The sequence below is a fragment of the Achromobacter sp. GQ309 genome (assembly GCF_059759315.1).
Genome location: NZ_JCAXDP010000003.1, coordinates 338,320 through 450,390 on the forward strand (window position 1 = coordinate 338,320; position 112,071 = coordinate 450,390).

106 protein-coding genes (2 of these 106 cut by a window edge) are annotated in these 112,071 nt (G+C 65.5%); 67 read left to right on the forward strand and 39 right to left on the reverse strand.

Annotated features, from left to right (window positions below; all coding sequences use genetic code 11):
• The 3 genes in view from smc to ligA are tightly spaced (at most 46 nt apart) and all read left to right on the forward strand, a layout consistent with a single transcriptional unit that may run on beyond the window.
• On the forward strand, positions 1-2,944 hold the 3' portion of the coding sequence (gene smc, locus AC6CIE_RS10950; protein WP_452004629.1) for a chromosome segregation protein SMC. The gene continues 590 nt to the left of window position 1, outside the view; 2,944 of the gene's 3,534 nt are visible here — the last part of the coding sequence; its start codon lies off the left edge, out of view; its stop codon occupies positions 2,942-2,944.
• Positions 2,945-2,990: 46 nt separating this feature from the next.
• Entirely contained in the window at positions 2,991-4,064 is a 1,074-nt protein-coding gene (locus tag AC6CIE_RS10955) for a cell division protein ZipA C-terminal FtsZ-binding domain-containing protein (RefSeq protein WP_175122997.1), read from the forward strand.
• Positions 4,064-6,163: an NAD-dependent DNA ligase LigA gene (ligA, locus tag AC6CIE_RS10960; RefSeq protein WP_498092222.1), complete on the forward strand. Its 2,100-nt coding sequence runs from the start codon at positions 4,064-4,066 to the stop codon at positions 6,161-6,163. The genes AC6CIE_RS10955 and ligA overlap by 1 nt, the downstream gene beginning before the upstream one ends.
• Positions 6,164-6,456: 293 nt before the next feature.
• Here the strand turns inward: ligA and AC6CIE_RS10965 are convergent, their stop codons facing one another.
• From AC6CIE_RS10965 to msrB, 4 genes are read right to left on the reverse strand one after another with little or no spacing between them, the layout of a single operon-like run.
• Complete coding sequence (locus AC6CIE_RS10965; RefSeq protein WP_175122995.1) at positions 6,457-7,233, reverse strand: peptidylprolyl isomerase; 777 nt, start codon at positions 7,231-7,233, stop codon at positions 6,457-6,459.
• Between the two features lie 17 nt (positions 7,234-7,250).
• Positions 7,251-7,520, reverse strand: a complete 270-nt coding sequence (locus AC6CIE_RS10970; RefSeq protein ID WP_175122994.1) for a BolA family protein — start codon at positions 7,518-7,520, stop codon at positions 7,251-7,253.
• Between the two features lie 4 nt (positions 7,521-7,524).
• Positions 7,525-8,109, reverse strand: a complete 585-nt coding sequence (locus tag AC6CIE_RS10975) for a septation protein A (protein ID WP_175122993.1) — start codon at positions 8,107-8,109, stop codon at positions 7,525-7,527.
• The gene (msrB, locus tag AC6CIE_RS10980; RefSeq protein ID WP_056568221.1) at positions 8,109-8,507 is read right to left on the reverse strand and encodes a peptide-methionine (R)-S-oxide reductase MsrB; all 399 of its coding nucleotides are present in this window, start codon (positions 8,505-8,507) and stop codon (positions 8,109-8,111) included. Before msrB ends, AC6CIE_RS10975 begins: the two co-directional genes overlap by 1 nt.
• 52 nt (positions 8,508-8,559) lie before the next feature.
• On the opposite strand from msrB, the gene AC6CIE_RS10985 reads away from it, so the two are divergent.
• From AC6CIE_RS10985 to AC6CIE_RS11015, 7 genes are all read left to right on the forward strand, one after another.
• Complete coding sequence (locus tag AC6CIE_RS10985) at positions 8,560-9,237, forward strand: energy-coupling factor ABC transporter ATP-binding protein (protein WP_279971804.1); 678 nt, start codon at positions 8,560-8,562, stop codon at positions 9,235-9,237.
• Complete coding sequence (locus tag AC6CIE_RS10990) at positions 9,234-9,830, forward strand: energy-coupling factor transporter transmembrane component T family protein (RefSeq protein ID WP_175122991.1); 597 nt, start codon at positions 9,234-9,236, stop codon at positions 9,828-9,830. The genes AC6CIE_RS10985 and AC6CIE_RS10990 overlap by 4 nt, the downstream gene beginning before the upstream one ends.
• 37 nt (positions 9,831-9,867) lie before the next feature.
• Positions 9,868-10,425: a biotin transporter BioY gene (locus AC6CIE_RS10995; RefSeq protein WP_175122990.1), complete on the forward strand. Its 558-nt coding sequence runs from the start codon at positions 9,868-9,870 to the stop codon at positions 10,423-10,425.
• 271 nt (positions 10,426-10,696) lie between these two features.
• On the forward strand, positions 10,697-11,860 hold the full coding sequence (locus AC6CIE_RS11000) for an ABC transporter substrate-binding protein (protein WP_218345246.1): 1,164 nt from the start codon (positions 10,697-10,699) through the stop codon (positions 11,858-11,860).
• Between the two features lie 178 nt (positions 11,861-12,038).
• A complete protein-coding gene (locus AC6CIE_RS11005; RefSeq protein ID WP_105237747.1) occupies positions 12,039-13,076 on the forward strand; it encodes a branched-chain amino acid ABC transporter permease in 1,038 nt (345 codons plus the stop codon).
• 3 nt (positions 13,077-13,079) lie between these two features.
• Positions 13,080-14,915, forward strand: coding sequence for a branched-chain amino acid ABC transporter ATP-binding protein/permease (locus AC6CIE_RS11010; RefSeq protein WP_498092223.1), 1,836 nt, complete (start codon positions 13,080-13,082; stop codon positions 14,913-14,915).
• Entirely contained in the window at positions 14,915-15,676 is a 762-nt protein-coding gene (locus AC6CIE_RS11015; protein ID WP_191576773.1) for an ABC transporter ATP-binding protein, read from the forward strand. The genes AC6CIE_RS11010 and AC6CIE_RS11015 overlap by 1 nt, the downstream gene beginning before the upstream one ends.
• Before the next feature lie 99 nt (positions 15,677-15,775).
• Here AC6CIE_RS11015 and AC6CIE_RS11020 read toward each other — a convergent pair whose 3' ends face one another.
• The 12 genes from AC6CIE_RS11020 to fdxA form a co-directional block, all read right to left on the reverse strand.
• Positions 15,776-16,618, reverse strand: a complete 843-nt coding sequence (locus tag AC6CIE_RS11020) for a branched-chain amino acid aminotransferase (protein ID WP_175122986.1) — start codon at positions 16,616-16,618, stop codon at positions 15,776-15,778.
• 88 nt (positions 16,619-16,706) lie between these two features.
• On the reverse strand, positions 16,707-17,729 hold the full coding sequence (locus tag AC6CIE_RS11025) for an ABC transporter substrate-binding protein (protein ID WP_498092224.1): 1,023 nt from the start codon (positions 17,727-17,729) through the stop codon (positions 16,707-16,709).
• 110 nt (positions 17,730-17,839) lie between these two features.
• Positions 17,840-18,823, reverse strand: coding sequence for a branched-chain amino acid ABC transporter permease (locus AC6CIE_RS11030; RefSeq protein WP_175122984.1), 984 nt, complete (start codon positions 18,821-18,823; stop codon positions 17,840-17,842).
• A complete protein-coding gene (locus tag AC6CIE_RS11035) occupies positions 18,820-19,707 on the reverse strand; it encodes a branched-chain amino acid ABC transporter permease (RefSeq protein ID WP_175122983.1) in 888 nt (295 codons plus the stop codon). The genes AC6CIE_RS11030 and AC6CIE_RS11035 overlap by 4 nt, the downstream gene beginning before the upstream one ends.
• A 99-nt stretch (positions 19,708-19,806) precedes the next feature.
• Positions 19,807-21,021 (reverse strand): ABC transporter substrate-binding protein, encoded by a 1,215-nt coding sequence (locus AC6CIE_RS11040; RefSeq protein WP_056568137.1) that lies wholly within the window; start codon positions 21,019-21,021, stop codon positions 19,807-19,809.
• Between the two features lie 64 nt (positions 21,022-21,085).
• Positions 21,086-21,796 (reverse strand): ABC transporter ATP-binding protein, encoded by a 711-nt coding sequence (locus AC6CIE_RS11045; RefSeq protein WP_062840538.1) that lies wholly within the window; start codon positions 21,794-21,796, stop codon positions 21,086-21,088.
• Positions 21,793-22,566, reverse strand: a complete 774-nt coding sequence (locus AC6CIE_RS11050; RefSeq protein ID WP_175122982.1) for an ABC transporter ATP-binding protein — start codon at positions 22,564-22,566, stop codon at positions 21,793-21,795. The genes AC6CIE_RS11045 and AC6CIE_RS11050 overlap by 4 nt, the downstream gene beginning before the upstream one ends.
• Positions 22,567-22,918: 352 nt before the next feature.
• Complete coding sequence (nth, locus tag AC6CIE_RS11055; RefSeq protein WP_175122981.1) at positions 22,919-23,554, reverse strand: endonuclease III; 636 nt, start codon at positions 23,552-23,554, stop codon at positions 22,919-22,921.
• Entirely contained in the window at positions 23,551-24,195 is a 645-nt protein-coding gene (gene rsxB / locus AC6CIE_RS11060; RefSeq protein ID WP_452004656.1) for an electron transport complex subunit RsxB, read from the reverse strand. The genes nth and rsxB overlap by 4 nt, the downstream gene beginning before the upstream one ends.
• A gap of 78 nt (positions 24,196-24,273) precedes the next feature.
• Entirely contained in the window at positions 24,274-25,500 is a 1,227-nt protein-coding gene (locus AC6CIE_RS11065) for a polyhydroxyalkanoate depolymerase (protein WP_218345243.1), read from the reverse strand.
• A gap of 212 nt (positions 25,501-25,712) precedes the next feature.
• Positions 25,713-26,513: a ferredoxin--NADP reductase gene (locus AC6CIE_RS11070; RefSeq protein WP_218345242.1), complete on the reverse strand. Its 801-nt coding sequence runs from the start codon at positions 26,511-26,513 to the stop codon at positions 25,713-25,715.
• Between the two features lie 43 nt (positions 26,514-26,556).
• On the reverse strand, positions 26,557-26,880 hold the full coding sequence (gene fdxA, locus AC6CIE_RS11075; protein WP_006218015.1) for a ferredoxin FdxA: 324 nt from the start codon (positions 26,878-26,880) through the stop codon (positions 26,557-26,559).
• A gap of 157 nt (positions 26,881-27,037) precedes the next feature.
• Here fdxA and pncB point away from each other — a divergent pair, with 157 nt between their 5' ends.
• Both pncB and AC6CIE_RS11085 read left to right on the forward strand, forming a co-directional pair.
• Positions 27,038-28,213: a nicotinate phosphoribosyltransferase gene (gene pncB, locus AC6CIE_RS11080; RefSeq protein ID WP_175122977.1), complete on the forward strand. Its 1,176-nt coding sequence runs from the start codon at positions 27,038-27,040 to the stop codon at positions 28,211-28,213.
• Positions 28,214-28,285: 72 nt separating this feature from the next.
• On the forward strand, positions 28,286-28,636 hold the full coding sequence (locus tag AC6CIE_RS11085) for a RidA family protein (RefSeq protein ID WP_056321843.1): 351 nt from the start codon (positions 28,286-28,288) through the stop codon (positions 28,634-28,636).
• A gap of 106 nt (positions 28,637-28,742) precedes the next feature.
• Here AC6CIE_RS11085 and AC6CIE_RS11090 read toward each other — a convergent pair whose 3' ends face one another.
• Together AC6CIE_RS11090 and AC6CIE_RS11095 are read right to left on the reverse strand one after the other, a co-directional pair.
• Positions 28,743-29,252, reverse strand: coding sequence for an NAD(P)H-dependent oxidoreductase (locus tag AC6CIE_RS11090; RefSeq protein WP_175137327.1), 510 nt, complete (start codon positions 29,250-29,252; stop codon positions 28,743-28,745).
• On the reverse strand, positions 29,249-30,082 hold the full coding sequence (locus tag AC6CIE_RS11095) for a M90 family metallopeptidase (protein WP_343737036.1): 834 nt from the start codon (positions 30,080-30,082) through the stop codon (positions 29,249-29,251). The genes AC6CIE_RS11090 and AC6CIE_RS11095 overlap by 4 nt, the downstream gene beginning before the upstream one ends.
• Positions 30,083-30,190: 108 nt before the next feature.
• Here AC6CIE_RS11095 and AC6CIE_RS11100 point away from each other — a divergent pair, with 108 nt between their 5' ends.
• Positions 30,191-32,470 (forward strand): RelA/SpoT family protein, encoded by a 2,280-nt coding sequence (locus tag AC6CIE_RS11100; protein ID WP_218345239.1) that lies wholly within the window; start codon positions 30,191-30,193, stop codon positions 32,468-32,470.
• A 96-nt stretch (positions 32,471-32,566) separates the two neighbouring features.
• Here the strand turns inward: AC6CIE_RS11100 and AC6CIE_RS11105 are convergent, their stop codons facing one another.
• Positions 32,567-33,880 carry an MFS transporter gene (locus AC6CIE_RS11105; RefSeq protein ID WP_175122973.1) on the reverse strand — a complete coding sequence of 438 codons (1,314 nt, stop codon included), beginning with the start codon at positions 33,878-33,880 and terminating at the stop codon, positions 32,567-32,569.
• 190 nt (positions 33,881-34,070) lie between these two features.
• Between AC6CIE_RS11105 and argE the strand changes: the two genes are divergently transcribed.
• The 7 genes from argE (at position 34,071) to AC6CIE_RS11140 (ending at position 42,106) form a co-directional block, all read left to right on the forward strand.
• Entirely contained in the window at positions 34,071-35,222 is a 1,152-nt protein-coding gene (gene argE / locus AC6CIE_RS11110; protein WP_175122972.1) for an acetylornithine deacetylase, read from the forward strand.
• A gap of 120 nt (positions 35,223-35,342) precedes the next feature.
• Positions 35,343-36,542, forward strand: coding sequence for a tryptophan synthase subunit beta (trpB, locus tag AC6CIE_RS11115; protein ID WP_498092225.1), 1,200 nt, complete (start codon positions 35,343-35,345; stop codon positions 36,540-36,542).
• Between the two features lie 2 nt (positions 36,543-36,544).
• Positions 36,545-37,408 (forward strand): tryptophan synthase subunit alpha, encoded by an 864-nt coding sequence (trpA, locus tag AC6CIE_RS11120; protein ID WP_175122970.1) that lies wholly within the window; start codon positions 36,545-36,547, stop codon positions 37,406-37,408.
• Between the two features lie 37 nt (positions 37,409-37,445).
• Positions 37,446-38,321, forward strand: a complete 876-nt coding sequence (gene accD, locus AC6CIE_RS11125; RefSeq protein WP_175122969.1) for an acetyl-CoA carboxylase, carboxyltransferase subunit beta — start codon at positions 37,446-37,448, stop codon at positions 38,319-38,321.
• 287 nt (positions 38,322-38,608) lie between these two features.
• Positions 38,609-39,157 (forward strand): acyloxyacyl hydrolase, encoded by a 549-nt coding sequence (locus AC6CIE_RS11130; protein ID WP_063956455.1) that lies wholly within the window; start codon positions 38,609-38,611, stop codon positions 39,155-39,157.
• 302 nt (positions 39,158-39,459) lie between these two features.
• Entirely contained in the window at positions 39,460-40,467 is a 1,008-nt protein-coding gene (locus AC6CIE_RS11135) for a Bug family tripartite tricarboxylate transporter substrate binding protein (protein ID WP_498092226.1), read from the forward strand.
• Between the two features lie 91 nt (positions 40,468-40,558).
• Entirely contained in the window at positions 40,559-42,106 is a 1,548-nt protein-coding gene (locus AC6CIE_RS11140) for a UxaA family hydrolase (RefSeq protein ID WP_498092227.1), read from the forward strand.
• Positions 42,107-42,173: 67 nt separating this feature from the next.
• On the opposite strand, the gene AC6CIE_RS11145 is transcribed toward AC6CIE_RS11140, so the two are convergent.
• Positions 42,174-43,109 carry a dihydrodipicolinate synthase family protein gene (locus AC6CIE_RS11145; protein ID WP_498092228.1) on the reverse strand — a complete coding sequence of 312 codons (936 nt, stop codon included), beginning with the start codon at positions 43,107-43,109 and terminating at the stop codon, positions 42,174-42,176.
• 171 nt (positions 43,110-43,280) lie between these two features.
• Here AC6CIE_RS11145 and AC6CIE_RS11150 point away from each other — a divergent pair, with 171 nt between their 5' ends.
• Positions 43,281-44,177: a LysR family transcriptional regulator gene (locus AC6CIE_RS11150; RefSeq protein WP_175184242.1), complete on the forward strand. Its 897-nt coding sequence runs from the start codon at positions 43,281-43,283 to the stop codon at positions 44,175-44,177.
• Between the two features lie 118 nt (positions 44,178-44,295).
• On the opposite strand, the gene AC6CIE_RS11155 is transcribed toward AC6CIE_RS11150, so the two are convergent.
• Positions 44,296-47,394: an Rne/Rng family ribonuclease gene (locus AC6CIE_RS11155; RefSeq protein WP_498092229.1), complete on the reverse strand. Its 3,099-nt coding sequence runs from the start codon at positions 47,392-47,394 to the stop codon at positions 44,296-44,298.
• Positions 47,395-47,918: 524 nt separating this feature from the next.
• On the opposite strand from AC6CIE_RS11155, the gene AC6CIE_RS11160 reads away from it, so the two are divergent.
• From AC6CIE_RS11160 to msrQ, 4 genes are all read left to right on the forward strand, one after another.
• On the forward strand, positions 47,919-48,881 hold the full coding sequence (locus AC6CIE_RS11160) for an RluA family pseudouridine synthase (protein ID WP_370647791.1): 963 nt from the start codon (positions 47,919-47,921) through the stop codon (positions 48,879-48,881).
• Position 48,882: 1 nt separating this feature from the next.
• Entirely contained in the window at positions 48,883-49,545 is a 663-nt protein-coding gene (locus AC6CIE_RS11165; protein ID WP_175122962.1) for an HAD family hydrolase, read from the forward strand.
• A gap of 167 nt (positions 49,546-49,712) precedes the next feature.
• Positions 49,713-50,675 (forward strand): protein-methionine-sulfoxide reductase catalytic subunit MsrP, encoded by a 963-nt coding sequence (msrP, locus tag AC6CIE_RS11170; protein WP_498092230.1) that lies wholly within the window; start codon positions 49,713-49,715, stop codon positions 50,673-50,675.
• An 11-nt stretch (positions 50,676-50,686) separates the two neighbouring features.
• The gene (msrQ, locus tag AC6CIE_RS11175) at positions 50,687-51,334 is read left to right on the forward strand and encodes a protein-methionine-sulfoxide reductase heme-binding subunit MsrQ (RefSeq protein ID WP_498092231.1); all 648 of its coding nucleotides are present in this window, start codon (positions 50,687-50,689) and stop codon (positions 51,332-51,334) included.
• Between the two features lie 24 nt (positions 51,335-51,358).
• On the opposite strand, the gene AC6CIE_RS11180 is transcribed toward msrQ, so the two are convergent.
• From AC6CIE_RS11180 to AC6CIE_RS11190, 3 genes are read right to left on the reverse strand one after another with little or no spacing between them, the layout of a single operon-like run.
• Complete coding sequence (locus tag AC6CIE_RS11180) at positions 51,359-52,144, reverse strand: N-acetylmuramoyl-L-alanine amidase (RefSeq protein ID WP_498092232.1); 786 nt, start codon at positions 52,142-52,144, stop codon at positions 51,359-51,361.
• A 2-nt stretch (positions 52,145-52,146) separates the two neighbouring features.
• Positions 52,147-52,857, reverse strand: a complete 711-nt coding sequence (locus tag AC6CIE_RS11185) for an SAM-dependent methyltransferase (protein WP_498092233.1) — start codon at positions 52,855-52,857, stop codon at positions 52,147-52,149.
• A complete protein-coding gene (locus tag AC6CIE_RS11190) occupies positions 52,854-53,456 on the reverse strand; it encodes a Maf-like protein (RefSeq protein WP_498092234.1) in 603 nt (200 codons plus the stop codon). The genes AC6CIE_RS11185 and AC6CIE_RS11190 overlap by 4 nt, the downstream gene beginning before the upstream one ends.
• Positions 53,457-53,528: 72 nt before the next feature.
• Between AC6CIE_RS11190 and AC6CIE_RS11195 the strand changes: the two genes are divergently transcribed.
• The 18 genes from AC6CIE_RS11195 to AC6CIE_RS11280 all read left to right on the forward strand — a co-directional run bounded on the left by AC6CIE_RS11195 (position 53,529) and on the right by AC6CIE_RS11280 (position 70,557).
• Complete coding sequence (locus AC6CIE_RS11195; protein ID WP_218345258.1) at positions 53,529-54,203, forward strand: YceD family protein; 675 nt, start codon at positions 53,529-53,531, stop codon at positions 54,201-54,203.
• Between the two features lie 52 nt (positions 54,204-54,255).
• Entirely contained in the window at positions 54,256-54,438 is a 183-nt protein-coding gene (gene rpmF, locus AC6CIE_RS11200) for a 50S ribosomal protein L32 (RefSeq protein ID WP_006218037.1), read from the forward strand.
• A 59-nt stretch (positions 54,439-54,497) separates the two neighbouring features.
• Entirely contained in the window at positions 54,498-55,565 is a 1,068-nt protein-coding gene (gene plsX / locus AC6CIE_RS11205; RefSeq protein ID WP_175137337.1) for a phosphate acyltransferase PlsX, read from the forward strand.
• A complete protein-coding gene (locus AC6CIE_RS11210; RefSeq protein ID WP_498092235.1) occupies positions 55,565-56,551 on the forward strand; it encodes a beta-ketoacyl-ACP synthase III in 987 nt (328 codons plus the stop codon). Before plsX ends, AC6CIE_RS11210 begins: the two co-directional genes overlap by 1 nt.
• Before the next feature lie 96 nt (positions 56,552-56,647).
• The gene (gene fabD, locus AC6CIE_RS11215; protein ID WP_175122954.1) at positions 56,648-57,583 is read left to right on the forward strand and encodes an ACP S-malonyltransferase; all 936 of its coding nucleotides are present in this window, start codon (positions 56,648-56,650) and stop codon (positions 57,581-57,583) included.
• Between the two features lie 3 nt (positions 57,584-57,586).
• Entirely contained in the window at positions 57,587-58,339 is a 753-nt protein-coding gene (fabG, locus tag AC6CIE_RS11220; RefSeq protein ID WP_175122953.1) for a 3-oxoacyl-ACP reductase FabG, read from the forward strand.
• Positions 58,340-58,530: 191 nt separating this feature from the next.
• A complete protein-coding gene (gene acpP / locus AC6CIE_RS11225; RefSeq protein WP_003813816.1) occupies positions 58,531-58,770 on the forward strand; it encodes an acyl carrier protein in 240 nt (79 codons plus the stop codon).
• Positions 58,771-58,953: 183 nt separating this feature from the next.
• Positions 58,954-60,183: a beta-ketoacyl-ACP synthase II gene (fabF, locus tag AC6CIE_RS11230; RefSeq protein WP_175122952.1), complete on the forward strand. Its 1,230-nt coding sequence runs from the start codon at positions 58,954-58,956 to the stop codon at positions 60,181-60,183.
• A 492-nt stretch (positions 60,184-60,675) separates the two neighbouring features.
• A complete protein-coding gene (gene rpoE / locus AC6CIE_RS11235; RefSeq protein ID WP_008161984.1) occupies positions 60,676-61,275 on the forward strand; it encodes an RNA polymerase sigma factor RpoE in 600 nt (199 codons plus the stop codon).
• A gap of 12 nt (positions 61,276-61,287) precedes the next feature.
• Complete coding sequence (locus AC6CIE_RS11240) at positions 61,288-61,794, forward strand: sigma-E factor negative regulatory protein (RefSeq protein WP_105237797.1); 507 nt, start codon at positions 61,288-61,290, stop codon at positions 61,792-61,794.
• The gene (locus AC6CIE_RS11245) at positions 61,794-62,882 is read left to right on the forward strand and encodes a MucB/RseB C-terminal domain-containing protein (protein ID WP_367351598.1); all 1,089 of its coding nucleotides are present in this window, start codon (positions 61,794-61,796) and stop codon (positions 62,880-62,882) included. Before AC6CIE_RS11240 ends, AC6CIE_RS11245 begins: the two co-directional genes overlap by 1 nt.
• Before the next feature lie 38 nt (positions 62,883-62,920).
• Positions 62,921-64,405: a DegQ family serine endoprotease gene (locus AC6CIE_RS11250; protein ID WP_175122950.1), complete on the forward strand. Its 1,485-nt coding sequence runs from the start codon at positions 62,921-62,923 to the stop codon at positions 64,403-64,405.
• Positions 64,406-64,697: 292 nt separating this feature from the next.
• The gene (gene lepA / locus AC6CIE_RS11255) at positions 64,698-66,491 is read left to right on the forward strand and encodes a translation elongation factor 4 (RefSeq protein WP_191576748.1); all 1,794 of its coding nucleotides are present in this window, start codon (positions 64,698-64,700) and stop codon (positions 66,489-66,491) included.
• Between the two features lie 22 nt (positions 66,492-66,513).
• The gene (lepB, locus tag AC6CIE_RS11260; protein WP_218345225.1) at positions 66,514-67,401 is read left to right on the forward strand and encodes a signal peptidase I; all 888 of its coding nucleotides are present in this window, start codon (positions 66,514-66,516) and stop codon (positions 67,399-67,401) included.
• A gap of 2 nt (positions 67,402-67,403) precedes the next feature.
• Entirely contained in the window at positions 67,404-68,165 is a 762-nt protein-coding gene (gene rnc, locus AC6CIE_RS11265; protein ID WP_175122947.1) for a ribonuclease III, read from the forward strand.
• Positions 68,162-69,052 carry a GTPase Era gene (era, locus tag AC6CIE_RS11270; protein WP_056321933.1) on the forward strand — a complete coding sequence of 297 codons (891 nt, stop codon included), beginning with the start codon at positions 68,162-68,164 and terminating at the stop codon, positions 69,050-69,052. The genes rnc and era overlap by 4 nt, the downstream gene beginning before the upstream one ends.
• Positions 69,045-69,632 (forward strand): DNA repair protein RecO, encoded by a 588-nt coding sequence (gene recO / locus AC6CIE_RS11275; RefSeq protein ID WP_175122946.1) that lies wholly within the window; start codon positions 69,045-69,047, stop codon positions 69,630-69,632. The genes era and recO overlap by 8 nt, the downstream gene beginning before the upstream one ends.
• 16 nt (positions 69,633-69,648) lie before the next feature.
• Entirely contained in the window at positions 69,649-70,557 is a 909-nt protein-coding gene (locus AC6CIE_RS11280) for a LysR family transcriptional regulator (protein ID WP_343737471.1), read from the forward strand.
• An 8-nt stretch (positions 70,558-70,565) separates the two neighbouring features.
• Here the strand turns inward: AC6CIE_RS11280 and AC6CIE_RS11285 are convergent, their stop codons facing one another.
• From AC6CIE_RS11285 to AC6CIE_RS11325, 9 genes are all read right to left on the reverse strand, one after another.
• Positions 70,566-71,666 carry a pyridoxal-phosphate dependent enzyme gene (locus AC6CIE_RS11285; protein ID WP_343737470.1) on the reverse strand — a complete coding sequence of 367 codons (1,101 nt, stop codon included), beginning with the start codon at positions 71,664-71,666 and terminating at the stop codon, positions 70,566-70,568.
• A 3-nt stretch (positions 71,667-71,669) separates the two neighbouring features.
• A complete protein-coding gene (locus AC6CIE_RS11290) occupies positions 71,670-72,659 on the reverse strand; it encodes a M14 family metallopeptidase (RefSeq protein ID WP_498092236.1) in 990 nt (329 codons plus the stop codon).
• Between the two features lie 31 nt (positions 72,660-72,690).
• Positions 72,691-73,647, reverse strand: coding sequence for a Bug family tripartite tricarboxylate transporter substrate binding protein (locus AC6CIE_RS11295; protein WP_343737468.1), 957 nt, complete (start codon positions 73,645-73,647; stop codon positions 72,691-72,693).
• Positions 73,648-73,737: 90 nt separating this feature from the next.
• Entirely contained in the window at positions 73,738-75,027 is a 1,290-nt protein-coding gene (locus AC6CIE_RS11300) for an NTP/NDP exchange transporter (protein WP_498092237.1), read from the reverse strand.
• A gap of 4 nt (positions 75,028-75,031) precedes the next feature.
• Complete coding sequence (locus AC6CIE_RS11305) at positions 75,032-75,949, reverse strand: aldo/keto reductase (protein WP_498092238.1); 918 nt, start codon at positions 75,947-75,949, stop codon at positions 75,032-75,034.
• A 130-nt stretch (positions 75,950-76,079) separates the two neighbouring features.
• Positions 76,080-76,790 carry a Bax inhibitor-1/YccA family protein gene (locus AC6CIE_RS11310; RefSeq protein ID WP_175122939.1) on the reverse strand — a complete coding sequence of 237 codons (711 nt, stop codon included), beginning with the start codon at positions 76,788-76,790 and terminating at the stop codon, positions 76,080-76,082.
• 145 nt (positions 76,791-76,935) lie between these two features.
• Positions 76,936-77,403, reverse strand: a complete 468-nt coding sequence (locus AC6CIE_RS11315) for a hypothetical protein (RefSeq protein ID WP_498092239.1) — start codon at positions 77,401-77,403, stop codon at positions 76,936-76,938.
• A gap of 52 nt (positions 77,404-77,455) precedes the next feature.
• Positions 77,456-77,917 carry a DNA polymerase III subunit chi gene (locus AC6CIE_RS11320; RefSeq protein WP_191576738.1) on the reverse strand — a complete coding sequence of 154 codons (462 nt, stop codon included), beginning with the start codon at positions 77,915-77,917 and terminating at the stop codon, positions 77,456-77,458.
• A gap of 22 nt (positions 77,918-77,939) precedes the next feature.
• Positions 77,940-79,448: a leucyl aminopeptidase gene (locus tag AC6CIE_RS11325; protein ID WP_218345216.1), complete on the reverse strand. Its 1,509-nt coding sequence runs from the start codon at positions 79,446-79,448 to the stop codon at positions 77,940-77,942.
• Between the two features lie 57 nt (positions 79,449-79,505).
• Between AC6CIE_RS11325 and lptF the strand changes: the two genes are divergently transcribed.
• Positions 79,506-80,609, forward strand: a complete 1,104-nt coding sequence (gene lptF / locus AC6CIE_RS11330) for an LPS export ABC transporter permease LptF (protein WP_175122935.1) — start codon at positions 79,506-79,508, stop codon at positions 80,607-80,609.
• A 27-nt stretch (positions 80,610-80,636) separates the two neighbouring features.
• Here the strand turns inward: lptF and AC6CIE_RS11335 are convergent, their stop codons facing one another.
• On the reverse strand, positions 80,637-81,557 hold the full coding sequence (locus AC6CIE_RS11335; RefSeq protein ID WP_175122934.1) for a LysR family transcriptional regulator: 921 nt from the start codon (positions 81,555-81,557) through the stop codon (positions 80,637-80,639).
• Between the two features lie 214 nt (positions 81,558-81,771).
• Between AC6CIE_RS11335 and AC6CIE_RS11340 the strand changes: the two genes are divergently transcribed.
• From AC6CIE_RS11340 to AC6CIE_RS11355, 4 genes are all read left to right on the forward strand, one after another.
• A complete protein-coding gene (locus tag AC6CIE_RS11340; RefSeq protein ID WP_175137348.1) occupies positions 81,772-82,989 on the forward strand; it encodes an ABC transporter substrate-binding protein in 1,218 nt (405 codons plus the stop codon).
• Between the two features lie 93 nt (positions 82,990-83,082).
• Positions 83,083-84,576: a CoA-acylating methylmalonate-semialdehyde dehydrogenase gene (locus tag AC6CIE_RS11345; RefSeq protein ID WP_498092240.1), complete on the forward strand. Its 1,494-nt coding sequence runs from the start codon at positions 83,083-83,085 to the stop codon at positions 84,574-84,576.
• Between the two features lie 95 nt (positions 84,577-84,671).
• Positions 84,672-85,616 carry a CysB family HTH-type transcriptional regulator gene (locus AC6CIE_RS11350; RefSeq protein WP_008161940.1) on the forward strand — a complete coding sequence of 315 codons (945 nt, stop codon included), beginning with the start codon at positions 84,672-84,674 and terminating at the stop codon, positions 85,614-85,616.
• A gap of 215 nt (positions 85,617-85,831) precedes the next feature.
• Entirely contained in the window at positions 85,832-86,155 is a 324-nt protein-coding gene (locus AC6CIE_RS11355) for a DUF2325 domain-containing protein (protein WP_035212827.1), read from the forward strand.
• A 189-nt stretch (positions 86,156-86,344) separates the two neighbouring features.
• On the opposite strand, the gene AC6CIE_RS11360 is transcribed toward AC6CIE_RS11355, so the two are convergent.
• Positions 86,345-87,004, reverse strand: coding sequence for a C40 family peptidase (locus tag AC6CIE_RS11360; protein ID WP_175122931.1), 660 nt, complete (start codon positions 87,002-87,004; stop codon positions 86,345-86,347).
• 248 nt (positions 87,005-87,252) lie between these two features.
• Here AC6CIE_RS11360 and AC6CIE_RS11365 point away from each other — a divergent pair, with 248 nt between their 5' ends.
• The 6 genes from AC6CIE_RS11365 (at position 87,253) to ltaE (ending at position 95,298) form a co-directional block, all read left to right on the forward strand.
• Positions 87,253-89,181 (forward strand): propionate--CoA ligase, encoded by a 1,929-nt coding sequence (locus AC6CIE_RS11365; protein WP_498092401.1) that lies wholly within the window; start codon positions 87,253-87,255, stop codon positions 89,179-89,181.
• Positions 89,178-89,585 carry a heme-binding protein gene (locus tag AC6CIE_RS11370; protein ID WP_498092241.1) on the forward strand — a complete coding sequence of 136 codons (408 nt, stop codon included), beginning with the start codon at positions 89,178-89,180 and terminating at the stop codon, positions 89,583-89,585. The genes AC6CIE_RS11365 and AC6CIE_RS11370 overlap by 4 nt, the downstream gene beginning before the upstream one ends.
• Complete coding sequence (locus AC6CIE_RS11375) at positions 89,582-90,922, forward strand: MFS transporter (RefSeq protein WP_498092242.1); 1,341 nt, start codon at positions 89,582-89,584, stop codon at positions 90,920-90,922. Before AC6CIE_RS11370 ends, AC6CIE_RS11375 begins: the two co-directional genes overlap by 4 nt.
• A gap of 327 nt (positions 90,923-91,249) precedes the next feature.
• Positions 91,250-93,229 carry an acetate--CoA ligase gene (gene acs / locus AC6CIE_RS11380; RefSeq protein ID WP_175122928.1) on the forward strand — a complete coding sequence of 660 codons (1,980 nt, stop codon included), beginning with the start codon at positions 91,250-91,252 and terminating at the stop codon, positions 93,227-93,229.
• Positions 93,230-93,360: 131 nt separating this feature from the next.
• The gene (locus AC6CIE_RS11385) at positions 93,361-94,245 is read left to right on the forward strand and encodes a DMT family transporter (RefSeq protein WP_446678266.1); all 885 of its coding nucleotides are present in this window, start codon (positions 93,361-93,363) and stop codon (positions 94,243-94,245) included.
• A 42-nt stretch (positions 94,246-94,287) separates the two neighbouring features.
• A complete protein-coding gene (ltaE, locus tag AC6CIE_RS11390) occupies positions 94,288-95,298 on the forward strand; it encodes a low-specificity L-threonine aldolase (protein WP_498092243.1) in 1,011 nt (336 codons plus the stop codon).
• A gap of 38 nt (positions 95,299-95,336) precedes the next feature.
• Here the strand turns inward: ltaE and AC6CIE_RS11395 are convergent, their stop codons facing one another.
• The 3 genes from AC6CIE_RS11395 to AC6CIE_RS11405 all read right to left on the reverse strand — a co-directional run bounded on the left by AC6CIE_RS11395 (position 95,337) and on the right by AC6CIE_RS11405 (position 98,449).
• Entirely contained in the window at positions 95,337-95,681 is a 345-nt protein-coding gene (locus tag AC6CIE_RS11395) for an antibiotic biosynthesis monooxygenase family protein (RefSeq protein ID WP_175122926.1), read from the reverse strand.
• A gap of 193 nt (positions 95,682-95,874) precedes the next feature.
• The gene (locus AC6CIE_RS11400) at positions 95,875-96,726 is read right to left on the reverse strand and encodes an NAD-dependent epimerase/dehydratase family protein (RefSeq protein ID WP_367351610.1); all 852 of its coding nucleotides are present in this window, start codon (positions 96,724-96,726) and stop codon (positions 95,875-95,877) included.
• Between the two features lie 76 nt (positions 96,727-96,802).
• Positions 96,803-98,449, reverse strand: coding sequence for an electron transfer flavoprotein-ubiquinone oxidoreductase (locus AC6CIE_RS11405; protein WP_498092244.1), 1,647 nt, complete (start codon positions 98,447-98,449; stop codon positions 96,803-96,805).
• A gap of 109 nt (positions 98,450-98,558) precedes the next feature.
• Here AC6CIE_RS11405 and AC6CIE_RS11410 point away from each other — a divergent pair, with 109 nt between their 5' ends.
• The 5 genes from AC6CIE_RS11410 to AC6CIE_RS11430 all read left to right on the forward strand — a co-directional run bounded on the left by AC6CIE_RS11410 (position 98,559) and on the right by AC6CIE_RS11430 (position 102,277).
• Entirely contained in the window at positions 98,559-99,011 is a 453-nt protein-coding gene (locus tag AC6CIE_RS11410; RefSeq protein WP_255596284.1) for an acyl-CoA thioesterase, read from the forward strand.
• A 285-nt stretch (positions 99,012-99,296) separates the two neighbouring features.
• Positions 99,297-99,995, forward strand: a complete 699-nt coding sequence (locus AC6CIE_RS11415; RefSeq protein ID WP_175122922.1) for a CoA transferase subunit A — start codon at positions 99,297-99,299, stop codon at positions 99,993-99,995.
• Between the two features lie 12 nt (positions 99,996-100,007).
• Positions 100,008-100,661 (forward strand): CoA transferase subunit B, encoded by a 654-nt coding sequence (locus AC6CIE_RS11420; RefSeq protein ID WP_056567942.1) that lies wholly within the window; start codon positions 100,008-100,010, stop codon positions 100,659-100,661.
• Between the two features lie 216 nt (positions 100,662-100,877).
• Positions 100,878-101,894: a PAAR domain-containing protein gene (locus tag AC6CIE_RS11425; RefSeq protein WP_239213023.1), complete on the forward strand. Its 1,017-nt coding sequence runs from the start codon at positions 100,878-100,880 to the stop codon at positions 101,892-101,894.
• Positions 101,870-102,277, forward strand: a complete 408-nt coding sequence (locus AC6CIE_RS11430) for a hypothetical protein (protein ID WP_498092245.1) — start codon at positions 101,870-101,872, stop codon at positions 102,275-102,277. The genes AC6CIE_RS11425 and AC6CIE_RS11430 overlap by 25 nt, the downstream gene beginning before the upstream one ends.
• Before the next feature lie 30 nt (positions 102,278-102,307).
• Here the strand turns inward: AC6CIE_RS11430 and AC6CIE_RS11435 are convergent, their stop codons facing one another.
• Complete coding sequence (locus AC6CIE_RS11435) at positions 102,308-102,769, reverse strand: GNAT family N-acetyltransferase (RefSeq protein ID WP_175122919.1); 462 nt, start codon at positions 102,767-102,769, stop codon at positions 102,308-102,310.
• Positions 102,770-102,971: 202 nt separating this feature from the next.
• Between AC6CIE_RS11435 and AC6CIE_RS11440 the strand changes: the two genes are divergently transcribed.
• The 8 genes from AC6CIE_RS11440 to AC6CIE_RS11475 form a co-directional block, all read left to right on the forward strand.
• Positions 102,972-103,847: a MurR/RpiR family transcriptional regulator gene (locus AC6CIE_RS11440; RefSeq protein WP_175122918.1), complete on the forward strand. Its 876-nt coding sequence runs from the start codon at positions 102,972-102,974 to the stop codon at positions 103,845-103,847.
• Positions 103,844-104,824, forward strand: a complete 981-nt coding sequence (locus tag AC6CIE_RS11445; RefSeq protein WP_175122917.1) for an isoaspartyl peptidase/L-asparaginase family protein — start codon at positions 103,844-103,846, stop codon at positions 104,822-104,824. The genes AC6CIE_RS11440 and AC6CIE_RS11445 overlap by 4 nt, the downstream gene beginning before the upstream one ends.
• A gap of 44 nt (positions 104,825-104,868) precedes the next feature.
• Complete coding sequence (locus AC6CIE_RS11450) at positions 104,869-106,755, forward strand: dipeptide ABC transporter ATP-binding protein (protein ID WP_498092246.1); 1,887 nt, start codon at positions 104,869-104,871, stop codon at positions 106,753-106,755.
• A gap of 37 nt (positions 106,756-106,792) precedes the next feature.
• Complete coding sequence (gene gsiB / locus AC6CIE_RS11455; RefSeq protein ID WP_498092247.1) at positions 106,793-108,346, forward strand: glutathione ABC transporter substrate-binding protein GsiB; 1,554 nt, start codon at positions 106,793-106,795, stop codon at positions 108,344-108,346.
• Between the two features lie 89 nt (positions 108,347-108,435).
• On the forward strand, positions 108,436-109,356 hold the full coding sequence (gene gsiC / locus AC6CIE_RS11460; RefSeq protein WP_056322028.1) for a glutathione ABC transporter permease GsiC: 921 nt from the start codon (positions 108,436-108,438) through the stop codon (positions 109,354-109,356).
• Between the two features lie 7 nt (positions 109,357-109,363).
• The gene (gene gsiD / locus AC6CIE_RS11465; protein WP_175122914.1) at positions 109,364-110,263 is read left to right on the forward strand and encodes a glutathione ABC transporter permease GsiD; all 900 of its coding nucleotides are present in this window, start codon (positions 109,364-109,366) and stop codon (positions 110,261-110,263) included.
• Between the two features lie 145 nt (positions 110,264-110,408).
• Positions 110,409-111,503 (forward strand): DmpA family aminopeptidase, encoded by a 1,095-nt coding sequence (locus AC6CIE_RS11470; protein WP_218345206.1) that lies wholly within the window; start codon positions 110,409-110,411, stop codon positions 111,501-111,503.
• Positions 111,504-111,522: 19 nt separating this feature from the next.
• Positions 111,523-112,071 carry the 5' portion of a M55 family metallopeptidase gene (locus tag AC6CIE_RS11475; protein ID WP_218345205.1) on the forward strand. 285 nt of this gene lie beyond the right edge of the window, so the window shows 549 of its 834 coding nt (coding positions 1-549); the start codon lies at positions 111,523-111,525; its stop codon lies off the right edge, out of view.

A 112,071-nucleotide genomic window follows, 5' to 3' on the forward strand; every position in this document is an offset into this window, starting at 1 on the left:
CCTGCGCGAACTGAACAGCCAGCTCGAAAAGCTGGAAGCCCAGGCCGAGGTGGCCACGCGCTACCGCGAGCTCCAGGCCGACGGCGAAAAGAAGCAGCATTCGCTGTGGTTCTTGAAGGAAACGGGGGCGCGCGAAGAACGCGCCAAGAAGACGCAGGAGATGGCGCAGGCCCAGAACGAACTGGAAGCCGCCATTGCCGGACTGCGCGCCGGCGAGGCCGCGCTGGAATCCCGGCGCCAGGCCCACTACGCCGCCAGCGACGCCGTCCACACCGCCCAAGGCGCGCTGTACGAGGCCAATGCCCAGGTCAGCCGCTTGGAAGCCGAAATCCGGCACGTCGTCGATTCCCGCAACCGCCTGCAGGCGCGCCGCGACCAGCTCCAGCAGCAGATCGCGGAATGGACCAGCCAGCGCGAACACTGCACCGAACAGATCGCCCAGGCCGAAGACGACCTGGCCGCCGCCGCCGCCCGCACCGAAGAGGCGCGCGCCACCGCTGAGGACGCGCAGGCCGGCCTGCCCTCGGTCGAGCAGCGCGTGCGCGAAGCCGCCGCCGGCCGCGACGAGATGCGCGCGGCGCTCGCCCGCGTCGAGCAGAACCTGGCGCTGGTCGCGCAGACGCAGCGCGACGCCGACCGGCAGATGCAGACCCTGGACCAGCGCCGCGAGCGCCTCCAGCAGGAACTGCGCGAACTGCACAGCCCCGATCCCGAGCGCCTGGAACAGTTGGCCGGCGACCGCGCCGCGGGCGAAGACCAGCTTGAAGCCGCCCAGGAAGAACTGGCCATCCTGGAAGGCCGCGTGCCCGAGGCCGACGCCGAGCGCAGCCGCGCCCAGGGCGCCGCCCAGACCGAAGCCCAGAACCTGGCCCGCCTGGAAGCCCGCCTGTCCGCACTCGTGAAGCTGCAGGAAGACGTGCAGAAGCAGGGCGCGCTGGAACCGTGGCTGGCCAAGCACGAACTGGCCGGGCTGTCGCGCCTGTGGCAAAAGCTGCACGTCGAGCCGGGCTGGGAAACCGCCCTGGAATCGGCGCTGCGCGAACGCATGGCGTCGATGGAAGTGCGCAACCTGGACTGGGCGCGCGCCTTTGCCGACGACGCCCCGCCCGCGCGGCTGGCGTTCTACCAATTGCCCGTCGCGGCGCCCGCGCCCACGGCGCCTGCCGGCTTCACGCCGCTGGCCAGCCTGCTGCGCATCACCGACCCCGACCTGCGCACGTTGCTCAACGAATGGCTGGCCGGCGTCTATACGGCCAATGACCTGACCCAGGCCCTGGCCTTGCGCGCGACCCTGCCCGCCGGCGCCGCCTGCGTGGTCAAGGCCGGCCACCTGATCGACGCGCACAGTGTGCGTTTCTACGCGCCCGATTCCGAACAGGCCGGCCTGCTGGCCCGCCAGCAGGAGATCGAAAACCTGCAACGCGAAATCAAGGCCCAGCAACTGATCGCTGACCAGGCCCGCGCCGCAGTCGCCCGCGCGGAAGCGGCGTGGCAGCAGGTGTCGCAGGCCATCTCCCCGGCGCGCACCCGCGTGGCCGAGGTCACGCGCCGCGTGCACGACATCCAGCTGGAACACTCGCGGCTGCAGCAACAGGCCGAACAGTCCGGCGAGCGCGCCTCGCGCCTGCGCCAGGACCTGGAAGAAATCAAGGCGCACGAGGAAGATCTGCGAGCCACCCGCGAAGAGGCCGAGGCCCGCTTCGAGGCGTTGGACGAAGAGCTGGCCGAGCATCAATCCAAGTTTGCCGACGCTGAAATGGATGGCGAGACGCTGGCGGCGCAAGCCGAGGCGGCCCGCACCCGGCTGCGCGAACTCGAACGCGCCGCCCAGGAAGCCGAATTCGCCGAACGCGGCATCCAGGTGCGCATCACCGACCTGCAACGCAACCAGCAACTGGCCGCCGACCAGAGCCAGCGCGGCGCGGTGGAACTTGAACAACTGATGGGCGACCTGACCGAGCTGGACGCATCCGCGTCGCAGGCCGGCCTGCAGGATGCCCTGGAAGCGCGCGCCGAACGCGAGGAAGCGCTGTCGCGCGCCCGCCAGGAACTCGAAAACCTGGCCGCGCTGCTGCGCGGCGCCGACGAAGACCGCCAGCAACAGGAGCAGACCCTGGAGCCGCGCCGCGCGCGCATCATGGAACTGCAACTGCAGGAGCAGGCCGCGCGCCTGGCCGAAGAGCAGTTCACCGAACAGCTCAATGCACGCGAAGTCGACCGCGAGGAACTTGCCCAATTCCTGGCCAACCAGCCCGACGAATGGCGCCGCGCAAGCTGGCTGCAACAGGAAGTCGGCCGCATCTCGCGCCAGATCGAAGCGCTGGGTTCGGTCAACCTGGCTGCGCTCGACGAACTGAACACCTCGCGCGAACGCAAGGGCTTCCTCGATTCGCAGCACGCGGACCTGATGACCGCCATCGAGACCCTCGAAGACGCCATCCGCAAGATCGACCGCGAGACGCGCGAACTGCTGCAAGAGACGTTCAACATCGTCAACGGCCACTTCGGCGAGCTCTTCCCCAAGCTTTTTGGCGGGGGCGAAGCCAAGCTCAGCATGACGGGCGAGGAAATCCTCGACGCCGGCGTGCAGGTGATGGCGCAGCCGCCGGGCAAGCGCAACAGCACGATCCATCTGCTGTCGGGCGGCGAAAAGGCGCTGACCGCGACTGCGCTCGTGTTCGCGCTGTTCAAGCTGAACCCTGCGCCGTTCTGCCTGCTGGACGAGGTGGACGCGCCGCTGGACGACGCCAACACCGAACGTTACGCGAACCTGGTCGCCAACATGAGCGAGCAGACGCAGTTCCTCTTCATCTCGCACAACAAGATCGCGATGCAGATGGCAAAGCAATTGATCGGCGTAACCATGCAAGAGCAAGGGGTTTCGCGTATCGTTGCGGTAGACATAGATTCGGCCGTCCAGATGATGGCCTCCGAAGCGGCATAAACCCAATATTGAGAAAGGCGCCGCCTTCCAGGCGCGGGATTTACACATGAGTGATTTGCAGATCGGGCTGATTGCCCTGGGCGTCTTGCTGATACTGCTGGTGTTGGGATTCAACTGGTGGCAGGACCGTCGCGTCCGTCGCAAGATGCAGAGCCATTTCCCCACCTCCGAACAGGATCCGCTGCTGGGCGCGGGTGTGGCGGGCGCCAGCGCCGCCACCGCCGGTGCTTCCCGGCGCGAACCCGGCATGGGCGGCGACTCTGCGCGCGTCCAGCCCGGCCAGCCCGCGCCGGTGGATCCCGGCAGCGATGCCGACGACGCCGAAGAACCCGATCCCGCCTGCGAAGTGGTCATCGAAGTCAACTTCGCCGAGCCCGTGCGCGGCGCGGATCTGTTGCCGTACATGCAAAGCCTGCGCAACGTGGGCCGCAAGCCCATGCGCGTGTTCGCCGAAACCGACCAGCGCCGCCACCGCGCGCGCGTCCATGCCGGCGAGTCCTATGCGTCCATGCAGCTTGCCGTGCTGCTGGCCAATCGCAGCGGTCCGCTGACCGCGATCGAATGGTCGCAGGCCTGGGCCCGCGCCCAGGATATGGCTGAACGCTTCGACGCCACCATTGAAGGTCCCGACCAGCAGGCCGTGCTGGAGCAGGGCGCCCGCCTGGACGACACCTGCGCGGCACTGGACACCCAGGTCGGCCTGACCCTGCTGCTGGGCTCGGCCCAGCCGGCGGCCGAAGTCATGGCCGTGGCGCGCGACGTGGGATTCGTCGCCGACGGCAACCGACTGGCCTGGCCTAACGAGAACGGCGTGGCCCGCTTTACGTTGGCCCGTGCGGACGGGGCTGCTTTCGATGCGGGCATGGGCGGCATCGAGCGGCTGTACCTGCTGCTGGACGTGCCTTGCAGCCCGGCCGACACCCGCGCGTTTGGCCGCATGGTCGACGTGGGCCGCGACCTGGCCTCGCGCCTGCGCGCTGAACTCGTCGACGATCAGGGCAAGCCCCTGGCCGACGGCTCCGAGACCGTCATCGACGAGCGCCTGCAGGTCCTGTTCGGCCAGCTTGAACAAGCGGGCCTGCCCGCCGGCAGCGAGCGCGCCCAGCGCGTGTTTGCCTGATGGCCAGCGAGTCCGGCGAAAATCCGGCGCAAGCCGCCGCGCGGCTGCGCGCCGAGATCGAGCAGCACAACGTCCGCTATTACGTCTACGACGAGCCCTCCGTCTCGGATGCCGAGTACGACGGGCTGATGCGGGATTTGCAGGCCCTGGAGGCCGAGCACCCGGAACTGGTGACACCCGAGTCCCCCACGCAACGCGTGGGCGCGGCGCCGGTGTCTGCGTTTGGCAGCGTGCGCCACGTGGTGCCGATGCTGTCGCTGAACAACGCGTTTTCCGAAGAAGAGGTTGCCGCCTTCGACCGCCGTGTCACCGATACGCTGCGCGGTGCTGGCCTGCTGGGTCCGGCGCAGCAGCCGGACTACTTCTGTGAACTCAAGCTCGACGGCCTGGCGATCAGCCTGCGCTACGAGGACGGCCGCCTGGTGCAGGCCGCCACGCGGGGCGACGGCCAGACGGGCGAGGACGTCACGTCCAACATCCGCACGATCAAGGCGATTCCGCTGCAACTGAAGGGCGCGGCCCCGAAGGTGCTGGAGGTGCGCGGCGAGGTGCTGATGAATCGCGCCGACTTCGAAAAACTGAATGCGGCGCAGGCCAAGCGCGACGAAAAGATTTTCGTGAACCCCCGCAATGCGGCGGCGGGCAGCCTGCGCCAGCTCGATCCGCGCATTACCGCCAAGCGGCCGCTGCGTTTCTTTGCCTACGGTTGGGGCGAGGTCCAGGGCCTGCCCGGTTCGCAAAGCGGGCTGTTCGACGAAGCCTCCGCCGGCGCGGACCAGGCCTCGCAACTGCCCGAAAAATCCCACGGCGCCATGCTGGAATGGCTGGCCTCGTTAGGGCTGCCGGTCAATGTCGTGCACAACCACCGGGCAAGCGGCGCCGAAGGCCTGATGGCGTTCTACGCCAAGGTCGGCGCCTTGCGCGCGAACCTGCCCTACGACATCGACGGCGTGGTCTACAAGGTGGACTCGCTGCCGGCGCAGAAGGTGCTGGGTTTCGTGGCGCGCGCGCCGCGCTTTGCATTGGCGCACAAGTTTGCCGCCGAAGAGGCCACCACGACGCTGGTGGACATCGAAGTGCAGGTGGGCCGCACGGGCGCCATCACTCCGGTCGCGCGGCTCAAGCCGGTGTTCGTGGGCGGCGTCACCGTCACCAACGCCACGTTGCACAACGAAGACGAGATCCGCCGCAAGGACGTGCGCATCGGCGACACGGTCATCGTGCGGCGTGCGGGCGACGTGATTCCCGAGGTGCTGGGCCCGGTCCCGGAAAAGCGGCCCGAGGACGCACGCGAATTCGTCATGCCGACGGAATGCCCGGTCTGCGGATCGGCCATTGAACGCCTGGAAGGCGAAACCATCGCGCGCTGCACCGGGGGCCTTTTCTGCGGCGCCCAGCGCAAGCAGACGCTGTGGCATGCCGCCAGCCGCAAAGCGCTGGATATCGAAGGCCTGGGCGAAAAGCTCGTGGACCAGCTGGTGGACAGCGGCCGCGTCAAGACGCTGGCCGACCTGTACAGCCTGCGTCCGCTGGAACTCGTGGGCCTGGACCGCATGGGCCAGAAGTCCGCCGACAATCTGGTGGCCGCCATTGAAAAGGCGCGCTCGCCGAATCTGTCCCGCCTGCTGTTCGCGCTAGGGATCCGGCACGTGGGCGAGACCACCGCCCGCGACGTTGCACGGCACTTCGGCAGCATCGACGCCATCATGGATGCGGATGAAGACGCCTTGTCGTCGGTGCCCGACGTGGGACCTGTCGTGGCCGCGTCGATCCGCCATTTCTTTGCCGAACAGCACAACCGCGACGTGATTGGGCAGCTCAAGGCGCAGGGCGTGAACCCGGTGGCCGAAGCCGCGCCGCAAGCCGACACGCTGGCCGGCAAGACCTTCGTGCTGACGGGCACGCTGCCGAACTGGACGCGCGAAGAGGCCTCGATGCACATCCAGGCGGCCGGCGGCAAGGTCAGCGGCTCTGTGTCCAAGAAGACCGCCTATCTGGTGGCGGGCGAGGATTCGGGTAGCAAGCTGACCAAGGCGCAGGAACTGGGCGTGCCAGTACTGGATGAAGACGGGCTGAAGGCGCTGTTGGGCGTTTCCTAGTCAGGACGTTGCCGCGGTTGAATGAAGGGCTGCACGCCATCGGCGCGCAGCCCTTTTTTGTTGCTTGCTTGGGGCGGTGTCAGACACCCGCGGAAGATGGTCGTCAACATGCGGCGGCGTCTCATAGGGTGTCTGACACCTGGATCGCGCGTGGGATGGTGTTCTGACACCCCGAGAAGATTGTCGCCAGCTTGAGATGGCATTTCATCGGGTGTCAGACACCGGAGCACCTTGCCGAGCGCGCAAAAAAAACTGCCCGCGTTCGGCGGGCAGTTTTCTGAGCAGAGCGGGCCTTATTGAATCTTGGCCTTTTCGCGCAGTTGCTTCTGGTAGTCGGCCAGGGTTTGCTGGCGCAGCATTTCTTCCAGTTGCGGACGGACCTGATCCATCGGCGGGAATTCGACCGGACGGGTGTCGTCGACCATGATGATGTGCCAGCCGAATTGGGTCTGGACCGGCTTGTCGACCAGTTGGCCCTTCTTCAGTTGCGTCACGGCTTGCGCGAACGGCTGCACGTAGTTGGTCGGGGGAGCCCAACCCAGATCGCCACCCTTTTCGGCGCTGCCGGGATCCTTGGAGTTCTTCTTGGCCAGTTCGTCGAACTTGCCCTTGTTTTTCTGCAACTGTGCCAGCAGGTCGTTCGCCTTCTTCTCGTCTTCGACGAGGATGTGGCGGACCTTGTATTCCATCTTGCCGGCCTGTTCCTTCTTGATCTTTTCGTATTCGGCGGTGACTTGGGCGTCGGTGACCGGGTGCTTGGCCAGGTAGTCGGCCATCAGCGCGCGAACCAGGATGCCTTGGCGGGCCAGCTCGATTTCGGTCTGGACGTCAGCCTGCTTGGCGATGCCGCTGGATTCGGCGGCCTGCACGAAGATCTGACGGTTGATCATTTCCTGCTTGACCTGTTCGCGCAGTTGCGGCGAATCGGTGGCGCCCTGGCCGACCAGGAGCTTGACGAATTGATCCAGGCTCTTTTGCGGGATGGCTTTACCGTTGACGGTAGCCACGTTCTGCGCAAAAGCAGGCACGGCGATGACGCAGGCCGCAGCCAGCATGACGATGCGTTTCATGAATATCCTTTGACTTTCTATTTGGGAGCCTGGGCGTCAAGCGCAAGCGCATGAATCGGATAGGGGATCAAATCTTGCAAATGATGATACACCAGCCGGTGTCGCGCAACGGCGGAGAGCCCCGCAAAGCAAGGCGCTACGATGATTACGCGATAGTGGCCGGCGCCGTTTTTACTGCCTTCGTGGCCGGCATGCAAATGGGAGTCGTCCAGGATGTCCAGACTGACGGGCTCCAGGGCGGCAAGACGTTCCCGGATCAGGGCGATGCGGTCGGTGTTTTCTGACATGAGTTCAGGGTTTGCCGGGCGGCGTGGCGCCCGGATTGGCCGGCGTGTTTTCTTCGGTCTGGATGTGCTTGCCCAGCCACAGCGACTGGCCAATGACGAAGACGATCATCAGTCCCATCAGGCCGAAGGCCTTGAAACTGACCCACTGCGACTCGGTGAAGTGGCCCGAGAACGCGACATACAGATTGAGCGCGCCCGCAATCAGGAAGAAGGCGGCCCAGATCAGGTTGAGCTTGTCCCACGCCGCATCCGGCAGCTGGATCTGCTTTTCCATCAGGCGGCGGATCAGGTTGCGCTTGAACAACAGGCGGGCAAAGACCAGCGCGCCGCCGAACATCCAGTACAGCACCGTGGGCTTCCATTTGATGAAGACGTCGCTGTGCAGCCAGATGGTCGCGCCGCCGAACACCAGGATGACCGTCAGGTTGATCCAGTGCATGGCTTCGGTGGGGCGGCCGGTGGCCTTGAGCCAGACGATCTGCGCCACGGCAGCCGCCATGGCGACGCCCGTGGCCGTGAAGATGTCCGTGTACCTGTAGGCGATGAAGAACAGGAGCAGCGGAAAGAGGTCGAACAGGAACTTCTTCATCAGTCTTCTAGGGGCTCAAACGTCATCGACAGGGAATTGATGCAGTAGCGCAGGCCGGTAGGCTCGGGGCCGTCGGGAAAGACGTGGCCCAGGTGCGCGTCGCAGACGTTGCACAGGACTTCGGTGCGCACCATGCCGTGCGTGGTGTCGCGTTCTTCGCGGACGAGTTCGGGGTCCAGCGCCTGGAAGTAGCTGGGCCAGCCGCAGCCGGCGTCGAATTTGGTGTCGGATGCGAACAGCGCCGTGCCACAGCCGACGCAACGGTAGATGCCAGGGGTGAACGTATCCCAGTAGCGCCCGGTGAATGCACGTTCGGTACCTTTTTGACGGGTGACCACGTATTCTTCGGGGGAAAGCTGGGCGCGCCATTCGGCGTCGGTTTTGCGTACTTTTTCCATATGAGCTCTTGGAGTCGCGATGCCCGAAATGGTTCGGGCATAATCCCGCCCCATGTTAATCGAGTTTGACCAGGCGGTAGTGTCGACGCCCCAGGCGGAAGTGTTGCGCGGGGTGAGCGTCACCCTGGCCGAACGCCGCATCGGCATCGTGGGCCCCAACGGCGCCGGCAAGAGCACGCTGGCGCGCCTGGTCAACGGCCTGGTGATGCCGTCTTCCGGCAGCGTCCGCGTGGACGGGCTGGATACACGCCAGGATCTGAAAGCCGTGCGTGCGCGCGTCGGCTTCGTGTTCCAGAACCCCGAAAACCAGATCGTCTTTCCCATCGTGCGCGAAGACCTGGCGTTTGGCCTGAAGCGTCTGGCGCCCGACCGCCAGCAGCGCGAGGCGCGCATCGACAGCCAACTGGCCCGCCTGGGCGTGGGCCACCTGGCCGACCGCAGCAGCCACACGCTGTCCGGCGGTGAGCGCCAGCTGGTGGCGCTGGCCGCCGTGCTGGTCATGGAGCCAGCCCTCATCGTCTTTGACGAACCCACCACCCAGCTCGACCTGCGCAACCGCAACCGGGTGCGCGCCGCCATCGATGGGCTGCCCCACGACGCCATCGTCGTCAGCCATGACCTGGAATTGCTCGAAGACTTCGACCGCGTGCTGGTCGTGCGCGACGGCGTGATCGCGGCCGACGACACGCCCGCCGCGGCGTTGCGCTGGTACCGGGAACACTGCGGATGATGGAGCCCCTGTACGTTGCGGGCAACACGCCGCTGCATCGGCTGCCAGCGTGGGTGAAACTGCTGGCGCTGATGGCGGCCGGCGCAGGTCTGTTCGTGCTGCGCGATCCGCTCTGGCTGGCGTTCGCCTTTGGCTTTTCGGTGGCGCTGGTCTGGTCCACGGGCGTCGCCGCCGCGGCCGTCTGGCGTCAGGTGCGAGGGCTGCTCTGGGTGCTGCTGGCCGTGGCGCTCTTCACCGGCTGGTTTCAGGGGCCGCTTGAGGCGCTGGCGGTCGTGCTGCGCGTGGCGGCGATGGTGGGTCTGGCCCTGGCCGTCACGCTGGCCACCCGCACGTCGGACCTGATTGCCGTCTGCGAGCGGACATTGCGGCCGCTGGAACGCACCGGGCTGGTCGATGCCGAAAAGGTGGCGCTGGCGCTCGCGCTGACGCTGCGCTTCGTGCCCGAGATCTGGCGCAATTTCCAGGAAATCCGCGAGGCGCAGGCTGCGCGCGGGCTGGGGGCGAATCCGGTCGCGCTGATCGTGCCGCTGATCGTGCTGACGTTGAAGCGGGCCCAGGAAGTCTCTGAAGCGATCGACGCGCGCAGCGTCTGAAGGCCGCGCGTCCTGAACTCATTCAAAAGGGGAAACCATGAAATCGAACAATACGGTGCTGGTGGCGCTGTTTGCGGCGCTGATCGTCGTGCTGAGCCTGATGCCGCCCATTCCGATGCCCGGCATTCCGGTGCCCATCACCTTGCAGACCCTCGGCGTCATGCTGGCCGGCGCCATGCTTGGCCCCGTGCGCGGCGCGCTGGCGTGCCTGCTGTATCTGGCGCTCGCGGCGATCGGCCTGCCGGTGCTGCCGGGCGGGCGCGGCGGGCTGGGGGCGTTTTTTGGCCCGACCGGCGGGTTTCTCATCGGCATGGTCGCCGGCGCATTCGTGACGGGCTGGTTGGCGCGCCGCCTGGCCGCGCGCGGAACCGGCACGTGGGTGGGGCTGGCGGGGTATGTGGCGGCCTGCGTCGTTGGCGGCGTTGCGGTGGTGTACGCCTTCGGTGTGCCCTGGCTGTCGGCGGTGACGAAGATGGGCATGGCGAAGGCCGCGGGCGCGGTCGTGGTGTTCCTGCCGGGTGACCTCGTCAAGGCCGTGGTGGCGGCGTGGGTCGCTTCGCGCGTCGAGCGGGTGTGGCCCATGCTTGGCCGTTGATCACGGCGGGCGGCAGACCGTACGGCGAAAGACCCCAATCGCCCCAAGGGAATCCCCCAACATGACGCCTGCGACCCTTTCAAGTACAAGTTCGCCATTAACAAATGCGTTCGCCAAATCACGATTTACGTAGCACATCAGGGAATTACCGTAGTTGCGCTACGTCATCTGATACTGTTTTAACCATATAATATTTTTTTCTGTATAACTTTAAACAGGCTCGCTTCGCCTCGTTCGAGGCACATAAGAGCCAACCACAGGAGACAAAAACATGCGCAAGCACTTCGGCTTGTCCGCGGCCGCCGCCGCTGTAGCCCTGACTCTGCCGCTTCTGGCGAGCGCACAGGTCAAGGTTGGCGTGACGGTGTCCAGCACCGGCCCCGCCGCCTCGCTGGGCATCCCCGAGCGCAACACCGTGGCCTTGCTGCCCAAGGAAGTTGCCGGCCAGAAGATCGAATGGATCGTGCTGGACGACGCCACGGACACCACGCAGGCCGTCAAGAACTCGCGCAAGCTGGCTTCCGACGACAAGGTCGACGTGCTGATCGGCACGTCCATCACGCCGGGCTCGCTGGCAATGGTCGACGTGGCTGCCGAAGCCAAGGTGCCGATGATCAGCGTGGCCGCCAGCGCCAAGATCGTCGAACCCGTGGACGACAAGCGCCGCTGGGTCTTCAAGACCCCGCAGAACGACGCGCTGATGGCTGGCGCTCTGGCCGACGCGATGGCCAAGTCCAAGGTCAAGACGCTGGGCTTCATCGGCTTTGCCGACGCCTACGGCGACGGCTGGCTCGACGTGATGCAGAAGGCCGCCAAGGCCAAGGGCATCGAGATCGTCGCCATCGAAAAGTATGGCCGCACCGACACCAGCGTGACGGGCCAGGTGCTCAAGCTGGTGGGCGCCAAGCCCGACGCCATCCTGATCGCCGGCGCCGGCACCCCGTCCGCGCTGCCGCAAAAGGAACTGAAGGCCCGCAACTACGGCGGAACCATCTATCAAACCCATGGCGCCGCCAACAACGACGTGCTGCGCGTGTGCGGCAAGGACTGCAACGGCATGTACCTGCCGGCCGGCCCGCTGCTGGTCGCGGCGCAACTGCCCGACAGCAATCCGGTCAAGAAGTCGGCGCTGGCCTACGTGGAAACCTACGAGAAGGCAAACGGCGCCGGTTCGACCAACACGTTCGGCGGCCACATGTGGGATGCCGGCCAACTGGTCGTCGCCGCGCTGCCCGTGGCGCTGAAGTCGGGCGCCAAGCCCGGCACGCCTGAGTTCCGTGTCGCGATGCGCGACGCGCTGGAAGGCGTGAAGGACCTGGCCGTGTCGCAAGGCGTGTTCAACATGTCGCCCACGGACCACGCCGGCTTTGACGAGCGCTCGCGCGTCATCGTCAAGGTGGAAAACGGCAAGTGGGTCTACCAGCCCGATCTGTAAATCCCCTGGATCGCCCGAGCGCGGGCCGCCCGATGACGGGCGCCCGATCGCGCGGGGGGCGGCTCTCCGCCCGCCGCGCCGCGCCCGGCAGGACTTCGCACCGGCCTTTCCGGCCGGTGTGTCGTATCAGTGTTCCGGATGGGGTCGGGACACCAAGAAACCACAAGGTAGTTGTTAGATGGATTCCTCAATTGCGCTGATCCTGCTGCAAGACGGTGTCGTCAACGGCGCCATCTATGCCCTCCTGGGCATGGCTCTGGTGCTGGTTTTCGCCGTCACGCGCGTCATTTTCATTCCCCAGGGCGAGTTTGTGGCGTTCGGCGCCCTGACCCTGGCCATGCTGGTGGACGGCAAAGTGCCGGGCACCGCCTATCTGCTGCCGTTGTTGGGCCTGGTGTGCCTGGCGCTTGAGCTGGTGCGCGCCGTGCGCACGCGCAGCGCCGCGGCCCTGCCCAAGACCATCGCCACGTGCGTCGTGCTGCCGCTGGCGCTGTTCTGGCTGACCAAGAGCTACACCGGTCCCGAGAACTCGCTGTGGCTGAACATGCTGCTGACGCTGTTCCTGGTGATTCCGATGGGTCCGATGGTCTATCGCATCGTCTACCAGCCGCTCGCTGAAGCCACCGTGCTGGTGCTGCTGATCGTATCGGTCGCCGTGCACTTTGCGCTCATGGGCCTGGCGCTCGTGTTCTTTGGCGCCGAAGGCTGGCGCACCCCGGCATTCGTGAGCGGGCAGGTCGACCTGGGCTTCATGACGTGGTCCGCGCAGAGCCTGTTCGTGGTCGCCACGTGCGCGCTGCTCATCATTGCCTTGTGGGTCTTCTTCGGCAAGACGCTGTACGGCCGCGCGCTGCGCGCCACCGCCGTCAACCGCCGTGGCGCGCGCCTGGTGGGCATCAGCACCAACATGTCGGGCTCGCTGACGTTCACGCTGGCCGTGGGCATCGGCGCCATGTCCGGCATGCTGATCGCGCCCATCACCACGGTCTATTACGACACGGGCTTTTTGATCGGCCTGAAGGGCTTCGTCGGCGCCATCATCGGCGGCCTGGCCAGCTATCCCATCGCCGCGGCCGGCTCGCTGCTGGTCGGCGTGCTGGAATCCTTCTCGTCGTTCTGGGCCAGCGCATACAAGGAAGTGATCGTCTTCACCCTGATCATCCCGGTTCTGGTCTGGCGTTCGTTCAGCACCCATCACGCGGACGAAGAGGAATAAGCCATGAACCGCATTCTGCTTGCCGTTTTTCTCGTCGTCCTGGCGGGCCTGCCGATGGTGTCGGCCACGCCCGAGTTCTGGGTGACGCAACTGAACTACATCGGCCTGGCCAGCCTGGTCGTGCTGGGCCTCGTGCTGCTGACCGGTGTCGGCGGCCTGACGTCCTTCGGCCAGGCGGCGTTCGTCGGCCTGGGCGCCTACACCACCGCCTACCTGACGACGCAGTACGACGTGTCGCCCTGGCTGGCGCTGCCTGCGGGGCTGATCCTGACCGCCGTCGTGGCCTATCTGCTGGGCGCGATCACGCTGCGCCTGTCGGGCCACTACCTGCCGCTGGGCACCATCGCCTGGGGCCTGTCGCTGTATTACCTGTTCGGCAATATCGACTGGCTGGGCAAGCATGACGGCATCGCCGGCATTGAGCCCATCAGCATCTTCGGTATCTCGCTGGCCAACGGCCGCCACATCTATTACCTGATCTGGGTCTGCGTCCTGTTGGCGCTGTGGGCCACGCGCAACCTGCTCAACTCGCGTCCCGGCCGCGCCATCCGTGCGCTCAAGAGCGGGGCGGGCATGGCCGAGTCCATGGGCGTCAACACCGCTGCCTACAAGATCGTGATCTTCGTGTGGGCGGCGTTGCTGGCCTGCGTGTCGGGCTGGCTGTATGCGCACATGCAGCGCGCCGTCAGCCCCAGCCCGTTTGGCCTGAACTACGGCATCGAGTACCTGTTCATGGCGGTGGTCGGCGGCGCGGGTTACGTGTGGGGCGCCTTGCTGGGCTCCAGCGTCATCCTGGTGCTGAAGGATCAGTTGCAGAACCTGCTGCCCAGGCTGCTGGACACCAACGCCAACTTCGAGATGATCGTCTTCGGCGTGCTGCTGATCCTGATGCTGCAATACGCGCGCAACGGCCTGTGGCCGATCCTGGCGGGCTGGTGGGGCAACATCACGGGCGCCAATGGTTCGCGCCGCAACCTGGCGCCGCCTGCCGCGGCCCCGGCCCTGCCGACGCGCGAGCGTCCGCAGCCTGGCCAGGTCGTGCTGGAAGTGGACGCCATCCGCAAGGAATTCGGCGGCCTGGTCGCCGTGAACGACATCACCTTCAAGGTCAGCTCGGGCGAGATCATGGGCCTCATCGGTCCCAACGGCGCGGGCAAGAGCACGACCTTCAACCTGATCAGCGGCGTGCTGCCGGTGACGCGCGGCCAGGTCACGTTCATGGGCCAGCGCATCGACAACCGCTCGGCGCGCGAGATCGCCAAGATGGGCGTGGGCCGCACGTTCCAGCACGTGCAACTGCTGCCGGGCATGACCGTGCTGGAAAACGTGGCGCTGGGCGCGCACCTGCGTTCGGACGTGGGCGTGCTTTCGGGCGCGCTGCATTCGGACCGCGCCCGCGAAGCGCAGCTCCTGCATGAAGCGGCCGAGCAGCTCAAGCGCGTGGGCCTTGGCGAATACCTGTACGAACAGGCAGGCAACCTGGCCCTGGGCCAGCAGCGCATCCTGGAAATCGCCCGCGCGCTGGCGTGCGATCCCGTGCTGCTGCTGCTGGACGAACCGGCCGCCGGCCTGCGCTACAAGGAAAAACAGGACCTGGCGCGCGTGCTGGAACAGCTTCGCGCCGAAGGCATGAGCATTCTGCTCGTTGAACACGACATGGATTTTGTGATGCGCCTGACCAACCACCTCGTGGTGATGGATTTCGGCACGAAGCTGGCCGAAGGCGTGCCGGCCGACGTGCAAAAGAACCCGGCGGTGCTGGAAGCCTACCTGGGCGGCATCGACGACGACCTGCCCGAAGCGGACCAGGCCAAGCCCGTGCCTGCGGGAGGCGTGTGATGAGCGCGACGAATTCCCCCGTTCTCGAAGTCAGCAACCTGTCGGCCCGCTACGGCAAGGTCGGCGCGCTGGCGGGCGCCACGCTCAGCGTGCCGGCCGGCAGCATCGTCACCGTGATCGGCGCCAACGGCGCCGGCAAGTCCACGATGCTCAACGCCATCATGGGTTCTCTGCCGCAGACCGGCCACGCCGCCGGCACCGTGCATTACGCCGGGTCGGACGTGTCGGGCTGGATGGTCGAACGCCGCGTGGCGGCGGGCATGTCGCTGGTGCCCGAGCGCCGCGAGCTGTTCGGCACCATGTCGGTCGAAGACAACCTGCTGCTGGGCGGTTTCCGGCGTTACCGGGCCCGCGAAAGCGGCTGGCGCGACACGCTGAATGAAGTGTTCGATCTGTTCCCGCGGCTGCGCGAACGCCGCGCCCAGCAAGCCGGCACCTTGTCCGGCGGCGAGCGGCAGATGCTGGCCGTGGGGCGCGCGCTCATGGCCAAGCCGACGCTGCTGATGCTGGACGAGCCCAGCCTGGGTCTGGCGCCGCGCATCGTGCGCGAGATCTTCCACATCATCGCGCGCCTGCGCGAGACCGGCGTGGCGATCCTGCTGGTCGAGCAGAACGCCCGCGCGGCCTTGCAGGTGGCCGATTACGGCTATGTGCTGGAAACCGGCGAGGTCATCCTGCACGGCCCGGCGCGCGAATTGGCTGGCGATCCGAAGGTCATCGAAAGCTATCTGGGGTTGGGCAAGGGCGCCGAGGCAGCCTGAATTACCCACCCGATGGGACAAAAAAACGCCGGCGGCCGATAAGGCCCCGGCGTTTTGCATTGGCGCGGCTGCTGACGCAACCTGGCCGGTTCAGGCAGATCAACGACGCGTACTTTCCGCGTATTCCATGTACAGCTGATGCGCACGGCGCGCGATCGGGCCGTATTCCAGCGGGCGGTCTTCAACGCGGTTCACGTGCACCACCTTGCCGTAGTTGCCCGACGAAAACACTTCGTCGGCCGCTTCGACGTCGGCGCGCGTCAGGCTGCGTTCCTGCACTTCAATGCCGTCGGCCTTCAGCAGCGCCAGCACGCGTCGGCGCGTGATGCCGTTCAGGAAGGTGCCGTTGTCCACGGGCGTGGAGACGACGCCGTCCTTGGCCAGCCACAGGTTGCTGGTGGCGAATTCGGCCAGATTGCCTGCGCCGTCCAGCATGATGGCGTTGTCAAAGCCCTTTTCGGCGGCTTCGCGGATGGCGCGTTGGCCGTTGGGGTACAGGCACGAGGCCTTGGCGTCGGTGGGCGCCATGTTGGGCCACGAGCGCGCAAAGCTGGAGAAGCAGGCGGAAAAGCCCTGGTCGCCCGGCATCGGCACCTTGAACACGTGCAGTACGAATTGCGTCTTTTCGGCGTCGGGCAGCAGGAAGCCGTCGGCGCAGAAGAACATCGGCTTGATGTAAAGCTCGGAGCCCTCGGGGAAGCGCGCCACGGCCTGCAGGCACAGGTCCTGGATTTCTTCCCAGGCCAGTTGCGGCTTCATCAGCATCTTTTCCGCCGAGCGCACGACGCGCTGGCAATGCAGGTCCAGGTCGGGCGTCAGACCGCGGAATGCGCGTGCGCCGTCGAAGACCATACTGGCCATCCAGAAGGCGTGGTCGGCCGGGCCGAGCAGTTTGGGGTTTTCAGTGGTCCAGTGACCGTTGTGCCAGAACAAGGCATCCATGATTGTTTTCCTTGGCTTGAATCGGGGTGGCGATCGGGCGCGGAGCGGGTCCGGAACGCCGAATCGCCAGAATACATGAGCGGGGCTGTTATTCCTTGGCCAGCGCTGCCTGCACGCGGTCGGCGACATCCGCAGGCACCCACTGCCGCCACACAGGCGCGTACTGCTTGAGGAAGTAACGCGCCGCGTCCTCGGGTTCCTTGCCCTCGTTTTCCAGCCAGCCCAGCGTGGCATCGATGGCGTCGTCCGGCACCGTCAGCTTGGTCAGGAACTCGGTGATGCGCGGCGCCTGTTTGGCGAATTCAGCGTTCATGCCGGTGACGACCGGGTTGGGCTTGAACTGCGTGGCCACGGGATTGGCGCACTTGGGGTCGGTCATGCACGTGTAGGCAGTCTGGTCGAACGCAGGCAGCTCCAGCTTGACCAGATCCAGCGCGCCAACCAGCGACGTGGGCGTCCAGTAGTAGAAGACGATATCGCGCTTGCGCTTGTAGGCCGACACGATCGCCGCCTTTTGCGCGGCGCCGGAGCCGGGCGCGAACAGGGAGTAATCCTTGTCCAGCTTCAGGGCGCGCAGCAGGTTGTCGTTCAGCGTGCCGCAGGCCCAACCCGCCGGGCAGCCATAGATGCGGCCGCGGCCCGGGTCTTCGGGGTCGGCAAACACTTCCTTGAAGCGCGCCAGATCGGCGGCGGACTTGAGCTCGGGGTGGCGCTCCACGGTGTAGCGGGGCACATACCAGCCTTCACCTGCGTCATAGACGTGGCCCACGCCCAGCACCTTGCCGCTGGCCAGCGCCTTCTTCCAGGCGCCTTCGACCTGGCCGGGCCAGACCTCGGGCGTGATGTCGACGTCGCCGCGCTGCAAGGCGGCCAGCATGGGCAGGGTTTCGCCGATTTCGACAGATGTCTTGCAGCCGTAGCCGTGTTCGAGCACGTAGCGCTCGATGCCGGCAAGCACCAGGTTGGACTCCCAGTTCAGGCCGCTGAAACGGATGGGCCGGTCGACTTCGCAAGCCGGGGCCGCGGGGGCGGCCTGGGCCGCGGCGGGGGACAGCAGGGCGGCGGCCAGCGCGAGCGCGCCGAGGCCGGGAACGAGATGCGTGATGCGCATGGTCGGCACCTGTGTAGTGGGGTGCCTGCCATTGTACGAGGCGATGGCGCGTCCCAATGCAACGGGGCCGCGATGCGCGGCCCCGAGGGTCAATCCACCGCAGCGTCAGATCACGCGCGGGCGGTGCGGCGGCGGTTGAAGAGGGCGCCCAGCTCGCCCACGATGCCGCGCCGGAAGGCCAGCACGCAGATCACGAAGATCAGGCCGCTGACGATCGTGACCGATTCGCCCAGACGCAGGAACCATTCGACGCCGGTCAGGTTGGCCATCATCTGCCCGAAGTCGCCCACCTTGTTTTCCAGCAGCACCACGATGAACGCGCCCAGCACGGGGCCGGTCAGGGTGCCCAGGCCGCCGATCAGCGTCATCAGGATCACCAGCCCGGACATCTGCCATGTGGCGTCCGACAGCGTGGCCGACACGAACACCAGCGTCTTGGTAGCGCCCGCCAGGCCGGCCAGCGCGGCCGACAGCACGAAGGCCACCAGCTTGAAGCGGTCCACGTCGTAACCCAGCGAGATCGCGCGCGGCTCGTTCTCGCGCAGCGCCTGCAGCACCTGGCCGAAGGGCGAGTTCACCGTGCGCCAGATGATGAAGTAGCCAATGATGAAGATGGCCATCACCAGGTAGTACAGGTTGATGTCCTTGGACAGGTCGACCAGTCCCAGCAAGGTGCCGCGCGGCACGCTCTGCAGGCCGTCTTCGCCGCCCGTGAACTTGGCCTGCAGGAAGAAGAAGAACACCATCTGCGACAGCGCCAGCGTGATCATCGAGAAGTAGATGCCGCTGCGGCGGATGGCAAGCGCGCCCATGGCCAGCCCCAGCAGCGCCGCCACGGCCACGCCGAACAGCAGCCCCAGCTCGGTCGGCAGGCCCCAGACCTTCATGCTGTGCCCGGCCGCGTAGGCCGCGCTGCCCAGGAACGCGGCATGGCCGAAGGACAGCAGCCCCGTGAAGCCCAGCAGCAGGTTGAAGGCGCACGCAAAGAGGGCGTAGCACATGACCTTCATGGCGAAGATCGGATACACGCCGGCGAAGGGAAGCAAGGCCACCACGATGGCCAGGACCGCATAGCCCAGGAATTGACGATTCATTTTTCTTTTCCGAACAGCCCGGCCGGGCGGATCAACAGAACAATGGCCATGATGATGAAGACGACCGTGCTGGACGCTTCGGGCCAGAACACCTTGGTCAGGCCCTCGATCACGCCCAGGCCCAGCCCGGTGACGATGGCGCCGAAAATGGACCCCATGCCCCCGATCACGACCACCGCGAACACGACGATGATGAGGTTCGAGCCCATCAGCGGCGAAATCTGCAGCACCGGCGCGGCCAGCACGCCGGCAAAGCCCGCCAGCGCCACGCCGAAGCCATAGGTCAGCGTGATCATGCGCGGCACGTTCACGCCGAAGGATTCCACGAGGCGCGGGTTCTCGGTGCCGGCGCGCAGCAGGGCGCCCAGGCGGGTGCGTTCAATGACGTACCACGTGGCGAAGCAGACGATGATCGACGCCGCCACGACCCAGCCGCGATAGTTCGGGAGGATCATGAAGCCCAGGTTGGTGGCGCCGCGCAGGGCCTCGGGCGTGGGATAGGGCTGGCCCGACACGCCATAGAAGCTGCGGAACAGCCCCTCGATCAGCAGCGTCAGCCCGAAGGTGAGCAGCAGCCCGTACAGGTGGTCGAGCTTGTAGAGATGCTTGAGCAGCAGTTTTTCAATGATGATGCCGAACAGCCCCACGATCAGCGGCGCCAGGATCAGCATGATCCAGTAGTTCAGGCCAAAGTACGAAAGCCCCATCCATGCGACGAAGGCGCCCAGCATGTAGAGGGCGCCGTGGGCGAAGTTGATGACGTTCAGCAGCCCGAAGATGACGGCAAGTCCGAGCGACAGCATTGCATAGAAGGAACCGTTGACCAGGCCCAGTAACAGCTGGCCGAACAAGGCCTGTATGGGGATGCCGAAAATGTCAGTCATCTTGTGAAAGTCCTGCGCGGTACGGAAGGAAGCGAGCTAGTCAGGAGGAATGCGGCCGGGCCATCGGCCCGGACCGCATCCGGGATCACAGGGGCCGGTTTATTTCTTGACCAGCTTGCAGGTGGACTCGGACAACTTGGTGTAGACCTCGTCGCCAGGCAGCGTCGCCACCACCTTGTAGTAGTCCCACGGGCCCTTGGATTCGGCCGGGGTCTTCACTTGCATCAGGTACATATCGTGGACCATGCGGCCGTCTTCGCGCACGACGCCGCCTTGGGCAAAGAAGTCGTTCACCTTGTTCGACTTCATCCACTTCATCACGTCGTCGCCGTTATCCGAGCCGGTGGCCTTGACGGCGTTCAGGTAGAACATCGCCGACGAGTAATCGCCCGCCTGCAGCATGGACGGCTTGCGGCCGACCTTGGACTCGAACTTCTTGGACCAGGCGCGCGAGGCGTCGGATTGATCCCAGTACCAGCCGTCGGTCAGGTACATGCCCTTGGTGGCATCCAGGCCGAGCGAGTGCACGTCGTTGATGAACACCAGCAGGCCGGCCAGCTTCATGGTCTGCGTGACGCCGAATTCGTTGGCGGCCTTGACCGTGTTGATGGTGTCGCCGCCGGCATTGGCCATGCCCAGGATCTGCGCCTTGGACGATTGCGCCTGCAGCAGGAAGGACGAGAAGTCCGAGGCGCCCAGCGGTGCACGCACCTGGCCCTTCACTTCGCCGCCCGCGGCCTTGACGACCGCCATCGTGTCGCGCTCGAGCGCGTGGCCGAAGGCATAGTCGGCAGTCAGGAAGAACCAGCTCTTGCCGCCGTCCTTCACCACTGCCGAACCCGTGCCGCGCGCCAGCGCCACGGTGTCGTAGGCGTAATGCACGGTGTAGGGCGAACATTGCGCATTGGTCAGGTCGGACGAGCCGGCGCCCACTGCGATGAAGGGCTTCTTCTTTTCAGCGGCAACCGCTGCCATGGCCAGGCTGGTGGCCGAGTTGGTGCCGGCGATGATGACGTCGACCTTCTGCTGGTCGAACCATTCGCGGGCGCGTGCCGAGGCGACGTCGGCCTTGTTCTGGTGGTCCGCGGAAACGATTTCGATCTTCTTGCCGTTGACCGTGCCGCCGAAGTCCTCGACAGCCATGCGTACGGCTTCCAGGCCCGCCTTGCCGTCGATGTCGGAGTACACGCCCGACATGTCGGTGATGAAGCCGATGCGGATGACATCGTCGGAGATACCTTGAGCGTGGGCGGTTGCCCCCGCGAATCCCAGGCCCGCCATGGCCAGTGCAGCAGTGATGGTGTGCAGCTTCATGGGATGACTCCTCTTCCCTACAGTGTGGTGTTTGCCGGGGTTCCGGCGGATGACACAGGTTGCTTTAGACGCCCAGCAGTTCGTTGAGCGTGTCCTGTTTTTCTGAAAGTTCGGCGGCTTCGAAGTGCTCGACGATCTGGCCGTGCTCCATGACGTAGAAGCGGTCGGCCAGCGGCGCGGCGAAGCGGAAATTCTGTTCCACCATGACGATGGTGTAGCCCCGCTGCTTGAGCGCGGTGATCATGCGGGCCAGCGCCTGCACGATGACGGGCGCGAGGCCTTCGGAGATTTCATCCAGCAGCAGCAGGTTGGCGCCGGTGCGCAGGATGCGCGCGACGGCAAGCATCTGCTGTTCGCCGCCCGACAGGCGCGTGCCGGGGGAATTGCGGCGCTCCTGCAGGTTGGGGAACATGTCGTAGATCTCGGCCAGCGACATGCCGCCGCCCAGCGAACCGACGACGGGCGGAAGCAGCAGGTTTTCTTCGCAGGACAGGCTGGCGAAGATGCCGCGTTCCTCGGGGCAATAGCCGACGCCCAGGTGGGCGATCTTGTAGGTAGGCAGGTCGATGGCTTCGGTGCCATGGATGCGCACCGAACCCTTGCGCGAGCCGGTCAGGCCCAGGATGGCGCGCAGCGTCGTGGTGCGGCCGGCGCCGTTGCGGCCCAGCAGCGTGACGACTTCGCCCTGTCCGACGCGCATGTCCACGCCGTGCAGGATATGCGATTCCCCGTACCAGGCGTTGAGGCCCGAAATTTCGAGTGCGGGGGTGCTCATGCGTGCGCTCCTTGAAGTTCGCCGTCGGTCGTGCCCATGTAAGCCTGCATCACGGCCGGATGGCGGGAGACTTCGGCGTAGGAACCTTCGGCCAGCACCGAGCCGCGCGCCAGCACGGTGATGGTGTTGGCGATGGAGGACACGACATTCATGTTGTGTTCCACCATGAGGATGGTGCGCCCGGCGCTCACGCGCTTGATCAGTTGCGTGACGCGGTCCACGTCTTCGTGGCCCATGCCCTGGGTGGGTTCGTCCAGCAGCATCAGCTCGGGCTCCATTGCCAGCGTGGTGGCGATCTCGAGCGCGCGCTTGCGGCCGTACGGCAGGTTGACCGTGGTTTCGTCGGCAAAGCCGCCCAGGTCCACCTGTTCAAGCAGCGCACGCGCGGGCTCGTTCAGGGCAGCCAGGCGCTTGTCGCTTTGCCAGAAGTGATAGGACAGGCCGGTCTTGCGCTGCAGGCCGATCCGCACGTTCTCGAGCACGGTCAGGTGCGGGAACACCGCCGAGATCTGGAACGACCGGATGATGCCGCGCCGGGCAATCTGCGCGGGGCGCTCGCCGGTGATGTCGATGCCATTGAACTTGATGCTGCCCGACGTGGGCGCCAGGAATTTGGTCAGCAGGTTGAAGCATGTGGTCTTGCCCGCGCCGTTAGGCCCGATCAAGGCATGAATCTCGCCCCGCTTGATACGCAAATCGACCCCGTTGACCGCGACGAAGCCGCGGAACTCCTTGGTGAGGCCTTTTGTCTCCAGGATTGTGTCATCCATGTTCGCTGCACCAGCGTTGTATTTATATGGTCTCTGCCTGGCGTCATTGCGTCAGGCCCCCGCAGGGTTCGAAAACTGTTTTCGTGCGTAGTTTTCTTATGAGTTGCCGGCGAGTATGCGGACGTCGCAATCAAAATTCCATGAGGGTTTGTCATAGGTTTTGCACTGCGGAAAGGGCAATTGTCGGCATGCCGACAATGCTGTCTGCATAGGGGGAGAAAGGGAGCCCGATATGCAAATGCATTGCAGCAATTACGCGTTGATCGTCATCAAGATGTTATGCGCGAATAGGCGAGGGAAAACCCGGTTTTCCACTCGCATAATCTGCGGCCGCGTGCGCGCGCCGGATGCTTTATGCAGGGGTTTTCTGCTTGAATTCGCAGAGATCGGAAATGCCGCATTGGGGGCATTTCGGTTTGCGCGCCACACAGACGTAGCGGCCGTGCAGAATCAGCCAGTGATGCGCGTCCAGCAGATATTCCTGCGGCACGAACTTCATCAGTTTCAGCTCGACTTCCAGCACGTTTTTTCCGGGTGCAATACCGGTGCGATTCGAGACACGGAATATGTGCGTGTCCACTGCCATCGCCGCTTGCCCGAACGCGGTGTTGAGCACCACGTTGGCGGTCTTGCGGCCCACGCCGGGCAGGGCTTCAAGCGCCTCGCGCGTCTGCGGCACCTGGCCGCCATGCTGCTCGATCAGGATCTTGCAGGTGGCGATCGCGTTCTTTGCCTTCGTGCGGAAAAGGCCAATGGTCTTGATGTAGTCGGCCAGCCCTTCCTCGCCCAGCGCCGCCAGCGCCTCAGGGGTGCCGTACTGCGGAAAGAACTTGCGCGTGGCGATGTTGACCGACTTGTCCGTGGCCTGCGCCGACAGCAGCACGGCAATCAGCAACTGGAACGGCGTGTCGTATTCCAGTTCGGTGGTGGGGCTGGGGTTGGCCGCATGCAGGCGGGCAAAGATCTCTCGGCGTTTGGCGGCGTTCATGACTGCGTGGGATTGCGGCGGGCCCGGGCGCGGGCCAGTGCGGATTCGATGGCGGAGCGCTTGCGGTCTTCTTTTTGCGCGTCCTCGGTTGCGGGCGCGGCGGGGGCGGGCGCTTCCGGGATGTCGGGCGCCATCAGGCGCGCGTTGTCGGCCGCCAGGCGTTCGGCGCGCGCCAGGTGGTTGCGATGGCGCTGGCGGCTGATTGCGGCGTCTTCGCTGGTCCATGCGCGCCCGGCCGGCACCATCTCGATGCAGTCCACCGGACAGGGCGCCACGCACAGGTCACAGCCCGTGCACCAGTCGTCCAGCACGGTGTGCATGTGCTTGTTCGCGCCGACGATGGCGTCGACCGGACAGGCCTGGATGCACAGCGTACAGCCGATGCAATGCGATTCGTCGATGCGCGCGACCAGCAGCGGCCCGGGTTCGCCGCGCGACAGATCCAGCGGCAGGAGAGGCGTGCCGAGCAGCGCGGCCAGTGCGGCGACGCCGTCGTCGCCGCCGGGCGGGCAGCGGTTGATCGGCGCGGCGCCCTCGGCGATGGCGTCGGCATAGGGCCGGCAGCCGTCGTAACCGCATTTGGTGCATTGCGTCTGAGGCAGCAAGGCGTCAACGCGGTCGGCTAATGAGCGACAGGACATGTAAAGCCAGTAATGAAAAGGGGCCGCTCGGGCCCCGGGGTACGGATCAGGTTGCCGGCGGCCGGCGCGGGGCCGTCGTCAAGCCGATTGCCGGATGAACTCGGCAATTTTAGGACAGATCATTTCGCGCCACCGGCGGCCCGAGAAAATGCCGTAGTGGCCGCAGTTCGGCGCGGTGTAGTGCGACTTGCGGTCGGCCGGGATGTTCTTGCACAGCTTGATCGCGGCGCGCGTCTGGCCCTGACCGGAAATGTCGTCCAGTTCGCCTTCGATGGTGAACAGCGCGACGCTCTTGATGTCAGCCGGGCGCACCAGCTTGCCGTCGACTTCCCAGGTGCCGTTGGGCAGGTCGAAGTCCTGGAACACCATGCGGATCGTGTCCAGGTAGAACTCGGCCGGCATGTCCAGCACGGCGTTGTATTCGTCGTAGAAGCGGCGGTGCGCTTCGGCGTCGCTGTCGTCGCCACGCAGCAGGTCCAGGTAGAAGTCGTAATGCGACTTCATGTGGCGGTCCGGATTCATGGCCATGAATCCCGCGTGCTGCAGGAACCCCGGATACACGCGGCGGCCGGCGCCCGGATAGCGGGGCGGCACGGGGTGGATCACCTGGTTCTCGAACCACGAATAAGGTTTGGTGGTGGCCAGGCGATTGACCTGCGTGGGCGACTGGCGCGGGTCGATGGGGCCACCCATCATCACCATGCTGCGCGGCTGGCAGGGATCGTTGGCGGACGCCATCAGGGACACGGCGGCCAGCACTGGCACCGTGGGCTGACAGACGGAAATGACGTGAACGTCCGGGCCCAGGTGGCGGATGAAGTCCTGCACGTAGCGCACGTAGTCGTTCAAATGGAAGGGACCGGCTGCCAGCGGCACCATGCGCGCGTCGACCCAGTCGGTCACATAAACGTCGTGATTGGGCAGCAGGGCGCGCACGGTGTCGCGCAGCAGGGTGGCGTGGTGCCCGGAGAGCGGGGCGACCAGCAGGACCTTCGGATCATCCTTGCCGGCCAGCCGCACGTCGCGCTGGAAGTGCACCAGGCGGCAGAAGGGCTTGTCCAGGGCAACGGCTTCGATCACGCGGGCGGACTTGCCGCCAATCTGGGTGGTGGGCAGATTCCAGGCGGGCTTCTGGTATTCCTTGCCGATACGGGTCATCAGCTCGTACCCGGCAGCCATCTGGCGGGAGATCGGGGTATAGGCGAGCGGGCTGTAGGGGCTGGAGAACAGCTGAGAACCGGCGTCCGTGAATGCAGCGAACGGAGTCAGGAAAGCGCGCTGCATTTCGTGCAATTGGTACAGCATTTCGGGGAAGTCCTTCTGGGTCGAGCGTGTGCCCCGATTATTGCTCCGGGGCGTAACGATATTTCCAATCAGCCTGAAGAATGTCCGGCAAACTGCCCTGTTTTGTTGCTAAAAAGCGACCCGTCATGTGTTACGCACCAGTTTAGGGCCGCGTTAATGCCTTGCGGTGATACCAAATGGTGGATTTACGGACTACGCCACGCGGTGGCGGATCACCAGTAGTTTTCAACCGCCAGGTTGCCCGGAATGCCGCGGCGCCCGGGCTTGAACCCACGATCACCCAGCAATTTGCGTGCCTCCGTCAGCATGGCGGGGTTGCCGCACAGCATGACCTTGGCGGTCTCGGGATCGAGCGGCTGGCCGGCCAGCTGCTCCAGGCGGCCGTCGGCGATCAGCGTGGTGATGCGCGCTTGCGGCATGCCGGGCACGGGTTCGCGCGTGGCGATGGGCAGGTAGACGAGCTTGCCGGGGTCGGCGGCAAAGACGTCGGCCAGGGCCGGATCGCGGCGCCAGCCGTCGATTTCGGCGCGGTAGGCGAGTTCGGCGGCGGTGCGCACGCCGTGCACCAGAATGATGCGGTTGTAGGCGCGCCAGACGGCGGGGTCGCGCAGGATGGACAGGTACGCCGACAGGCCGGTGCCCGAGGCAAGCAGCCACAGGTCGCCGCCGGGCGCAAAGCGCTCCAGCGTCAGGAAGCCGTAGGGGGCCTTTTCGACATACAGCGCGTCGCCGGGCTGCAGACGCGCCATGCGCGGGCTGAACAGGCCTTCGGGGACGACGATGGAATAGAACTCCAGGCCCGGCTCATGCGGGGCCGACACCATGGAGTAGGCGCGCCAGATCGTGGGCGGACCATCGGGGTCTTCAGCGCCGGGCAGGCCGACCCGGGCGAACTGGCCCGGCAGGAACGTGAAGGCCTCGTCCCGCGTCACGCGCACGGAGAACAGTTTGTCCGGCACCCAGGTGTGGACGCTGGTGATGGTCTGGCGCGTGTATTTGGAGTCGTCGGTCATCGGGACATCGCACGAAAGCGCCGGCCTGGCCGGCGTCCGTGGATTACTTTTCCAGGTATTGCAGCTTGTCCTGCTTGCCGTTCCAGTCGTCGGCGTCGGGCAGGGGCTTCTTGGCACGGCTGATGCTGGCGAATTCCGGAGAGAGTTCGGCATTCAGCGCGATGAAATTGAGTTGGTCCTGCGGCACGTCTTCTTCGGCGTAGATCGCGTTGGCGGGGCATTCGGGGATGCAGACCGCACAGTCGATGCATTCGTCCGGGTCGATCACGAGGAAGTTCGGACCCTCACGAAAACAGTCCACCGGGCACACGTCGACGCAATCGGTGTACTTGCACTTGATACAGTTTTCGGTGACTACGTGGGTCATTCAGGAACTCCGGGGCTCGGCGGCAGATGTGTCTTAATGGGCGGATTTTACCCAATGCCGCGCGGATGTGTCGGCAATACCCGTATTGACAGCGTGGCACTTCGTGCCGAAGGCCCTGTTCTTCATGCTATGGTGTCGCGAAACGAAACGCGCAATCATGATTATTACTTCGCTGCTCGACACCGACCTGTATAAATTCAGCATGATGCAAGTGGTGCTGCATCATTTCCCCGCTGCCCAGGTCGAGTACCGGTACAAATGCCGTACAAAGGGCGTGGATTTGCGCCCCTATATGGACGAAATCCGCCAGGAAGTGCATCAGCTTTGCCAATTGCGCTTCACGGACGACGAACTTAAATATCTGGGCAACTTGCGCTTTATCAAAAGCGACTTTGTTGATTTCCTTCGTCTGTTCCACATGCCCGAGCGCTGCATCCACATCAGCGAAGGCGAGGGACCCGGTGAAATCAGCATCGAGGTCAAAGGCCCGTGGCTGCACACGATCCTGTTCGAGATCCCTGTGCTGGCCATCGTCAACGAGGTCTATTTCCGCAACACGCGCAAGCATCCGGACTGGGAAGAAGGCCGCAAGCGCCTGCAGTCCAAGATGCACCTCGTGCTGGACGATCCCGCGCTGGCCGACTTCCGCGTGGCCGAATACGGCACGCGTCGCCGCTTCTCCAAGGCCTGGCACGAAGAGATCGTCACCACCCTGAAAGCCGAGATGGGGCCGCATTTCGCGGGTTCCAGCAACGTGCTGCTTGCCAAAGAGCACGACGTGCTGCCGCTGGGCACCATGGGCCACGAATACCTGCAGGCCTGCCAGGCGCTCGGTCCGCGCCTGCGCGATTCGCAGGTGTTCGCGCTGGAAGTGTGGGCCAAGGAATACCGCGGTGACCTCGGCATCGCGTTGTCCGACGTCTACGGCATGGATGCGTTCCTGCGCGACTTCGACATGTATTTCTGCAAGCTCTTTGACGGCGCGCGCCACGATTCCGGCGATCCCTTCATCTGGGGCGAGCGTCTGCTCGAGCACTACCGCAAGAACCGCGTGGATCCGCGCGCCAAGACCCTGGTGTTCTCGGATTCGCTGACCTTCCCGCGCGCCATCGAGCTGGCGCGCCAGTTCTCGGGGCGCTGCAAGGTGTCCTTCGGCATTGGCACCAACCTCACCAACGACCTCGGCCACGAGCCGCTGCAGATCGTCATGAAGATGGTCCGCTGCAACGGCCAGCCGGTGGCCAAGGTGTCGGATGCGCCCGAGAAGACGATGTGCGACGATCCCGCCTACCTGGCCTATCTGCGCCAGGTTTTCCAATTGCCGCCCGCCTGACGACGCCCACGCGCCGCACGCGGGCAGCTTTGCCCAGTTCCACCCAAACCACTCGACTCTAGGGGAATTCTCATGAGCAGCATCAAGCGCTTTCACGTGACCAAGCGCCTGTCGGACATGGCCGTGTACAACGGCGTGGCCTACCTGGCAGGCCAGGTGCCGGACGATGCCACGCTGGACATCACCGGCCAGACCGAGCAAGTGCTCGCCACGATCGACCGCCTGCTGGCCGAAGCCGGCACCGACAAGACCAAGATCCTGATGGCCCAGATCTACGTGGCCAACATGAAGGAATTCGACGGCATGAACAAGGCCTGGGACGCATGGGTCGCCGACGGCAACTCGCCCCCCCGCGCCACCGTTGAAGCCCGCCTTGCCAACCCCGACTACAAGGTCGAGATCGTGGTGACGGCCGCGCTTTGATGAACGGTCAGGGCCGGCTGCGGCTGGTCCTGTGAAAAAGCCCTCTGGCGTGAGCCGAGGGCTTTTTTTGCTCTGATGTCAGACACCGGTGGTGCAGAGCGCCGCCTCACGCGCCCATCAGCATCATCCCCGCCAGCAGGCCGCCCAGTTCCTCGCAGCGCACCAGATCCGCGGTCGGCACCGTCTTGGCCGCCAGGATCTGCGCCGCCGTCTGCGCGCCCATGTTCACGATGACGGCCGGCGCCACCGCCGTCAGCCGCCAGCCGGTGCAGATGCGTTCGACCTGCCGGGCCGCGCCCGAGCCGTCGCTGCCCGCGCTGATCAGGGCGGCATAGGGCAGTCCCTGGATGCGGTCCAGCACCGCGTAGTAATTGCGGTCGAAGAACTCCTTCATCTCGCCGCTCAGGCTGGCAAGGTTCTCGGGGGCGCAGAAGAGAAATCCCTGGCTGGCCAGCAAGGCATCGGCATCGACGTCCCGCGCGCGCCGCAGTTCGATGTGCAGATCGTCCGGCTGCTCCAGGGCCGCGGCCGCCGCCGCCGCACCGCGCGCCGCGGCCTGCGCCATCTGCTGGGCCGCGCCCGTGCGCGAATGCCAGACGATCAGCAACTGCTTCATGCGAATCTCTCCAGCGGATCCTGCCGGTAATAGGCCCGCAGCATGGCATACCACTCGGGCAGCGCTTGCTGCATGGGAAGGGGATCCACGAAAAAGTGTTCCGAACTGACCGCGAAGAACTCGCCTTCGTCCGTGGCGGCGTAGGGATCCATCGGCAACTGGCCGTACCAGGCGTCCGCTTCCTCGCTTTCGGGGTCCACGTCGTGCGGAATCGCCGCTTCCACGGCGTCGACCGCCGCGATGAAGCGGTCCAGGCTGTCGTCCAGCACCTGTCGCCACGCGCGCGGCTTGATGTCGGGATGCGCCGATAACGACGGCATGCCGTCCGCAAAGCCCGAGCGCAGGTCCAGCTTGTGGGCGAACTCGTGGATCACCACGTTGAAGCCGCCCTCGGACAGCTGCGTGTCTTCCCACGACAGGACCAGCGGCCCGCCTTCCCAGGCTTCGCCCGCGGCGTCCTCGATGTACTCGTGGACCACCCCGTCTTCGTCCTCGCGCGTCCGGGGGATGCGAAAGCTCGCGGGATACACGATGATCTCGTCCCAGCCCTCGTACAGTTCGGGCGTGAGATTCAGGATGGGCAGGCAGGCCTGCGCGGCGATGGACAGCCGCATGAAGTCCGAGACCTCCAGCCCCTGCGCGCCATTGATCGTCTTGCTGGCAAGCAGCCAGGCGGCGCGCGCCTGCAATTGGGCGGCTTCGCTTTCGGTCAGCGCCGCCAGGAATGGGTAGGTGTCCAGCACCTGCCGCCAGAGTTCGGGCGGGATGCGGGCCTGCATCTCGGCGACCTCGGACGGGCGGGCGCCGCGGCCCTTCAGCCAGCGCAACATAAGCTTTGGTTCCTTCCATATGCCGGGATGCGGCAGTGTGTTCAGGGTGACTGAACCCTAGTGTAGAGTGTCGAAATATTCAACCCGATGCCTGCGCTACGCCCCGTCATGTCCGCCCCGCCCGTTCCCGATGCGCCTTCGCCATTTGACGCTTCCTGGCGGCAGGAGGCCGGAGCGGGCCTGGATGCCGAAGGCCTGGCATTGCTGGACCGGGTCGCTTGCTGGGCCGAGCCTCGCTTCCAGGGCCAGAACGCCCTGACGGGTGAGCCGCTGGCCGGCCATGCCGCCGGCGTCGTCCGTATCCTGGCGGCCTTGCACACCGATGCCGCCACGCGCGCCGCCGCCCTCCTGGCCGCGCTGCCCACCGATCTGATGGCCCCCGCGCCCTCGTTGCGCAACGATCCCATCGCCGTCGCCTTCGGCGCGGAAATCGCGCGGCTGGTGCAGGGCGCCTATGCGTTGCTGCGCCTGGGCGTGGTGGCCCGGCAGGCCAGCGATGCGTCGGCCGAAAGCGGTTCGCAGAAGGAAATGCAGCGCAAGATGCTGCTGGCCATGGCCGCCGACCTGCGCATCGTGCTGATGCGCCTGGCGTCCCGGCTGCGCACGCTGCGCTGGCACGCCGAGAGCAAGGCGCCGTGCTCGCCCAGCTTCGCCCGCGAAACGCTGGACCTGTACGCGCCGCTCGCCAACCGGCTGGGCATCTGGCAGATCAAGTGGGAAATGGAAGACCTGTCCTTCCGCTTCCTCGAACCCGACAAGTACAAGCACATCGCCCGCCTGCTCGAAGAAAAGCGGGTCGAGCGCGAGGCGTTCATCGCGGGCGCCATCACGCGCCTGCAGCAGGCGCTGGCCAAGACCGGCATCGACGCCGAGGTCAGCGGCCGGCCCAAGCACATCTACAGCATCTGGAACAAGATGCGCGTCAAGCGCCTGGATTTCTCCCAGATGTACGACCTGCGGGCGCTGCGCGTCATCGTCGACGATGTGCGGGCCTGCTACACGGCGCTGGGCATGGTGCACGAGATGTGGACGCCGCTGTCCGACGAGTTCGACGACTACATCTCGCGGCCCAAGCCCAACGGCTACCGGTCGCTGCACACGGTGGTGGCCGACGACGACGGCCGTCCCTTCGAAGTGCAGATCCGCACGCGCGAGATGCACCAGTTCGCCGAATACGGGATGGCCGCGCATTGGCGCTACAAGGAAGCGGGCGCCAAGGGCGGGCAGGTTGCGGCTTCCAGCGAATACGACCGGCAGCTTGCCTGGATGCGCCAGCTGCTGGCCTGGAACACCGATGTCGAGGGTGGCGAAAACACGCCGCCCGAGCCCGCCAAGCCCGCCACGGGCCGGGCCGCCGCGGGCAAGAGCCGCGGCGCGGTGACGGCGCCGGCGCATACCGACGAACGCATCTACGTGCTGACGCCCCAGGCGCGCGTGATTGAACTGCCCGCCGGCGCCACGCCGGTGGACTTCGCCTATCACCTGCACACCGACCTGGGCCACCGCTGCCGCGGCGCGCGCGTCGATGGGCAGATGGTGCCGCTGCAGACGCACCTGTCCACCGGCCAGACCGTGGAGATCATCTCCGCCAAATCCGGCGGCCCGTCGCGCGACTGGCTCAATCCCCAGCTTGGTTTTCTGGCCAGCCCGCGCGCCCGCGCCAAGGTGCGGATGTGGTTCAACGCGATTGAACTGCAGCAGCGCATCACGCAGGGGCAGGCGCTTGTCGAAAAGGAATTGCAGCGCCTGGGCAAGACGGCCATCAATCTGGAACAGCTGGCCCAGAACCTGGGTTTTGCGCGGGCCGACGACCTTTACGTCGCTGCCGCCAAGGAAGAATTCAGCCTGCGCCAGATCGACGCGGTGTTCCAGCAGCCGGCGCCCGCGGTCGAACCCACGCCGGCGGCCTTGCGGCACGCCAGCGCCGGCAGCGCCGAGAAAAGCGGCAAGAGCGGCGTGCTGGTGGTGGGAGTGGGGTCGCTGCTGACGCAGTTGGCCCGATGCTGCCGCCCGGCGCCGCCGGATGCGATCTCCGGCTTCGTGACGCGGGGGCGCGGCGTGTCCATCCATCGCCGCGACTGCCACAGCTATCTGGCGCTGGCTGCGCGCGAGCCCGAGCGCGTCATCGAAGTGGCGTGGGGCGAAACGGCCGACACCTTCTATCCGGTGGACATCAGCGTGCGCGCGCATGACCGCTCGGGCCTGTTGCGTGACCTGTCCGAAGTGTTTGCGCGCCTGCGTCTGAACGTCGTGGGCGTGAACACGCAGAGCAAGCAGTCGCTTGCCCATATGGTGTTCACGGTGGAGGTGCGCGGCGGCGAATCGCTGTCCCGCGCGCTGGATGCGCTGGCCGAAGTGCCAGGCGTGTCGTCGGCGATGCGCCGCTAGGCGCAGTTTCCGGCAGCGAGAACCGCTGCCGGATCATTTCCCGCCGTGCCCGCCGCTGGCGCGAAGGCCAGGCGGCGGCACGCGGCGGTTCAGCCCTCAGTGTTCCAGTTCTTCATGCGCGCGGTCGCGCATGTAGAACGCGGCGACCAGACCCAGCGCCACGCCAAACATCACGTAGTAGGCAGGCGCCATGGGCGAGCCGGTGGTCTTGATCAGCCAGGTCACGATGAACTGTGCGAAGCCGCCGAAGATCATCACGGCCACGTTATAGGCCAGCGACAGGCCAACCGAACGCACGCGCGCCGGGAACAGCTCGGCCATCACCGTGCTGAACACGCCGAAGAACGCCGACACGAAAATGCAGACCACGACCTGCACGGTCAGCAGGCGGCCGATCGACGGCGCGTCCGACAGCCAGAAGTACAGCGGGTACAGCACGATCAGGTAGCCGATCAGCGAGCCGATCACGAGCGGACGGCGGCCGATGCGGTCGGACCAGGCGCCCATGAACGGGGTCAGCACCACCATCAGGGCCGCGCCGGCCATCTGCACCAGGAAGGTCTGGTTCAGCGGCAGCATCAGCACCTTGGTCGAATAGGTGACCAGGTACGTGAACGTGATGTAGATCGACACCGTGGCCGTCACCACAAGACCCACGCCGATCAGCGTCTCGCGGGTGTGGGTGCGCAGCATCTGGCCCAGCGACAGGCGCTTGACTTCACCGCGTTCGGCGGCCTGGCGGTCGGCTTCCTTCATCTGCTTGAAGGCGTCGGTTTCGTCGACGTTGCGGCGGATATAGATGGCGATCGGCACAATCACCAGGCCGAAGGCGAAGGGCAGGCGCCATGCCCAGTCGGCAATCTGCTGCTCGGTGAAGAACTCGGTGATGAGCGTGCCGCAGGCCGCGCCGATCAACAGGGCCAGCATCTGGCCCGCCATCTGCCACGAGCCATAGAAGCCGCGCTTGCCGTTGGGGGCCATTTCGATCAGCAGCGCCGTCGACGTGCCGAATTCGCCGCCGGCCGAGAAGCCTTGCAGGAGGCGCGCGATCAGGATGAAGATCGGGGCCAGGATGCCCGCCGCGTGGTAGGTCGGGGCGACCGTGATCAGCGCGATGGACACGGCCATGAGCGAGGTCACCAGCACCATGGCGGCCTTGCGGCCCTTGCGGTCGCCGTACAGGCCCAGGATGATGCCGCCCACGGGGCGCATGAAGAAGCCCACGCCGAAGATGGCGGTGGTCATCAGGATGGCGTTCAGTTCGCTGCCGGGGACGCTGGGGTCGGTGGGAAAGAACAGTTTGGCGATGATCGGCGTCATGAACGCGAACACCAGGAAGTCATACCATTCGAGCGCGTTGCCTATTACCGCTGCCACGATGTTGCGTGTGGGGACTGCTTTGTGCTGCACGGGATCTCCTTGGGGGCTTTAATTTCCGGGCGACATTCTAGGCGGTGCCGCCCCGGCCGTCTTGCGCGTCGTCCGAAAAGCGGCCGATCGGAAGTTTGCGCCTCGTAAACCGGCCATCCAGACGGCGCTCGTCCGGGACGCGGCCGCCGCCTGGCTTTACACTGCGTCTTTTCTCCACGAGAGTAGTGACATGAACGCGCGCACCTGGCTGGAAACGCTGGTTGGCTTTGACACCACCAGCCGCAATTCCAATCTTGCCCTGATCGAAACCGTCCGTGACTGGCTCAAGGGCCAGGGCGTCGAGGCATGGCTGGCGCACAACCCCGAGCGCACCAAGGCCAACCTCTTTGCCACGCTGCCGGCGCAAGACGGCAACCAGCAGGGCGGCATCGTCCTGTCAGGCCACACCGACGTGGTGCCCGTGGATGGTCAGGACTGGAGCACGGACCCGTTCAAGCTCGTCGAAAAAGATGGCCTCCTCTATGGCCGCGGCGCCTGCGACATGAAAGGCTTCATCGCCGGATCGCTGGCCCTGGTGCCCGAATTCCTGGCCATGCCGCGCAAGAAGCCGATCCACCTGGCGTTCTCCTACGACGAGGAAGTCGGCTGCGCGGGCGCGCCTTACATGCTGGCAGACCTGCACGAGCGCGGCATCCGCCCCGAGGGCTGCGTGGTGGGTGAGCCCACCGGCATGCAGGTGGTCGTGGCTCACAAGGGGATCAACCTCTTTCGCTGCAAGGTGCACGGCAAGGCGGCCCACTCGTCGCTCACACCGCGCGGCTGCAACGCCATCGAATATGCCGCCCGCCTGATCTGCCGCATCCGCGACCTGGCTGACAGCTTCAAGGCCAACGGCCCCTACGACCAGTTCTACGACGTGCCGTTCTCCACGATGACCACCAACCAGATCCGGGGCGGCATCGCGGTCAACACCATCCCCGAGCTGTGCGAATTCACCTACGAATTCCGCAATCTGCCGGGCATGCGACCGGACGACATCCAGGCGGAAGTCGAAAAATACGTGCGCGAAGAGCTGCTGCCGAAGATGAAGGCCGAATTCGACGGCGCCACCATCGAGATCGAGACTGGCGCCGCCGCGCCCGCGCTGGAAGCCTCGGAAGAAGCCGCCATCACCCAGCTGGTGCGCGCCCTGACCGAAGACCGCGCCACGCGCAAGGTTGCCTACGGCACCGAAGCCGGCCTGTTCCAGGGCATCGGCATCCCCACGGTGGTCTGCGGCCCCGGCCATATCGAACAGGCCCACAAGCCCAACGAATACGTGGCCCTGGACCAGATGGCCGCGTGCGAAACCTTCCTGCGCCGCATGGGCCAATCCCTCTGACGCGCGGAGCGCCCGGGGGCGGGCGGCACGCCGGTGCCGTCCGCGTCAGGTAAAATGCCGGGTTGCAAACCGGATTTGCGGCTGGCATTGGCCTGCCGCGATCCCGGGGGAGATGCTGTGGTGAAACCTTACGACTTTCCGGATGCCAAGGGCCATTTCGGGCCTTATGGCGGTGTTTTCGTGGCGGAAACGCTGATGCACGCGCTTGACGACCTGCGCGCCTCCTATGACCGTTACCGGGTCGATCCCGCCTTCCTCGAAGAGTTCAACTACGAGCTCAAGCATTTCGTGGGCCGGCCCAGCCCGGTCTACCATGCCCGGCGCTGGTCCGAACTCGTGGGCGGCGCCCAGATCTGGTTCAAGCGCGAAGACCTGAACCACACCGGCGCGCACAAGGTCAACAACTGCATCGGCCAGGCTCTGCTGGCCAAGCGCATGGGCAAGCCGCGCGTCATCGCCGAAACCGGCGCCGGCCAGCACGGCGTGGCCACCGCCACGGTCGCGGCCCGCTACGGCATGGAATGCGTGGTGTACATGGGCAGCGAAGACGTACGCCGCCAGGCCTCCAACGTCTACCGCATGAAGCTTCTGGGCGCCACGGTGGTGCCCGTGAACTCCGGTTCGCGCACCCTGAAGGACGCGCTGAACGAAGCCATGCGCGACTGGGTCACCAACATCGAAAACACGTTCTACATCATCGGCACGGTGGCGGGTCCCGACCCCTATCCCCGCATGGTGCGCGACTTCCAGACCGTCATCGGCAACGAATGCCTGACGCAGATGCCCGAAGCCATCGGCCGCCAGCCCGACTACGTCGTGGCGGCGGTGGGCGGCGGCTCCAATGCCATGGGCATCTTCCATCCCTACATCCCCCACGAAAACGTGCGCCTGATCGGCGTCGAGGCGGCGGGCGAGGGCATGGACAGCGGCAAGCACGCCGCATCGCTGGCCGCGGGCCAGGTGGGCGTGCTGCACGGCAACCGCACCTACGTCATGCAGAACGCCGACGGCCAGGTTCAAGAAACGCATTCGGTCTCGGCCGGCCTGGACTACCCCGGCGTCGGTCCGGAACACGCCTGGCTCAAGGATTCGGCCCGTGCCGAATACGTCGGCATCACCGACGACGAAGCCCTGAAGGCCTTCCACGACTGCTGCCGCATCGAAGGCATCATGCCCGCGCTGGAGTCGTCGCACGCCATCGCCCAGGCCGTCAAGATGGCCGCCACGCTACCGCGCGACGCCGTCATCCTGGTCAATCTGTCTGGCCGCGGCGACAAGGACATGCACACCGTCGCCGAACGCGCCGGCATCGAGCTCTGAACATGACAACCCGCACCGATCGCATTGCCGCGGCTTTCGCGCGCACCGCAGAATCCGGCCGCGCAGCGGCCCTGATTCCCTACATCGCCGCCGGCGATCCTTCCCCCGCCGCCACGGTGCCGCTGATGCACGCGCTGGTTGACGCCGGCGCCGACGTCATCGAACTGGGCGTGCCGTTCTCGGATCCCATGGCCGACGGCCCGGTCATCCAGCGCGCCGCAGACCGCGCCATCGCACAAGGCGTGGGCCTGGCCCGCGTACTGGAGCTGGTGGCCGACTTCCGCCAGCGCGACACCGAGACGCCCGTGGTCCTGATGGGCTACGCCAATCCCATCGAACGCATGGGCCAAGCCGAATTCGCCAGCCGTGCCGCGCAGGCCGGCGTGGACGGCGTGCTGGTCGTGGACTACCCGCCCGAAGAAGTCATCGAGTTCGCCGCCACCCTGGGCGAACACGGCATTGCGCCGATCTTCCTCTTGGCGCCCACCTCCACTGAAGACCGCATCAAGGCCGTCGCGGCCGTGGCACGAGGCTATGTGTACTACGTGTCGCTCAAGGGCGTGACGGGCGCTGGCTCGCTGAACACCGACGACGTCGCCGATCGCGTGGCCGTGATTCGCCGCCACGTGCGCGACATCCCGGTTGGCGTGGGCTTCGGCATCCGCGACGCCGAAAGCGCCCAGCGCGTGGCGCGCGCCGCCGATGCGGTCGTCATCGGCAGCAAACTGATTGAAACCATGGAGCAGGCGGTCGCCAACGCACCGGCTGCCCAGCAAACCGACGCCGCAGTCGCCGCCGCCAGCGGCTGGCTGCGCACCATCCGGCAGGCGCTGGATCAAGTAAAACGAGAGAACGCGTCGGCCTGAGCGGCCGGGTCGCGATCTCAAACGGGATGAATACTCAATGAGCTGGATCGATAAACTCCTGCCGCCTCGCATCAACAAAACCAGCGACAGCGGCGCCCGCCGCGTGCCCGAAGGCCTTTGGGTGAAATGCCCGTCGTGCGAATCGGTGCTGTATAGCGAAGACCTGGCAGCCAACCTCCACGTCTGCCCCAAGTGCGACCACCACATGCGGATCGGGGCTCGCGCCCGCATCGATTCGCTGCTGGACATGGAAGGCCGCGTTGAAATCGGCCAGAACACACGTTCGGTCGACACCCTGAAGTTCAAGGACACGCGCAAGTACCCCGAGCGTCTGCAAGAGGCCGTCAAGGCAACGGGCGAGAGCGACGCGCTGGTCGTCATGAGCGGCTCGATCCGCGGCGTGCCCGCCACGCTGGCCTGCTTCGAATTCGAATTCATGGGGGGCTCGATGGGCTCGGTGGTGGGCGAGCGCTTTGCGCGCGGCGCCCAAGCGGCCCTCGACAACAAGACCCCGTTCATCTGCGTAGCCGCCTCGGGCGGCGCGCGCATGCAGGAAAGCCTGCTGTCGCTCATGCAGATGGCCAAGACCAACGCCATGCTGACCCGCCTGTCGGCCGCCGGCCTGCCGTTCATCAGCGTCCTCACCGATCCCACCATGGGCGGCGTGTCGGCCAGCTTTGCCTTCATGGGCGACGTGGTCATCGCCGAACCCAAGGCCCTGATCGGCTTTGCCGGTCCGCGCGTGATCGAACAGACCGTGCGTGAAAAGCTGCCCGAAGGCTTCCAGCGCGCCGAGTTCCTGCTGCAGAAGGGCGCCATCGACATGGTTGTCGACCGCCGCCAATTGCGCGAGGAAATCGCCCGCCTGCTGGCGCTGCTGACCAACCAGCCGGCGGACGTGGTCACCGCCTGATCGGGCCGACATTGCCGGGCTGCCGCTTGCGGCTGCATCGGCATCAATAGACATGCCGCCGGTCGCTTCTCGCGCCTGGCGGCATTTTGTTTTTCCGCAGCAGGGTGAACCCCTGGGCACGAGACTTGCTCCAGCCGCCTAGCGCAATTTCACCTGCGTGAATCCCGCGATTTTCGGAACAGTCTTTTTCACGGCGCTTTGTTGCCATATTGCGACATGCGCGCAGCGTGTTGGTCCGGATTTTGCTAATGTTCCCCGTTAGTCCAGAAATAGATGGAGTTGATCCCATGCAGTCGACGAAGAAGAAAATGCTGACGCGCCTTGCCGGCCTTGCCCTGGCAGGGGTTGCCACCTTTGCTAGCGCCCAGTCATCCGAGGGCACCCAAGGTGGCGTCAGCCTGCACTATGGCATTGGCGACCACTACAAGCGCCTGACCCTGAACTACGAGACTGCCTCGCTCTGGACCTATCAATTCGGCGGCAACTGGGGGCGTCTGGACCTGACGCCCGAATTCGGCGCGTCGTATTGGCAAGCCGACGGCTCGCGTTCGCCGGGCCACGTCTGGCAGTTCAGCGCCATCCCCATGTTCCGCTGGTGGACCGGCGAACGCTTCTACATCGAAGCGGGTATCGGCGCCACGCTGTTCTCCAGCACGCGCTTTGCCGACGAAAACATCAGCACGGCCTTCCAGTTCGGCGACCACGTTGGCGTGGGCTTCCTGGTCACGCCGAACAACCGTATCGGCGTGCGCTATTCGCACTTCTCGAACGCCAGCATCAAGCGCCCGAACCCGGGCCTGGACGTGGTGCAGCTCACCTACACGTACCAGTTCTGATCGCATGGCGCCGGAGCGGCGCGTGCTCGCGTGATTGCGCGCCCCGCTCGCAGATCTTGAAAACCACCCATCTGGGTGGTTTTTTTTGCCCTGCCCGTGTGCGTGTCCCTGCCGCTCGTCGTCGCAGGAACGACAAAAAAATTATGTTTTGACTGCGTGTCCACGTACTTGTTGGTGTTGAGTGCAATGGCCAGAATGCCCTGGCAGCACCCAAAACCACAACGAGCCGTCGCTCGGGCTACCGATCCGCCGCTGCACGCGCGGGCGCGGCCAGATCCGGCAGGCGGCACATGGAGACTCAGATGAAACACCCCTGTACGCAGGCGCGCCGCTTGGTGCGCATGGCCGGCGCCGCTGGCCTGGCCCTTGCCCTGGCCACCGCCTCGTCCGCCGTCCTGGCCGACGACTTCCCGAACAAGCCTTTGCGCATGGTCGTCGGCTTCGCGCCGGGCGGCGGCGCGGATATCGTGGCCAGGCTGGTCGGCGCCAAGATGGCCGAGAGCCTGGGCCAGCAGGTCGTGGTGGAAAACCGCGCGGGCGCCACGGGCACGATTGCGGCCGACAATGTCGCGCGTTCCCCCGCGGACGGCTATTCGTTGTTCCTGGGATCGCAATCCACCATGGTGGTGGCGCCGTCGCTGTTCCCCACGCTGCCGTTCAAGCCCGAGACCGATTTCGAGCCGGTATCGCAGGTCGTGACCATGCCGCTGATCCTTGTGGTCAATCCGGCGCTGATCGACGTCAAGAGCGTCGGTGAACTCACCGAGCACATCCGGAAGGCCGGCAACGGTGCGCTGAGCTACGCGTCGTCCGGGCAGGGCGGCCCGCAGCACATCGCGGGCGAGCTGTACGCGCACCGGGTCGGCACGAAGGTCACGCACGTGCCGTACAAGGGCGAGTCCGCGGCCATTGCCGACGTGTTGGGCGGTCATGTGCCCTACATGTTCGCGAACCTGCCGGTGGCGCTGCCGCACATCGCGTCAGGCAAGGTCCGCCCGCTGGCCATCACCAGCCTCAAACGCGATCCGAAGGCGCCCGAGATTCCGACGCTGGCCGAATCGGGCTTCAAGGACTTCGAGGTGTCGACCTGGTACGGCGTCTTTGCGCCGGCCAAGACGCCCAAGCCCGTGGTCGACAAGCTCTCCGCATCGATCCGCTCTGCATTGGAGCAGCGCGACATGCAGGCCAAGTTGAGCGAGCAGGGCTTCACCGTGGTCGGCAGCGACTCGGCCGACTTCAGCCGCTTCGTCGGCGCCGAACTGCCGCGGTGGTCGGTGCTGATCCGCGATATCGGCATCAAGCCGGAATAGCCTGGACGCTTCGCCTGGGCGCCGCTCAGCCGGGCGCCCCTAGCCGGGCGCCCCTTAGCCGGGCGCCCCTTCATCCATCCGAGACAACGACATGATCGACTTCACCGAAAAACGCGCCGCCGGCCCCGTCATCCGGCTGCATTCCGCCGATAACGTCGTGGTGGCGCGCGTGCCTATCGGCATCGGCACCGCCGTGCCTGCCGAGGACCTGGTCAGCCGCAGCCAGGTGCCCGCCGGGCACAAGATCGCGGCGCGCGACCTGCGCGCGGGCGAACCCATCCTGAAATACAACGTGTGCATCGGCTTTGCCGCGACGGACATTCCCGCCGGCACCTACGTGCATTCGCACAACATGGACTTCCAGGAGTTCGACCGCGACTACGCACATGCTCGTGACTATGTGCCGACGCCTTTGCTGCCTGAACCGGAGCAGGCGCAATTTCAAGGCATCGTCCGGGCGAACGGTCAGGTGGGCACGCGCAACTACATCGGCATCCTTGCCACGGTGAATTGTTCGGCCACGGTGGTGCATCGCATTGCGTCCGCCTTCACGGACGAGGTGATGGCCGCCTATCCCAACGTGGATGGCGTCGTCGCGCTAAGCCACGGCATGGGCTGCGGCATGGAAATGTCCGGCGAGCCCATGGACCTCCTGCGGCGCACGATGGGCGGGTACGCCTGTCATGCGAACTTTGCGGGCGTGCTGATCGTTGGCCTGGGCTGTGAACGCAATCAGCTTGATGCGCTGCTCAAGGACCAGGGCCTGGAAGCGGGCGCGCGGCTGCAGACATTCATCATGCAAGAGACCGGCGGCACCCGCAAAACGATCGAAGCCGGCGTCGCCGCGGTGAAGACAATGCTGCCCGCCGCCAACGACGTGCGCCGCGAGCCGGTGTCCGCGCGTCACCTGAAGATCGGCCTGCAGTGCGGCGGTTCGGATGGCTTCTCGTCGATCACCGCCAACCCTGCGCTGGGCGCGGCCATGGACATCCTGGTGCGTCACGGCGGCACGGCGATCCTGTCCGAGACGCCGGAAATCTACGGCGTCGAACATACGCTGACGTCACGCGCGCGCAGCCGGGAAGTGGGCGAGAAGCTGGTCCAGCGCATCCGCTGGTGGAAGGAAGAGTATTCCCCGGGCCGCGACGTGCAGATCAACGGCAAGGTCAGTCCCGGCAATCAGATGGGCGGTCTGGCCAACATCTTCGAGAAGTCGCTGGGCTCGTCGATGAAGGGCGGCACCACAGCGCTGATGGAGGTCTATCGCTACGCGGAGCCGGTCCGGCAGCCCGGCATGGTGTTCATGGACACGCCGGGTTTTGATCCGGTGTCGGCCACGGGGCAGATCGCCGGCGGCGCCAACATGATCTGCTTTACGACAGGCCGCGGGTCGATGTTCGGCGCCAAGCCGGTGCCGTCGATCAAGCTTGCCACCAACACGCCGATGTACGAGCGGCTGACCGAAGACATGGACGTCAATTGCGGCGACATTCTGGACGGCACCGCCACGCTGCAGGAGGTGGCGCAGCGCATCTTCGAAGAGATCCTGCGCGTGGCCTCGGGCGCGCGCAGCAAGAGCGAGTTGCTGGGGTTGGGCGATCACGAGTTCGTGCCCTGGAACATCGGCGTCGTGAGCTGACCGCTTCCGCAACGCGTGAAGATCAGCGGACGGTCATGCGTGACCGTCCGCGCAGCGGGTCGGACGCTCAGGCGTCCGACAACGAGTCGGCGCCCGGCATGTCGAAGCCGTTGGCCTGCAATGCGGTCTTCAGTGCGGCCGTCTGCGCGGCATTCAGCTCGACCAGGGGCGGACGCACCGTGGCCCACGCCGCATCGCCCGACTTCCAGGCAATGGCGGCCTTCATCGCGGGAATCATCGGGAACTGCTGGAACACGTTGCGCGTGGCGTTCAGCCCGGCCTGGCGCTCATCGGCGTCCGCCTCCTGCCAGCGCTGCTGCAGCGCCACGATGGGACCCGGATTGACGTTGCCCGTGGCCGTGATGCAGCCCACGCCGCCTGCGCGCAGGGTCTGCAGCAGGAATGCCTCGCTGCCCGCATACACCTGGAATCCGCGCGGCGTGAAACGCTCGATCATCGCCGCCGTGTTGGCCCAGTCGCCGCCACTGTCCTTCACGCCGGCCACGATGCCGGGGTAGCGGGTCAGCAGGCGGTCGATCAGGTCCAGGCTGAGCGGCACCTGGCTGACGGGCGGGATGTGATACAGGTACAGGCGCAGCTTGTCGTCGCCCACGCCTTCGATCAGCTCGGCAAAGTAGCGGAACAGGCCTTCATCGCTGACGCCCTTGTAGTAGAAGGGCGGCAGCACCAGCACGCCCATGCTGCCGCTGCGCACGGCATGCTGCGTCAACGCAATGGCGTCGGGCAGCGCGCATGCGCCCGTGCCGGGCATCAGCGCAGACGGCTCCACGCCGGCTTCCAGCAGCGCATCGAGCAGCGTGTGCTTTTCCGAGAGCGACAGCGAATTCGCCTCGGAGTTGGTGCCGAAAATGGCCAGTCCGACGGACTGTTCGCGCAGCCAGCGGCAGTGCTTCACGTAGCGCCCCAAGGCCGGGCGGTAGCGTTCATCGAACGGCGTCAGGACCGGCGAAAAGACGCCGGGAATGCGGGCAGGGGTCGTCATGTCTCTACTCGTTATTGGATGGGTGAAAAGGACGCGCCGCGGCCGCGCGGCTGCGATTTCCGATTCTGGCACCGATCCGCCCACCGAACATCTGCTGTTTAATGGGTTCAATCCATAAAATTGTTGTGGTTTGCCGCAGAGCGCGCCACACGTCCAAAAGAAGGGGAGACCGTGGATACGCGATATGTGCAGAGCTTTGTGTCGGTCATTGAAAGCGGCTCGCTGGCCGAGGCGGCGCGGCGGCTGGATCTGACGCCCGCCGCCATCGCCGCGCGCGTGCGCACGCTGGAAGAAGAACTGGGCGCCACGCTGGTCAAGCGCGTCGGCCGCAGCGTCAAGGCGACCGAAGCCGGCTTGAAGGTGCTGGAGCGCGCCCGCAGCGTGCTGCGCGAGGTGCGCGATCTGCGCGCCAGCGCCACCGACGATGCGCCGCTGGGCGAGCTGCGCCTGGGCGTCTCGGCCTCGGCACTGACTGGCATCATGCCCATCGTGCTGGCCCGCCTGTATCGGCGGATGCCCAAGCTGGCGGTCTTCATGGAACCCGGCACTTCCAACCATCTGTACCACCGCGTCATCAACGGCGACCTAGACGCGGCGTTCATCGTCAAGCCGCAGTTCAACCTGTCCAAGGGCTACGCATGGAAGCTGGTGACCGAGGAGCCACTGGTGGTGCTCGCGCCGCCCGATACGCCGGGCAACGATGCGCACGAACTGATGCGCACCCAGCCCTTCATCCGCTACGACCGCAACGTCTGGGGCGGGCGCCTGGCCGACCAGTACCTGCGCCAGCACGGCATCGCGCCCCGCGAGCGGCTGGAGGTCGATGGGCTGATGGGCATTGCCTGCATGGTCTCCGAAGGCTTGGGCGTGTCGCTGGTGCCCGACTGGGCGCCGGACTCGCTCGACAGCCGTCGCGTCAAGCGGGTGCTTCTGCCCGGGCGTGCGCCGTTGCGCCGGATGGGCATCCTGTGGGCGCGCCACATGCCGCATTCGGCGCTGGCGGAAGCCTTTGTGGAAGAGGCGGGCCGGGCGCTGGATCCGCAATCGCGCCGCTCCGTGGGCGACTGACGCATCGGTTGCGGCACGCCGCCCGCACATACTGAGGCCACAAATAAACACCCCGCAAACCGTTTCCGGTGTGCGGGGTGTTTTGCCTGTCAGGACCAGGCCCTGACGGCCGTGCGGCTTAGTGGCGCGTTTCGACCTGAACCAGCGGCTCGTTCGAGACGGGCGTCACCGGCTTGCGTTCGCGGCCCAGGCGGACCGGCGCGTACGAGGCGGCAATGCGCTGCTGCGTTTGCGCGTGGCGTTCCGGATCGGTTTCCACCCACTTCAGGCCAGCGGCGTTGACCACGTCGTGCAAGGCTTGCGCCTTGGCGGCCGGGGCAACGGCAGGGACCACGATGGGCTGTTGCGCGCTGGCGGGCGCAACCGGCGCGGGGGCCGGAGCGACGGGAGCAGCGGCCACTGCCGGCGTCTGGACCACAGGTTCAGCGGCGGGCGCTTCCACCGGCGTCTGCACCGGCGCAGCGGGGACCGAAGCCTCGCTGGCGGGTTGCACGACGACAGGCGGGGTCGCTTGCGGCGCGGTCTGCACGGGTTGAGTGGCAGGCTCAGCCGTGGGCTGGGCTGCCGGCTCAACCGCGGGCTTCACCGCGGGTTCGGCGGCGGGCGCCACCACGGGCTCGGCAGCGGCCTGGACGGGCTCAGCCTTGGGGGCTTGAACCGGTTCGACCGGCGCGTGCTCGGGCTGCGCAGCGGTCTGCACGGGCTGGGCCGGGGCTTGAACCTGCTGCGCGGCGGCAGGAGCAGTTTGCTCGGCGGCCGATTGAACCGGCTCAGCAGCCTGGGCGGCGACGCCTTCGGCTTGCTGTTCGCCTGCATCTTCGGCGCCGTCTTCCTGCAGCTCGTCGCTACCGGCCAGACCGGCTTCATCCTGGCTGCGGCGGCCACGGCGGCTGCGGCGGCGGCGGCGTTTGCGCTCGGGGTCCGCGGCGCCTTCGGCGCCTTCAGCGCCCGGGAACGCGTCGGCGGACTGTTCGTCGGCGTCAGCATTGTCCAGGGCTTCGGCAGCGGGCTTGGTATCCGACTTGGCGTCAGGCAGCGCGGTGGCGACCGTCTGGGCCAGCGCGGCGACCATGCTTTCCTGTTCGCTCATCGGCGCGTCGGATTGGCCTTCCTCGCGGCGGTTACGGCCACGGCCACGGCGGCGATTGCGGCCTGCGCCGGTGTCTTCACCGTTGAGTTCGGGCGTCTGTTCCGGACGGGCGGATGCCAGGGCTGCCTGGGTGGCGGCCTGGGTGTCGCGCTCGCCGCGGCCTTCGCCACGATTGTTGCGTTCGCCGCGTTCGCCATCCGAGCGGCGGTTGCCACGGACGTGGTGACGGCCGCCTTCGGTGGCCTCGGCGCCTTCGCCACGGCCTTCACCGCGGCGGTTGCGGTTGCGGTCGGAGCCGTGGCGTTCGCCGCGGCGTTCCTGGCCGTCATGGCCGCTGCGGCCCTTGCCACGCGACGAGCCCGCGCGCTTGGCGGTTTCTTCGGCGGCTACGGGGGCGGGCTTGGCGGGTTCGGAGCCGCCGGTCAGCCAGCTGACCAGACGCTTGAACAGGCCGCCCAGACCGGCGCTTGCCGCGGGCGCGGCGGGTGCGGCGGCCGGCGCTGCGGGCGTCGAGACGGGGGCGGGCTGCGACGGCGTGATGCCCTTGACCAGGGCTTCCGGACGCGACTTGATTTCGCTTTCGCGCGGCTGCCAGGGCGCGTCCGTGGCCGGCGCTTCCACCAGTTCGAAACTGGTCTTCAGCTCTTCCAGGCGGGGATCGTCGTGGCGCAGGCGCTCGATGTGATGGTGCGGCGTTTCCAGATGCTTGTTGGGGATCAGCATCAGGTTGACCTTCAGGCGGGCTTCCATCTTGGTGATGTCGGCACGCTTTTCATTCAACAGGTACGTGGCCACGTCGACGGGCACCTGGGCGTGGACTGCCGCGGTGTTTTCCTTCATGGCTTCTTCCTGCAGCAGACGCAGGACGTGCAGGGCGCTGGATTCGGCGTCGCGGATCACGCCGGTGCCGTTGCAGCGCGGGCAGGTGATGTGCGAGCCTTCGTTCAGGGCCGGACGCAGGCGCTGGCGCGACAGTTCCATCAGGCCGAAACGCGAGATCTTGCCCATCTGGACGCGGGCACGGTCGAAATGGAGGGCATCACGCAGGCGCTGTTCGACGGCGCGCTGGTTCTTGCTGTCTTCCATGTCGATGAAGTCGATGACGATCAGGCCACCCAGGTCGCGCAGGCGCAACTGGCGGGCCACTTCGTCGGCCGCTTCCGAGTTGGTGCGCAGCGCGGTTTCCTCGATGTCGGCGCCGCGGGTCGAGCGGGCCGAGTTCACGTCCACGGAAACCAGGGCTTCGGTGTGGTCGATCACGATGGCGCCGCCCGAGGGCAGTTGCACCGTGCGCGAGTAGGCCGTTTCGATCTGGTGTTCGATCTGGAAGCGCGAAAAGAGGGGGATGTCGTCACGGTAGCGTTTGACGCGCTGGACGTTGTCCGGCATCACCACGCTCATGAAGGCGGTGGCCTGGTCGGCGATCTCGTCGGTGTCGATCAGGATCTCGCCGATTTCGGGCGAGAAGTAATCGCGGATCGCGCGGATGACCAGGCTGGATTCGAGATAGATCAGGATGGGCGCGGAGTTGTCGCGCGCGGCGCCGTCGATGGCGGTCCAGAGCTGCAGCAGATAGGACAGGTCCCATTGCAGTTCTTCGACGTTGCGGCCGATGCCTGCGGTGCGGGCGATGATGCTCATGCCCTGGGGCAAGTCGAGCTGTTCCATCGTGTCGCGCAGTTCCTGGCGATCCTCGCCCTCGACGCGGCGCGAAACACCACCGCCGCGGGGGTTGTTGGGCATCAGGACCAGGTAGCGGCCAGCCAGCGAGATGAACGTGGTCAGGGCTGCGCCCTTGTTGCCGCGTTCTTCCTTTTCGACCTGGACGATCAGTTCCTGGCCTTCGCGCAGGGCGTCCTGGATGCGGGCGGTACGGACATCGACGCCTTCCTTGAAGAAGCTGCGCGCAACTTCCTTGAAGGGCAGAAAGCCGTGACGGTCTTCGCCGTAGTTGACGAAGCAAGCTTCGAGGCCGGGTTCGATCCGGGTGATGACACCTTTGTAGATATTGCCTTTGCGCTGTTCGCGGCCGGCAGTCTCGATGTCAAGGTCGATGAGTTTTTGCCCATCGACGATAGCGACGCGTAATTCTTCCTGATGCGTCGCATTGAACAGCATGCGCTTCATGAGAGGGTTTCTCCGTTGTCATGACGCGCCGATATCGGCGCGTGACCTCGGGCCACTCGGGCTGCGGCTGAAGCGGGCAAGAAGGTGCGGACCGTACCTGGGCGGCGCCCAGGCGTATCCGCCGCGGGTCAGGCGGGCACGTCGTGCCGTGGGGCACGGGGTTCTGTCAGCAGGAGGGTCAGCTTCACTGAATGTGGTTTGACGGAAAAAATGCTGTGAACGGCAGCTGCGGTCGGATTGGTTGCCCACGCGCAGCTGGTGCTTTAAATATGCGACGATTCTTGCAGTGCTTCAGAGCCGCTTGCGGCATGCAACGGACCTGCCGGAACAGCGGGCAAGATGAATGCCACACCACTATTCCGCAGGGCTCGGTTGCGCCGGCGACCAAGAGACCCAGGGGTTGAATGAGCAGGCAGTACAATGGCGGCCCGCGCGCTCGACGGAGTTGCGTGTTGGTTGCATCTCTACGCCAGGCGGCTAGTTCAGCCCCTTAAGGCTGTCCCGATTATATGTCGCTTTCCGCAATGCGCAAAGAAACTTCCTCCCCCGTATCCGCCTCTAAAGCAGCCCCCGCCGTCCGCATGGTTGAAGTGGGCGCCGAGCATGCCGGCCAGCGTCTGGACAACTTCCTCATGCGGCTGTGCAAGGGGGTGCCCAAGACGCACATCTACAAGGCGATCCGCGGCGGCGAAGTCCGCGTCAACAAGGGACGCATCCAGGTGGATTACCGGGTTGAGGAAGGCGACGTCGTCCGCATTCCGCCCCTGCGCCTGCCTGACCCCGGCAAGCCCCGACCCGTGCCCGCCGCCGAATTCCCGATCGTCTTTGAAGACGACGCCATGCTCGTCGTGGATAAACCCGCTGGCGTTGCCGTCCACGGCGGCAGCGGGGTCTCGTTTGGCGTGATCGAACAGCTGCGGGCCGCGCGCCCGCAGGCCAAGTTCCTGGAGCTGGTGCACCGGCTGGACCGCGAAACCTCGGGGCTGTTGATGGTCGCCAAGAAGCGCAGCGCGCTGCTGGCGCTGCACGCCATGCTGCGCGAGGGCCGGAGCGACAAACATTATTTCGCGCTGGTCGAGGGCGACTGGGTCAACGACCGCCAGCACATCAAGCTGTCCCTGACCAAATGGACCACGCAGTCCGGCGAGCGCCGCGTCAAGGTGGATCCGGACGGGCAGACGGCGCACACGATTGTCACGCTCAAACAGCGTTTTGGCGGTTACAGTCTGGTCGACGCCGAGCTGCGCACCGGACGCACCCACCAGATCCGGGTCCATCTGGCATCCAGCGGCTTTCCCATCGTCGGGGACGACAAATACGGCCACGACGACGTACGTGCGCAATTTGCGCGGCAGGGCTTCAACCGCATGTTCCTGCACGCTCACAGCCTCACCCTGCCTCACCCGCTGACGGGTGAGGTCATGACACTGACCGCCGAGCTGCCGCCAGCTTGCCGGAACATCCTGAAAACACTGGAGTCTGCCTGATATGTCGTATTCGCTGGTCGTCTTTGACTGGGATGGCACCCTGATGGATTCCACGCACAGCATCGTGGCCGCCATCCAGGGCGCTTGCCGCGATCTGGATCTGGCGGTGCCGTCCGCGTCCGAGGCAAGCTGGGTCATCGGCCTCTCGCTCGAAAGCGCGTTGCGCCGTGCCGTCCCCGAATTGACGCAGGCCATGCTGCCTCGCTTCCTTGAGCGCTACCGCACGCACTACCTGCTGCGCGATCCGGAATTGCGCCTGTTCGAGGGCATCAACGAGTTGCTGACCGACCTGGCCAGCCAGAACGTGCGGCTCGCTGTCGCCACGGGCAAGAGCCGCGTCGGCCTGACGCGCGCGCTGGCCGCGACCGGCCTGGGCCCTCTGTTTGACGCGACCCGCACCGCCGACGAGACCTTCAGCAAGCCGCATCCGGCCATGCTGCACGAACTGATGCAGGAACTGGACGTGGATCCGTCGCGGGTCATCATGGTGGGCGATACATCGCATGATCTGCAGATGGCCTGCAACGCGGGTGTACACGGTCTGGGGGTCACCTACGGTGCACACACCCTGAAGGAGCTTGAGGGATGTGCCCCGCAAGCAGTGCTGGACACCGTTCCGCTCGTGCGCGAATGGCTTATGCCGCGCGTGAGTGCCGGCGCGTAGGCTCTGGCTGATGAAGGCCGGCAGGAACGTCCGCCGGTCCGGCGGGTCTATCCGGAAGGCGCTGCGCGTGCTTCGCGAGACCGCCGCGGAATAAGATAGCCCCGTCCAGCGTCCATGGTTGACGCGGGCGCGCGCTCACGGAGCGCGGCGCCATACCGGAGATTACGATGCTGATACGCAAGCCCGACGACTTTTTGCCGTCCGAGATCACTTCCGAGGCCGTGTGGCGGTCGCGCCGCGAACTCATGTTGCGCGCCGGCGCTGCCGCTGCTGCCGTCGGGCTGCCCGGCTGGGCTACGCGCGCCGCCCACGCGCAGGACGCCGGCGCGCTGCCGGGCACGTCCAACCCTGCGTTCAGCATCATGGACAAGCAGACGTCCCTGGCAGATATCACGTCCTACAACAATTACTACGAGTTCGGCGTAGATAGGGGCGAACCGGCCAAAAATGCTGGCAAGTTGCAGACCCGGCCGTGGACCGTGAGCGTCGAGGGCGAGGTCAACAAGCCGCACACGTTCACCATCGAAGAGTTGCTCAAGCTCGCGCCCATGGAAGACCGCGTCTACCGCCTGCGCTGCGTCGAGGGCTGGTCCATGGTCATTCCGTGGGTTGGGTATTCGCTGTCCGAGGTGCTCAAGCAGGTGGAGCCGAATGGCAACGCCAAGTACGTCGAATTTGTCACTGCCGTGCAGCGGGAAAATATGCCGGGCGTGCGTGCTGCCATCCTGGAGTGGCCGTATGTGGAGGGATTGCGCCTGGACGAAGCCATGCATCCGCTGGCGATGCTGGTCTTTGGCGTCTATGGGCGCGTGCTGCCCAACCAGAACGGCGCGCCGCTGCGGTTGGCCGTGCCGTGGAAGTATGGATTCAAGTCCGGCAAATCGCTGGTGAAGATCCGGCTGGTGGAAAAGCCGCCCGTCACGTCCTGGGTCAAGTCGGCCCCGCAAGAATACGGCTTCTACGCCAATGTGAACCCTAACGTCGCGCATCCTCGCTGGAGCCAGGCCACCGAGCGCCGCATCGGCGAGGATGGCCTGTTCACGCCCAAGCGCAAGACGCTCATGTTCAACGGCTACAGCGATCAGGTAGCGTCGCTTTATCAGGGCATGGACCTGAAGGCCAATTACTGAGGCGCTGATCCGTGTCCGTTGCTCCTCGCGCTGCCTCGGCTGCGGCACCCAGGAAGGCGCAGCTCTCGGCCCGGACGATCGGGCGCTTCAAGCCGCTGCTCTTTCTGCTGGGCCTGGCGCCGTTCGCGCGCTGGATATGGCTGGGGATGCACGACGGCCTCACGGCCAATCCCGTTGAATTCCTGACACGATCGTCTGGCACCTGGGCACTGGTATGTCTGCTGGCCACCCTGGCCATCACGCCGCTGCGCCGTCTCACGGGTCAGCCCGCGCTGGTACGCGTTCGGCGCATGTGCGGCTTGTTCGCGTTCTTCTACGCGGCGCTGCATTTCATGGCGTGGGTATGGTGGGACCGTGGCTTCGATCCCGCCGAAATGGTGCGTGACATCGTCGAACGTCCCTTCATCATGGTGGGATTTTCGGCCTTCGTGCTGATGACCGCTCTGGCTGCCACGTCGACGCAGTGGGCGATGCGGCGTTTGGGCAAGCGCTGGCAGACGCTGCACCGGGCCATCTATGCCATCGGCCTGCTGGCGATTCTGCATTACTGGTGGCACAAGGCGGGCAAGAATGACCTGTCCGAGCCCGCGATCTACGCCGCGGTGCTGGCGCTGCTGCTGGGTTGGCGCGTCGTTGCCTGGTGGCGCGCGCGGGCGTAGTCCGCTAGCGCTGGGGCGCCGCAGCTACTGCATGGCCAGCATGATGGCCGCGGTTTCCGCGTCGGGCTGGCCATCGTGCAGGGCAGGGCGGTAGTGCATCTGGAACGCGGCCAGCGTGTTGATCGTTGCGCGGTCCAAAGTGCCGTCCTGCGGACTGGCGTAGCCAAGCCGCTGCAGCTGCTTCTGAAACCATGCGACATCCGGCACGCCCTCGATCTGCAGGCGAGCCAGATGCTGGGCCGCGCCTGCCTCGTTGTACCAGCGCCCGATACCCGCGTCCGCCAGCGTCTTCCAGGGGAACAGTGGGCCCGGATCCACCTTGCGCTGCGGCGCGATGTCGCTGTGGCCCACGACGTTCTCCGGCACGATGTTGTGCCGGCGGATGATGTCGCGCAGCAGGATGGTCAGCGCCCGGACCTGGCGGTCGTCGTAGGGGTGCCAGACGCGCTCCCCGTTGCTGCCTTCGGTCCAGCCCGGATTGACGATCTCGATGCCAATCGAGGTGCTGTTCATTGCGATGTTGCCGTACCAGGAACTGGCCCCTGCGTGCCATGCGGCGCGGTTTTCGTCGACCAGCCGATAGGCGCGGCCATCCAGGTCCAGCAGGTAATGCGCGCTGACCTTGCCCTTGGAAAGCAGGCGCAGCGACTCGGCGTGGTCGACCGTGGTGTAGTGCACGACCACGGATCGCACCCGGCTGCTCTGGCTGACGGCGGTGATCGAGGTGTCCAGATCCAGGCCGGCGGGCCCGCGCGCCGCGCAGCCGGCCAGGACCGCCGCGGCCAGCAGCGTGGAAAATAGGCGGGTCATGATCAGCGCGCCAGGTACAGGAACAGCGTCGGCAGCTTGTCCAGCAGGGGCGCCGGCAACTTCTTCCAGTCGGCCACCGAATGGGTGACCACCCATTCGTCTGCCGTCGTCATCGAGCGCGCCACGCACAGCTTGGTGTCGCCCTTCAGGGTGGCGATCAGCGTGGCAAACATCGCCGCGTTGCGGTACGGGGTCTCGATCAACAACTGCGTCTGGTTGTGGCGGGCCGAGTGCTGCTCCCAGGCGCGCAGTTGCTTGGCGCGCTCGCCGGGTTCCACCGGGGCATAACCATGAAAGGCGAAACGCTGCCCGTCCAGGCCGCTGGCCATCAAGCCCAGCAGAATCGAAGAGGGGCCTACCCAGGGTTTGACAGCGATCCCCATGCGGTGCGCTGCGTCCACGACCTTGGCGCCGGGGTCCGCGACGGCGGGGCAGCCTGCCTCGGAAACCAGGCCGATCTCCGCGCCGCGCTTTGCGGGGTCGAGCCATGCCTTGATCTGCGGGGCGTCGGCCTTGTCGGTGAGGGTGTGGATGGTGATTTCCTGTAGCGGCCGGGTGGTGCCGATGAGCTTCAGGAAGGCGCGGGCGGTCTTGGCGTTCTCGGCGATGTAGGTGTCCAGCCGGCCGGCCAGCGCGCGCACGTCGGCGGGCAGCCAGCGCTCGGGCGGCGCGTCGCCCAGGCTGACCGGGATCAGGTGCAGGGCGCCGTTCATGCGGATGCTCCCGGGGCGTCGAGCGGATCCAGTCCGAAAGTTGCTAGCAGGCGTGTCAACTCGATCAGCGGCAGGCCTATGATGGCGGTGGGGTCGTCGCTTTGAATGCTTTCCATCAGGGCAATGCCCAGGCTTTCCGCCTTGGCGCTGCCTGCGGTATCGTAAGGCTCTTCGGCGCGCAGGTAGGCGTCGATGGCGCGGTCGGACAGTTGGCGGAACCGGCAGCGCGTCACAATGTCGGCCTTTTCCACGCGTTGGCCGTCGGTCACGGCCAGCGCGCTGTGAAACTCCACCAGTCTGCCCGACAGCGCGCGCAGTTGCGCCTGGGCCCGCGTGAAGTCGCCCGGCTTGCCGATGGGGGCGCCGTCCACGGTGGCAACCTGGTCAGAGCCGATCACGATGCTGCCTGGATGTTTTTCCGCCACCACCATCGCCTTCGCCACGGACAGGCGCAGCGCCAGCACCTCGGGGGTTTCGCCAGGTTGTGGCGTTTCGTCTACATCGGGGGAAATCGCCGAAAAGGGCAGCCGCAGGCGCGACAACAGTTCTTTGCGGTATCGCGAGCTGGACGCGAGGATCAAGCTAGGTTTGTGGGGCATGCGGCATTTGACGGTAATACGTAAGTCACAGTATTATCTAACGTTTTGCGGCATTTTTGCAGGAACATCAACATGACACCGAAGGGAAAGCCTGGCGATGCGAGTCGCCGCGCGGACGGATCGGCCGGTGCTGGTGTGAATGCGGCGGACTCTGACGTCAAGCGCATCGACGCCTTCGCCTTTGCCCGTCTGGGTAAAAGCGCGCAGGGCAGCATCGCCTTGGTGCGTCTTGCCCGCGTGGTCGATGGCCTGCCTGAGCAACCGCTGGGCGAAGCCGGACTTGTGACCTGGTCCGTGCAAGGCGAAGAAGGCAAAACCGGCTTGCTGATGGGCCAACCGCTTTTGCGCCTGCATGTGAAGGCGAATCCGGTGGTTGTGTGCCAGCGGTGCAATGCGCCGTTTGCGTATCCGGTCGACAGCGAAGTCGTGCTGCAACTGGTCAAATCCGAAGACGACCTCGACGATGATCATTCCTTTGCCGATCAAGGCGACGATGACGACGACGAGGACGACGAAGGCGTAGGAAGGGATTCTGTGGCCCAGCTACCTGAAAAGGTGGTGGGTTCGCATCATTTTGATCTGTTGGCCCAGATCGAAGATGAGCTCATTCTGAGCATTCCGTATGTGCCCAAGCATGATGTATGCCCGGGCGCGCAGGCCAAGGCCAGCGAAGCTCCTGAAGAGGAGCCCGCTGTCAAGCGTCCGTCGCCGTTTGCGGTGCTGGAACAACTGAAGCACAAAGATTGAGATCAACATCGGGCCGCATCGCGTACAATGCGCCCCGTTTCTAGGAGTCATCATGGCCGTTCAACAAAACAAGAAGTCCCCCTCCAAGCGCGGTATGCACCGTTCGCACGATTTTCTGGTGGCCCCGTCGACCGCCATCGAACCGAACACCGGTGAAACGCACCTGCGTCACCACATCAGCCCCAACGGCTTCTACCGTGGCCGCAAGGTCCTGAAGACCAAGGCCGACGAATAAGGCCCCCGGGCCGAACTCGTACTCGGACCATTTCGGCTGAGCGCTGATACCTGGCACCCGTGATACGCATCGCCATAGACTGTATGGGCGGAGACTTCGGTCTGCCCGTCACGATTCCGGCTGCGATCGAGTTCGCCCGGCAATTTCCGGACACCCGGCTATTGCTGGTCGGGCTTCCCGACGCTATCGAAGCGGCGCTCTCCGAGCACCGCAACGTGGCGCGCGATCGCTTTGAGATCGTGGCGGCTTCCGAAGTCGTCACCATGGACGACCCGGTCGAGGTCGCCCTGCGCCGCAAAAAAGACTCCTCCATGCGCCTCGCTGCCCAGTCCGTCAAGGATGGGCGGGCGGACGCCTGCATTTCCGCGGGCAACACGGGCGCCTGGATGGCCATCTCACGTTATGTGCTCAAGACGCTGGACGGCATCGACCGCCCGGCGATCGCCACGTCCATTCCGAACCAGACGGGCCGCGCCACCACGGTGCTGGACCTGGGCGCGAATGTGGACTGCACGGCCGAGCACCTGCTGCAATTCGCCATCATGGGCGCCGCGCTGTCGCAGGCGGTGGACCATCGCGACAACCCCACCGTGGGCTTGCTGAACATTGGCGAAGAAGTCATCAAGGGCAACGAAGTCGTCAAGGAAGCCGCCGAGCTTCTGCGCGGCAGCCCGCTGAACTTCTACGGCAATGTCGAAGGCAATGACATCTTCAAGGGCACGGTCGACGTCGTCGTCTGCGACGGCTTTGTCGGCAACGTCGTGCTCAAGTCCGTGGAAGGACTGGCGAAGATGCTGTCCAGCATCATTCGCGAAGAGTTCAAGCGCAATCTGATCACGCTGATCGCCGGCGCGGTGGCCAAGCCTGTGCTGAACCGCCTGCGCAACCGCGTGGACAACCGCCGCTACAACGGCGCGGCTTTGCTCGGCTTGCGTGGCGTCGTCATCAAGAGCCACGGATCCGCGGACGTTTACGCCTTCGGTTTTGCCTTGCAACGCGCGCGCGAAGCCGTAGTGAGTAAACTGCTGGAGCGCACCGCGCAGACGGTCGCTCAAATTACCAAGCGCGTTCAATCCGGCGATCGCCCATCGGCGGCGTCGCCCAACGTGGCTGGGGATACCGCTTGATGGATACCGCAATGAAATACTCCGTGATCGCGGGCACCGGCAGCTTCCTGCCGGAACGCGTGGTTTCGAATGACGAACTGGCTGCGGAACTGGCGACGCGCGATATCGCCACCTCCGACGAATGGATTGTCGAGCGCACGGGCATCCGTCAGCGCCATCTGGCCGAGCGTGGCGTGACCACCAGCCAGCTGGCCACCGAGGCCTCGCGCCGCGCGCTGGCCGATGCGGGCGTTGATGCTTCCGAAGTCGATCTCGTCATCGTGGCCACGTCCACGCCCGATTTCGTGTTTCCCAGCACGGCCTGCCTGGTGCAGGCCAACCTTGGCGCCAAGGGTTCGGCCGCGTTCGACGTGCAGGCCGTGTGCAGCGGCTTCGTCTACGCGCTCACCACCGCCGACAGCTTCATCCGCGCGGGCCGCGCGCGCTGCGCGCTGGTGATCGGCGCCGAAGTGTTCTCGCGCATCCTCGACTGGAACGACCGCAGCACCTGCGTGCTGTTCGGTGACGGCGCCGGCGCTGTTGTGCTGAAGGCTTCCGACACGCCCGGCATCCTGGCCGCGCAACTGCATGCCGACGGCAGCCAGATGAAGATCCTCAGCGCCGCGGGCAACGTGGCCTACGGCGACGTCACGGGCGATCCGTTCCTGCGCATGGACGGCCAGGCCGTCTTCAAGCAGGCCGTCACCGTTCTGGACCGCTCCGCGCGCGACACCTGCGCTGAAGCCGGCGTCACCGTTGCCGATGTCGATTGGCTGATCCCGCATCAGGCCAACGTGCGCATCCTGAATTTCCTGGCTCGCAAGCTGGACGTGCCCGTCGAGAAGGTCGTCATCACCGTCGACAGTCACGCCAACACGTCCGCGGCCAGCGTGCCGCTTGCGCTCGATGCGGCGCGCCGCGACGGCCGCGTCAAGCCGGGCCAGCTCATCCTGATGCAGGGCGTGGGCGGCGGATTCACCTGGGGCTCGGTACTGGCTCGCATGTAAGGGTGTGCCCTGGCCGCGGCGGCATGTGTGCCGCGGGCGGCCGGAGAGCGCGCCTGGCATTCCACACAGACACTGAATCAATCCACACGCTCAATCATGAAAATCGCTTTTGTCTTTCCTGGCCAGGGTTCGCAAGCTGTCGGCATGCTGGACGCCTGGTCCGGCGTGGCGGCGGTCACCGACACCGTCGCACGGGCCTCGCAGGCGCTGGGTCAGGACCTGGGCGCGCTGATCGCGCAGGGTCCCGTCGAACAGCTCAACCTGACCACCAATACGCAGCCGGCCATGCTGACCGCTGGCGTTGCCTTCTACAACGCCTGGATCGCCGCGGGCGGCCGCAAGCCTGATGTCGTGGCCGGCCACAGCCTGGGCGAATACGCCGCGCTGACCGCCGCCGGTTCGCTGGCGCTGGAAGACGCCGTGCGCCTGGTGCGCGTGCGGGCCGACGCCATGCAGGCCGCCGTGCCGGTCGGCACCGGCGCCATGGCCGCCATCCTGGGCCTGGACGACGATGCCGTGCGCGCCGCGTGTGCGCAAGCCGCTCAAGGCGAAGTGGTCGAAGCCGTCAACTTCAATGCGCCCGCGCAAGTCGTGATCGCCGGCCACAAGGCCGCGGTCGAACGCGCCTGCGAACTGGCCAAGGCTGCCGGCGCCAAGCGCGCCTTGCTGCTGCCCGTATCCGCGCCGTTCCACTCCAGCCTGCTCAAGCCCGCCGCCGACGTGCTGGCTGGCGCGCTCGCTGGCGCCGCTGTGTCCGCGCCGCAAGTGCAGGTCATCAACAACGTCGATGTGGCTTCGCCCACCGACCCCGACGCGATCCGCGATGCGCTGGTTCGTCAGGCGTGGCATCCTGTGCGCTGGGTCGAAACCCTGCGCGCCATGAAGGCGCAAGGCGTCACGCACGTCATCGAATGCGGTCCGGGCAAGGTGCTTGCTGGCCTGACCAAGCGCATCGACCCCGAACTCACCGGCCTGGCCATCACCGATCCTGCTTCGCTGGAAGCGGCGATGGCAGCCGTCAACGGAAACTGATCAATGGACAACACCTCGACCGAACTGCAGGGCAAGATCGCGCTCGTCACGGGCGCAACCCGCGGCATTGGCCGGGCGATCGCCCTGGAACTGGCCGGGCGCGGCGCAACCGTCGTCGGCACCGCCACGTCCGAATCGGGCGCGGCTGGCATCACTGAAGCGCTGGCGCCGTTCGGCGGCCGCGGCGTGGTGCTGGATGTGACCGACGCCGCTGCCTGCGATGCGCTGATCGACGCGCTGGGCAAGGAAGGCGGCGGTCCGCACATCCTCGTCAATAACGCCGGCATCACCCGTGATACGCTGGCGATGCGCATGAAGGACGACGATTGGTCGGCCGTCATCGACACCAACCTGGCTTCCGTCTTCCGCCTGTCGCGCGCCGTGTTGCGCAGCATGATGAAGGCCCGCTGGGGACGCATCATCAACGTGACTTCCGTGGTGGGCTCCAGCGGCAACGCGGGCCAGGCCAATTACGCAGCCGCGAAGGCGGGCGTGGCGGGCATGGCGCGTGCTCTGGCACGTGAACTGGGCAGCCGCAACATCACCGTGAACTGCGTGGCGCCTGGCTTCATCGATACCGACATGACGCGTGCGCTGGGTGAAAACCAGACTGCGGCGCTGCTGCAACAGATTCCGCTGGGCCGTTTGGGCTCGCCGGCTGACATTGCGCATGCCGTGGCCTTTTTGTCCGGACCGCAGGCGGGTTACATTACCGGCACCACCCTGCACGTCAACGGCGGGATGTACATGCAATAAATCACGAATCACGCGCCGCCGCCGGGCAGCCGGCAAGGCGGCGCGCGATTCTCCGGAAACGCCGCACATGGTCAACCTGCGCCGGTCTCGGCGACAGAACAAATGCGCGGTGTTATTTTTGTCACGGTCAGGCGTTGCATCACTCCGCGCTTGGCTATAATTCGCGGGATTTTTCCCAATTGGAGATCTGCATGGAAAGCATCGAACAGCGCGTCAAGAAGATCGTCGCTGAACAACTTGGCGTCAACGAAGCCGAGATCAAGAACGAGTCCTCCTTCCTTGACGACCTCGGTGCCGATTCGCTCGACATGGTCGAACTGGTCATGGCCCTCGAAGACGAATTCGAGACCGAGATCCCCGACGAAGAGGCCGAAAAGATCACGACCGTGCAACAAGCGATTGACTACATCAATTCGCACGGTAAGCAGTAAGCTCAGCCTATATCGTCCTGGTTGCCCGATTTCGTCGGCCAACCTGGAATCAGGGCGGTTTCAGGAGTGCCGTGTGGTCCACCGGCAGGTCGGGCGTTGTAATGCCCCACCTGCCTTCATGTGGTCCACACGCGCAGCGCATCCCGAAAACCGCCTTTCTTTTGTCTGTTTGAGGAGTCATCCGTGAAGCGACGTGTCGTCATCACCGGCCTGGGTATCGTTTCCCCCGTAGGAAATGATCTGACCACCGCTTGGGACAATATCGTCAACGGACGTTCTGGCATCAGCCGCATCACCCGTTTCGATCCCTCGGCCATCACCACCCACATTGCTGGCGAAGTCAAAGACTTCGACATCAGTACCTATATTTCGGCCAAGGAAGCCCGCCAGATGGATACGTTCATCCATTACGGCCTGGCTGCCGGAATGCAGGCCTGGCGCGATTGCGGCCTGGAAGTCACCGAAGAAAACGCCGAGCGTATCGGCGTGATCGTGGGCTCCGGCATCGGCGGTCTGCCGCGCATCGAAGAAACCCAGGTCGATTACCTTGCCAAGGGACCTCGGCGCATTTCGCCGTTCTTCGTGCCGGGTTCGCTGATCAACCTGATTTCCGGGCATCTGTCGATCGCCTACGGCATGAAGGGTCCCAGCTACGCCGTGGTGTCGGCCTGCACGACCGGCCTGCATTGCATTGGCGATGCCGCACGCCTTATCGAATACGGCGATGCCGACGTCATGGTGGCTGGCGGCGCCGAATCCACCGTGTCGCCGCTGGGCATTGGCGGCTTTGCCGCCATGCGCGCGCTGTCGACCCGCAACGATGATCCTCAGACCGCATCGCGTCCCTGGGACCGCGACCGCGACGGCTTTGTGCTGGGCGAGGGCGCTGGCGTCCTGGTGCTGGAAGAATACGAGCACGCCAAGAAGCGCGGCGCGCGTATCTACGGTGAACTGGCTGGCTACGGCATGAGCTCCGATGCCCACCACATCACCGCACCGGACAAGGACGGCCCGCGCCGCGGCGTGATCAACGCGCTGCGCAACGGCGGCCTGAATGCCGAAGACGTCCAGTACGTCAACGCGCATGGCACGTCCACGCCGCTGGGCGACAAGAACGAAACCGACGCGCTCAAGCTGGCGTTCGGCGACCACGCCAAGAAGCTGGTGGTCAACTCGACCAAGTCGATGACCGGCCACCTGCTGGGCGCGGCCGGCGGCATCGAAGCCGTGTTCACCACGCTGGCTGTGTACAACCAGGTCTCGCCTCCGACGATCAACATCTTCAATCAGGATCCGGAATGCGATCTGGATTACTGCGCGAACGAAGCGCGGCAGATGAAGATCGACGTGGGTCTGTCCAATTCGTTCGGCTTTGGCGGCACCAACGGCTCGATGGCCGTTCGCCGGGTCTGATTTGGACGACTTGGTCGGGGGGCGTTGGTCGTTCCGCCTACCTGTCTCGCAGCCCAGGGGAGCCGTCGCGCTCTTCGGGTTGGCGCTGGCCGCTGCGGCGGCCAGCGTGCTGACAGCGGCAGCCTGGCATGGTTATGCCTGGGCTGCGGCCGCGCTCCTGGCCCTTCTATTCCTCTTGGCCGGGCTGTTACACTCGGCTCGGAACGCCCCGTCCCCGGTAACGGCGCTACGTACCGCGACCGGGACTGGCCACTGGCAGCTACGCCGGCCGCAAGGCTGGCAGGACGCGCTGCTCCTGGACCAGCAACGGGGCCCAGCGTGGCTGACGCTTATCCTGCAGCCTTTGCCCACCGGGAGTACGGCCTTTACCACTAGCAAAATCACCCTCACCGTCTGGAAGCACACGCTGCGACCCGAATCCTGGCGCCGTCTGCGCCTCGTCGCGGGCACGGCGCGGCAGGCACGCCCGACGCGTCCTTTGCGGGAGGCCTCATGAGCGAGCGCGAAGTCGACGCCGAGCTTGTCGCCCGCGTGCAGCGGGGCGACAAGAAGGCATTTGATCTTCTGGTGCTCAAGTACCAGCGCAAGATCCTCCGTCTGCTGGCCCGGATGATCCGCGATCCCGCCGAAATCGAGGATGTGGCGCAGGAGGCCTTCATCAAGGCGTACCGCGCCTTGCCCCAGTTCCGCGGCGAAAGCGCCTTCTACACCTGGCTGTACCGCATCGCCATCAATACGGCGCGCAACTGGCTCGCCTCGCAGGGGCGGCGCCCCAGCGCGCCCAACGCGATTGAAACGGAAGACGGTGAAACTTTTAACGAAACCGACAACCTAACGGATATAAGCACGCCGGAATCCATGGTTGCCAGCCGCGAAATCGCCGAGACGGTGAACGCGGCCATTGAGGAACTACCTGAAGAATTGCGCACCGCAATTGTCCTGCGTGAAATCGAAGGTATGAGTTACGAAGACATCGCCCAGAGCATGGATTGCCCGATCGGTACGGTGCGCTCCCGCATTTTTCGTGCGCGTGAAGCCATTGCGACCAAGTTGCGTCCGTTGCTCGACACCGATGTCGAGCGTCGCTGGTAAGGAGTGGCAGTCATGCAAACAGCAGCCAAATCCGTTGAGATCGCCGAGTCCTCCTGGGAGGAATCGGTTTCCGCCTGGATGGACGGAGAAGATTCCGACGATATTCTTCCCAGTCTGTTGTCCAAAGAGGGACGTCAGACCTGGGACACCTATCATTTGATTGGTGATTCCCTGCGCAATTCCGATCTGGCGCTGACGCCCAGCGCGGCCTTCTCGGCCCGCCTGGCGCGCGCGCTGGACGCGGAACTGCCCATCGTAGCGGCGCCTCGGCGCCGCTCGCCATTGCGCATGGGCCTGTCCGGCCTGGCCGTCGCCGCCGCAGTGGCCACGGTCGCGTGGGTGGCGCAGCCGTACGTCACCGGCTCGCCGGCGACGGATGTGCGCGTTCTGGCCGACGCCAGCTCGCCGGCTTCGGCCTCCGACGACTCGGGCCTGCGCGACTACCTGGAGGCCCATCGCCAGATGGCCGGCCCCAGCGCGGTCCGGCAGGTGTCGTTCGATGTCGGAGCGGGACGTTGATGGCGCTTGTGCTTCCATCACGCTGGCCGGTGCTGGGACGTGCTGCCTCGTGGCAGGCTCATCGCGCCGGCTGGTTCGCCGCCACGCTCCTCACCGCTTTCCTTGCCGCGCACGGTCCCGCGGCCGCCGCTGGCGCCACGCCGGCCGGCCAGACTGAAGACGTCGTGCAGCTGCTCACGCGCATTCAGCAGGCGGCCCGCAAGCAGGACTACGCCGGCGTCTTCATGTATCAGCAGGGCGACGTTATCCAGTCCTCGCGCCTCGTGCACGTCCTGGATGGCACCGGCGAGCGCGAACGCCTCGAGATCCTTGACGGCCAGCCGCGCGAATACCTGCGTCACAACGACGACGTGCAGTGCCTGATCCCCGAACGCAAGACCGTGCTTGTCGAGCGTCGTCGCGGAGATCGCTTCCCGGGCTTGTTGCTGGGCGATCCGGCCAACCTGTCGGAACACTACAAGATCCGCACGGAACCCACGCCGCACCGCGTTGCTGGCCGCGAATGCCGGCTGATCACGATCGAACCGCTGGACAAGCTGCGTTACGGCTATCGCCTGTGCGCGGACGTCGAAACCAATCTGCTGCTGAAGGCCCAGACGCTCAATGCCGCGCGTGGCGTGGTCGAGCAGGTGTCGTTCACCTCGCTGCGATTGGGCTCCGAAGTCGATCCGCAATCGCTGTCCTCGCGCTGGAATACCCGCGACTGGAAGGTGCTCGAGGCCAACATGCAGCCCGTGGACCTGGCGGCTCAGGGTTGGCGCATTCCGGCGCCCGACGGCTTCAAGACGATCATGCAGGTCTCGCGTGCCATGAAGCGCGGATCGCCGGTCAGCCAGATGGTGCTGTCCGACGGCTTGGCGGCAATCTCGGTCTTCATCGAGCCCTATGACAGCCAGCGCAACCACCAGCCGGCGCACGGCGCGTCCCAGCGCGGCGCGATCAATGTATATGGCGCGCGCATTGCGGATTTCTGGCTGACCGCGGTGGGCGAAGTGCCCGCCGCCACGCTGGAACAACTTGCGCAGGCCACTGAGTACGTGCCTCCCGCACCCGCGGCAGCCGCACCCGCGGAGGGCGGGGCCAAATAATTCCCGCCGTTCCGCAAGCAGCAATTTCGGAGTGACATATGAAAGCAATGACGGTCTCGAACGCTTTTTTCCGGCGCTTTCTGGCGGCTGTCGCGGCGGGGGCCATGCTGTCCACCGCCTACGTGCCGGTGACGGTGGCGCAGACGGCGCCTGCCGCGGTCGGATTGCCCGACTTCACGGCTATCGTTGAAAAGGCCGATCCGGCCGTCGTCAACATCCGCACGACCGCCACGGTTCCGGTGCGCGGCGGCGGCAATGGTCCTGGCGGCAGCGATCCCTACGAACTGTTCCGCTGGTTCTTCGGTCCCGAATTCCAGCCGCCCGGACCGCAATCGCCCAATCCGCGCCAGCGTCCGCAGCCGACGCCGCCCGAAGAGCGCACCGTGCCGCGCGGCGTGGGTTCCGGCTTCTTCGTGTCGGCCGACGGCTACATCCTGACCAACAACCACGTGGTCGTCGACGCGACGGACATCTACGTCACCCTGACCGACGGACGCGAGTTCAAGGCCAAGGTCATCGGCACGGACGAGCGCACGGACGTGGCGCTCATCAAGATCGAAGCCAAGGACATGACGCCGCTGGTGATCGGCGATCCCAAGAAACTCAAGAAGGGCCAGTGGGTGCTCGCCATCGGCTCGCCGTTCGGCCTGGATTCCACCGTCACTTCCGGCATCGTCAGCGCCATCGGCCGCGATACCGGCGAATACCTGCCGTTCATCCAGACCGACGTGGCGGTCAACCCCGGCAATTCGGGCGGCCCGCTGATCAACCTGGACGGCGAGGTCGTGGGCATCAATTCCCAGATCATCTCGCGCAGTGGTGGATTCATGGGCATCTCGCTGGCCATTCCGATCGACGAAGCCATGCGCGTGGTGGACCAACTGCGCACGACCGGCAAGGTCACGCGTGGCCGGGTTGGCGTGCAGATCGGTGAAGTCGGCAAGGACGTGGCCGAGGCCATCGGCCTGCCCAAGGCAGAAGGCGCGCTGGTCAGCAGCGTTGAAGCCGAAGGCCCTGCCGAGCAGGCGGGTGTGCAGCCGGGCGACGTGATCCTGAAGTTCAACAAAGAACCGATCAAGCGCTGGTCCGACCTGCCGCGCATCGTCGGCGAGACCAAGCCGGGCACGCGCGCCGACATGGAAATCTGGCGCAAGGGCAAGAGCATGACGCTGTCGGTCAAGGTGGGCGAGATCCCCACCGAGAAGGCTGCTGCCGCCGGCAAGAAGCCTGCGCCGGAACCCGAGGTCACCAACGCGCTGGGCCTGGGCGTCATCGACGTGCCCGCCGATACCCAGAAGAAGCTGCGCATCAAGGGCGGCGTCCAAGTGAAGGTTGCCGATGGCGCGGCCGCGAAGGCGGGTCTGCAGGAAGGCGACATCGTGTTGGCGCTGAACGACACCGATGTCACCGGCGCCAAGCAGTTCGGCGAACTGGTCGCCAAGCTGGACAAGAGCCGCGCGACGGGCCTGCTGGTGCGCCGTGGCGACCAGACGCAATGGGTAGCGGTGCCTGCGTCCAAGTGATGACGGCCCGGACCGGCGGGCGCCTGCCCGGCGCCGCCACCGGGCAGCCAGCATGGCGGGAAACCGCCAGGTGCGGCCACCCCAGGGCGCTTTTTGTCCCGGGGCGCGCCCCGGACAAAAAAAATGGCTCAAGACCGGCTAAAATGGCTGGTTGCCGCAAGAGGGGGCGCTTGGCGCCCCCTCAGTTTTGTCCGGGCCTAGCCCGTCAGCGCCTCACACGTCGGCCGTGCACATTCCGGCGGCGGTGTCTCCCGGCCGTGTGCCGTCTGTTCCGTCCCTTATAAATTCAAGCATGCAGCATATCCGCAACTTTTCCATCATTGCCCACATCGATCACGGCAAGTCGACCCTGGCCGATCGCCTGATCCAGCGCTGCGGCGGACTGGCGGATCGCGAGATGTCGGCGCAGGTCCTCGATTCCATGGAAATCGAGCGCGAGCGCGGCATCACCATCAAGGCCCAGACGGCCGCCCTGCATTACAAGGCGCAGGACGGCAAGATCTACAACCTGAACCTGATCGACACCCCGGGGCACGTGGACTTCTCGTATGAAGTCAGCCGGTCCCTGTCCGCCTGCGAAGGCGCACTGCTGGTGGTGGACGCATCGCAGGGCGTGGAAGCCCAGACGGTGGCCAACTGCTACACCGCCATCGAACTGGGCGTGGAAGTCGTGCCGGTGCTGAACAAGATGGACCTGCCGCAGGCCGATCCCGAAGGCGCCCGCCAGGAAGTCGAGGACGTGATCGGCATCGACGCCTCGGACGCCGTGCTGGCCAGCGCCAAGACCGGCATGGGCATCGACGAAATCCTCGAAACCATCGTGGCCCGCGTGCCCGCCCCGGAGGGCGATCCCGATGCGCCGCTGCAGGCGCTGATCATCGATTCGTGGTTCGACAACTACGTCGGCGTGGTCATGCTGGTGCGCATCATCAATGGCGTGCTCAAGCCCAAGGACAAGATCCTGCTGATGGCGTCCGGCGCCACCCACCTGTGCGAGCAGACCGGCGTGTTCACGCCCAAGTCGCAGCAGCGTCCGCATCTGTCGGCGGGCGAGGTGGGCTTCATCATCGCCGGCATCAAGCAGCTTGAAGACGCCAAGGTCGGCGACACCGTCACGCTGGCCAACAAGCCCGCCGCCAACCCGTTGCCGGGCTTCAAGGAAGTCAAGCCGCAGGTGTTCGCCGGGCTGTATCCGGTCGAAAGCTCCGAATACGACCAACTGCGTGATTCGCTCGAAAAGCTCAAGCTCAACGACGCCGCGCTGATGTTCGAACCCGAAGTGTCGCAAGCGCTGGGCTTCGGTTTCCGCTGCGGTTTCCTTGGCCTCTTGCACATGGAAATCGTGCAGGAGCGCCTGGAACGCGAATTCGACATGGACATCATCACCACCGCGCCGTCGGTGGTGTACGAAGTCGAGCAGCGCGATGGCTCCGTGATCACCGTGGAAAGCCCGTCGCGCATGCCCGAGATCGGCAAGATCCAGGACATCCGCGAGCCCATCGTGAAGGTCACGCTGTTCATGCCGCAGGACTACGTCGGTCCCGTCATGACGCTGTGCAACAACAAGCGCGGTGTGCAGGTCAACATGAGCTATCACGGCCGCCAGGTTCACCTGGTGTACGAGATTCCGCTGGCCGAGATCGTGCTGGACTTCTTCGACAAGCTGAAGTCCGTGTCGCGCGGGTATGCCTCGATGGACTACGAATTCCTGGAATACCGCTCCGCTGACGTGGTGCGTGTCGACCTGCTGATCAACAACGACCGCGTCGACGCGCTGGCCGTCATCGTCCACCGCAGCAACGCGCGCCACCGCGCGCGCGACGTGGTGACCCGCATGCGCGGCCTGATTCCGCGCCAGATGTTCGACGTGGTCATCCAGGCGGCCATCGGCGCCGAAATCATCGCGCGCGAGAACGTGAAGGCGCTGCGCAAGAACGTGCTGGCCAAGTGCTACGGCGGCGACATCTCGCGCAAGAAGAAGCTGCTGGAAAAGCAGAAGGCGGGCAAGAAGCGCATGAAGCAGGTGGGTAGCGTGGAAATTCCGCAGGAGGCGTTCCTTGCCATCCTGCAGGTGGAAGACAAATAGAACCCCAGAAGGCGATTAGCTGATGAGTTGGAACTTTGCCCTGATCCTTTTTATTCTGCTGGTGGTTACCGGCGTTATCTGGGTGCTCGATCTGGCCGTACTGCGTAAGGGGCGTGAGCGCCGTGCGCAGGCCGCGATGGCGCAATACGACGCGGCACTGGTGGGCGATGCGCAAGAGGCCGAGCGCCTGCGGCGCGAAGCCGGCGACGCCGCGCGGCGCGTGCCCTGGTGGGTCGAATACGCGGTCAGCTTCTTTCCCGTCATCCTGTTCGTGTTCATGCTGCGCTCGTTCGTGGTCGAGCCGTTCCGCATTCCGTCCGGCTCGATGCTGCCCACGCTGCAGTCCGGCGACCTGATCCTGGTGAACAAGTTCAGCTATGGTCTGCGCCTGCCCGTGATCGACAAGAAGGTCATCCCCGTCGGCGAGCCGAAGCGCGGCGACGTGTTCGTGTTCCGGTACCCCGTTGATCCGAACGTCGACTACATCAAGCGCGTCGTTGGCCTGCCGGGCGATGAAGTCGCATACATCGACAAGAAGCTTTATGTCAATGGCGAACTGGTCCCGCACGTGCGTGATGGTGACTATTTCGAGCCGGATCGTGTTTCGTACATCGCGCAATATAAAGAGAAGTTGGGCGACGTTGAGCACAAGATCCTGCTGGAAGAGAAGGTTCCGCAGGTATATTCCCCGGAAAGGTGGACTTTTCCGTACCGTGAAAACTGCCAATACAGCCACAATGGGGTACGCTGCAAAGTACCCGAGGGCAATTATTTCGCCATGGGCGATAATCGGGACAACAGCGCGGACAGCCGGTATTGGGGCTTCGTTCCGGAAGCCAACATCGTCGGCCGCGCTTTCTTCATCTGGATGAACTTCAGCGATCTGAGCCGTATCGGCCGATTCAACTGATTATGTCGCTAGCCACGCTAGAAAACCGCCTGGATTACCACTTCGGTGATGCGGCCTTGCTTGAACAGGCGCTGACGCACCGTAGCCACGGCGCGCGCCATAACGAGCGGTTGGAATTCCTTGGGGATTCCGTGCTGAACTTCGTCGTGGCGGCGATGCTGTTCGAACGCTATTCAAAAATCGACGAAGGCGATCTGTCGCGTTTGCGGGCCAACCTGGTCAAGCAGGCGTCGCTGGCAGATATCGCCCAGCGGCTGGAACTGTCCCAGTACCTGCGTCTGGGCGAAGGCGAGCTCAAGAGCGGCGGATTCCGCCGCCCGTCCATTCTGGCCGACACGGTCGAAGCGATCTTCGGCGCTGTCTTCCTGGATGCGGGTTTCGAGGCAGCGCGCCGCGTGATCGTGCGCCAGTACCAGCCGGTGCTGGCATCCGTGGATCCCAAAACACTCGGCAAGGACGCCAAGACCTTGCTGCAGGAATTTTTGCAGGGCCGCAAGCTGGCCCTGCCGCTGTATACGGTGGTGGCCACGCACGGCGCGGCCCACAGCCAGCAGTTCGAAGTCGAGTGCGCCATTCCGGCGCTCGATATCAAGGTAATGGCGCCCGGCGCCAGCCGCCGCGCCGCCGAGCAGTCGGCCGCCAAGCTGGCGCTCGAGGCCGCGCTGGCCGTCAGCCCGGCCACCAAGGCTGCCCGCAAGTCGGGCAAGGCGCGCAAAACCGCGCAATTGTCGCTGCCCGTGGCAGTGGCTCAAGAGACTAAATGAGCGATACCCCTTTTCGTACCGGCTTCGTTGCCATCGTCGGCCGCCCCAACGTGGGCAAGTCCACGCTGACGAACGCCCTGATCGGTTCCAAGATTTCCATCGTGTCGCGCAAGGCGCAGACCACGCGCCACCGCATCCACGGTGTGCTGACGCGCGAGCACGAGCAATTCGTGTTCGTCGATACCCCCGGTTTCCAGACGCGCCACGGTGGCGCGATGAACCGCATGATGAACCGCGTCGTCACGCAGGCCCTGGCCGACGTGGACGTGGTGGTGCATGTGGTTGAAGCCGGCAAGTGGTCCGAAGGCGACGCCAAGTTGCTGCCGCTGTTGCCCAACCCCGAACGTACGATCCTGGTCGTCTCCAAGATCGATGCGCTGAAGAACCGCGACGATCTGTTCGCGTTCGTGTCCAAGATCATGGCGCAGCATCCGTTCGGCGCCGTGGTGCCGGTCAGCGCCACCAAGAATCAGCAACTGGACCAGCTGCTTGACGAAATCGCATCGCGCCTGCCGGAAGGCGAGCCGATGTTCGAGGAAGACACGCTGACCGACCGTCCCATGCGCTTCATCGCCGCCGAACTGGTGCGCGAGAAGATCTTCCGCCTGGTGGGCGACGAGCTGCCGTACGGCTGCACGGTCGTCATCGAGCAATGGGAAGAGACCGCCAAGGGCGCCACCATCAACGCCTGTGTCGTCGTCGAGCGCGACAGCCACAAGCCCATCCTGCTGGGCACGGGCGGCATGCACATGAAGCGGATCGCCACCGAGGCGCGGCAGGACATTGCCAAGCTGCTGGACAAACCCGTGCATCTGGAGGTCTACATCAAGGTGCGCAAGGGCTGGTCCGACCGCGAGGGTGCGCTGCGCGACTTGGGTTATGAGTAGACGGGCGCCACGCGTCCAGGATCGACCGGGGTTCATGCTTCACGCCACCGCGTGGCGTGAAACCTCCCTGATTGTCCAGACTTTTTCTCGCGATCATGGCTGCGTGGCCATGGTCGCCAAGGGCGCCAAGCGCCCTTATTCCGTTTTGCGCCCCGTGTTGTCGGCTTTCCAGCCGCTGCTGCTGTCCTGGACGGGCAACGGCGAGGTCAAGACGCTGACGCGCGCCGAGATCGCCGGCATCCGGCCGCTGGCCGGGGCCGCGCTCATGTCCGCCTGGTACATGAACGAACTGCTGCTGCGCCTGCTGCCGCGCGAGGACGCGCATCCGCTGTTGTTCGACGCATACGACATGGCCTTGCAGCAACTGTCTGCCGGCACCCGCGCGGCCGGGGCGCTGCGCCGCTTCGAATGGACCTTGCTGCGCGAAACGGGTTACGGCGTCGACGAGGCTCCGCCCGATTTCGACGATCCTGCCATCGAGCCCGCCTTGCGCACCGACTTGCGCGCGCGACTGGCCGAGATCCTGGCGGGCCGTCCGCTGTCCACGCGGCGCGTGCTGCTGGACCTGCAACGCATCTGATTCCCCCGCCGGCCTCATGACGTTCACGCTCAAACAGGTCGAAACCTTCCGCACCGTCTACGAGACGGAAAGCGTCACCGCCGCCGCGCGGCGCCTGGACGTGTCGCCTGCAACCGTCAGCGCAACGCTGGCCGCGCTGGAAGCCAGCATCGAGCTGCGCCTGTTCGAGCGCGTCCGCCAGCGCATGCAGCGCACGCCCGAGGCCACGCTGCTGTATGAAGAGATCCGCCGCTTGAATGTGGGCCTGGAAAGCCTGGGACGCAAGATCCGGGCGATCCGCGGCGCGGCGCAGCCGCGGCTGCGCATCGGCTGCATCCACGCCTACAGCGGCGCGATCGTCAGCGATGCGATATCGCGTTTTCGCGTGCGCTATCCGGATACGCCGCTATACCTGCAGATACGCGATTCCAACACCTTGCGCGACATGGTGGTCTCGGGAGAGCTGGACCTGGCGGCGGTGGCCGATGAATCCGAACTCGAAGGGCTGCGCGGGCATCGTCTGGCCAGCTTGCGCGCGGTGGCCGTGTTTCCCGCCAGCCATGCGCTGGCGCGCCTGGAATCGGTGAATTTCTCCCATCTGGCCGAAGTCGATGTGATTGCGCTGAACGCCGAAGACGGATCGCGCAAGCGGCTGGATGCGCTCTTGCGCCAGGCCGGTCAAAGCCTGCGCGTGGCGATCGAGACGCCGTATTCCAGCACGGTGTGTCAGCTTGCGCTGGCCGGGCACGGGGTGGGTATCGCCAACCCGGCCACGGCGCTGGGCATGGAGGCCATGGGCCTCACTTACCGGCCGCTCGAGGCGCCCGTGCATTTCGAATGCCACATGATCGTGCACGGCAGCCGCCCGTTGTCCGAAGCCGGCAAGTTCTGGGCGACGTGCCTGCGCGGCGCACTGGCGCCGCTGGTCGAACGGTTTGGTGTGTAGCCCGGGAATCAGCCCCGGCGGCCGTCGGACGTCAGCATCAGCACCACGTTAGATTCCGCATCCAGCTTGCCGGCCCGCCTGAGCCGCGCGACGGCCGCCAGCGCGGCGGCCGACGACAGTTCCGCGCCCAGTCCCATGCGCTCCAGGCGTTGCCGGGCCTGCGCGGCCTGCGCGTCGGAGGTCTCCACCGGCATTCCTTCCGACCGCGACAGGGCTTCCAATGCTTGCAGCGTGCACGTGCCGCCCGCAATGGAATACTGCTGGGTCGCGCTTTCCCATTGGCCACGGGCATCGCCGGTTTCCAGCGCGCGCGACAGGCGGGCGTAGGGTTCCACGGCGTGCAGCCGGGGCAGTCGGGCGATGCGTCCGGTCTGAAGCAGGTGCTGCCAGCCCAGGAAGATGCCCCACAGCAGGTCACCGCGCGCGGTCGGGACGATGATGTCCGTGGGCAGGCCGCAGTCGTCCAGGATTTCCCGGGCAATCGGCTTGTAGCCCTCGACGCCGTACGGATGCGTGCCCACCGGCGGATTGAGGTAATTGGTGCCCGCGAACGCGCCGTGGTTGCGGCACAGGTCGGCCACGTACGGCCAGCGGCCCAGGCTGTCTTCGAAGGCGCGCAGCCGTGCGCCGAAGCGCTCCATCGCTTCGCGCTGCAGCGGCGGGCAGTTGTGGGTGATGGCGATGTCGGCCTGCAAACCGGCCGCCGCGCAGTAGGCGGCCAGCGACACGCCCGCATTGCCGCTGGAGGCCGCCGCGACGCGCGTGGCGCCGGCCAGGCGCGCACGCGAGACCAGTTGCGCCGACATGCGGTCCTTGTGGCTGCCGGTGGGATTGGCGCTCTCGCACTTGAGCCACAGCGTGCCCACGCCTTCTTCGCGTGCCAGGTCGGGCGCGGACAGGCATGGGGTGCCGCCTTCGCCCAACGTCACGGCCGACAGCACCGGCAGGGGTATGGCGCCGTCCTGCGACGGCGCGTCGTATTGGCACTCCAGGGTGGCGGGGTGCCCAGCCGCCAGGCACGAAGGGCAGCCTTCGGGATAGTCGCCCGCGGGCCAGAGGGTTGCGCAGCGGATGCAGCGCAGGCCGGACAATCTGGGATTCATCTGCATGGGTCAGTATCTTGAAGCAAGAGATTCCAAGGAAAGAGCGGGCGCGACCTGCAGCAGGCAATCGCCGTCGTCACTGCGCGCGATGGGACGCAGGCAGACTACGGTGCCCGCCTGTGGGCTGAGCAATGGGCGCGGAGGGACGTCGGGCCGTGCCGGTTCGATCAGGCGGCCGATGGGCTGCTGCGCGGCCACGGATTGTCCCAGCTCCACGGCGGGAACGAATACGCCGGACTCGCGGGCACGCAGCGTCGCGGCGGGGGTGTCCAGGTCGTAGAGGCGGACCTGCGCATCCTGGGCGGGGTGTGCAGACTCGGGACGGGACAGCAACCCCAACTCTGCCAGGCAGCCCAGCAGCCCGTCGCGGCAGCTGTCCGCCAGCGATTGGCTCGTTTCCCGGCCGCCGCCGATCTCGGCCGAAAGCCGCAGCACGCCGTGACGGCTGGCCGCCGCCGGCATGGAACCGGCCTCGCCGCCGCGAAAGAACACGCAGTCGGGCAGTCCGAATGCCCGCGCGAGCGCCGGCAGACGCTCGTCATACGCATCGTTGCCGTAGCGGGTGATGACCGATGACGGCAGGTAGCGCAGCGACGCGCCGCCGCTGTGCACGTCCACCATGGCCTGCACCCGGGGAAGCAGCCGAGCCTCCAAGGCCGCCGCGATGCTTTCGGTGTAGCCGCGCGCCGGTTCGCCCAGGAAAGCGCGGTTCAGGTTGCCGCCGTCAGATGGCGACAGCCGCGTGCCGGTCAGCGACGCTTCCGCATTGACGGCGGGAAGCAGATAGACCGTGCCGCGTTGCAGAATCTCCGGCAACTGATGCCACAGATCCAGAATGGCGGCCTGGCCTTCCCATTCGTCGCCGTGCACGCCTGCGATGAGCGCGACGGCAGGCCCCGGGCCCGCCTCGATCCGCAACACCGGGATCGTGACGCGCCGGTAAGCCGACGCATTGGTAGCGGCGGCCACGGAGAAATCCTCGCGGGTTACGTTGGCCATGCGCAGGCTCCGTTGGGTGTTCGGGCGCGGTTCAATCCAGCGTGGCGGCCTTGATGATGCTTTCCCACTTGGGCAGCTCCTTTTTGATCTGGGCCTGGACATCCTGCGGCGTGCCCCCCAGGGGTTCCTGCGACCGGCTGCGCAACTCGCGGCTCACCGCGTCCGAGCGCAACGCCTGATTCATCGCGGCGTTCAACCGCGAGATCGCGGCAACGGGCGTGCCTGCCGGTGCAACCAGGGCGCTCCACGCGGACTGCTCGTACTCCGGATAGCCTTGTTCGGCCACCGTCGGCACGTCTGGGTTGGACGCGGCGCGCTTGCGGGTGGTGACGGCGAGCGCGCGCAGGCGGCCGTCCTTCAGGTTGCCGATCAAGGGCGGCAGGTTTTCCATCATGGCGTCCACGTGGCCGCCCAGCAGGTCCGAGAGCTGCGCGGCCGTGGCCTTGTAGGGGATCTGCCGAACCGCGGCGCCGGTCTGGGCGATGAACAGCTTGACGCCGACTTCGCTGGTCGTGCCCGGATCGGCCGAGGTCATGGTCAGGCGGTCCGGCTGCGCCCGGCTGGCTTCGATGAATCCTTTCAGATCGCGGTAGGGCGACGCGGCATTCACGACGATCACATTCGGGGTCTCGGCGACCAGGCCGATGGGCTTGAGGTCACGGTCCAGGTCGTAGAGCTGCTGCTTGAACAGGTACCGATGCAGCACCAGCGTGCCGACGTGGGCATAACCGATGGTGTAGCCGTCCGCGGGGGCCCGGACCACGGCCTGCGTGCCGATGCGGCCGCCGGCGCCCACGCGGTTTTCGACGACGACTGGCTGGCCGAGCAGCCGGCTCATCTCCTGACCGATCAGACGGGCGGTGATGTCGGCATTGCCGCCCGCGGCGGCCGGCACGATCAGCGTGATGGCGCGTTCGGGGTAATCGGCTTGCGCGTGCGGCGCGGCAAGGCAAAGCAACAGGGCGGCAAGGCAGGCAGAGCGTTTCATGACGATTCCCGAGGCGTTGAGGGCTGCGCCATTGTGCGTCCGGGAATCGGCGTTTCCGTTTGGCTGACTAAGATGGTTATTCAAAAAAAGTTAAGGCAAGTCGCCGTTGCGCCGATCAGCCTGCTTGCCCAGTCCATAGCCGACGGCGGCCGCACCCAACGCCACCACGGCGCCCAGCAGTGCGATCAACGCCGCGCCGTAACCCAGCATGTCGATGCCCGCCTTCACCCAACCGCTGGCGGCATCGCCGCCGCGGTAGACCACGGTGTCGATGACGTTCTTCGTCTTGTACTTGTCTTCCGGCGTGACGGCCGTGAACAGCATTTCGCGGCCTGGGCGGATCAGCGCGTACTCCCCGGCGCGGCGCAGGATCATGGCGGCCGCCAGCACGGCGAACACGGGGAACACGGCCAGCGCCAGGAACGCCAGCGCCACCGCAAGCGGCACCGCGGTCAGCAGGAACCGCAAACCCAGGCGTGCGGCCACGCGCCCGGTGATGAAGATCTGCGACAGCAGTGCCAGCGTCTGCACGGTGAAATCCAGGGCGCTGAAGACCCGGATGCGCTGGGCGGTGTCGGGGAACGCATCGGCGACCAGCCGCGCCTGTTCCATGTACAAAAACGTGTTCAGCGTGGCGAGCAGCACGACCAGCAGCGAAATGCCCAACAGGTAGCGGGACTGAAAGATGCGCCCCAGCCCGGCAAGAATGCCGCCTTCGATGGGACGCTGCATGTCCTGCAGGCCCACTTCCGGCCGGGAAGCGGCGCGCCACGCCAGCAGCCATTGCTTGAGCGGCAGCGTGGCGGTCAGCAGCAGGGCCGACAACACCAGCAGGCCCGCCGGACCTAACACGCCAGCGAGCAGCGCGCCAAGCAGGGGCCCACACAGGCCGCCCGCGCTGGCGCCCGCCGCGATCAGCGCGAAGAGCCGCTTGGCCGATTCCATGCGAAACACATCGGCCATCAGGCTCCAGGCGATGGACACGACGAACAGGTTGAACACCGACAGCCAGACATAGAACGCGCGCGCCGCCCAGACGCTACCGGGCTGCTGGTGGAGCAGGGCGGCAAAGCCCACCATGGTCAGCGCGAAGATGGCATAGACCCAGGTCACCAGCGTCGCGCGCGGCACGCGGGTGGAGATCCAGCCAAACAGGGGCACGACGGCGAGGGTGGCAAGAAAAGTGGCGGTGAACAGCCATTGCAACTGGTTTACGCCCGCCTGGATCCCCATCGTCTCGCGGATCGGGCGCAGCATGAAATAGCCGCAAAAGAGGAAGAAGATAAACGCGAAGCCGCAGGCGGCGGGAGCGAGTTCGTCCTCCTGGATGCCCAGCGCCCGCGACATGCGGGCGCGCCAGGACAGGGGGGCGGGCGCCATGGCGTCAGGCGAGCAGCGCGGCGATGCGGTCGCGCAGCGCGGCATCGGGCTGTCGGCCAAAGCCGGCGCGCGCGTTGTCCGCCATGTTGGCGGGCTTGGACGTGGCGGGGATGACGGCCGTGACGGCGGGGTGGCCGATGATGAACTTCAGGAAGATCTGCGCCCAGGAAGTGCAGTCGATCTCGGCGGCCAGCTTGGGCAGCGCCACCCCCTTGACCTGGCGGAACAGCGCGCCGTCCTCGAACGGCCGGTTGATCAGCACGGCGACGCCATTGGCCTGGCACGCGGGCAGCAGCCGCTTTTCAGCGCTGCGCGAGGCGATCGACAGGTTCACCTGCAGGAAGTCGGGCTTTTCCTTTTCAACCAGCTCGGTCAGATCGTCGTGGGCATGGTCCGTGTAATGCGTGATGCCGATGTAGCGCGTCACGCCCTGCTGTTTCAGGTCGCGCAGCAGCGCGAGCTGGTTGCGCGTGTCGATCAGGTTGTGCACCTGGATCAGGTCCAGCTTGTCGCTGCGCAGCGCCTCTTGCGACTGCCGCACCTGGCGCATCGCGGATTCGTGGCCGCGCGTGCTGATCTTGGTGGCCAGGAACACGCGCTTGCGCAGGCCGCCATCGCGCGCCAGCAACGCGCCTGTGACGGCCTCGGCCTCGCCGTAGCTGGGCGCCGTGTCGATCAGCGTGCCGCCCGCCTTCAGCATCGTTTCAAGCACCTGGGCCAGCGGCGCCATGGCCGACGCGTCGCTCGGCGATACGTTGAAGGTGTCCGCGGTGCCCAGTCCCACGACGGGCAGCATTTCGCCCGTCGACGGGATCGGGCGTTTGAGCATGGCTTGCGCCGGCTCAGCCGCCCATGCCGGCCACGCGGTTCCGAGGAGGGCGGCGCTGGCGGTGGTCTGGAGGAAGCGGCGGCGATCGGGCATGGCGTAGCTCCGGGCAGGAAAAAGGTGAACAGGCGGGCCAAAGGAAGAGGGCCAAACAAAGCTGGCCAAAGAAAAAGGGCCTACATGTTGTGCATGCAGGCCCTTTCGGTGCTGGTCTGGCGACGGCGCGTTACTCGCGGTTGCCGCCGAAGATGCCCAGCAGCATCAGCAGGTTCGAGAAGACGTTGTAGACGTCCAGGTAAATGGCCAGGGTGGCGGACACGTAGTTGGTCTCGCCGCCGTTGACCACGCGCTGCAGGTCAACCAGCATGAATGCCGAGAAGATCACGATGGCGAGCACCGAGATGGTCAGCATCAGGGCCGGCAGTTGCAGGAAGATGTTGGCCAGCGCGGCAACCAGGATCACGACGGCGCCGATGAACAGGAATTTCTGCAAACCCGACAGATCGCGCTTGATGGTCGTGGCCAGCGTGGCCATGGTGCCAAACACGATTGCGGTGCCGCCGAACGCCGTCATGACGAGCTGCGAGCCGTTGCTCATGCCCATCACGAAGCCCAGCAGGCGCGACAGCATGACGCCCATGAAGAACGTGAAGGCCAGCAGCAGGACGACGCCCAGCGAGCTGTTCTTGTTCTTTTCAATGGCGAACATCAGGCCGAAGGCGCCGACCAGGAAGACGATGGCCGACAAGCCGGGGCTGGCGCCCATGACGCGGTTGATGCCGGTGTAGAGGCCGACCGCCGCGCCCAGCACCGTCGGGATCAGCGACAGGGCCAGAAGCCAGTACGTGTTGCGCAGGACCTGGTTGCGAGCGACCTCGCCCGGCGCGCCGGCGACAGAGCCGGAACGGTTAAAAGGGGACGGACGATATTCGTTCATGGAGAACTCCTGTATACGGCAAATATGGTAATTGCCTAGAAGGCTTAGATGCGAAGGATACCTTACAGTTCCCTGAAGAATCCAGTTTGAGAAAGAAGTAGGACTGCCCGTTGCAGGGCAAATTGATCCTGCGCATGGCGGAGGATCACCCTCGCCGAACCTCATTGAGCACGCGGGAAACAATAGCAGGCAATTCCGCATCCATGCGCGCCTGAAGCTGCTTGACCGCATCGGCAAGCGCCTGCTGCATGAGCTGTTCGACCTCGGCCTGCAGGCGCGCGGCGAGCACGGTGGCGTCGGGCAGCGGGGCGGGGCGCGCGGGGGCGGCGGCGGGCGAAGGCGCCGCCGGGGTGGCCGTTGGCGCTACAAGCGGGGCCGCCGGCTCGGACGTCCGCGAGACCGGCAACACCGGCGACTGGTCGTCGCCGGCCACGTCCGTCAGGACGGGAAACGGGTCATGTTCATAGGGGTCGTTTTCGTACACCGGACCCGCCTCGTCGGCCAGTTCGGTCAAAAGCGGCGCATCGGCGTCGTCGTCGGCCGGGTCGTGGAACGAGGGTTCGGCCCGATGGGTCAGGGTGGGGATGCCGGGGTCGGATGGGCGAGCGGGCATGGAAACTCCCGTAGTCTGGTGGAGCGCGGCGCGCGGGCGCGCGTGGGACGGTTCAGCCGCCTTGGGCCTTGCGGCTCAGGTCGTGGCTTTGCGGCGTATGACCGGCCGTCAGGTAGGTTCGCCAGCGCTGCCGGGCCGCCTGCTTGTCGTCGGGGTCGTCCGAGACGATTTCCAGAAGGCGTTCGAAAGCATCGAACCCGGGCGGACAATCGTCGTCTAGGTTCAGCAGCCAGGGCTGGGGCTGGTCGGGCTGCCCCGCCGCCTGCAGGGCCTGCAGCGGATCCCCGGCGGTGAGCACCACCGGAGTTTCAGCGGCCAGCGAATCATTTGCCAGCACGTGCGGCACGAAAGCCGTGTCGTCGAACGCCCACAGCATCCGGTCGAAGGCGGACAGGCGCGAACCGTCTTTACAATACACCACCAGCCGCTGCCCTGCCAGGACGCGCTTGCGCACGACCTGGCAGGCCATGCGCAGGCGGTCCGGCGCGCCGAAGGCGAAGTCGATGCGCGTCATGGAGCTATCGGCGTCCAGCGCTTCAAGCCTGGTCCAGCAGGTATTGCATCAGGAGCGGCACCGGACGGCCCGTTGCACCCTTGTCCTTGCCGCCGCGCCAGGCGGTGCCGGCGATGTCCAGGTGCGCCCAGGGGTATGCCTTGGCGAAGCGGGACAGGAAGCAAGCCGCCGTGACGGCGCCGGCCGGAGGACCGCCGATGTTGGCGAGGTCAGCGAAGTTGGACTTGAGCTGTTCCTGGTAGGCGTCGTCCATGGGCATGCGCCATGCGGTGTCGAGCGAACGGCGGCCGGCCGAGGCCAGAGCGTCCGCCAGCGCGTCGTCCTTGGAGAACAGGCCGGTGTTGACGTTGCCCAGCGCGACGACGCAGGCGCCGGTCAGCGTGGCGATGTCGATCACGGCCGACGGCTTGAAGCGTTCGGCGTAGGTGAGGGCGTCGCACAGGACCAGTCGGCCTTCGGCGTCGGTGTTCAGGATTTCGATGGTCAGGCCAGCCATGCTGGTGACCACGTCGCCCGGCTTGTTGGCCTTGCCGCTGGGCAGGTTCTCGCACGCGGGAATGAGGCCGACGACATCCAGCGGCAATTCCAGTTCGGCCAGGGCGCGGAACGAGCCGAGCACGCTGGCGGCGCCGCACATGTCGTACTTCATTTCGTCCATGGTGGCCGCGGGCTTGAGCGAAATGCCGCCCGCGTCGAACGTGATGCCCTTGCCGACCAGCACGATCGGACCCTGCGCGGCCTTGGCGCCCTTCTTGGCAGCCTTGGCGCCGGCGTGGCGCAGCACGATGAAGCGAAGCGCCTCCTCGGAGCCGCGCGCAACCGACAGGAACGAGCCCATGCCCAGCGCCTCGACCTGCTTGCGGTCCAGGACCTCGACCTTCAGGGACTTGAATTCGCGCGCCAGGCGCTTGGCGGTGTCGCCCAGGTAGGTCGGCGTGCAGATGTTGCCCGGCAGGTTGCCCAGCGTGCGGGTCAGCTCCATGCCGTTGGCGATGGCGCTGCCTTCGCGCAGGCCCTTCTGGGCCTGTGCCGCGTCGGCGCGCTCGACGACCTGCACGATCTTCTTGAGCTTGGGGCGCGCGTCGCGGTCGGGTTTGCCGAAGCTGGCGTCGTAGTGGTAGACCGCGCTGCCGGCCGCGATCGCGGCGCTGCGGGCGCGCGCAATGAGGTCGGTGTCGGCGATGGGATTGGCGAGCAGCGTGGACACGCCTTCGGCAAGCTGGGCGGCGACGCACGAAGCGGCGAATGCCTGCTCGGCCGACGCGTGAGTGCGGGCCGAGTATTCTTCCTGCTTGCCCAGCCCGACCAGGACCACACGCTGCGCGGCGACACCCGGCAGCGTACGCAGGGTCAGCGTCGCGCCGGCGCGGCCGCGGAATTCGCTTTTGACCACCGCACGCACGGCGCCGTTGGAAGCGCGGTCGATGATGTCGGCGGCGGGGCTCAACACGCCGTCCGCGAACACGCCGACGGCGAGGGCCGCGGTTTTGACCTGGTGCAGGGAAGCAGTGGTCTGTGTGCTAAATTCCATGAGGGTTTCCCGTGTGCGTCTGTGTATGATGCGGTCGATTATCCCGCATATTCTCCCATGTCTCTATTCAAACGCTCTGTCGTCAGCGAGATCACCAGTCACGCTGGCGTTGTCTTTTCCACGTTGCTCGTCGTGTGGCTCAGCGTGCTTCTCGTGCGCCTGCTCGGTGAAGCCGCGGGAGGCAACATCGGAGCGGACGTGGTGGTCGTGCTTGCCGCGCTGTCGACCATCACCGCGCTACCGACCATTCTGGCGGTCTCGATCTTCATCGCGGTGCTGACCACGGTCACCCGAAACTACCGCGAGTCCGAAATGGTCGTGTGGTTCGCCAGCGGCCTGTCGCTGGCGGACTGGCTCAAGCCCGTGCTGCGCGTGGCGGTCCCCGTCGCGATTGCCGTGGCAGGCCTGACGCTGGTGGCGTCGCCCTGGGCCTACCGCCAGATCGGCGAATACCACGAACGCTTCGAACAACGCTCCGACCTGTCCAAGGTCACTGCCGGCCAATTCGCTGAATCCTCCGGCGGCAGCCGCGTGTTCTTTGCTGAAGACCCCGTCAATCCCAGCGACGAACTCGGCAACGTCTTCGCGCGCGAGATCGGTCCTGAATGGCTCAGCGTGCTGACCGCAAGCAGCGCGCACAGCGAAACCCTGCCCAACGGCGACCGCTTCCTGGTGCTGGGCGAGGGCCATCGTTACGATCTGAAGCCGGGTACCCCCGAGCTTCGGCTGGTGCACTTCGAAAAATACGGCCTGCGCCTCGAAAGCAAGTCGGGCGGCGATCCTGTCGCCGAGGCCCGTGCGGCGGCAGAGCGGTCCTCCAAGGCGCGCAGCACGCCGCAGCTGGTTGAAGACAACACCAACAGCAGCTGGTCGCAGGTCATGTGGCGGATTTCGCTGCCGCTCGCCGCGCTGAATCTTGCGCTGCTGGCCATTCCGCTGGGCGCGGTAAATCCGCGGCTTGGGCGTTCGGGCGACCTGCTCATCGCTGGTCTGGTCGGTCTGCTCTATATGAACCTGATCAACCTGTCGCGCGCCTGGATCTCCAACGGCAAGCTCAGTTTTGGTCTGGGCGTGTGGCTCATCCACGGCGCCGTCGCGCTGCTGACCGCCTTCCTGCTGATGCGCCGCCTGCGCGTGAAGGCGCCGAAGAACAGCGCTTAGCGTAGTGGGCGCCGCCAGCCGGCGCTTTCAAGGCAGATACTTCATCGTTCCACGCCGGCCTGCCAACAGGTCGGCGTTTTTCAATACCGATTTGCGGATGAACTCCCACAGCACCGTCACGCGCTTGAGCTTGCGCAGGTCTTCGTGGCAGTACATCCAGAACGAGCGCGTGATGGCGATCTCGTCCTGCAGCACGGGTTTCAGCCGCGGATCCTGGGCCGCGATGAAGCACGGCAGGATCGCGAGCGACTGGCCCTGCAGCGCCGCGTGGTACTGGGCCACGACGCTCGTGCTGCGCAGCACCACCTTGCTTGCCGGCAGCACGTCTTCCAGATAGCGCAGGCGCTCGCTGAACAGCAGCTCGTCCACATAGCCAATGAACGTGTGATCCGCGAGGTCCTCGCGGCGCGTGATGGGCGCATGGTTCGCCAGATAGCCAGGTGTGCCGTACAGCCGCAGCGTGTAGTCGCACAGCTTGCTGCACACATACGGACCGCGCTGCGGGCGCTCGATGGTGATGGCCAGATCGGCCTCGCGCTTGGACAGGCTGACAAAGCGCGGCACGGGCAGGATATCCAGCGTGATGTGCGGATAGCGCCGCTGGAAGTCTGCGGCAAGCGGGGTGAGCACATAGCTGCCGAAGCCTTCGGTGGCGCCGATGCGCAGATGCCCCGACAGCGCCTGCCCGATGCCGGACAGGTTCTCGCGCGCGGTGTGCACGACGCTTTCCATCTGCTCGGCATGGACGAATAGGCGCTGGCCGTCGTCCGTCAGCACGAAGCCCGCGCTGCGGGATTTTTCAAAGAGCAGGGTGTCCAGTTCCGTTTCCAGCGCCCGGATGCGGCGCGACACCGTGGTGTGTTCCACGCCCAGCTTGCGCGCCGCTGCGCTGACGCGCTGCGTGCGCGCCACTTCCAGGAAATACCGCAGGCTGTCCCAATCAAGCAAGATCCATCGCTCCAAGGCCCCGGCAGCACGCTGCAACGCGGGTTTTTATGTGTGTGCATGAATGCACAAGGAATGTGCATTTCTGGTGTTGCTTGTTGATTTTCACACATCTACACTGGATCGGCTGGCCTTGGGCTATGCCCTGGGACCGCAGGCCGCGAAGACGGCGCCACAACGCTAACACTCAGCGCATAAAAACTCAGGAGACAAATCCATGAAATTGCACGCACGCGGGCTCGCCGCAGGCTTGTGTCTGGGCGCCGGTTTGCTTGGGCAGGCCCATGCGGCGGATAAGCCGCCAGTGAAGATCGGCATTCTGACGGATATGTCCGGCACCTATGCCGGCATGGGGGGCGCAGGTTCGGTCGCCGCGGCGCAGTTGGCTATCGACGACTGCCTTGCGGCGGAATGCAAAGGCATGAAGATCGACCTGGTGTCCGCGGACAACCAGAACAAGGCGGACGTCGGCGCCGCGCGCGCCCGTGAATGGTTCGACCGCGACGGCGTCACCGCGATCGCCGACCTCACCAATTCCGCCGTGGCGCTGGCCGTGCAGGGCATCGCCCGCGAAAAGAACAAGGTCGTGATGTTCTCCGGTCCGGCCACCACGGCCCTGACCAACAAGGAATGCTCGCCGGTCGGCTTTCACTGGATGTTCGACACCTACTCGCAGTCGGCGGGCGGCGCCAAAGCCACCGTGCGCGAGGGCGGCAAGTCCTGGTTCTTCATCACCGTCGACTATGCGTTCGGCCACTCGCTGGAGGCCGACACGGCCAAGGCGGTGAAAGCGTTGGGCGGCACGGTGGCCGGCAGCGTGCGGCATCCGCTGAACGCACCCGACTTCGCGTCCTATCTCTTGCAGGCGCAAAGCTCCAAGGCGCAGGTGGTGGCGCTGGCCAACGGCGGCCAGGACACCGTCAACGCGGTCAAGCAGGCGCGCGAGTTCGGCATCGTGGCCGGCGGCCAGCGCCTGGTTTCGCTGCTGATCTTCCTGTCCGACCTGCGTGCGCTCGGCCTGGAGAACGCCCAAGGGTTGTCCTACGTGGACGGCTTTTACTGGGACTACGACGACGCCACGCGCGAGTGGTCCGGCCGTTTCGAGAAGGCCTTCCGCGGCCTGAAGCCCACCATGACGCAGGCCGGCGTGTATTCCAGCGTGCTGCATTACCTGCGCGCCGTGGCCGCCGCCAACAGCACGGATGGCAAGGTCGTGGCCGACAAGATGCGCGAGATTCCCATCAAGGATCCCATCATGCGCAACGCGTCGATCCGCCCGGACGGCCGCGTGATCCACGATATGTACCTGTACGAAGTCAAGAAGCCCGCGGACTCCAAGGGCGGCTGGGACTATTCGAAGCTGGTGGCCACCATTCCGGCGGCCGAAGCCTTCCAGCCCCTGGCCGATTCGAGCTGCCCGCTGGTGAAGAAATAATCCGAGGCCCGCGGGCGTTGTCCCGCGGGCCCGGTTCGATCCAAGAACGCGGACGACCATCCGCATCGACTACGCAGTGTGAGGAGCATCAAAATGAGTGAAGTCCCGCGCGTTCCGCTACTGATCGGCGGCAAGCTTGTGCAGTCCAAAACCACCGAATGGCGAGACGTGATCAACCCCGCCACCCAGGAGGTCGTCGCCAAGGTGCCCTTCGCCACGCGCGAAGAACTGGACCTGGCCGTCTCCAACGCCAAGGAGGCTTTCAAGACCTGGCGCAACGCCGGGCAGGGCGCACGCATGCGCGTCATGCTCAAGTTCCAGGAGCTGCTGCGCGCCAATACCGGCAAGCTGGCCGAGATGGTTACCCGCGAACACGGCAAGACGCTGCCGGACGCCGAGGGTGAAGTCGGCCGCGGTCTGGAAGTGGTCGAGCACGCCTGCTCGATCGCCAACCTGCAATTGGGCGAATACGCGGAAAACGCGGCATCCGGGATCGACGTCTACACGCTGATCCAGCCGTTGGGCGTGTGCGCGGGCATCACTGCGTTCAATTTCCCGGTGATGCTGCCGTGCTTCATGTTCCCCATCGCCGTGGCCTGCGGCAATACGTTCGTGCTCAAGCCCTCCGAGCAGGATCCGACCTCGTCGCTGTTCCTGGCGGAACTGGCGCTGGAAGCCGGCCTGCCGCCTGGTGTGCTGAACGTGGTGCACGGCGGCCCGGAAACGGCCAATGGCCTGTGCGAGCATCCGGACATCAAGGCGGTGTCGTTCATCGGCTCGACCCGCGTGGGCACCGAGATCTACAACCGCGCATCGGCTGCCGGCAAGCGCTGCCAGTCGATGATGGGCGCCAAGAACCACTGCGTGGTTCTGCCGGACGCTGATCCGGAAGTCGCATTGAACCAACTGCTCGGGGCTGCCTTCGGTGCGGCCGGCCAACGCTGCATGGCGTCGTCCGTGGCCGTGCTGGTGGGCGAGGCCCGCAACTGGCTGCCCGATTTCGTCGAACGCGCCAAGAAGCTCAAGGTCAACGCCGGCACGGACCGCCAGGCCGACCTGGGTCCGCTGGTGTCGCCCAATGCGAAAAAGCGCGTGGAAAGCCTGATCCAGAAGGGCGTGGACGAAGGCGCCAAGTTGCTGCTCGACGGCCGCAACCTGAAGGTGGCGGGTTTCGAGGAAGGCAACTTCGTCGGCCCGACCGTGTTCGACGGCGTTGCCGAGAACATGACGATCTACACCGAGGAGATCTTCGGACCGGTCCTGTGCTGCGTTGGCGTCGAGACGCTGGAAGACGCGGTGGAATTCATCAACCGCAACCCCAACGGCAACGGCGTCGCCCTGTTCACGCAGGACGGGGGCGCCGCGCGCTACTTCCAGAACAACATCGACGTGGGCCAGGTCGGCATCAACGTGCCGATTCCGGTGCCGGTGGCGTGGTTCAGCTTCACGGGTTCGCGCGGTTCCAAGCTGGGCGACCTGGGCCCCAACGGCAAGCAAGCGGTGCAGTTCTGGACGCAGACCAAGACGGTCACCGCACGCTGGTCGGCGCACGCCAAGACCGTCAACACCACGATCTCGATGCGCTAAAAGAGGGGACGCCTTGCTCCTAAGCTTATACGAATAATTCATATAGCAAGGCGTTCTTATTACTTATAATTGGCCCGTCTATCAGGGGCCAATTAATGAACCTCCAGCAATTTCGTTTCGTGCGTGAAACCATCCGGCGCGACTTCAACCTGACCGAAGCCGCCCGGATGCTCTACACGTCGCAGCCCGGCGTTTCCAAGGCCATCATCGAGTTCGAAGACGAGCTGGGCATCAAGATCTTCGAACGCCACGGCAAGCGCATCAAGGGGCTGACCAAGCCGGGTCTTGCCGTGTCGCAGGTGATCGACCGCATCATGCGCGAAGTCGACAACCTGAAGAAAGTCAGCGACGAATTCGCGCGCCGCGATGAAGGCGGCCTGGTCATTGCCTGCACCCACACGCAGGCGCGCTATCTGCTGCCGCGCGTCATTCCCGCGTTCCGCAAGCAATTCCCCAAGGTCCACCTGTCGCTGGCCGAGGGCAGCCCCGCCCAGCTTGCTGAAATGGTCTTGCATGAACAGGCCGATCTGGCGCTGGCCACCGAATCGCTGGCGTTGACGCCGGGCTTGGCCACCTTGCCGGTCTATGCGTGGGAACACACCGTGGTGGTGCGGCCCGATCATCCGCTGGCCGAACTGACCTCCAGCGCCGCCAAGCGCCTGTCGCTGGCGCAACTGGCTGAATACCCGATCGTGACCTACGATCGCGCCTTCACCGGCCGCAGCACGATCGACGAGATCTTTGCCAACCAGGGCATTCATCCGGACATCGTGCTCGAAGCCATCGACGCCGACGTGATCAAGACGTATGTGGACGTGGGCCTGGGCATCGGCATCATCGCGGGCGTCGCCTATGACCCGCGACGCGATTCCAATCTGGTCGGCCTGCCGGTGGGGCACCTGTTCGGCACGCATACGACCCGCGTGGGCGTGAAGGCGGGTGTGTTCCTGCGCGACTACGTCTACACCTTCCTGGAAATGTTGGCGCCGTCGCTGACCCGGGCGGTGGTGACCGATGCGGTGCAGGGCGCGCCGAAATAGCCTCTGCCGGCTGCCGGCGCCTGCCTCGACAACACGCGACGTCCTTACGACGTCGCGTTTTTTTTTGCCTGATAGCCCTGCGGAAAGCGTGAGACGGCTATCCCTTTCCCTAAGCTCATAAAAATAATTAAATAAGAACCGATCTCATTTGAGTTGACGAAAAAATAGGAATCATTATCATTACATCCAGGCTCAACGACCCAGTGAGGTAAATCATGACGGCAGGACTTAGTGCAGTGGTAGTGGGCGCCGACCGCCTCGGCAATATTCCCGATCTGCTCAAAGGACACAACATCTCGATCACGCACCACATCAGCGGGCGCGATCCCTCGCATCAGAAGAAGACCCTGCAACTGCCCTCGGGCACGCAACTGGTCATCCTGCTTACCGATTTTCTTGGCCACAACGTCATGAAGACGTTCCGCAACGCCGCGCAGCGCGGTGGCATCCGGGTCGTCGCTTGTCGCCGTTCCGTGTGCAGCATGCAGCAGGCGCTGCAGCAATGCGGCCTGTGCCCGCGCGCCGGTACCGTTCATTGATGGGACGCGTCTTGCCGCGCATCCACGACAAACTGGGGAGGCCGATACGGCCTGCGGTCTGAACGCCGCGAAGAGAACAAACAAAAACGCCGCCGGACGAAAGTCTGGCGGCGTTTTGCATTTTGGACGATGGCGGCGGGTAGGCCTGCGTGCGACTATGTTGCCTTGAGTCTGGACAGGGCAGGGCGGTCAGTTTGCCGCGCGGGCCGATGCCATCAGGGTGTTGTCGAGGCGGCGGGCGCCGTTGTAGCGCTTGGACCAGTAGGCCATGGTCATGTTTTCGACACGCACCACGCCGCCGGCGCTGGGCGAATGCACGAAGCGGTCGTCGCCCAGGTAGATGCCAACGTGGGAATAACGGCGGCCCATGGTGTTGAAGAAGACGAGGTCGCCGGCCTGCAGTTCGTTCTTGGCGACGGCCACGCCTTGCTGGGCGATTTCGGCGGCGTTGCGGGGAAGCTTGAGGCCCAGGCCACGTTCGGCCGAGTAAGCGACGAGGCCGCTGCAGTCAAAGCCGGTGTCGGGGGAACTGCCGCCGAAGCGGTAGCGGATGCCCAGGTGATTCAGGGCTTCGCTGACCATGCCGTTGTCGGTGCCGACACCCGAATGGGTGCGCTGGCGTTCACGCTTGAATTTCTGGACCACCAGCATGCCGATGGGATCATCGGCGGTGGCAACCCACTCCGTTTCGTAAGGATCGATCTCGGACGTATGGGCGGTTGACTTTTGGCTAGTGCTTGCACAACCCGCCAGACCCGCAAAGCAAGCAACCAACGCGAGCATGCGCAGACCGCGCTTTGCAAGGCCAGTGGTTGAATTGAATCGCGCGGGTATGGAGTGTCGATGCATTCGCCTGGGGATGATTCACTGAACACAGCAAAAACCGCGCATTAGCCGCGGTTGGGGCCGAGATGTCAGCAAATTCAACAATTATGTGCAACTTCGCGGGGATTCTACCAAACTTTTAGTGCCGGTTCGTTACGTATCGGCCCTAAATATCCATGCAGCGTGGACCTCTGGAAGAATTTTTTGACGTGCGGCAAGTCTCGTGCAAGGTTTGCCTACCAGAATGACCGAAATGATTAGACAAAAAATCAATCAGCCTTAAGGCCTATGAACAATACCAGGAGACAGACATGCAAAGAACCCGGGATTTCCACTATCGCTCGGTGAATGACCGCGACGCCTTCTGGCGTGAAGAGGCCACGCGCATCCACTGGGAAACGCCTTTTGACAATGTGCTGGACTTCTCGCGTCCGCCTTTCGCCAGGTGGTTCGTGGGCGGGCGCACCAATCTTTGCTACAACGCCGTGGACCGCTGGCTGCCGACACAGGCGGACATGCCGGCGCTGATCTGGGTGTCCACCGAGGTGGACCGTGAGCAGGTGTACACGCGGCAGGACGTCTTCGAGGAAGTGAACGCGGCAGCCGCCATGCTGCGCGAGTTGGGCGTGGCGCGCGGCGACCGCGTGCTGCTTTACATGCCGATGGTGCCGGAAGCCGTGTTCACCATGCTCGCCTGCGCGCGCATCGGGGCAGTGCATTCGGTGGTGTTCGGCGGGTTTGCATCGGTGAACCTGGCGCAGCGCATCGACGATGCGTCGCCCAAGGTCGTAGTGTGCACGGACGGCGGCTCGCGGGCCGGCAAGGTCGTGCCGTACAAGCCGCTCCTGGATCGCGCCTTGAGCCTGGCCAAGTCGCCACCGGCCTCGGTGGTGGTGTTCGACCGCGGCCTGGCCCCGTTCGAACCGGTGGCGGGTCGCGATCTGGATTACGCGACGCTGCGCGAACGCCACCGCGGCGCGCGGGTGCCCGTCGAGTGGCTGGAATCGTCCGAGCCCAGCTACATCCTCTACACCTCCGGCACCACCGGCCGCCCCAAGGGCGTGCAGCGCGACACGGGCGGATACGCCGTGGCGCTGGCGTCGTCCATGGAATACCTGTTCGATGGCAAGCCCGGCGACACCTATTTCTGCACCAGCGACATCGGCTGGGTGGTCGGGCATTCCTACATCGTCTACGGACCGCTCATCGGCGGGCAATCGACCATCCTGTACGAGGGAACACCCGTGCGCCCGGACGGCGCGATTCTCTGGAAGCTGGTCGAGCAATTCGGCGTGAACACGCTGTTTTCGGCGCCGACCGCAGTGCGCGTGCTCAAGCGCCAGGATCCCGATCTCTTGCGGCGGCACGATCTGTCCACGCTGCGCGCCGTCTATCTGGCCGGCGAACCGCTTGACGAGCCGACGGCGCAATGGATCTCGGAAGGCCTGGGCAAACCCATCATCGACAACTACTGGCAGACGGAATCCGGCTGGCCGATCCTGTCGGCGCAGCCGGGCGTGGAAAAGGTCGCCACCCGGTTTGGCAGCCCGTCGTTCCCGGTCTACGGCTTTGACGCGCGCATCGTCAGCGAATCCACCGGCGAAGACCTGGGTCCGGACGAGAAGGGCGTGGTCGCCATCGTGCCGCCGCTGCCGCCCGGCGCCATGTCCACCATCTGGGGCGACGACGCGCGCTTCGTCGAAACCTACTTCACGTCGATTCCGGGCCGGCAGGTGTATTCGACCTTCGACTGGGGGCGGGTGGACGCCGATGGCTACTGGTTCATCCTGGGCCGCACGGACGACGTGATCAACGTGGCGGGCCACCGGTTGGGCACGCGCGAGATCGAGGAGTCGGTCAACAGCCACAACGGCATCGCGGAATGCGCGGTGGTGGGTGTGTCCGACCCCCTCAAGGGGCAGGTCGCCATGGCGTTCGCCGTGCTGAAGAATCCGGCCGGCGCCGACACGCCGGAAGCGGCAAAGGCGCTGGAAGCGGATATCATGCGGCTGGTGGAAGAACAGCTTGGGGCGGTGGCAAGGCCGGCCAGGATCCGGTTCGTGGGCGCCCTGCCCAAGACCCGTTCCGGCAAGGTGCTGCGCCGCGCGATCGTCGCGGTATGCGAGTCGCGCGATCCCGGCGACCTGACCACCATGGAAGACCCTAACGCCCTCGAACAGATCAAGGAGTCACTGCAATGAAAACCAAACCCGTGCTGAGCGCCGACGACGTCAAAAAGATCCTGGCCGCGGCCGAAGCACACGCCTTGCAGAACAAGTGGGCCGTCACCATCGCCGTGACCGACGATGGCGGCCATCTGCTGGGCATGCTGCGCCTGGACAATGCGGCGCCGATCTCGTCGCACATCGCGCCCGCCAAGGCCAAGACGGCCGCGCTGGGCCGCCGCGAATCGCGCATCTACGAAGAACTGATCAACAATGGCCGCTACTCGTTCCTGTCGGCGCCGCTGATCGAAGGCATGCTCGAGGGTGGCGTGCCGGTCGTCGTTGACGGCCAGGTCGTCGGCGCGGTGGGCGTTTCGGGCGTCAAGTCGACCGAAGACGTGCAGATCGCGCAAGCAGGCATCGCCGCGCTGGGCCTATGAGCCAGGCGCTGCCGCCGGAAACGCCGGCTGGCGTTTCCGCGCAGGACACCCGGGGGGCGGACAGCGGTCCGCTGAACCCCGGCGTGAAACGGCGCGAAGTCTGGGCCTGGGCCATGTACGACTTCGCGAACTCCGGATACACCACCGTGATCCTCACGGCGGTTTTCAGCACCTATTTCGTCGGCGTCGTCGCCGGGCGCGCCACATGGGCCACGCTCGCGTGGACGTCCGCGCTATCGCTGTCGTACCTCGTCATCATGCTGACCATGCCTACGCTGGGCGCTCGCGCCGATGCCCGGGCCAGCAAGCGGCGGCTGCTCTACACCAGCACGGCCGGCTGCGTGGCGGGCACGCTGGTCCTGACGCAAGCGGGGCCGGGCGACGTCTGGCTGGCGCTTGCCGCCATCGTCGTGTCCAACTACTGCTATTGCGTTGGCGAATCCGTGGTCGCGGCGTTCCTGCCTGAACTGGCCAAGCCGCAGGCGTTGGGCCGCGTCTCGGGTTGGGGATGGAGCTTTGGCTATTTCGGCGGCATGCTGACGCTGGGGTTGTCGCTTGTCGTGGTGACGCTGGCCGAAGGGCGAGGCGAGACCGCCGAGCAGTTCGTGCCCTGGGTCATCGTGGTGACGGCCTCGGTATTCGCGCTGGCCGCGCTGCCGTCGTTCTTCATGCTGCGCGAGCGCGCCAAGCCGCAGCAGGGCAATCCGCCCGCACTGCACATGCTCAAGCGCCTGGCCTATGCCTGGCGCGAAACGGGCCTGCACTTCCCGGAATTTCGCCGCCTGTTGATGTGCATTGCCTGCTACCAGGCCGGCATCTCGGTCGTGATCACGCTGGCCGCGGTGTATGCGTCGGAAGTCATGGGTTTCACTACGCCGCAGATCATGCTGCTGGTGTTCACCGTGAACATCGGCGCGGCGGCGGGGGCGTTTTCGTTCGGCTACGTGCAGGACCGCATCGGCCACAAGCCGGCGCTGGCCATCACGCTGGTGGGATGGATCGTGATGGTGCTGACGGCTTACGCGGCCGTGACCGCGCCTGTGTTCTGGTTGGCGGCGGTGCTGGCCGGCCTGTGCATGGGCACGACGCAGAGCGCGGGCCGCGCCATGACCGGCGCGCTGGCGCCGGCGGGCCGGCTGGCCGAGTTCTATTCGCTGTGGACCTTTTCCGTGCAGCTTGCCGCCGTGATCGGCCCATTGACGTACGGGCTGGTGACGTGGGCCACGGAAGGCAATCATCGGCTGGCCATCCTCGTCACGGGGCTGTTCTTCGTCGGCGGACTGATCCTGTTGTCGCGGGTGGACATGAAGCGCGGCCTCGCCCGGCAGGCCGCCTGAATGCGGTATACGCCAAGCGGGAAGCGGCTGCTATCCTTATGGACTGCCTTGTGCCGCCGCGTCCCGATGCGGCGGCACATGCTGATTGCTTGGCATTGTTGGCGCGCCGCAGTGCGGCGCGTCGTTGGCTTGTGCATGCTGCCCGGATGGCGCCTTGCGGCGTCTTCCTGCCCAGATCCGGCGCAGACGCATCGCCTTGGGCCTCGTCAATCTGCGGGCTCCGGCCCGCATTTTGCGTAAGGTGCCCGTAAGAGCGCGGCGATACGGTTGCAGGTGGGTAATAAAAAAGCAGCATAAACAACAGAATCACCGATTGGAGACAAGATCATGTCGAACGCTATTGAGTCCGTACTGGTGGAAAACCGCGTGTTTCCGCCGCCCGAGCGCGCCGCGCAGGGCGCCGCGATTTCCAGCATGGACGCCTACAACGCGCTGTGCGCGCAGGTCGAGAACGACTTCGACGGATTCTGGGCCGGACAGGCCCGCGACAATCTGCAGTGGACCAAGCCCTTCACGCAGGTGCTGGACGAGTCCGATGCCCCGTTCTACCGCTGGTTCGGCGACGGCGAACTGAACGTCTCGGCCAATTGCCTGGACGTACACCTGACCAACGGCAACGCCGACAAGACCGCCATCATCTTTGAATCCGACGATGGCAAGGTCGACAAGGTCACCTATCGCGAATTGCTGGCGCGCGTGTGCCGCTTCGCCAATGGGCTGGCGGCGCTGGGCTACAAGAAGGGCGATCGCGCCATCATCTACATGCCCATGTCCATCGAAGCCGTGGTCGCCATGCAGGCCTGCGCGCGCCTGGGCGTGACGCACTCGGTGGTGTTCGGCGGTTTCTCGGCCAAGAGCCTGCAGGAACGCATCGTCGACGTGGGCGCATCGCTCATCATCACGGCCGACGAACAGGTGCGCGGCGGCAAGACCATTCCGCTCAAGCCCGCCGTGGAAGAAGCCATCGCGATGGGCGGTTGCGAAGCCGTCACCAAGGTCGTCGTGTACCGCCGCACGGGCGGCAAGGTGCAGTGGAACGAAGGCCGCGATCTCTGGATGCAGGACGTCGAGGCCGGCCAGCCGGACACCTGCGAACCGGTGCCGGTCAACGCCGAACACCCGCTCTTCATCCTGTACACCTCAGGTTCCACGGGCAAGCCCAAGGGCGTGCAGCATTCGTCCGCCGGCTACCTGTTGTGGGCGCTCCTGACCGTCAAGTGGACCTTCGACGCGCGCAAGGACGACGTCTACTGGTGCACCGCCGACGTGGGCTGGGTTACCGGTCACACGTACATCACCTACGGCCCGCTTGCTGCTGGCCTGACGCAGATCGTCTTCGAAGGCGTGCCCACGTTCCCCAACGCCGGCCGCTTCTGGGACATGATCGCGCGCCACAAGGTCACCACGTTCTATACGGCGCCGACCGCGATCCGCTCGCTGATCAAGGCGTCTGAAGCCACGCCCGACGCGCATCCCAAGAACTACGATCTGGACTCGCTGCGCATCATCGGCACGGTGGGCGAGCCCATCAACCCCGAAGCCTGGATGTGGTATCACAAGAACGTCGGCCGCGAGCGCTGCCCCATTGTGGATACCTGGTGGCAGACCGAAACCGGCGGGCACATGATCACGCCGCTGCCGGGCGCCACGCCCACCAAGCCGGGTTCGTGCACGCTGCCCCTGCCGGGCATTGCCGCTGCCATCGTCGACGAGACCGGCGGCGACGTGGACAAGGGCAATGGCGGCTTCCTGGTCATCAAGCGTCCGTGGCCCGCCATGATCCGCAACATCTGGGGCGATCCGGAACGCTTCAAGAAGAGCTACTTCCCGTCTGAACTGCGTGGTTATTACCTTGCGGGCGACGGCGCGCAGCGCGACGCCGACGGCTACTTCTGGATCATGGGCCGTATCGACGACGTGCTGAACGTCTCGGGTCACCGCCTGGGCACGATGGAAGTCGAGTCGGCGCTGGTGGCGCACGAAATGGTGGCCGAGGCCGCCGTCGTGGGCCGTCCCGACGACACGACCGGCGAGGCCGTCGTGGCCTTCGTCGTGCTCAAGCGCTCTCGTCCGGAAGGCGAAGAGGCCCAGGCCATCGCCAAGCAGTTGCGCGACTGGGTGGCCCGCGAGATCGGTCCCATCGCCAAGCCCAAGGACATCCGTTTCGGCGACAACCTGCCCAAGACCCGTTCGGGCAAGATCATGCGCCGCCTGCTGCGCGTGGTCGCCAAGGGCGAGGAGGTGACGCAGGACGTGTCCACGCTGGAAAATCCCGCCATCCTGGAGCAGCTCGCCAAGCCGCTGTAAATGCAACCGGCCGGATTTCACCGGCCGTTTGCAGCGCGACAGGCGCATAATGACGACGCCCGTGCCGGCATGTAGCGGCACGGGCGTCGTCATTCCTGGATTGCCAAATTTCTTCGCATGGAGCCGCACCCGTGAGCAGCAGTTTCGATCGCGCAGGGCTTGCCCTGATGTTCAGCACCATCCTGGTCTGGGCGGGAAGCTGGATCGCGATGAAGCTGATCGTGCCCTACATCGGACCGTTCGACTTCGTGGCCCTGCGCTACGTGACGGGCAGCCTGGTGCTTTTCGCGCTCGCGTTCGCCACGCGCCGGCCGCTGGCGATGCCGCCCTGGAAACTGACCCTCTTGATCGGCCTGACCCAGACGGCGGGCTTTCAGGGCTTCGTCCAGACCGCGCTGGTGGACGGGGGCGTGGGCAAGGTGTCCCTCATGGCCTACACCATGCCGTTCTGGGTCGTGCTGTTTGCGTGGTGGTTGCTGGGCGAGCGGCCCACGGCCCGGCACGCGGCCGGCATCGCGCTGGCCGCCGTCGGCCTGATCTGTTTCGTCGAACCCTGGAACGGGCTGGGCGACATCCGCCCCGTGTTGCTGGGCCTTGGAAGCGGCCTGTGCTGGGGCGTGGGCACGGTGCTGTCCAAGCGCATGTTCGACCGCCATGCGCCGGACGTGATGACGTTCACCGCGTGGCAGATGCTGTTCGGCGGCCTGGTCATGGTGCCCATCGCCTATCTGGTGCCGCAGATGACCGCCCAATGGGGCTGGCCGCTCTGGACCGGCATGACCTACATTGTGCTGATCGCCACCGCGGCGGGCTGGCTGCTGTGGCTGCAGGTCGTGCGCCGCGTGCCCGCGTCGATCGCGGGACTGTCGAGCCTGGGCGTGCCCGTGGTGGCCATGCTGCTGGCATGGGCCATCCTGTCCGAGCGTCCCACGCCCGTCGAGGTAGGCGGGATGGTGCTGATCCTGGCTGGCATCTTTGTGGTGAGCCGTGCCGCGCCGGCCGCGCGCGCCGAATGACCTTTCCGAATTCCTGTCCTCTCCAATCCCCTGGAAACTTTCATGATTGATCTGCGTAGCGATACCGTCACCCGTCCCGATGCGGCCATGCTGCAGGCGATGGCCAATGCCCCGCTGGGCGATGACGTGATGGGCGACGATCCCACCGTGATCCGCCTGCAAAAGACGTTGGCCGAGCGCACCGGCAAGGCTGCCGGCCTGTTCTTCCCGTCGGGCACGCAAAGCAACCTGGCCGCGCTCATGGCGCATTGCGATCGCGGCGACGAGTACCTTGTCGGCCAGCTTGCGCATACCTACAAATACGAGGGCGGCGGCGCAGCGGTGCTGGGCAGCATCCAGCCCCAGCCCATCGAACACGCGCCGGATGGATCGTTGCCGCTGGAAAAACTTGCCGCGGCGCTCAAGCCCAAGGGCGACCCGCACTTCGCGCGCACGCGCCTGCTGGCGCTGGAAAACACCTTCCACGGCAAGCTGATTCCGGCCGCGTACATCCGGGCCGCGACGTCCTGGGCGCGCGAGCAGGGCCTTGCCACGCACCTGGACGGGGCGCGCGTGTTCAACGCGGCCGTCGCCAGCGGCAAACCCGTGGCCGACCTTTGCCAGCCCTTCGACTCGGTGTCCATCTGCTTTTCAAAGGGTTTGGGCGCGCCGGTCGGGTCGGTGCTGGTCGGCAGCGAGGAATTGATCGGCCGCGCGCATCGCTGGCGCAAGATGCTGGGCGGCGGCCTGCGCCAGTCTGGCGTGCTGGCGGCCGCGTGCCTGTACGCGCTGGAGCACAACGTGGAACGGCTGGCGCTGGACCACGAGAATGCGCGCCTGTTGGCCGAAGGCCTGCGGGGCATTGCCGGCGTCAAGGTGCTGAGCCAGGACACCAACATGGTGTTCGTGGAATTCGAGCCGTCACGCTGCGATGCGCTGACGGCGGCGCTGGGCAAGGAAGACATCCTGATGCGCGCCGTCTATGGCGGTCCGACGCGCCTGGTCACGCATCTGAACGTGTCGGCCGACGACGTGCGGCGCGTGGTCGAGGCCGTGGGGCGGTTGTTGCGTTAAGCCGCCTCGGCGATCGCAATCGCGCCGTCGCCGCCGGTTCAGCCGTGGCGCGCGCGGCTGTCGGAGGGCGCCTCGTCGCGCTCCTGCATGCCGTAGTCGCGCAGCACCTGGGCCACGCGCAGACGGTAGTTCTGGAACACGCCGCCGCGCCCGGCCTCTTGCGCGCGGCGGTGCGATTCCAGGGAACGCCAGCGCAGCACCGCGGCCTCGTCGCGCCAGAATGACAGCGACAGCAGCTTGCCGGGCGTGGACAGGCTTTGAAAGCGTTCGACGGAGATGAAGCCGTCGATGGTGCGCAGCTCGTCGATCAGGCCGGCGGCAATCTCCAGATACGGGGCGGGGTCGCCGTGGGCGGGCTCGACTTCGAATATCACGGCAATCATGGGCTGCTGTCCTTTTGAAAATCAAACTGGGCATGCGCGCGTTGGAGAGCGCGCGATAGCGCAATCGCGTGGGTCTGGATGCGTGACGGCGTCCAGGGGATGGGGGGCGGCATGGCGGGTGGGCGGTGACCGATGGGGGATTCGGCCGCCAGTATCCGCCAGCCCCGCAGGCAACGATTCGGTGTGAGCCGAACTATGCCTGCGCCGCGTCGCCGTCGGCCAGTAACGCCGAGTAGCCCTGCCGTGAATCGGGCCATTGCAGCGACAGGCCGCTGGCGCGCAGGCGCGCATTGCTGAGCTTCTTGCTGCCCACGTTGGCGGGCGCAGGCGCCTCGCGCGGGGCCGGGGCGCCGATCATCCGGGCCAGTTCGGCATACAGGACGTGCAAAGGCAGAGGCGTGTCGTCGCAGCCGATGTACACCGGCGCAACCTCTGGCAGCAGCGCCAGGTGCACCACCGCGGCGGCCGCGTCGTCGATGTGGATGCGGTTGGCCCAATGCTCGGGCTGCACAGGCGCCCCTGCCGCGCCGCTGCGCAGGCGCTCGATGAGCTGCATTCGACCCGGCCCGTACAGGCCCGCGAGCCGCAGCGCCGCCGAGGAAACCGGCTGTGCGGCGAGCGCGGCCTCGGCTTCGAGCAGCACTTTCCCGTTGAAGCCTTGCGGCGCGGGCGGCGTGTCTTCGTCCACCCAGCCGCCATGATGTTCGCCGTACACGGCGCTGGAAGATACGAACACGATGCGCTTCAGGCTGGACGTGTCCAGCGCCTTCAATACGTTGGCCAGGCCATCCACAAACACGCCGCGGTACGCCTGCGGATCGCGCGCGCCGGGCGAGGGCAGGTGAATGAGCCGCGTGACGCCTCGCGGTAGCGAGGCAAGCGTGTCCGGGCGCGTGATGTCGCCTTGCAGCCATTGAACGCCGCTGGCATCGCCGGCGGGCGGGTGGCGGCGCAGCGCATGGACCTCGTCGCCGCGCGCCAGAAAGCGCTGCGCCGCGCGCAGGCCCAGGTCACCGCAGCCGATCAGAAGTACGCGTTCGCTCATGTTGTCGCTCCAGGCAGTCGGAAAAAAAAGGCGCCCCGCAGGGCGCCTTCCGGGCGGGCGCGGTGCGCCCTTAGTGTCACATGCCGCTGTAGACCGGTCCTTCGCCGCCTTGCGGCGCCACCCAGACGATATTCTGCGTGGGGTCCTTGATGTCGCAGGTCTTGCAGTGCACACAGTTCTGCGCGTTGATCTGCAAGCGGTCCTCGCCGTGGTCGTCCTTGACGAACTCGTACACGCCGGCCGGGCAGTAGCGCGACTCGGGGCCGCCGTACTTGGCCAGGTTCACCTTCACCGGCACGGACGGATCCTTGAGGGTCAGGTGGACGGGCTCGTTCTCGTCGTGGTTGGTGTTGGAAATGAACACCGAGCTCAACTTGTCGAACGTGAGCTTGCCGTCAGGCTTGGGGTAGTCGATGCGCGCGCATTGCGACGCCGGTTGCAGACAGGTGTGGTCGGGCTTGTTGTGACGCAGTGTCCAGGGCATCTTGCCCTTGAGCAGCAGCTGTTCGATGCCGGTCATCAGCGTGGCGACCGTGCGGCCCTTCTTGAACCACTGCTTGAAGTTGCGCGCCTTGTTCAGTTCTTCGTGCAGCCAGGAGGCTTCGAAGGCCTTGGGGTAGGCGGTCAGTTCGTCCTGGCGGCGGTCGACAACGAGGGCGTCGAAGGCGGCTTCGGCGGCCAGCTTGCCCGACTTGATGGCGGCGTGGCTACCCTTGATGCGCGAGGCGTTCAGGAAACCGGCTTCGCAGCCGACCAGCACGCCGCCCGGGAACGTGAGCTTGGGCAGCGCCAGCAGGCCGCCGGCGGTGATCGCGCGCGCGCCGTAGGCGATGCGCTTGCCGCCTTCGAACGTGCCGCGGATGGCCGGGTGGGTCTTGTAGCGCTGGAATTCGTCGAAGGGCGACAGCCACGGATTGGCGTAGTCCAGACCGACGATCATGCCAACGGCCACCAGATTGTTGTCCAGGTGATAAAGGAACGAGCCGCCGTAGGTGTCGGCATCCAGCGGCCAGCCGGCGGTGTGGATCACCAGGCCGGGTTTGGATTGGGCCGGATCGACTTCCCACATTTCCTTGATGCCGATGCCGTAGGACTGGGGGTTGCGGCCGTCGTCCAGCTTGAAGCGTTCGATGAGCTGGCGGCCCAATTGGCCGCGCGAGCCTTCGCTGAACACCGTGTAGCGGGCATGCAGTTCCATGCCGGGCTGGTAGTGGTCGGTGTGGCTGCCGTCGCGGGCCACGCCCATGTCGCCGGTGGCCACGCCGCGGACGGCGCCGTTTTCGTCGTACAGCACTTCAACGGCCGCAAAGCCGGGGAAGATGTCCACGCCCAGCGCTTCGGCCTGTTCGCCCATCCACTTGACGACGTCGCCCAGACGGACGATGTAGTTGCCTTCGTTGTGGAAGCACGGGGGCAGCAGCCAGTTCGGCGTGGCGCGCGCGCCGGTCTCGGACAGGAACAGGAACTTGTCCTGCGTGACGGGCACGTTCAGCGGCGCGCCTTTCTCTTTCCAGTCGGGGATGAGTTCAGTCAGCGCCAGCGGGTCCATGACGGCGCCGGACAGGATGTGCGCGCCAAGTTCCGCGCCTTTTTCCAGTACGCAGACGCCGATCTCCTGATTCTTCTCAGCGGCCAGCTGCTTCAGACGGATTGCTGTGGCCAGGCCGGCGGGACCACCGCCAACCACGACCACGTCATATTCCATCGACTCGCGTTCAGACATTGCAAAGCTCCCCGTATGTATTCCATATATGGCTGGAAGTATTATCGGCGATTGTATTGCAGGCGAGGGTCCTGTACCCCTTCGCATTTCTTTTAGCCTTCAGGAGTTATTGGTGAACCCGGACAACCTGTCTGCGCGGCTGCTTTCGGTGGGCGACACCCATCAGCTCGAATTGCCCTTGCGCTGGGGCGATTCAGACGCCTTGAACCATCTGAACAACACGCTGTATTTCCGCCTCATGGAAGAGGCTCGCATGCAGATTCTGTATAACGCGGGCTTCAAGCTGCCGGCCGACGATGGCGCGATCCTGGCGCACGCGTCGTGCGATTTCCTGCGTCCGCTGACGTATCCAGCCACCGTCCGTGTGACGCATAAGGTGACGCGCATCGGCCGCTCCAGCGCCGAGTTCGAGCTGCTGCTCGAGAAGGTCGGTGACGACGCGGGCCCCTATGCGCGCGGTCGGAATGTGCTGGTATGGATGGATTACGTGGCCAATACGTCCGCGCCGTGGCCGCCCGAAGTCCTGGCCCAAATGGCCACGCAGTTCACGCCGGCCCAATGAGCACGCGCGGCCGCGGGCCGCGTACCGGCCAAAATAGCGCGTGCTTTGACCGGTCATGTCGGTAAAATCTAGCGCAAAATCAGAAAATCAATGAGGGCGCGCCACCCTCGGCGCCACCGCTTCACGGAAATCGGGCCTCGCCGCGATGCCCGCGTAGCCTGCGCCAACAGCCGCGCCCCAAGGAACGACTGGGCTTGTCCCGATTCCCCAATTTTTCCGGGACCCGTGCGCGGGTAGCGGCGGGGCGGGCTCACTTTGGTTAGACCTTAACTAGGAGTTGGAGCGATGGACAAGGTTTATGCAAGCGCCCAGGAGGCGCTGGCAGGCATCGTCAAGGACGGTCAGATGATCGCCGTGGGCGGTTTCGGCCTGTGCGGTATTCCCGAGGCGCTGATCGCCGCACTGCGCGATTCGGGCGTCAAGGATCTCACCTGCATCAGCAACAACGCGGGCGTCGACGGCTTTGGCCTGGGCCAGCTGCTCAACACGCGCCAGGTGCGCAAGATGATCGCGTCCTATGTCGGCGAGAACAAGGAATTCGAACGCCAGTATCTGTCGGGCGAACTCGAGCTTGAATTCACGCCGCAGGGCACGCTGGCTGAAAAGCTGCGCGCCGGCGGCGCCGGCATTCCGGCGTTCTTCACCCGCACCGGTGTGGGCACCATCGTCGCCGAGGGCAAGGAAATCCGCGAGTTCGACGGCCATCAGTACGTGATGGAGCGTTCGCTGGTGCCGGACGTGTCGCTGGTCAAGGCGCACATCGCCGACCGCAGCGGCAACCTGGTGTTCCGCAAGACCGCGCGCAACTTCAATCCGAACGTCGCCATGGCGGGCAAGTTCACGGTCGTCGAGGTCGAACAGATCGTCGACACCGGCAGCCTGGACCCGGATCAGATCCATCTGCCCGGCATCTATGTGCAACGGATCGTGGTGAACGCCACGCCTGAAAAGCGCATCGAACAACGCACCACTCGCCCGGCCTAAGGAGAAGACGACATGGCATGGTCCCGCGATGAAATGGCGGCACGCGCCGCGCGCGAGCTGCAAGACGGCTTTTATGTGAACCTGGGCATCGGCCTGCCCACGCTGGTCGCCAACCACGTCCCCGCAGGCGTGGAAGTGTGGCTGCAATCCGAAAACGGCCTGCTGGGCATCGGCCCGTTCCCCACCGACGATCAGGTCGACGCCGACCTCATCAACGCCGGCAAGCAGACGGTCACGACGCTGCCCGGCTCGTCGATCTTCTCGTCGGCCGACTCGTTCGCGATGATCCGGGGCGGCAAGATCAACCTGGCGATCCTGGGCGCGATGCAGGTCTCCGAAAAAGGCGATCTGGCCAACTGGATGATCCCGGGCAAGATGGTCAAGGGCATGGGCGGCGCAATGGACCTGGTGGCCGGTGTTGGCCGCGTGGTCGTGCTGATGGAGCATGTTGCCAAGAAGAAGGACGGCTCCGAAGACATCAAGCTGCTGCCCGAATGCAACCTCCCGCTGACCGGCGTGGGCGTGGTTGACCTCATCATCACCGACCTGGGCGTGATGGAAGTCACCGAAAACGGCCTGAAGCTGCTGGAAACGGCGCCCGGCGTGACGGTGGACGAGATCAAGTCCAAGACGGCGGCGAAGCTGGACGTGTCGGCGGTGCAGTAGGCCGCACCCGCTTCACCTTGCATGAATTGACCCCCGAAGGTTGGACGAGATCCGGCCTTCGGGGGTCTTTTTGCGTGGCGAGGCGACTGTCCGCCAATCTCCCCGCACCGTCAAAGGCTGGGCTATTTAACGACTGTGGTTTCCGACTTTTCTGATTGATTGGTGGTCTGCGATACGTAGACTCAAGCGCACCCGAAAAATGTCAGGAGCCGCAGCATGGCAGGACGCGCCGTTGTTCGAATCGGCGACAAGACATCGCACGGGGGGACCGTGACGCAGGGGTTCCCCCAGTACACGATCGAGGGCAGGGCCGCTGCGGGAATGGGCCACCTGGTGGCCTGTCCGCAGTGCAAGGGCACGTATCCCATCGTCGAAGGTGTTTCCAGCTTCATCGTCGATGATGGTCTTGTGGCAATTGAAGGCATGAAGACAGCCTGCGGTGCCACGCTGATCGCCAGTCAGGACATAGCGGTGCTGGATCCCGGACCGGGTGATGTCGCTCGGACATCGTCCAATACCGGTCTGTTGGCCAATAGCCTGCGCGAGCCCGGCTGCACCCATGCCGACACCGCTGTGCCGCTGGCCGAGTTCATCGTACGGGAGATGAAGACCAACCCCTTCTCCAGGCAGGGACGCGAGATCCATGATGCCAACCACTACGACTTCAAGGCGTACAACGAAGACTGGGAGCGTGCTGCGTGGTACACGAAGCTCTCAGGACGGAATACCTACGCGCAAATGCTGGCCGAGAAGAAGCTGCACGCTTACGCGCTTTTCGCGGATATCATCGGGCCGAACCGCCCCTGGGACCACAAGCCTGTACTGCGGCAAATGCTGGGCGAACACTTCAATATCGGCTGGCAAAAGTACGGCGACTTCGACTACTACTTTGACATCTGGTCCAACATCCACTTCGGATACGTGGGAATTGCACTAGGATTTACGGCTGCCGAGCTGATCAAGGGGGCGGGCTTGGCGCAGGCCGCACTTGATGCCTGGAAGCGGAAACCGCAACAGAATCACCCGCAGAATGGCCCGTGGCCGGCGAGCGCGGACGACGTGACGGATCACATTTCCATCAAGCTGGGAATCGATCTATATGGGGCAGCCAAGCCTCATGAACTGACGGCCAACATGCTTCTCCACCGTGTCAGCGCCGTGCCTCTACCCTGGGGGTATGGAAAGGATGTCGCCAAAGAACCGCACACATGCAGAAGAGAGCCAAAAAATTAACGGCGCCCCGTGGCGTCAAATTGGCTGCAATACTTCTGTGTGCAACGCCGATTTCCTGGGTGCTTTTCCTGTACTTTTGCAGGCCCGTGGTCGCTTTGCACTACGCGGAGGATGCCCAGGCCGACCTTCTTGTCTTTTTCAATGACAATCACGACACGACCCGATTTCTCCTGGCTCCCGGGCAGTCTGTGTCATCACCGACCGCGATGTTCCCGGCATCTGATATGTGGATGCTGATCTCAACCCCACGCGAGAAGGGCGACACCCTGGAGATCACCAAACCGTTTAGCAGAATCGACGTTTACTTCGCCACGGGCGGAAAAATCGATCGTACGGAAATTCGCCATGGCTTCTTTGCGCGGTTTCTTGAGCCCGGCGGCTGATGCGATGACCGCAGAATGTGTTTCGGCGGTTCAGGCCGATTCGCTCAGCAGCATCCCCACATGCGGGATGCCGTCTTCCATGTATTCCTCAGTCACCGGCACAAAGCCGTGGCCGCCGTAATAGCCTTTGAGCCGCGCCTGCGCGCCCAAATAAACCGGCTGACCCGGCCACAACCGCTGCACTTCTTCCTTTGCGCGGCGCATCAGCTCATGCCCCAACCCTGTTCCACGCGCGGCCGGGGCGGTGATCACGCGGCCGATAATGGCGCGCCCGTCGTTCAGGGCCGGCTCCAGCAGGCGGCAATAGGCCACCAGTTCGCCCTCGTGCCACGCCATGAGGTGTTCGGTCTGCCCCTTGAGATCCTTGCCGTCCATGTCCAGAAACACGCAGTTCTGTTCCACCACGAATACCTCGGAACGTAGCCGCAGGATGGCGTAGAGCTCGGCGGGGGTCAGATCGGCGTGGGGCTTGCAGGTCCAGGCGGGCGTCATGCGGGTCATTCCAGATATCGGGACAAGGTGGGCAATTCTGTAAGGGCACCAAGCGTAACGCAACCCGGCCCCGATTTTTAGAGCCGGACTGTTACATCTATTCACGGGTATACCCTTAGTATGAAAATCTATTTTCTTAACTAAAATTTGTGTGTAAACAAATTTACATAAACCCGCCGCCTGATTTCCACCACGCTGTTCGATGACCAAGTCCGCCATTACGATCGCTGATCGGATCGCCCGGGCCCAGCCCGCGCTGAGCCGGACCCAGCACAAGATGGCCGAGTACGTGCTGGCGCATCAATTCCGCGTCGCCACCATGACCATCGACGAGTTCGCGGTGGCAGTGGGCGTGTCGGTGGCCACCGCCAACCGGTTTGCGCGTGCCCTGGATCTGCCGGGTTACCCGCAATTCCGTGCCGAGCTGGCGCGCGGCTTTGAAGCCGCGCTGGAACCGGTCGAAAAACTGCGCACCGAACTGGCCCACTCGGCCAGCGCCGTCCAGATCTTCGCCGCGACGCTCGAAGAAGATATCCGCAACGCGCAGCGCAACCTGCAGGCCCTGGATTCGGACGCCTGTGAAAAGGCGGTCGACACGATCCTGGCCGCCGAACGCGTTTTCATCATCGGTTTCGGCGCCAGCGGGTTCCTCGCGGGCCTCTTGCAGCGCGGCCTGTGCATGCACCTGCATTCCGTCGAGTCGCTGGCCGGTCCCGGCGGCGTGTCGCACGCGGCGCGGCAGATGTCGCGCATGACCAGCAAAGACCTGGTGATCGCCATCGGCTTTCCGCGCTATCTGGCTGACACCGTGACGCTGGCCGGCGCGGCCAAGCAGGCCGGCGTGCCGGTGCTGGTGCTGACGGACAAGCCCACGTCGCCGCTGGCGCCCACGGCCTCCGTCGTGCTGTATGCCTTCTCGGCACGCCAGCTCATTCCCAATTCCGAAACCGCCGCGCTCGGGCTCATTGAAGCCTTGTCCGCGGCGGTGGCCTATCGTGCCAAAAATTCCGTCGCGGCCGCCGCTGGGGTGACCCAGTCCGTCATGCCGTGGCTCATACATGGAGTAGGTAAACGATGATTCAGCCCGTGATTGCCATTCACGGCGGCGCCGGCGCGATGTCCCGCGCGGCCATGTCTCCCGAGAAAGAACAGGAATACCTGGCGGCCCTGGAGTCCATCCTGACCGCCGGCCAAGCCGTGCTGGCCAAGGGCGGCAGCGCCCTGGACGCCGTCACCGAGGCCGTGCGCCTGCTCGAGGATTGCCCGCTGTTCAACGCCGGCCACGGCGCCGTGTTCACCAGCGCCGGCACCCATGAGCTGGACGCCGCCATCATGGACGGCGCGACGCTGCGTTCCGGCGCCATCGCCAATGTGAACCGCGTGCGCAATCCGATCTTTGCCGCGCGCAAGGTTATGGAAAACAGCAAGCACGTCTTCTTCGTGGGCGAGGGCGCCGAAGCCTTCGCCACTCAGGAAGGCGTGGAACTCGTCGACCCGTCGTATTTTTCGACCGAAGCCCGCCGCGAGCAGTTGCTGCGCGTGCAGCGCGAAACGCCGGACGCCGCCGTGCTGGATCACGACGGCCAGGCCATGGTCGCGCGCGGCCAGCCTGCGCCGGCCGATCCGCTGGACGCCGACAAGAAGTTCGGCACCGTGGGCGCCGTGGCCGTCGATGCGCAGGGCAACCTGGCGGCTGCCACCTCCACCGGCGGCATCACCAACAAACAGGTCGGCCGCGTGGGCGATGCGCCCCTGATCGGCGCCGGCACCTACGCCAGCAACAAGACCTGCGCCGTGTCCACCACGGGCACGGGCGAAATGTTCATCCGCATGGTTGCCGCGTACGACGTGGCGGCCCAGATGGAGTACTGCGGCGCCTCGCTGGAAACGGCGGCGGACCGCGTCGTAATGGAAAAACTGCCCACCATCGGCGGCAAGGGCGGCCTCGTGGCCGTCGACGCCCAGGGCAATGTGGCCTTGCCGTTCAACACGGAAGGCATGTACCGGGGTTACGCCCGCGTTGGCGAAAAGCCGGTGACCGCCATCTACCGATGAGCGGCGGGTTTGGATCAGTAGGTTTATTTTGGGAATGAGAAGAGATGGTTGATCGCGCAAACAGCCTGGCGCTGCCGGATAACCGCGTGGTCCAGGTCGACGACCTGACGGTGCGCTTCGTGGGTTCCGAGCGTACGGTCGAAGCCGTGCGCAACCTGTCGTTCCATGTGGACCGGGGCGAAACCCTGGCCATCGTGGGCGAATCGGGTTCGGGCAAATCGGTGACGTCGCTGGCGCTGATGCGTCTGGTGGAACACGGCGGCGGCCGCATCGCCCAGGGGCGCATGGCCCTGCGCCGCCGCAACGGTTCCGTGATCGACCTGGCCAATTCCAGCCAGCGCGTCATGCGTGACGTGCGCGGCGCCGACATGGCGATGATTTTCCAGGAGCCGATGACCTCCTTGAACCCGGTGTTCACGGCCGGCGACCAGATCGCCGAATCGATCCGTGAGCACCAGGGCATGGACGGCGCCTCGGCGCGCGCCGAAGCGCTGCGCATGCTGGAACAGGTCCGCATTCCCGAAGCCAAATCGGTGCTGGACCGCTACCCGCATCAACTGTCGGGCGGCATGCGCCAGCGCGTCATGATCGCCATGGCGCTGGCCTGCAAGCCGGCGCTGCTGATCGCCGACGAGCCGACCACCGCACTGGACGTGACCATCCAGGCGCAGATCCTGCAACTGATCCGTCAGCTTCAGGAAGAGATGCACATGGGCGTGGTGTTCATCACCCACGACATGGGCGTGGTGGCCGAAGTGGCCGACCGCGTGCTGGTGATGTTCCGCGGCGACAAGGTCGAGGAAGGCCCTTCGGACCAGGTGTTCGCCGCGCCCCAGCACAGCTACACCAAGGCGCTGCTGTCGGCCGTGCCGAAGCTGGGCGCCATGCAGGGCACGGACCTGCCCGCGCGCTTCCCGCTGCTGCAGGTGGAAGGCCAGGCCCAGCCCGTGGCCGAGCCGGGCGCCGTCAGCACGCAGGAAGTTCCCAACGCCAAGCGCGAACCCATCCTGAGCGTGCGCAACCTGGTGACGCGTTTTGACCTGCGCGGCGGCATCATGAGCCGCGTGCAGCGCCGCGTGCACGCCGTGGAAAAGGTCAGCTTCGACCTGTACCCCGGCGAGACGCTGTCGCTGGTCGGCGAGTCCGGCTGCGGCAAGTCCACGACGGGCCGCTCGCTGCTGCGCCTGGTGGAAAGCCAGGGCGGCGAGATCCGCTTCGGCGGCCGCGACATTGTGCGCCTGAAGAACAGCGAACTGCAATCCCTGCGCCGTGACATCCAGTTCGTGTTCCAGGACCCGTTTGCGTCGCTGGATCCGCGCGTGACCGTGGGCTTCTCGATCATGGAGCCGCTGCTCGTGCACGGCGTGGCCAAGGGCAAGGATGCCGAGCGCCGCGTCGCCGAACTGCTCGAGCGCGTGGGCCTGCCGCCGGAAATGGCGCAGCGCTATCCGCACGAATTCTCGGGCGGCCAGCGCCAGCGCATCTGCATCGCACGTGCCCTGGCCCTGAACCCGAAAGTCGTGATCGCGGACGAATCGGTGTCGGCACTGGACGTGTCGATCCAGGCGCAGATCGTGAACCTGCTGATCGACCTGCAGCGCGACATGGGCATCTCGTTCCTGTTCATTTCGCACGACATGGCCGTGGTCGAACGGGTTAGCCACCGCGTGGCCGTGATGTACCTGGGCCAGATCGTCGAAATCGGCCCGCGCCGTGCCATCTTCGAGAATCCGCAGCACCCGTACACCAAGAAGCTGATGTCCGCCGTGCCGATCGCCGATCCGGCGCGCCGTCACCTGAAGCGCACCTTGCTGTCCGATGAAATCCCCAGCCCGATCCGCAAACTGAACGACGAACCGGTGGTGCAGCCGCTGGTTCAGGTCGGTACGGATCATTTTGTAGCCCGCCATCCCGTCGGCGGCGCGTATTGACTCAGTAGTTGACCTTTTTTTGGAACCAGGAGTTGCAATGATGAAAGTTCTGCGCCCCACCAAGCTGATGGCCGCTGCCGCGCTGGCCTTCGGCGTGCTCACCGCGCCGATGGCTCACGCCGCCAAGGACGTGACGTTTGCCGTTTCCATCGCGCTGGAAACGCTGGACCCGTACAACACGAACAGCACGTTGAACCAGGCGGCTGGCAAGGCCTACTACGAAGGCCTGTTTGAATTCGACCAGGACCTGAAGGTCCAGAAGGTGCTGGCGACCGATTACACGGTCAGCGAAGACGGCCTGGTCTACACGTTCAAGCTGCGTCCCGGCGTGAAGTTCCATGACGGCACCGACTTCAACGCCGAAGCGGTCAAGGTCAACTTCGACCGTCCGGCCAATCCGGACAACCGCCTGTCGCGCTACATCCAGTTCAGCGTCATCGAAAAGACCGAAGTCGTCGATCCGATGACCGTCAAGATCACGCTGAAGAAGCCGTTCTCGGCCTTCATCAACGCGCTGGCCCACCCGGCCGCCATGATGATCTCGCCGGCCGCCCTGGCCAAGTACGGCAAGGAAATCGGCTTTCACCCGGTTGGCACGGGCCCGTTCGAATTCGTCGAATGGAAGCCGGCCGAATACCTGAAGGTCAAGAAGTTCGACGGTTACTGGAAGAAGGGCTACCCGAAGGTCGACACGCTGACCTTCCGCACCGTGACCGACAACAACACCCGCGCCGCCGTGGTGCAGACGGGTGAAGCGCACTTTGCCTTCCCGGTGCCGTTCGAGCAGGCCGCCGTGCTGAAGAAGAACGACAAGCTGGACGTGGTCGATCACAAGAACTCGATCATGGCCCGCTACCTGTCGATGAACACGCAGCAAAAGCCGTTCGACAACGTCAAGGTGCGTGAAGCCATCAACTACGCCATCAACAAGGACGCCCTGGCCAAGGTCGCGTTCTCGGGCTACGCCACCGTCATCGACGGCGTCGTGCCGCAAGGCGTGGACTACGCGCACAAGATCGGCGCATGGCCCTACGACATCAAGAAGGCCAAGGCCCTGCTGGCCGAAGCCGGCTACCCCAACGGCTTCGAAAGCACGCTGTGGTCCGCCTATAACGACGGCACCTCGGTGAAGGTCGTTCAGTTCCTGCAGCAACAGCTCGCCCAGGTCGGCATCAAGGTTTCCGTGGAAGTCCTGGAATCCGGCCAGCGCGTGCAGCGCGTCCAACAGGTGCAAAAGCCTGAAGACGCCAAGGTCCGCATGTACTACGCCGGCTGGTCGTCCTCGACCGGTGAAGCCGACTGGGGCCTGCGTCCGCTGCTGACCACCGCCGCGTTCCCGCCGGTGCTGAACAACGTGTCGTACTACTCGAACAAGTCGGTTGACGAAGGCGTCCAGCAAGCGCTGGCCACCACGGACCGCGAGAAGAAGACCGAGATCTACAAGAACGTTCAGGAAACCATCTGGAAGGACGCCCCGTGGGCCTTCCTGGTGACCCAGAACAACCTGTACGTCAAGTCGAAGAACCTGTCGGGCGTGTACGTTGAGCCGGACACCTCGTTCTGGTTCGGCGACATCGACCTGAAGCAGTAAACCAAGCAGTAACTCTTGGGGCCTTCGGGCCCTTGTAAGGCCACATACGGCGGGGACGCGGTGTCCCCGCCGATGTTGCAGGAATTTCAATGCTGACCTACATCGTCAAACGTCTTCTGGGCATGATCCCCACGCTGCTGCTGGTAGCGGTGGTCGTGTTCCTGTTTGTGCACATGCTTCCGGGCGACCCGGCACGGCTGGCCGCTGGCCCCGAGGCCGACCAGCAAACCGTCGAGCTCGTGCGCAAGGAACTTGGGCTGGATCTGCCCCTGCCGCAGCAGTTCGTGCGCTACTTCAGCCACATGCTGCAGGGCGACCTCGGGACCTCGCTGCGCACCAAGCGCCCCGTCTCGACCGAAATCGCCGACCGTTTCATGCCCACCCTGTGGCTCACCCTTGCGAGCATGGTGTGGTCAGTCGGCTTCGGCATGATCATCGGCATCGTGTCGGCGGTATGGCGCAATCGCTGGCCTGACCGTCTCGGCATGACGCTGGCGGTGTCCGGCATCTCGTTCCCCGCGTTCGCGCTGGGCATGATGCTGATGCAGATCTTCTCGGTGAACCTGGGCTGGCTCCCCACCGTGGGCGCATCGACCTGGCAACACTACATTCTTCCTTCCATCACGCTGGGCGCCGCGGTGGCTGCCGTGATGGCGCGTTTCACGCGGGCCTCGTTCGTCGAAGTCGTACAGGAAGACTTCGTGCGCACCGCCCGCGCCAAGGGCTTGTCCGAGCGCCGCGTGATCATCAAGCACGCGCTGCGCAATGCGCTGATTCCCGTCGTGACCATGATGGGCCTGCAGTTCGGCTTCCTGCTGGGCGGCTCGATCGTGGTCGAGACCGTGTTCAACTGGCCCGGCCTTGGCCGCCTGCTGGTGGACGCCGTGACCCAGCGCGACTATCCGGTGATCCAGGGCCTCGTGCTGCTGTTCTCGCTGGAATTCATCCTGATCAACCTGATTGTCGACGTGCTCTATGGCGTCATCAATCCCAGCATCCGTTACAAGTGAGGCGGCCATGAGCAATACGACACCCGCCGCGACCATCGCCGCCGTCCCCAAGAACGACGTGCGCACGCCCGCCACCGAGTTCTGGCGCAAGTTCAAGAAGCAGAAGCTTGCGGTCGGCGCCGGCCTCTTCGTCCTGCTGCTGGTCATCGTCGCGGCGTTCGCGCCGTGGATCGTGCCGTTCGATCCGGAGAACTTCTTCGACTATGACGCGCTGAACGCCGGGCCGTCGCTGACGCACTGGCTGGGCGTGGATTCGCTGGGCCGCGACATCTTCAGCCGCATCGTCATGGGCGCTCGCATCTCGCTGGCCGCAGGCTTCCTGTCGGTCGCCATGGGCGCCATCGTCGGCACCTTCATGGGTCTGATGGCCGGCTACTACGAAGGCTGGTGGGAACGCATCACGATGCGTATCTCCGACGTGCTGCTGGCGTTCCCCGGCATGCTGCTGGCCATCGGCGTGGTCGCCATCCTGGGTTCCAGCATGGTCAACGTGATCGTGGCCGTGGCCGTGTTCAGCGTGCCCGCGTTTGCCCGCCTCGTGCGCGGCAACACGCTGTCGATCAAGCAGATGACGTACGTCGAAGCCGTCAAGAGCGTGGGCGCGTCCGACTGGACGATCATCATGCGCCACATCCTGCCCGGCACGATCTCGCCGATCGTGGTGTACGGCACGATGCGGATCGGCACCTCGATCATCACCGCCGCCAGCCTGTCGTTCCTGGGCATGGGCGCTTCGCCTCCCACGCCGGAGTGGGGCGCGATGCTGAACGAAGCACGCGCCGACATGGTCATCGCACCGCACGTCGCGATCTTCCCGGCGCTGGCGATCTTCCTGACGGTGCTGGCGTTCAACCTGCTGGGCGACGGCCTGCGCGACGCGCTCGATCCCAAGATCGACCGCAAGTAAACCTGCCGCCGGGCCTCTTGCGAGGGCCGGCGTGGAGGGCGATTTTTCCGCCGCCGCCTCCGTCCGCCACGCGCTTGCCAGCGCGTGCCCCGGACCCAGGGTGGCGGCGTTTTGCATTCTGGAGCGTGGCGACACGTAGACGAACATGGACAAACAAGCGCTGGACATTCCGCGTATCGGCGTACTGCCGTCGGGGCCGCTGGACTCGATCTGCGACGTGGGCGACGTCACCGTTGGCCATTGCACGCTGGCCGAGGGCCCGCTGCAGACCGGCGTGACCGTCGTGCGCACGCATGGCGGGGATGCCTTTCTGGACAAGACGCCGGCCGCGGCCACCGTGCTGAACGGCTTCGGCAAGAGCACCGGCCTGGTTCAGGTGCAGGAACTGGGCGTGCTGGAAACGCCGATCGGGCTGACCAACACGTTCGGCGTGGGCACTGTGGCCAATGCGCAGATCCGCGCGGCGGTCGCCGCCAACCCCGCCATCGGCCGCGGCATGGCCACCGTCAATCCGTTGGTCTTCGAGTGCAACGACGGCTACCTGAACGACATCCAGGCGCTGGCAGTCCAGGAATCCCATTACGCCGCGGCGCTGGCCGCCGCCGGTAAACAGTTCGCGCAGGGCGCCGTGGGCGCCGGCCGCGGCATGTCCAGTTTCTCGTTCAAGGGCGGCATCGGCTCGGCCTCGCGCGTGGCGCAGATCAAGGACGGCCCGCAGTACACCGTGGGCGCGCTGGTGCTGTCGAACTTCGGCCGCCTGCCCAACCTGACGGTGGCGGGCAGGCCGTTCGGCCGCCGTCTGGCGAGCCAGCTTGACCAAGGGCTTGCGCAGCAGGGCGAGAACGCCGTGATCGCGCCCGAGAAGGGCTCGATCATCCTGCTGGTGGCCACCGACGCGCCGCTGGATTCGCGCCAGTTGCGCCGTCTGTCGCTGCGCGCCGGCGCGGGCCTGGCGCGAACCGGCTCGGTGTTCGGGCACGGCAGCGGCGACATCGCGCTGGCGTTTTCCACGGCATACACGATTCCGCAATTGGCCGAGTCGCCCATGCCCGCGATTGCCATGCTGCACGAGGCCCGCATCGATCCGCTGTTCGAAGCCGCCGCCGAGTCCTGCGAGCAGGCCATCATTGCCGCGCTGTGGCACGCAGAAAGCGTGACCGGCCGCGACGGCAATCACCGCGATTCCATCCGCCATGCCGCGCCCGATTGGCGCCAGTGGCTGTCCGCTACCGAATTCTGAATATCCTGAAGGCCAACTCATGAAGATCCTGATTTCAACCGATATCGAAGGCGTCGCCGGCGTCTTCCACCCCGAGCAGGTCCGCGCCGGCAATGGCGAATACGAGCGCGCGCGCGCCTGGATGACCGCCGAGGCCAACGCGGCCGTGCAGGGCGCCATTGCGGGCGGCGCCGAAGAGATTCTGGTCAACGACTCGCACGGCGGCTTTCGCAACCTGCTGCCGGACGGCCTGGACGAGCGCGCCCGACTGGTGCTGGGCAAGCCGCGCTACCTGGGCATGATGGGCGGGCTGGAAGAAGCGTGCGACGCCGTCTTCATGATCGGCTACCACTCGCGCTCGCAGGGCCGCGGCATCCTGGCCCACACCATCAACAGCTTCGCGTTTGCGCGCGTCATCATCAACGGCATGGAGCTGGGTGAAGCGGGCCTGTACGGCGCGCTGGCCGGCGAACTGGGCGTGCCCGTCATCCTGGGCACCGGCGACGATGTGTTCATCGCGGAAACGCGCGACACCTTCCCCGGCGCCGAATGGGTGCAGACCAAGGTCGCGCACGGGCAGGGCAGCGGC

What these genes read in the sequence shown, in the direction of transcription:
- AC6CIE_RS11045 (WP_062840538.1), bottom strand. Translation starts at nt 21,796, where the DNA reads ATGAGCACCCCCGCACTCGAAATTTCGGGCCTCAACGCCTGGTACGGG.
- AC6CIE_RS11285 (WP_343737470.1), bottom strand. Translation starts at nt 71,666, where the DNA reads ATGCAGATGAATCCCAGATTGTCCGGCCTGCGCTGCATCCGCTGCGCA.
- AC6CIE_RS10965 (WP_175122995.1), bottom strand. Translation starts at nt 7,233, where the DNA reads ATGAAACGCATCGTCATGCTGGCTGCGGCCTGCGTCATCGCCGTGCCT.
- AC6CIE_RS11165 (WP_175122962.1), top strand. Translation starts at nt 48,883, where the DNA reads ATGTCGTATTCGCTGGTCGTCTTTGACTGGGATGGCACCCTGATGGAT.
- lepA (WP_191576748.1), top strand. Translation starts at nt 64,698, where the DNA reads ATGCAGCATATCCGCAACTTTTCCATCATTGCCCACATCGATCACGGC.
- AC6CIE_RS11250 (WP_175122950.1), top strand. Translation starts at nt 62,921, where the DNA reads ATGAAAGCAATGACGGTCTCGAACGCTTTTTTCCGGCGCTTTCTGGCG.
- fabG (WP_175122953.1), top strand. Translation starts at nt 57,587, where the DNA reads ATGGACAACACCTCGACCGAACTGCAGGGCAAGATCGCGCTCGTCACG.
- AC6CIE_RS11430 (WP_498092245.1), top strand. Translation starts at nt 101,870, where the DNA reads ATGCAGAAGAGAGCCAAAAAATTAACGGCGCCCCGTGGCGTCAAATTG.
- AC6CIE_RS11315 (WP_498092239.1), bottom strand. Translation starts at nt 77,403, where the DNA reads ATGCCCGCTCGCCCATCCGACCCCGGCATCCCCACCCTGACCCATCGG.
- AC6CIE_RS11035 (WP_175122983.1), bottom strand. Translation starts at nt 19,707, where the DNA reads ATGACTGACATTTTCGGCATCCCCATACAGGCCTTGTTCGGCCAGCTG.
- AC6CIE_RS11370 (WP_498092241.1), top strand. Translation starts at nt 89,178, where the DNA reads ATGAAAACCAAACCCGTGCTGAGCGCCGACGACGTCAAAAAGATCCTG.
- AC6CIE_RS10970 (WP_175122994.1), bottom strand. Translation starts at nt 7,520, where the DNA reads ATGTCAGAAAACACCGACCGCATCGCCCTGATCCGGGAACGTCTTGCC.
- argE (WP_175122972.1), top strand. Translation starts at nt 34,071, where the DNA reads ATGAACGCGCGCACCTGGCTGGAAACGCTGGTTGGCTTTGACACCACC.
- AC6CIE_RS11020 (WP_175122986.1), bottom strand. Translation starts at nt 16,618, where the DNA reads ATGGATGCCTTGTTCTGGCACAACGGTCACTGGACCACTGAAAACCCC.
- gsiD (WP_175122914.1), top strand. Translation starts at nt 109,364, where the DNA reads ATGAGCAATACGACACCCGCCGCGACCATCGCCGCCGTCCCCAAGAAC.
- msrP (WP_498092230.1), top strand. Translation starts at nt 49,713, where the DNA reads ATGCTGATACGCAAGCCCGACGACTTTTTGCCGTCCGAGATCACTTCC.
- AC6CIE_RS11185 (WP_498092233.1), bottom strand. Translation starts at nt 52,857, where the DNA reads ATGAACGGCGCCCTGCACCTGATCCCGGTCAGCCTGGGCGACGCGCCG.
- AC6CIE_RS11355 (WP_035212827.1), top strand. Translation starts at nt 85,832, where the DNA reads ATGACGGCAGGACTTAGTGCAGTGGTAGTGGGCGCCGACCGCCTCGGC.
- AC6CIE_RS11440 (WP_175122918.1), top strand. Translation starts at nt 102,972, where the DNA reads ATGACCAAGTCCGCCATTACGATCGCTGATCGGATCGCCCGGGCCCAG.
- AC6CIE_RS11290 (WP_498092236.1), bottom strand. Translation starts at nt 72,659, where the DNA reads ATGGCCAACGTAACCCGCGAGGATTTCTCCGTGGCCGCCGCTACCAAT.
- AC6CIE_RS11405 (WP_498092244.1), bottom strand. Translation starts at nt 98,449, where the DNA reads ATGTCTGAACGCGAGTCGATGGAATATGACGTGGTCGTGGTTGGCGGT.
- AC6CIE_RS11415 (WP_175122922.1), top strand. Translation starts at nt 99,297, where the DNA reads ATGGACAAGGTTTATGCAAGCGCCCAGGAGGCGCTGGCAGGCATCGTC.
- AC6CIE_RS11240 (WP_105237797.1), top strand. Translation starts at nt 61,288, where the DNA reads ATGCAAACAGCAGCCAAATCCGTTGAGATCGCCGAGTCCTCCTGGGAG.
- trpA (WP_175122970.1), top strand. Translation starts at nt 36,545, where the DNA reads ATGACAACCCGCACCGATCGCATTGCCGCGGCTTTCGCGCGCACCGCA.
- AC6CIE_RS11070 (WP_218345242.1), bottom strand. Translation starts at nt 26,513, where the DNA reads ATGACCGACGACTCCAAATACACGCGCCAGACCATCACCAGCGTCCAC.
- AC6CIE_RS11050 (WP_175122982.1), bottom strand. Translation starts at nt 22,566, where the DNA reads ATGGATGACACAATCCTGGAGACAAAAGGCCTCACCAAGGAGTTCCGC.
- AC6CIE_RS11350 (WP_008161940.1), top strand. Translation starts at nt 84,672, where the DNA reads ATGAACCTCCAGCAATTTCGTTTCGTGCGTGAAACCATCCGGCGCGAC.
- acpP (WP_003813816.1), top strand. Translation starts at nt 58,531, where the DNA reads ATGGAAAGCATCGAACAGCGCGTCAAGAAGATCGTCGCTGAACAACTT.
- AC6CIE_RS11085 (WP_056321843.1), top strand. Translation starts at nt 28,286, where the DNA reads ATGAGCAGCATCAAGCGCTTTCACGTGACCAAGCGCCTGTCGGACATG.
- AC6CIE_RS11375 (WP_498092242.1), top strand. Translation starts at nt 89,582, where the DNA reads ATGAGCCAGGCGCTGCCGCCGGAAACGCCGGCTGGCGTTTCCGCGCAG.
- AC6CIE_RS11140 (WP_498092227.1), top strand. Translation starts at nt 40,559, where the DNA reads ATGATCGACTTCACCGAAAAACGCGCCGCCGGCCCCGTCATCCGGCTG.
- AC6CIE_RS11090 (WP_175137327.1), bottom strand. Translation starts at nt 29,252, where the DNA reads ATGAAGCAGTTGCTGATCGTCTGGCATTCGCGCACGGGCGCGGCCCAG.
- ligA (WP_498092222.1), top strand. Translation starts at nt 4,064, where the DNA reads ATGGCCAGCGAGTCCGGCGAAAATCCGGCGCAAGCCGCCGCGCGGCTG.
- AC6CIE_RS11245 (WP_367351598.1), top strand. Translation starts at nt 61,794, where the DNA reads ATGGCGCTTGTGCTTCCATCACGCTGGCCGGTGCTGGGACGTGCTGCC.
- fabD (WP_175122954.1), top strand. Translation starts at nt 56,648, where the DNA reads ATGAAAATCGCTTTTGTCTTTCCTGGCCAGGGTTCGCAAGCTGTCGGC.
- lepB (WP_218345225.1), top strand. Translation starts at nt 66,514, where the DNA reads ATGAGTTGGAACTTTGCCCTGATCCTTTTTATTCTGCTGGTGGTTACC.
- AC6CIE_RS11190 (WP_498092234.1), bottom strand. Translation starts at nt 53,456, where the DNA reads ATGCCCCACAAACCTAGCTTGATCCTCGCGTCCAGCTCGCGATACCGC.
- AC6CIE_RS11155 (WP_498092229.1), bottom strand. Translation starts at nt 47,394, where the DNA reads ATGAAGCGCATGCTGTTCAATGCGACGCATCAGGAAGAATTACGCGTC.
- AC6CIE_RS11180 (WP_498092232.1), bottom strand. Translation starts at nt 52,144, where the DNA reads ATGACCCGCCTATTTTCCACGCTGCTGGCCGCGGCGGTCCTGGCCGGC.
- AC6CIE_RS10995 (WP_175122990.1), top strand. Translation starts at nt 9,868, where the DNA reads ATGAAATCGAACAATACGGTGCTGGTGGCGCTGTTTGCGGCGCTGATC.
- lptF (WP_175122935.1), top strand. Translation starts at nt 79,506, where the DNA reads ATGTCTCTATTCAAACGCTCTGTCGTCAGCGAGATCACCAGTCACGCT.
- AC6CIE_RS11210 (WP_498092235.1), top strand. Translation starts at nt 55,565, where the DNA reads ATGGATACCGCAATGAAATACTCCGTGATCGCGGGCACCGGCAGCTTC.
- AC6CIE_RS11000 (WP_218345246.1), top strand. Translation starts at nt 10,697, where the DNA reads ATGCGCAAGCACTTCGGCTTGTCCGCGGCCGCCGCCGCTGTAGCCCTG.
- AC6CIE_RS11450 (WP_498092246.1), top strand. Translation starts at nt 104,869, where the DNA reads ATGGTTGATCGCGCAAACAGCCTGGCGCTGCCGGATAACCGCGTGGTC.
- rpoE (WP_008161984.1), top strand. Translation starts at nt 60,676, where the DNA reads ATGAGCGAGCGCGAAGTCGACGCCGAGCTTGTCGCCCGCGTGCAGCGG.
- AC6CIE_RS11005 (WP_105237747.1), top strand. Translation starts at nt 12,039, where the DNA reads ATGGATTCCTCAATTGCGCTGATCCTGCTGCAAGACGGTGTCGTCAAC.
- ltaE (WP_498092243.1), top strand. Translation starts at nt 94,288, where the DNA reads ATGATTGATCTGCGTAGCGATACCGTCACCCGTCCCGATGCGGCCATG.
- gsiC (WP_056322028.1), top strand. Translation starts at nt 108,436, where the DNA reads ATGCTGACCTACATCGTCAAACGTCTTCTGGGCATGATCCCCACGCTG.
- rsxB (WP_452004656.1), bottom strand. Translation starts at nt 24,195, where the DNA reads ATGTCCTGTCGCTCATTAGCCGACCGCGTTGACGCCTTGCTGCCTCAG.
- AC6CIE_RS11280 (WP_343737471.1), top strand. Translation starts at nt 69,649, where the DNA reads ATGACGTTCACGCTCAAACAGGTCGAAACCTTCCGCACCGTCTACGAG.
- era (WP_056321933.1), top strand. Translation starts at nt 68,162, where the DNA reads ATGAGCGATACCCCTTTTCGTACCGGCTTCGTTGCCATCGTCGGCCGC.
- AC6CIE_RS11025 (WP_498092224.1), bottom strand. Translation starts at nt 17,729, where the DNA reads ATGCGCATCACGCATCTCGTTCCCGGCCTCGGCGCGCTCGCGCTGGCC.
- AC6CIE_RS11135 (WP_498092226.1), top strand. Translation starts at nt 39,460, where the DNA reads ATGAAACACCCCTGTACGCAGGCGCGCCGCTTGGTGCGCATGGCCGGC.
- AC6CIE_RS11305 (WP_498092238.1), bottom strand. Translation starts at nt 75,949, where the DNA reads ATGCCCGATCGCCGCCGCTTCCTCCAGACCACCGCCAGCGCCGCCCTC.
- AC6CIE_RS11295 (WP_343737468.1), bottom strand. Translation starts at nt 73,647, where the DNA reads ATGAAACGCTCTGCCTGCCTTGCCGCCCTGTTGCTTTGCCTTGCCGCG.
- pncB (WP_175122977.1), top strand. Translation starts at nt 27,038, where the DNA reads ATGATTATTACTTCGCTGCTCGACACCGACCTGTATAAATTCAGCATG.
- AC6CIE_RS11425 (WP_239213023.1), top strand. Translation starts at nt 100,878, where the DNA reads ATGGCAGGACGCGCCGTTGTTCGAATCGGCGACAAGACATCGCACGGG.
- AC6CIE_RS11095 (WP_343737036.1), bottom strand. Translation starts at nt 30,082, where the DNA reads ATGTTGCGCTGGCTGAAGGGCCGCGGCGCCCGCCCGTCCGAGGTCGCC.
- AC6CIE_RS11435 (WP_175122919.1), bottom strand. Translation starts at nt 102,769, where the DNA reads ATGACGCCCGCCTGGACCTGCAAGCCCCACGCCGATCTGACCCCCGCC.
- acs (WP_175122928.1), top strand. Translation starts at nt 91,250, where the DNA reads ATGTCGAACGCTATTGAGTCCGTACTGGTGGAAAACCGCGTGTTTCCG.
- AC6CIE_RS10955 (WP_175122997.1), top strand. Translation starts at nt 2,991, where the DNA reads ATGAGTGATTTGCAGATCGGGCTGATTGCCCTGGGCGTCTTGCTGATA.
- AC6CIE_RS11030 (WP_175122984.1), bottom strand. Translation starts at nt 18,823, where the DNA reads ATGAATCGTCAATTCCTGGGCTATGCGGTCCTGGCCATCGTGGTGGCC.
- AC6CIE_RS11040 (WP_056568137.1), bottom strand. Translation starts at nt 21,021, where the DNA reads ATGAAGCTGCACACCATCACTGCTGCACTGGCCATGGCGGGCCTGGGA.
- recO (WP_175122946.1), top strand. Translation starts at nt 69,045, where the DNA reads ATGAGTAGACGGGCGCCACGCGTCCAGGATCGACCGGGGTTCATGCTT.
- AC6CIE_RS11360 (WP_175122931.1), bottom strand. Translation starts at nt 87,004, where the DNA reads ATGCATCGACACTCCATACCCGCGCGATTCAATTCAACCACTGGCCTT.
- AC6CIE_RS11130 (WP_063956455.1), top strand. Translation starts at nt 38,609, where the DNA reads ATGCAGTCGACGAAGAAGAAAATGCTGACGCGCCTTGCCGGCCTTGCC.
- AC6CIE_RS11100 (WP_218345239.1), top strand. Translation starts at nt 30,191, where the DNA reads ATGTCCGCCCCGCCCGTTCCCGATGCGCCTTCGCCATTTGACGCTTCC.
- AC6CIE_RS11395 (WP_175122926.1), bottom strand. Translation starts at nt 95,681, where the DNA reads ATGATTGCCGTGATATTCGAAGTCGAGCCCGCCCACGGCGACCCCGCC.
- rnc (WP_175122947.1), top strand. Translation starts at nt 67,404, where the DNA reads ATGTCGCTAGCCACGCTAGAAAACCGCCTGGATTACCACTTCGGTGAT.
- AC6CIE_RS11320 (WP_191576738.1), bottom strand. Translation starts at nt 77,917, where the DNA reads ATGACGCGCATCGACTTCGCCTTCGGCGCGCCGGACCGCCTGCGCATG.
- AC6CIE_RS11160 (WP_370647791.1), top strand. Translation starts at nt 47,919, where the DNA reads ATGCGCAAAGAAACTTCCTCCCCCGTATCCGCCTCTAAAGCAGCCCCC.
- gsiB (WP_498092247.1), top strand. Translation starts at nt 106,793, where the DNA reads ATGATGAAAGTTCTGCGCCCCACCAAGCTGATGGCCGCTGCCGCGCTG.
- AC6CIE_RS11310 (WP_175122939.1), bottom strand. Translation starts at nt 76,790, where the DNA reads ATGAACGAATATCGTCCGTCCCCTTTTAACCGTTCCGGCTCTGTCGCC.
- AC6CIE_RS10985 (WP_279971804.1), top strand. Translation starts at nt 8,560, where the DNA reads ATGTTAATCGAGTTTGACCAGGCGGTAGTGTCGACGCCCCAGGCGGAA.
- AC6CIE_RS11400 (WP_367351610.1), bottom strand. Translation starts at nt 96,726, where the DNA reads ATGAGCGAACGCGTACTTCTGATCGGCTGCGGTGACCTGGGCCTGCGC.
- rpmF (WP_006218037.1), top strand. Translation starts at nt 54,256, where the DNA reads ATGGCCGTTCAACAAAACAAGAAGTCCCCCTCCAAGCGCGGTATGCAC.
- AC6CIE_RS11015 (WP_191576773.1), top strand. Translation starts at nt 14,915, where the DNA reads ATGAGCGCGACGAATTCCCCCGTTCTCGAAGTCAGCAACCTGTCGGCC.
- AC6CIE_RS11445 (WP_175122917.1), top strand. Translation starts at nt 103,844, where the DNA reads ATGATTCAGCCCGTGATTGCCATTCACGGCGGCGCCGGCGCGATGTCC.
- AC6CIE_RS11010 (WP_498092223.1), top strand. Translation starts at nt 13,080, where the DNA reads ATGAACCGCATTCTGCTTGCCGTTTTTCTCGTCGTCCTGGCGGGCCTG.
- AC6CIE_RS11340 (WP_175137348.1), top strand. Translation starts at nt 81,772, where the DNA reads ATGAAATTGCACGCACGCGGGCTCGCCGCAGGCTTGTGTCTGGGCGCC.
- accD (WP_175122969.1), top strand. Translation starts at nt 37,446, where the DNA reads ATGAGCTGGATCGATAAACTCCTGCCGCCTCGCATCAACAAAACCAGC.
- fdxA (WP_006218015.1), bottom strand. Translation starts at nt 26,880, where the DNA reads ATGACCCACGTAGTCACCGAAAACTGTATCAAGTGCAAGTACACCGAT.
- msrB (WP_056568221.1), bottom strand. Translation starts at nt 8,507, where the DNA reads ATGGAAAAAGTACGCAAAACCGACGCCGAATGGCGCGCCCAGCTTTCC.
- nth (WP_175122981.1), bottom strand. Translation starts at nt 23,554, where the DNA reads ATGAACGCCGCCAAACGCCGAGAGATCTTTGCCCGCCTGCATGCGGCC.
- AC6CIE_RS11145 (WP_498092228.1), bottom strand. Translation starts at nt 43,109, where the DNA reads ATGACGACCCCTGCCCGCATTCCCGGCGTCTTTTCGCCGGTCCTGACG.
- AC6CIE_RS11300 (WP_498092237.1), bottom strand. Translation starts at nt 75,027, where the DNA reads ATGGCGCCCGCCCCCCTGTCCTGGCGCGCCCGCATGTCGCGGGCGCTG.
- AC6CIE_RS11325 (WP_218345216.1), bottom strand. Translation starts at nt 79,448, where the DNA reads ATGGAATTTAGCACACAGACCACTGCTTCCCTGCACCAGGTCAAAACC.
- AC6CIE_RS10990 (WP_175122991.1), top strand. Translation starts at nt 9,234, where the DNA reads ATGATGGAGCCCCTGTACGTTGCGGGCAACACGCCGCTGCATCGGCTG.
- AC6CIE_RS11420 (WP_056567942.1), top strand. Translation starts at nt 100,008, where the DNA reads ATGGCATGGTCCCGCGATGAAATGGCGGCACGCGCCGCGCGCGAGCTG.
- AC6CIE_RS10975 (WP_175122993.1), bottom strand. Translation starts at nt 8,109, where the DNA reads ATGAAGAAGTTCCTGTTCGACCTCTTTCCGCTGCTCCTGTTCTTCATC.
- AC6CIE_RS11195 (WP_218345258.1), top strand. Translation starts at nt 53,529, where the DNA reads ATGACACCGAAGGGAAAGCCTGGCGATGCGAGTCGCCGCGCGGACGGA.
- AC6CIE_RS11345 (WP_498092240.1), top strand. Translation starts at nt 83,083, where the DNA reads ATGAGTGAAGTCCCGCGCGTTCCGCTACTGATCGGCGGCAAGCTTGTG.
- AC6CIE_RS11065 (WP_218345243.1), bottom strand. Translation starts at nt 25,500, where the DNA reads ATGCTGTACCAATTGCACGAAATGCAGCGCGCTTTCCTGACTCCGTTC.
- AC6CIE_RS11470 (WP_218345206.1), top strand. Translation starts at nt 110,409, where the DNA reads ATGGACAAACAAGCGCTGGACATTCCGCGTATCGGCGTACTGCCGTCG.